This is a genomic window from Priestia sp. P1_B12_1, from assembly GCF_056406695.1.
In genome coordinates this window covers 1-114,018 of the sequence record NZ_JBFTZR010000004.1, presented here as the reverse complement: position 1 = coordinate 114,018, position 114,018 = coordinate 1, and the positions used below count along the sequence as shown (strand labels likewise).

The window sequence follows — 114,018 nt, the reverse complement described above, 5'->3', positions numbered from 1 at the left end:
AGCTGTTCCGTATTGCCTAATGCAGTTAGGCCAGCCACTGCAGCAAGAAGGCGTGACTTTAAGTCTAAACCTGGTCTCGAGAAAATTTGTCCGTAATTAAACTCTACAGCTAACATTCCTAAATCAGGGAGAGCTGACTGTTCAAAGCCTGCCATTATATCCTTGTACTTCTCTGGATCAATCTTAGCTAATATATCTAATCCTCGTTGAAAGTTATCTGTATGTGTTCTCATTACATATTACTTCCTTTCTTATTCGTGAAATTTCCTATCGTTTTTTTAGGGATGTTTATTGAAATTAAAGAACAACAACTAATGACTATCATCAGTATGGCTATTGCACACACTCCATGCCACTCCCATTTACTCCATGCAAGTAAACCCATATAAGATCCTAGGGACCCTCCTAAAAAAGTGGAAACCATATATAACCCATTTAATCGACTTCTCTTTTCTTCTCCTAGTTGGAAAATAGTAAACTGACAGGCAACTTGGTTCGCTTGAGTCCCTACCGTTATTAGTAGAGCTCCCAAAATTAATCCAGGTAACCAGTACCCTCCTCGTATAAGACCTATAAAAGCAAGTAAAGATACGGACATACACAAAAGACTTGCAAACTTTGCCCCTTTTGTATCAATTAAACGTCCGATAATGGGCGTAGCAAACGCTCCCGCTATCCCGACTAACCCTATTACCCCCACCATGTCACTTCCATACGAATAGGGATGTGTATGTAATAAAAAGACAAGCGTGGTCCAAAATGCGCTAAAAGAAGCAAACATCATCCCCTGACTTACACATGCTTTTTGCAGGACTCTTTCTTTTATAAACAGCGGACCTAACGACATGAGCAAGTGTTTATAACTGGTGGCATTTCCTCCTTTACTTCTTGGAAAATAGACGTAAACTAACAAAATCATAAAAAGTGTAGCCACAGCAGACGTCCAATACACCATTCGCCATCCAAAATGAACATCAATAAAACCACTAACAAGCCGAGCTCCTAAAATACCACAAACTAATCCAATAGCGACATTTCCTAAAACTTTTCCTCTACTATGATCTGAAGCGATATTCGCAGCCAGCGGAACAATAATTTGAGGAACAACCGTTACGATTCCTAATACTAAGCTTGTAACCATCATCCACGTTTTATTGATAGATAAAGCGTTTAAAGCGAGAACGATACAAATAGCAAATGATAAAATTAAAATCAATTTTTTTCGTTCGAAAATGTCTCCCAACGGTACTAACAAGAGATTTCCTAGTGCATATCCAATTTGAGCTAAAGTAGCTATAATTCCTATGCTGGCCGCTGAAACATGAAAACTGGTCGACATGCTTACTAAAAGAGTTTGGTTCAAGTAAACGTTAGCCACTGTAAACCCGCAAACCGTAGCCATTAAAAGAACTAAGCCTCTTGATATATGAGACGCCTTTTCGCTATCTTTTACTATCATCTGTTTCACCTCCCTTACCTAGATCATAAAATAAGGATTATAATGGTAATAGGAGTCTAGTTATACTAGTAGTAAAAGTACTACCTATACAAAGGAGTAAAGTCATGGTAAGTGATAAAGAAAGAAGAAAAGAATTAGGGGATTTTCTAAAGATAAGACGAGAACGATTGTCTCCAAAAGATTTTAATTTGCCTATTGGACCGAGAAGAAGAGCCAAAGGATTACGCAGAGAAGAAGTTTCTCAACTAGCAGGAGTCGGCATAACTTGGTATACGTGGCTGGAACAAGGACGAGATATACAAGTGTCTTCTGAAGTATTAGAAGCCATATCCCGTATTTTCAAATTAAATAAAGAAGAAATGGAGCATTTATTTTTATTAGGCAATCAGCCGCTTCCATCTGCAACCGTACAGAATGAAAGAGAAAATATAGATCGTGTTGTAAAAAATCTATTGAGTCAATTAGGCCATTGCCCTGCTTATGTAACAGATGAAAAACTTAATATTGTAGACTGGAATAAAGCTGCTGTGATGGTATTTGGGGACTTTCATGAAATGGATGAGCGAAACCGCAATGCAGTGTGGCGCTGCTTCACTTCCCAAGAATATCAAAACCTTTTTCAAAACTGGGAAGATCATGCTCAACGACTAATTGCCCAATTTCGCCTAGCTTACACACGTTTCGTCGGGGATGAGTGGTTTAAAACCATGATTAGTGAACTTAGCGAGAAAAGCCCTCAGTTTTACGAGTGGTGGTCTAATCATGAAGTTTTAGGTACGCCTTGTGGAAAAAAGACCATTATTCACCCTGTAGCAGGAAAAATGATTATGGATCATATTACGCTCCAAGTTTATGATGCACCTGAATTAAAAGTGACTGTTTATCAGCCTCGTGAGGAGAATGAGACAGAAGAGAAGATGAAGCAGTTATTGAGGGAATGGTAGTAGTTAGTGTATATATTGATAGTGTTAATTACTAGAAGCCTATGTACTCCTGATAAGTACATGGGCTTCTTCTTTTCAAGTTGACATAATTCTGATTATAGAAAGTAAACTTTTTAACCTATTTTCTGGTTAAAAACGTTCGTAAAACTACATGTGCTTTAAAGGACGTTCGTAAACTGTTTTCTAATTTAAACGAACGTTAAGAATGATAAATTTTTTATATAAACTCATCGTCCGTAAAAGTATACTTTTACGGACAGTATACTGGAACACTACCAAAGAAGGATGTAAGAAGGCCTTTTTAATTTTCTATGTATTTAATCGATTTTTATACGGCTTAATCCCTTCGACTTCACACCTTAATTCATAAAACTTACTAATTAAAGGATGCACAATAAGGTTGGAACCTATTGCCTCCAGCTTTCTTTTACCTAGCCTTTTATCTAATAATGAAAGAGCCTGAATTATATTATCCTTAGAATTTAATGCCTTTTCAATTGAGAAGTGAGGATACTGAATAAAAGCATCATAAACAAGATCAACATTAAAAATACCTTTGTATTCTAGGATGGTAGTAGAGTATTCTCCATCATCTACTTTTCCAATAAACTCTGGAAAACACTCATATAAACAATCTGGAAAAGGTTTATCTGTTTTCCTCTTTATCTCTATCCAGAGCTTATCATGCTCCATTACATAGTGAGCTGAAGATGCATTAAAAATTTCTTTTTTGTCTAACGTAACCCAAATGCGTTTTTGCTCCCAAAGATTAACATTATAATGGGTCAAATGAATACTCAACCTATCTTTTAACTTATCGCAAATTAAATTTTCAATATTTCTTTTTGCCTTTGTCCATTTCATGATTATAATCCTTTTCTTTAATAAGAAGATACATAATACCAGTTTCTATGTACCTTTTCTATTTGTTTAAAATCTCCATCAAAGTCGCTTTTTAGAGGTCTCTGGTCGTTTGGGTCATATACAAACCCTGAAAAGTTGTCTAGCATCCCACGATACGTAAAGAAAAGGATTGATTTTTCCTTTCCTTTCCCTTCTAGCACAATGTCTCCACCACCTTTGGACAACCAATTATATTCCTTAAATAAGTGAATAAGCGATGGGTTATCAGATACATTAGGTTTTATGATGCCATTCTCTATTTTAGTTGCGACCTCTTCTCTTTTATCCTGATGAACTTTGAAGTTCATATCTAAATTAACTTGATTAAACGGAAAGAAAAACCATATTGCAATAGTTATAAGCTGGATAATCAGGGGTTGCCAATACTTATATCTAAAAAGATGAACTAGTGCCCATACAGTTACAAAGATGAAAGATGCATATACACCTAGCCAGATGGGCAGCATTAGAAATTCTGTTATAAGATCAACTAAATCCCATTGGAAAAAAGACGTTAAAATAACTAGTAAACTGCTTATTAATGATAAAAATAACAATTGATTACGTTTCACAAATATTCCTCTTCCTAAAATAATTAATTTTAATCTCATCAAATATCCATTATGGGACCATCATAATGGATATTTGACGATTGTTCCTATAATGCGTTTTATATCAACTTAGGATATATGAAAATTAAAAAACCTTTGAGAGCATTCGTTCCCAAAGGTTTAAGCCTTAACTATTTATTTATCGTAAAGAAAGGTAATCCCCTCATTGGTACATGGTAATGTTTCAATAATACCCAAATAATTAGGACAGCTGCTAGGCTCCCAAACGATAGTAAAAGTTCTAGAATTTCTACTTCTTTGTCTGAATTCATATGTATCATTCCTCTTAATGAATATGTAAGATATTAATAATAACTGGAATAATATTAATATATTTACTTAATAATTTATATCTTACATTTTTTTAGTTAAGTTTAAAGATGTTTTTGAAGTTTTTAACTTAAAATTAGGTTTATGATACTATTTGCTTTTTATAATCTTCATTATGGTAACTAAAAATGTTTACTTTTTTGAACGCCTTTCTCAATTTTAGGATAATGTTATAGGTCTACGAATATTTCCTTAAGGTTAAGGAACAGATAATCATTGTTATTTGAGGTGTAGGCAGTATAAGGTAAAGTAAACTAATCAGGAGTTTCATATAGGAAACAAAGGAGTATGAATTCTTAAATAGCAAACCACTTAACTAGACAAATTATTGAAAAAACATCATATTTATAAATGGTGTGTTTGAATATAAACTATTTAAAGGGGTTTTACTATATTGAAGTTAGTTTGTAAAAGTTGCGAAATAGACATTTCTAACGTATTAACAGAACTAAATGACATTAGCTTACTCAAAGAGGAAATGGAGGAAGATTATATTCCTCAAGGCTATTTTTTAATTGTGAATGAAGAAGATAGAGTCGATGAAAAAGGTACCGTTATTATAAATATGAAAGACCTAATCAATTCTAAGCATCATCCAGATGGAGATCGTTTAAACGGATGCTGCGGTTTAGATGGCTTAGACGGTATGAACAGAGTCTGTTTAAATGGTCATGAAATTGGTACTGAGAATTCAGATTGCTGGATGCCACATTACATAGCTATAAATCCGAATATGGCAAGCTTCATGTAAAGCCTTTCCCATTCCTTCATTGGATAAAAATAACTATTTTTTTAGCGTTGATGTAGGAAATATGGTTTTATGGCAACAACAATGACAATTAAAATCCCTAGAAAATTTGTTTCTAAGGGATTTTTGTTTCCGTTTTACGTACTATAGTTAAGTTATATTTAACTCACTTCTACTTCCATATAACGAATCCCCAAAAACGTGTAATACGTAACCCGATAATTTTTAATTGATTTTTTTGTGACACTGTCCCATTGATGCCCATTCAGTTTAGCCTCGTAACTTTGCACCATTAATTTATCCAGTGGTTTAAGTGACCATTTTCGAAAACTTTCTTGAAGTTGTTCCACTTTCTTTTTTTCGTCTGAAGAGTGTAAAGATCTTACTTCATTACTTGTTATTCGTGGTATACCAACAGCTAGAAATATAATGATTCCAACGAGAATACCATAATTCCATAAGTGTTTTTTCATTTAGTTATTTTCCCCTTTTTGTTATGAGAAGGTACAAAATATGGATAGCATATATATGAATTTAACGTCTCTTTTTTTCATTGGCTTTTTGAGTATCTTTTATTGTTTTAGCCATAGCGAGAAATATAATTAATACTATAACAATGCCAAGTAGCATTCCTCCAAACAATAGGTATACCCCTTTCCAGCTTCCTATTTTTGTTAATTATATCATATAGGTTAATAATGGCTCTTATTATATGTTAAAAAAAGACACTAAAGCAAAGTGATTTTTTATTTCTTACTAAAATAAAGCCGAGCTATTACGGAACAAAATATGTAGTTTCTAAAAGGCCAACTTGGCTTATTAATCTTTACGTCTATAGCTACTTTTTAATTGTTTTGGATCTAATGCGGGTACACGAAATAATTGCTTTAAAAAATCATCGAATGTGTCTGCTATTTTGATGTACTCCCATTCTGTAGTATCATCTGTTGAGGCTGAGAAGTTCTCTGCGATATACATAACAGCAGGATCTTGAGATCTATTAAGATAATCCAATACAACCCAATAGTGAAAATCTGGCCACAAAACTACAAATTCACCGGTGAGTTTGACTTCTTTTAATAGTTCTTTAGAAGATAAAATACTTATATCATCGTTTTCAAAATGTATAGGGTCAATTGAATTAATGTTTGCTCTTCCTCCATAAGGAATACTTTCTGCATCGCCATCAGGTAACATAAAGTATGGGTAGTTTAATCCCCCACCATTTCTTATTTTCAGTAAATCCAATAATGAACTAGGTAACTTAACACCTAAAATAACTTCAGCTTGCTTTATGATTTCATCATTTATCGGATAATCTATACACTTATATTCACTATTGTCGCTCCAAAAACTATCTCCTTGATAAAATTCTTTTTTCAAAACTTCACCTTTTTTCGCTTTAAGTGTTAAGCAATTGTTTTAATTCCTTTTTCAAGCTTTTATAATGCCAATTAATATGATCAAGCTCGACCTCTATTTCAATTAATTGTTCTATTAGACACTCTTGATCTAGTGGAGAATTAAGAGTGTCTGTAATCAATCGATCAAGTTTATTACTACTTTCGTAAATGTCGTTTAAATCAACTGCTAATTCAACGTATTCCTTGTTTGAATCGAGTAAGGAAAGCTTCTTTATGAGTTCATCTACAATAGTTGGGTTCATTCTATCTCCTCCCGTTTAATTAGTGTACCTTCTAGGTACTTCAAACCTTCATGAAAAGTTATTGAAGATGGTTAGAAATCTAAAATTGAATCAATGTTTTCGGCGTATTCATCAACTAGTTGAGACCCTTTCTCTTCAGCTTCTTCCTCCTCTAATTCCTTATCTTCCAACCACTGTTGATAATGATAAAGTTCGTGGGCAATGCTGTCTAACATCGCATACAATGCATCTATTTTTCCTCTTTCTCTAATCAAATCTTTATAATCCCCAGTAGCAATGCGGATATATGGTTCAACATCTTTTTCATAAGGAGCAAAGAAAGTAGCTGTTACCATCTCCTTTGTTGTCCGGTTCTTAATTTGGTAATCTTTTTTTAGGTAAATAACAACTCGGATAGGAAACTCCATTTGCGTTCTTAACCATTTACAAAAGTTAATGCACGCTATTCTTACTTCTGAGTCTACGCCAGGTTCACTCCTTAATCTTAAACCTGTTCTAGGATAGTCATTCATGCTTATTTCCTCACATTCAACCTTCTATTTGCATTAATAGTTTATTAGAATGATTAAGTTCCATAAATTTCTTCATTTGTCATATTATCGACTCATTTTACCATACATCATGTATAATAAAGGAACTTAATAATAGAAAGTCGGGAACAAAATGAAAAAATTTCTTCTTTACATGCTATATTTCTCCCTTATTTATGATGTGATCCGTTTAATCTATAGGACCGTAACAACATATAGCCTTGAGAACCTTGCTTACGATGCCTCTTCAGTAATTAGAGACTTAATTGTCATTTTGATTATCTTTAAGATCACTCGTCCTAAGAAAAATCGAACAAAGTTTAAGCAATTTCACAATGCAGCTATTATTGCTGAAATGGAAAAAGAATATGAAAAAGCACTTGAGATTAGGAATGAAGGTCTAAAGCTTTCAACCTTAAATAACGAAGAACTCGCAAGTCTATATGCTGGAAATGGAGGAACATATTTTTATTTGAAGGATTATAATAATGCTACCCTTTGTTTTGATAAAGCGTTTGAACTAGTTCAAGAAGAGAAATTTCCATATGATGAACAATACATTGAGGTTATTGATAGTTATGTAAAAGCGAATCGAAAAGAGGATGCTCTTAAGTTAGTCGAAAGTTTATTACAACGGCAATCTTACCATAAGAAATTTAAAAGGTTAGAACCCATAAGAGAGAAATTATTGACATAATACAATTAACCTCATCTGCAATAAGCAGTGGCTAACGTGTTGACCAAGCAATCTAACTCAGTATAGGTTATAAAGTTTATATTTAAAAATATTTAACGGAGGATACTTACTTTGTTAATCATAATTAGAAATTCTTTAATAATAGCTGTTTGTATGTATTTAGCAAGTGTTTTTCTCCCTGAAGTAATGAATGTAAATGAGACCATTGCAAAATATTTATTTGTAATACCAGTTGGCATTTGGGGTATTAAATCAAAGAATAAATGGTGGATTAATCTTATTTCTTTTCTTTTAGCTCTTATTATTTTAATTTTTTCTTTGGATTTATTACCCGAAAGTATGCTATAAAAGCTATCTCATAGAATGAGATAGCTTTTTATTAGGATTGCTAATTATAAAGTACCAAAATATAACCGTAAGTAAACAATATCATATTTTTCCATCATTGATAAAAATATAATCGTTACAAAAAAAGAAAGCAAAAAAGACAATATAGATGTTATGATTCTTCTTTTAAACGAGGTAGTATTATATCGTTTATAAACATATACTAAAAATAAGAGTGCTAGTCCATAAATGAAGTATGACCCCAAAAATGACATTATTGAATTTAAATGAAATAATGATTCATTGTAATTTTCTAATAGTACTTTAACTATTAGTACAATGCTAAACAAAATCGTTTGATAAAAAACTAGTAAAACTAGTACCATTAAAGTATCTCTCCTTATTAGATGTCACTGAACGTACATATTTTTTGTAAATAACTAAATGGTAGCTAAAAATGTATACTTTTACGGACTGTGTATTTGACTTTATTTCAAAACATTCTATTATTCATTATTTTTTTCTTTGTCAGGTATATTCTTAAAAACATTTTCTCCTGGATCAAATCCCTCTGGTCTCCAATAGTGTTCTTCATACTTACCTTCTTCAAATATCTTTCTAAGATAACTGATAGCATCAAACCATGTACTAAATACAAAAAATGAATAAGGAAGGCTACCTTCATCATTCCATACAATCCACTTATCTTCTTTAGATTGTGTAACAAGGTAAGAAGCATCGGGAGGCATTTTGAATATCTCATATGTATTATCAAGGACATCATCCCAAGAGTTAAAGCCTAATTCTTTAGCAAAAGTTTGATATTCCTTTAAAAATATATTTTTTACGAACCTAGAAATACGCCCCATTATCTAGTCCCCTTTCTTTTACTTAAATATCAAGTAGTTGGTCATTAATTTGTACTACTTTTGAGTGTTCTGGGAAAGTTGAGCACACTTTTTGTATAGATGAATATATATCCTCGTTTGAATACAAGAAAAACCCTGCTCCATCATGGAAAATAGTTATGAATGTAGTATCTTCTTCTGTCTTAAAGATAGGGATAGATACGTTTTTCCATTTGCCCCATTCCTTCACTCTCTTGAGCTCAAAACTTAAATTATCAGAATAAGAAAGCGAATAAAATTCGTTCATATTAGCAAGATAAAAGGTATGTTCTAATGCTAAGGATAATGTACGCGCGTCTTTAATTGGTAAAGTAAAGCGTCGAGGGTGATAGGTAACCCGTTTAAAAAATGTATAGTAGGCTTGTTTTTCCTCTAATAATTCATACCTATATTCTATACCTAATTGGTTAAATTCCTCTTCAAACTCCTCTGCCATCATATCATCACAAAGGAATGTAAGATATAAAGGATACCTATCCTGCCCAATTAAGAAATTGCGTAAGAATTCCCTTTGTTCATCCCTATCGTCAACACTTTCCATTGTTTCAGATATAAAGTAAACAGAATCAATAGGTCCTTCCAATTGAACATAGTGCCCCACCATTTCATCAAACTCCGCATTTAACTGCTCTTGTTGAATCCAAATTTCGCTCATATAAAACCTCCTTCCCATATAAAAGAACCTGCAAAAAAACAGTAATTTTTCTTATTTGATCTCAAAAATTTGCTGCATCTTATATAGAAAAATAGTTAGGGTTTGAATTTGTATGTCTAAAACAGCCGTACAAATAACATCTGGTTTCTACTTGAGGCTTATAATCTATAATAGGAGCTTTCCCCTTATAAATTTCTCTAACTGCATTTTTAATGAAAGTAATCTCTTCCATTGTTTCTTCTTCGTATTCATCTTTAAAATCTTCTTCCTCATCTGGATCTTGAATGACTTCCTTTATCTCTTTTTCTTTTCTTTGAATAGTTTTAGAAGCAATGTCTTCGATTTCTTTTATTTTTGAAAGCTTCCATAACGAGTAAAAATAAGTTGGAAGAAATGCTTCTGAATAAAAATCCCAATCTAACTTAGAGTAGATATCAACAAATCCCTCATAATCCCCCAGAATATAATATATTTCAGCTATATCAGCTTCCAATGCTTCTTCCTCTTTTTCACTCAAAAAAAGTAATTCTTTTGCAACTTCTCTTGCTTCTGATCCCCTTCCTAGTTGTGCTAGACAAATTCCATAGCTAAGTAACGGAAACAAACTATAGTTGTTACAGGATCGTAGTGGGTGCGCTTTATGAAAACATTCAGCAGCTTCAGGTAACATTCCTTTTTTGTAGTAACATAACCCAAGATTATTTAGATTTTCTAGTGAAGGTGTTAAGTGGATACCTTTTTTTAATACATTTATGGCTTCTTCATACTTTTCTTTTTTTATGTACATCTCACCCATTAAGTTGTAGATAAAATAATGCCCAGGTTTATTTTTCAATAAATCTTCCACTATATCAAATGCTTCTTTATCTGCCATTTCCCATGTATAAGACATGGATTCTTCTTCTGCCTCTTCTTCAAAACCTTGTGTTTCTTTAGTATTACTCGTAGCCTCTATAATTGGTTTTCCTTCTGTAAAATAAAAATAGGCTAAATTATAAAGGGTTTGAACAGAAGGTTTAATTTTAGCAGCAGTTTGTAGTTGAAAAAATGCTTCTTCATATTCATTTGTCTCCATAAGCACTATAGCAAGCTCATTTCTTAGCTTTACGTTGTGAGGGTCCTGTTCAACTTGCTTTTGCATTTCAAGCGCAATCTCTTCAAAATCTATTTCATCATACTTGCTCATATTCATACTCCTTCTAAACATTAAACTCAATTTTATCTGTAGGCTTAGTAAAGTTCCTTATGTACAACAACAAAATAAAAAGCCACCCATTATTTGCAGGACAGGTGGCTTTTTACTATAAAATGCATGTGCAGACATATAATAACACATTTTTTACCTTACGGACTATATTTTTCTGTACGAGCATATGAATAAAACGTGCACTTTTTATTCATGTATTTTGCGAATGTCCTTGCAAAGAACGTTGAGAAATCAAGGATGTATAAAAAGGTGCATACTCCGGAAAGAGTAATTATGTTAACTAAATATGTATATCTTATACACCCTAAAAACAGAAAAAAACCTATCTCTTTTCAATCCACAAAGGTAGGTTTTTTCTACTCTATTGCTGTAAGGGTTTTGGCTGATGCCTCACGGCGTCTCATGTAGTTTGCTCTGTTTATGATGTTTTATCCTTATAGTTCAACTAACTATTTAAATAAGTAGGATGGTCTATTTATTTTTATGATAGTATTCATTCATAAGGGAGGGAGAGAAATGTTAGATAAACCACAAACCTACTGCGATAACGATCTCCGTTCCATAAGCCCAACATACCCAGCTAGCTGTATCAGCTGAAATAAACTGAGAAAAACTACTCAAAAAGAAAAGAGCAGATTTTGGATTTAATACATTACATATAAACCGATATAAGCAAGTTATGACTTTGTTATAATTTCTGACAAAAACAATCTAATATTATTTTTCATTTTATTATATTTAGATTGCCTACGTTGAATAATATCTACTATAACGAGCAAACTAAACAAGACGCCGTGAGGCATCTATCCAATACTTTAAAATCCTTGTTGTTTTAAATAGAAAAACCTACTGGTGCCAGATGAACCAATAGGTTTTTCTGTTTTATAACAAAGTACACGACAGTTGAAACTTCATAGCTCTGAAAAGCTACCTCCAATCCTAGACATTATAGTAGAAGTAGTTACTTGTTCGCATTATATTTTAAAAATAGTGGCACAAAACCTGTTGGAAAGGTACACACTGATGAGTGCTTTTAAATAGCTAGGACTGAAATAATGCTAATGCTTTAATGAAACTGAATTTTTTCATACCCTTTTCCTTTTATTAAGAAAATACATTCACACATGTATGACAATTGTCATACTAACTACTTGACGTTTATATCTTTTATTACCAGCTACTATGTTCTACTATAAATATAAAGAAGAGTTGAATACTAATCAATGTAAAGAAAGATGTAAGGAGGAACACATGAGCAAACAAAAAACGACTGAATTAAGAAAAAATGTAGCACCTTTTGAAAAATCCAATACGAAATCGAGTATAAAGCAATTAATAAACACATTTCTTCCGTTTTTACTACTTTGGTTTCTAGCTTATAAAAGTTTGTCCGTTTCTTATTGGCTAACACTGCCAATAGCTATTGTTACAGCCGGGTTCGTCGTCCGAACCTTCATTATTTTCCATGATTGTTGTCATCAATCATTTTTCAAAAACCGAAAAGCGAATAATATCCTTGGCACAATCAGTGGGGTTATCACCATGTTTCCGTATGAACAGTGGAAACGAAGCCACTCGATTCATCATGCCACGAGCAGCAACTTAGATAAACGAGGAACTGGTGATGTGTGGGTCATGACAGTTGACGAGTATGTTACAGCTTCCTACTGGGGGCGGTTAGCTTACCGAATGTACCGCAATCCACTTGTTATGTTTGGATTAGGTCCCATCTATCTTTTCTTAGTTTCTAACCGATTGAATCGAAAAGACGCGAAACGAAAGGAACGTTTGAACACATATTTAACCAATTTCTCAATTGTTGCAGTGTATGCACTTTTATGTTGGGGTATTGGTTGGCAAGCTTTTCTGCTCGTTCAAGCTCCCATCCTTTTTGTAGCAGGATCACTGGGAATTTGGCTATTTTACGTACAGCATCAATTTGAGGATTCCTACTTTGAAAACGAAAAGGAGTGGGATTACGTGAAAGCTGCGGTTGATGGTAGCTCTTATTACAAGCTCCCTAAAGTTTTACAATGGGTAACAGGTAATATTGGTTTCCATCATGTACATCATTTGGCTCCAAGAGTTCCAAACTATAATTTAGAAAAGGCGCATGAGTCTACGCCACCATTACAGAAAGCAACAACAATTACACTAAGTACAAGCTTGAAGTCCCTTCGTTTTCGACTTTTAGATCAACAAAATAAAAGTTTTGTAAGCTTCAAAGAAATTAAGCATCTACTAGACAATAAAAAATCTCGTATGAATTTGAATAACAAAAGACCCAACCTCAATAAAAATTGAATATCTTCTTTTTTATTTAAATTTATAAAATGAATAATAAATAGTGAATTGAACAAACTGCTTAAGATGCTGTGAAGCATTCTCTCATAGACCCTTTTAAATAAAATTCAAGTAACAGAAAAAACTACTGTACAGGAGCAGTAGTTTTTTCTGTGTTTAAGTTGTATATGATATACGCCTTTAGTTAATATAAAAAGTGTTATCGGTAGGAAAATAAGAAAGCAAATCGAATATCCAATTAGGCTCTTTACTTGTTAGAAGTGCATTTCTTTTAAAGAAGTCAATAAACTTTTATGCATGTTTAACAATGAAGCAATATCTTCCTTTGAAAGATTTTCTAATGCTTTTGCCATGGCTTTATATGATGAAGTATTTTTAATTGCTCTCTCTGATACCTCTTTTCCTTATAGAAGAGAAAGAATAGCAAAAAATCATCCTTGATAAAGTTTACGACTATGCTGAATTTCCGAATAAAGTTAGTGTCCAATGCGATAACTGCAGTTCATCTTACTTCAAAAGTTCTATAAAAGGGGGCATTTTTCTACGTGAATGTCGAGAGTGTGGCATGAAGAAAAGCATTTAGGTGGTATTTAGACTATAAAAAATAGCATGGTTTGAATCGTAGTTGGTATTTTTTGACGTGTATATAGAAAATAAGCCACCTAGGGATATCCAAAGTAGGTGGCTTATACGATAAGCTTAATATGGAGCACGCTTTAAAAATTAATTTCTGTCAAAAAGAGAGCTGCCAGATATACCTGGGTTCGTCATTTCATAGGGATTTAAAATTAACTCAAGCTCCTCCTCAGTCAATACGTCATATTGCAAACATAGTTCTCGTACCGACTTTCCATTTAAAATAGCCTCTCTAGCAATTCGTGCTGCTACTTCATATCCGATATGTGGATTTACGGCTGTAATAATCCCTACACTTTTTTCTACATACTCTTTTAAACGTCCCTCATTTGCTTCAATGTCTCTTAGACAATGGTCTGTGAAGACGTGGAATGCGTTATTCATAATACTGATTGACTGAAGCAAGTTAAATACAAGAACAGGCTCCATCACATTTAGTTCAAGTTGACCTGCTTCCGATGCCAGGCAAATTGTATGATCATTACCTATAACTTGAAAAGCTACTTGATTAATCATTTCAGGCATGACAGGGTTGACCTTTCCAGGCATAATAGATGAACCAGGTTGACGAGCTGGTAATATAAGTTCAGCTAATCCTGCACGAGGACCCGATGCCATTAATCGGATATCATTCGCAATTTTAGACATATTAATCATGCAAACTTTTAAGCTAGCAGAGACTTCTGTATAAGCATCTGTATTTTGAGTCGCGTCTACAAGATGATTGGCTTTCTTAAGTGGTAAACCACTGATATTTGCTAGATATCTTACAACATTTTCGATATAACGTGGATCTGCATTTAAACCCGTTCCAACTGCAGTTGCTCCCATATTAACCTCATATAAATGTCCATAAGATTGCTTAATACGTTTCATATCGCGCTCAAGAACACGACTATATGATTCAAATTCTTGACCAAGACGGATTGGAACCGCATCCTGTAGGTGAGTACGTCCCATCTTTATAATAGAATCAAATTGTTCTGCCTTTTTCTGAAATACACTATGCATATAATTCATTGTTTTCAGTAACTTATTTAACAGATTAAGCGTTGCAATATGGATAGCAGTTGGAAATACGTCATTTGTTGATTGTGACATGTTTACATGACTATTAGGGCTTAAATCGGAATAAGAACCTTTCTTATGACCAAGTAACTCTAAAGCTCTATTTGCGATAACCTCATTTGCATTCATATTCATTGAGGTCCCCGCACCACCCTGTATTGGATCAACAATAAATTGATTATTTCTTTTCCCTTCAATAACCTCGTCTGCTGCTTCAATAATTGCATTACCCAACCCATCATATAACCTTTTTGTTTCCATATTAGCAAGAGCAGCAGCCTTTTTAACGATTCCTAATGCTTTAATGAGTTCCGGGTGAATCTGGTAACCTGTTATTGGGAAATTTTCAACTGCACGTAATGTTTGAATTCCATAATAAACGCTGACAGGCACTTCTTTCGTTCCTAAGAAATCTTTTTCAATTCTTACATCTTGTTTTCCAAGCGTTCCTATATCTGTCATAATATTGATCTCCTTCTTTATAAACAAATAAATTATTTTAAGCTACATCTGATTTTTTAATAGAATCTGTATAATGCTTTGCTTTTTCTTTATCGAATCCGCCTTCCCACTTAGACATCACAATAGCAGCTAATGCGTTACCTACTACGTTGACAGATGTCCGAAGCATATCTAAGATGCGATCAATGCCAGCAATGAATGCCATACCTTCTAAAGGTAATCCCATTGAGCCCAATGTTGTTAATACAACAACAAATGATGCTCCTGCAACTCCTGCCATTCCCTTAGAAGTCAACATCAATACAAGTAAAAGTGTAATTTGTTCTACGAAAGATAAATGAATGCCATACATTTGTGCAATAAAAAGGGCAGCAATGGCTTGGTAAATGGATGATCCATCAAGGTTAAAGGTATATCCTGTCGGAATAACAAATGATGTGACAGCTTTCGGACAACCAAAGTTCTCCATTTTAGTCATTAACCTTGGCAATACTGCTTCAGAGCTTGCGGTTGTAAACGCTAAAATTAACTCATCTTTTAAGATTTTTATAAGGACTAAAACATTAGTTCCAGCCATTTTTGCAATAATACCTAATACTACAAAAACAAAGAAAATCATGGTCAGATATATAACGAGTACTAACTTTCCTAAAGGGATTAATGAACCAATTCCAAACTTCGCCACATTCAAACCAATTAAAGCAAATACGCCAAATGGAGCAAATTTCATAACTAAGTTTGTCATCCAAAACATGGATTCTAGTACGCCTTCAAAAAAGTTTAAAACTGGTTTGCCTTTTTCTCCAATTGCTGCGACTCCTAGACCAAATAAGACTGAGAAAAAGATAATTGCTAATAAATTTCCTTCAGTCAATGATTGGAATATATTAGTTGGGATAATATGAACGATTTGAGCTGCTACACCTGCACTCTCAGTTGTTTTAGATGTTTCTTCATATTTGGATATATCACCTTTCTCAAGGTTCCCCATATCTATACCACTACCTGGATGGAATAAATTTGCGGCTAATAATCCCACTGCTAATGCAATGGTAGTAACAATTTCAAAATAAAGAATGGTTTTTCCACCTAGTCTTCCTAACTTTTTAATATCACCTACACCAGCTATAGATACGATGAGGGCAGATACAACGATAGGAATAACAATCATTTTGATTAGGTGAAGAAAAATATCTCCTAAAGGTTGAAGAATTGCCATCGCTGTATTGTTTCCATAAAAAATAGCGCCTATAGCAATCCCGAACGCAAGTCCAATAAATATTTGTGTAGCTAATCCTAATTTCTTCATAGTTGTAACCCCTTTCAATTTGCAGTTCATTAAAACACTTAAAGAGAGCCTATGCTTAGGCTAGCGTCTATAAAAAAAGACAATAAATAAAAATAAGTCCAATGTGTGAATAACCTTTAAAATAAATGGTAACCATCTGATTTGAAATTAACTCCCCCCCTTCAGTAAAGCGTTTTCAAAATCTTTAATGTAAAATACACTTTTTCGGCTCATCTTATATACCTGAGCATATAGTATCGTTTATAAAGAGATTTTCTATTATCCTTTTAACCTTTTTGAAATCCTGTTTATTGTCTAACATTCATATAAATCTAGTGACAGTCACTTCTAGATTTATATGAATGTTAGACAACAATATCCTAATCTATTATTCCCTCATTTCAGATAAAGAAATATCTTCTTTTTTATCTAGTGTCTAGAGATAAGGTAGCAATAACACTAGATATCTCTATAACTTGTTAAAATAATTAAATCTCTTAAAATGTTTTTCTTTAAACGAAATGATATCGCTTTCAAAAAGTCTCAATCATAGTAACTACACATATCTCTCCGAAAGCTAAAGGAATTTAGGATTTATTCCAGGTGTAACTTAATTAACGAAACTACAGCATTAAGTTGGGGTATCTCCTTCAATCTCTTCATACTGTAATCTCATTATAATAAACATGCGTTTCTTGCATATAGATAATGAATGGAATCAAAAAATGATAATAACGAAAAGTGTATTTTAAATTTCATGTTCTCTTTTTGCGTACTTCAATTACATTATATTTATATACAACAGATAAATCAAGAAGATTATTATTCATTTCGCGTACATTTTATTTAGACAAGCCTCATAGAAGTGAAGAATATTTAAATAACGACGAACTATTATTTAAATATTAACCTTGTTCGCTTGGCTTAGTTCCTGAAGAAATCGTGTACAGGAAGCATTTATTTTGGTGGAGGTACATTCATGTACAATTTTAGAGTATACACGTTACGTGACGGTTCAAAGAAAATCATTAAACTAAAAGAAGGAGAATCCTTTAAACAGGAACTTCAAAGAGCCAATATTCAAGAAACGCAAATTTTTCAGATGCAACTAGTGGAAAAACCAGAGTAATTTTAACATACCCCTTCTATAAAGATGTAATTGTGGTAGTCTAATAAAAGCCAAATAGAAAAGAGTGATCAACCTGGAAGAAATAAAAGAGCAAGAAATCGATCTAGATAAAGTGTATGACTATGCTGCATTTCCCGATAAGGTGAGTGGCAGATGTAACAACTGCAATTCATCTTACTTCAAAAGTTCTGTAAAGGGTGGCGTATTCTTACGTGAATGTCGAGAATGCGGAATGAAAAAGAGTATTTAAACATCGATGATATAGAAAAAGAGAAGGTTAAAAACCTTCTCTTTTTTAGTTTAACTGTGTTTTAGCCATCTTAAAGTAGAAGAAATATCTTACTCTCTAGATGTTTTTTCTACTTTATTATGTTATAACTTTTCTCTTAACATAGAAATTTCATTAATTAAATCTTTTATTAATCGTCCTAATGCTACTATGTGTTCATCTTTGCGGTCATAATCATCAATTTTCATAGATAGTTCTAAAACACGACAGGTCTCTTCAACTGTCAGGCCATGATCTCTTGCAAGAGTTTTTACTGTATCAAGAAATTTAACAGCATCATTATCAAAATAATCTTTTCGTGTTGTTTGATTAAATAATGTTCCCATTTCCTCTCTCCTTAAAAGTTTAATATTAGTAAATTGCACAAATGAATCAGTGCCAGATTTGTAACTAGTACAGGCTGAGAGATGATATTTATTGCGAAGGCATATTTTTAAAACTTGAGGCATTCGATTTACAATGTTACTGCCTATAACGTATTCGATAAGCATCTAACGATCACCTACTGCGGTAGCTAATTAGTATCAATTTATTTAATGGTAATGATTAAATATGCGCGATGATATGTGAAAACTAAGCATTGCTAGCTTATAAACAATGACATCAATATAGGCTTTTTTTCATACTATGTTTTGGGGGTGAATAAATGGCAAGAGTAAAGTACAGTAATTCAGACATTAACTTAATGGCAAGGATGATGCGAGCAGAAGCTGAGGGTGAAGGAAGACAAGGAATGTTATATGTGGGAAATGTAATTGTTAATCGTCTTGCAGCAAATTGTATAGACTTTAAAAATTTAAGAACCGTTTCACAAGTCATTTATCAAGTCCAGGGGGGGAATTATTCGTTTGAAGCTGTTCAAAAAGGCAATGTATTTTATCAAAGAGCAAGAGGTGTTGAAAAAAGATTAGCAAAGCAGAATTTGGATTATTGGAGACAACACCCAGCGAAATTTGCTCTTTGGTATTTTAATCCCCATGCTCCGTGCCCTCCAACATGGTACGGTCAACCTGCATCTGGTCAATTTAAAAATCATTGTTATTATGAGCCAAAACCAGATACATGTGCTAGTGTTTATAGAGGTTAAGTTATTGAGGAGTTTTCTATTAATGTCTCTACTATTAATGAAAAATAGTTAATAATTTAAATATGACATAACACCCTCAAATTCAACAGTATAGAGAACTTGAGGGTCTTTGTTTCATTCATTTTTAGTTGTAGCTTTTTACTTATTCAATTGGTTTCTATTTATCTTATATAAACTAGGAAAAAAATAATCTCTTTAGTATATGAAGTTTTGATTAAAGTTGCAGCCAGAAGCCTGAGCAGCCTCCTTCCTTTCTGTCATGTTAATTACACCTGTTCGCTATATATTTTTATCAAAACATATTCGTATCATACAGTTGGCAAGCACTCATGAATTTTTCGCATAAAAAAAAAGCACCCTCATCGTTAATGGTATTGGAGAATAAGGGCACTTCTTGAGAATTTAAGTTTTCTATACTAAAGTATAAGAAAGATTAGGTCTATAGTCATCATAACACATAAATTGATAGGTTGTCATACAAAATTTATTGTAGAAGAACACCCCTTTATTCAAAAAACAGGAGTGCTCTTTAGCATGATTATAAGTATTTTTATCTTTTTGTACCTCTACTATTTTCACTTTCCTCCCTCCATACTACCAATTTGGGAACCGTAGGGTAATCGAATATACTCTACTTTTTCCAATCATGATAGTCACTCTAAAATTCATCTTAAAATCACATTAAAAATAGATGAAAATAGTAGAAAATTATAAATTTAGTGGTATAGTAACAGCTACATAAACTCTCTAAGAAAGAAACTTTATTATAAATTAGCTATATTAGATTAATAAAGACAGGAGTAATTGTAATGAAAAAATTGACCTTAATATTTGTATTAATATTTGCAATAGCTTTACCAAATGTTGCTCAGGCAAAAGGATTTAGTGGTCATAGTTCTTTCAGTCACAGTTCTTCGTTCAGTTCTCATTCAGATAGGGGCACATATTCAAGTGGCACTTATCATTCTGGATATAAGTCTCCGTCAAGCAACGTTACAAGAACACCATCATATACTAGGTCTCACACGACATATAACCAGACCCCGCCTTCACGAGCAAAAAGTATACTGACTCATGCTGCAGCTTTTGGAACAGGTGCGTTTTTAGGGCATATGCTTCATCCATTTGGTGGGAATTATAACGGTGCATATGGAAATAATCCTTCACATGGATTTTCTTTTTTAGGAATTCTTGTAGATATACTTGTGATTTTAGTCATCATTTGGGTAGTTAAAAACATCTTTACAAGAAGAAGATATTAAGGAGAAATTTAGAATGGAAGTACTATTTAACGAACAAGATATTGTGGATAGCGTTTGTATTTATATTGCTCTAAAAGAAAGAATTGAACCTGAACAGGTAGAAGTAGATTTGGAGCTTCATCCTTCCCTTGGGATTACTGCTTCCACCTTAGCATTAGGACGTACAGCGCGATTGCATGAACAAGACATCATTGATGCTGTTGCAGTATATTTACAGGACTATCACCAGTTAGTCGCGAATCATCTACAAGTTAATTTATCTTTTTCGGAAAAGAATAGATTTACTGCATCTATTCAAGTAATTAGTAATTAATTTTGACATGAGACTTCCGAGCATTTTCGTACTGGAACCAATAAGTTTAGTTTAATATTTGGACAATTTGTTTTTCTAGGTTTTTCTTGAAAATGGATGGTTCTTTTTTAACGTGAAATTGCTCTTTTAAAAAGCCCCTTAAATTTCTCTCTATCTTCGGGTGTAAATGGTTTTGGCCCCTTTGTACGCTTTCCACTTTTTCGAGCCATTGCACTCAAATAACGTGTTTGTAATAATTGGTCAATATTTTCATTTGTATAGCTAGACCCATTATGGTGAAGTACCACACACCCTTTTGCTAAACCTAGCGAAGCAAGACCATAATCTTGCGTAACGATTATATCCCCTTTTTCTACTAACCCCATAATCCGATAATCCGCAGCATCTGCCCCAGAATCAACATAAATGGTTTCCACTCCTGATGGTTGTTCCACATTAGAAAAATGAGAAAAGCTAGTAACAAGGATAACAGGAATTTCAGCATTAGTACCTTCAGAGATAATGATATCTTTTACCGGACAAGCATCTGCATCAACATAAATTTTCATCTTTAACTCTCCCCGTAAATAAGTTTGAGTTGATGATAATGGAAGACTTATCCTTTGTCAAATGATAAAGATATTTTACCTAAAATTATTAAAAAACAGTTGTTGTATTAAAGCGCGCGTTTGATGCTCTCTTTTTTAAAAGGAGAAGCTAATTTGATCTCACGTAATTTTCTAAAGTATGAAAAAGATGTTATTATCACTTATGAAACCCATAATAATAATGTGTTTTCTATTTATTGGGAGTGTGGTGAGATTTGTTTTTAATTCATTTATATGGACCTTGTAATGTTGAGGAAATAACAACTCAAATAGATCCAAAATATAAATACTCTAAGTGTGGAGTCGTTAATCCTACCATTACGACTTTTTCTATTTTGTTTTCTTTCAAATGATTCTCAATCTCCTTAATTTTTTCTGAATATTTTAACATTTTTATAGATATATGCCTTTAAAATGGTATAATATAGAGAACGTCAGTTCGGGAGGCTTAATATGCAAACAAAAAAAGTTTATATTTATGTATTTAATACAATGTCAGATTGGGAGTATGGATATTTAATTGCTGAACTAAATTCAGGAAGATATTTCAGGCAAGGCTTAGCCCCTTTAAAAGTAATGACGGTAGGAGTTAATAAAGAAATTATTAAAACAATGGGGGGACTGAGTATACAGCCGGATATTTCTCTTGATGAGTGCACTCTTCTGGATAAAGATCTTTTAATTCTACCGGGAGGAACTACATGGAGTGAGGAGATTCATCAACCTATATTGAAAAAAGTTGGGGAAGTTTTAGAGCTTGGTACTATTGTAGCTGCAATTTGTGGTGCTACTGATGCCCTTGCAAATAATGGATACTTAGATTCTAGAAAGCATACGCTGAATAACTTAGAATATACAAAAATGGTCTGTCCTAATTATAAAGGAGAGAAGTTGTATGAGATTGGACCTGTAGTATCCGATAATAACATGATTACTGCTTCAGGAGTAGCACCTCTAGAATTCGCGAGGGACGTATTAAAAAAATTAGATGTATTTGCATCAAATACATTAGATTCATGGTATAGCTTAAATAAAACTCAGAAGTCCGAATACTTTTTTCAGTTAATGAACTCATTATAGATTCCTAATTATATACAAGGTCGATTACAATAATTTTCTTTTTTATTTTTGTAGATACCTATAGTCTGTTTTATGTTGACTAGAAAGAAACAAAAAGAAGCCTTTATAAGAGATTTATTTTTTCTTCATCTCGTATAAAGGCTCCACTATACTTTTAAATTAATTAATTTCTATTCTGCGTATTTATTTCTAACAGCATCATCCCATTTAAGCAGAATCTGTTTTAGCTCAGCTGTTTCAATTAGACAATTCGCATTTTGTTCTTCTTCAGCATATTCATTCATAATTTTTGTTACATCATATTTAATTTCTATAGTACAGGCATTTCCAGTTAATTCTTCATAAGAAGATTTCTTTGAAAGTACTTTATCAATTAAATCTAGCCATAATTTTGATCCATCTTCTTGTACATCACTTAATAATAAATCTATAACTAAAAAATTTTCATCAGGCACATCTACCATAAGCATTCCTTGGTTATCTTCATAGATTTGAACATTATATTTCATTACTGGTTCTCCCTTTATTCTTCATAAAGACGAATTGCTTCCCTTACTACAATACGTCCTTCTCATTAATCCTCAATCGTAATTCCGGCTTCCTTGAATGGTTCTAATACTTCTGGATCGCACATTGAAATATAGTCCACTGTTTTTAGATTCTTTAAGTTCTGAAATCCTTCAACAGATAGTACGTCAAATAAACTATCTTCGCCGTCCCAATCTGGCTTTAGGATATGATAAATTTCATTACCTCCATCAAAGCAAAGGCATTCAACCTTTTCCAAATCACTCTTTTCCAACGTTAACTCTTCTAAATAATTTTTGATTTCAAAAATGGGTCCAGCTCCAGAATACCATTCGAAATTATTGGTATACTTATCTTTTAAATCGGTTAATTCTTTTAGAAATAACGGATCTTGATCTAATAAAGCTTCAATAACCACTAGTTTAAAATTAAAATCTGTAAACATTTCACTTTTCCCCATTTTACTACCTCCGATTTTATTTCTGTAATAGGCTTGTAATCGCCCCTGCACTATTCGTATTATAACAATCATCTATAGACAAAACCTGCTTATATTGTTGACTTTGACAGGCAGAGAAATAACAGCCCTTGTAAAAGAAGGTCTGCTCTTATCTACTTGGTTTGATTACTACTGCAAGCTGATACCACTAGTAATAATACAGCAGAAGTTGTTAAAACCTTTTTCATAAATACATCTTCAATTGTCTAATAATCATTTTCTATCTATTATTCTTTGACTATTGTTAATAAAAGGTAGAAACTTTGTATATTTTATCATGCTTTTTGTATTCATGAATATCACTACTACCTAATCTAATGATCTTATTCCTGTACGGACTGAAGTTCTTCTTTATAAGTAAAAAAAAGCATAAACCCGTTGGTCTCCAACAAAATTTATGCTCTATCTTTAATAAGACTTTTACGAATTCTCTTTTAATCCAGCCACAAATGATTTCTATAAAAACTATAGAACTATAAACAACCTTACACAATATCTCGATTCAATTCTTCGTCTTTAACCACTTTAATTCTTTCTACTTTTCCTACAAGGAAGATATATGAAAGTGCTCCTAAAAGGGCCAATGCCGCTATGAATACTAGCGCTGGAGCAAAGTTTCCTCCTTTAGCTAAGAAACCAATAACAATTGGAACGATGATAGAAGCTAAACCTCCGATAAAGTTAAAGACTCCGCCTGTCAAACCAACTAAATGTTTAGGCGCTAGCGTTGAGACAAAAACCCATGTAATAGAAGCTAGGCCATTTCCAAAAAACGCAATAGCCATAAACATGATAATGAGAGATGTGCTATTTACATAATTGGCTCCAATGATTGAAGTTGATAAAAGCAGTCCTACGATAATAGGTGTTTTTCTTGCAATACCTAGTGATACTCCTTTTTTCACTAAGGCGTCCGATACAAAGCCAGATAATAATACCCCTACAAATGCTGCTAAAAACGGAGCTGATGCTAAGAATCCTGATTTTAAGAAATCTAACCCTCTGTACTCCACAAGGTACGTTGGAAACCAGGTAAGGAAGAACCATAAAGTAGAGTTGACGGCAAACTGTCCTAAGTAGATGCCCCATAGCTTTCTGTGAGAAAAGGCTTCTTTAAGATTTCCCCATTCGAACTTTGCCCTTTCTCCTTTCGTATCAGCAGCTTTAACTAAGCCTCCACCTTCTTCGATATGCTGTAACTCTGCTTTGTTTACTTTGCTATGCTGAGAAGGATCACGATAAAAGATATACCACATAATGCCCCACGCTATACCAATAATCCCTGTAGTAATAAACAGACCTCTCCACCCTAAAAAGTGCTGAATGGTAACTAGTGTAGGTGTTAAAAATGCTAGCCCTGCAAACTGTCCTGAAGTATAAAAAGCAATAGCTGATGCTCTTTCCTGATTTGGAAACCAGCTGGTGACTACTTTATTATTGGTCGGAAAAGCCGGTGCTTCGAATGCTCCTGTCGCTAAACGCAGACCAAAAAGACTCACAAATCCCTTAGTAAATCCTTGCAGTAGCGTAACGATAGACCAGGTAATTAAACTAAAGGCATACGTAGCACGAGCGCCAAAGCGGTCAGCCATTACCCCTCCTGGTATTTGTAAAGCAGCATAAGCCCATCCAAAGGCTGAAAATATGAGACCCAGTTCTACTGATGATAGCTTTAAATCTTTGGACATGGCTGTGGCAGCTACAGAAATATTACTTCGATCCATATAGTTGATGACAACGCTTATAAAAATAAATGCTAAAACACGAAATCTAACGCGAGTCGGCTTTTCGCTATACCCCTTCATTCCCTTATCCCCCTGTATATGACTAATTTAAGAAGAAGATCTGACTGACGGTCATTTGTCAATCAGATCTTTTGTACTAAAATGGTTTCCCCTTTACCATTCCGCTACAGAACCGTCTTTATGACGCCATACTGGATTACGCCAATTATGGCCGATATCAGCCATTTTTCTAACATGGTCTTCGTTAATTTCAATACCTAAACCAGGTCCATCAGGAATTTTCACGAAGCCTTCTTCGTATTTAAATACGTGGTTATCAACAATATAATCTAGTAAATCACTGCCTTGGTTGTAATGAATGCCTAAGCTTTGCTCTTGAATAAATGCGTTGTGACACGTTGCATCTACTTGAAGACACGCAGCTAATGCAATTGGTCCTAACGGGCAATGAGGTGCAGCTGCTACATCAAAGGCTTCAGCCATTGAAATAATTTTCTTACATTCTGTAATTCCTCCTGCATGTGATAAATCAGGCTGAATAATATCGACGTATCCGTCCGTTAAGAGCTTTTTAAACTCCCATTTTGAAAACATTCTTTCTCCTGTAGCAATAGGAATGGATACGTGATTGGCAATTTCTCTTAACGCCTCATTGTTTTCCGGCAAAACCGGCTCTTCGATAAACATTGGGCGATAGACCTCTAGTTCTTTAGCTAAAATCTTTGCCATTGGCTTATGTACACGTCCGTGAAAATCAATACCTATTCCTACATAAGGTCCCACTGCTTCTCTGACAGCAGCAATACGTTCTACTACTTGATCAATTTTTTCATATGAATCCACATATTGAAGCTCTTCTGTTCCATTCATTTTTACTGCTGTAAACCCTTGTGAAACAACTTCTCTTGCTGCTTCGCCTACATCTGAAGGCCGGTCTCCTCCAATCCAAGAATATACTTTAATAGATTCTCTTGCTTTTCCGCCTAACAGTTGATGTACAGGAGCATCGTAATATTTTCCTTTTATGTCCCACAGAGCTTGATCAATTCCTGATATCGCACTCATCAAAATAGGTCCGCCTCGATAGAAACCGCCTCTGTACATAACATTCCAATGATCTTCAATATTTAATGGATCTTTGCCAATAAGATACTCCATCAGCTCATCTACTGCAGCTTTAACGGTAGAGGCTCTTCCTTCAATAACAGGTTCTCCCCAACCAACAATTCCTTCGTCCGTTTCTATTTTTAAAAATAACCAGCGTGGCGGCACTTGGAACAATTCATAATTAGTAATTTTCATGTACTTTTTCCCCTTTCGTTATACGATTTACCGCGGCTACGTACGCTTTAGCCTTTTGTGTTAGCTCCTGCAGGTATGCATGAGTAATTTCACGGTTTGTATCAACTAAAGAACTTCCAATACCAAACCCTACAGCACCTGCTTCTTCAAATTCTTGAATATTGTCTAAGCTCACTCCTCCTGTTGGAAGAAGCGGAATATGGGGAAGCGGCCCTCGAATATCTTTAATATAGCTAGCACCCAGCCTAGCAGGAAATACTTTTATAATATCTCCCCCATTTTCATATGCCGTTAGAATTTCAGTAGGTGAAAAAGCCCCTGGAATACTCACCGCACCGTATCTTTTCGTTAGCTTAATCGTTTCCGTGTTAACAGTTGGAGAAAGGATAAACTTTGCTCCTGCTAAAATAGCTGAACGTGCTGTTTCAGGATCAAGCACTGTACCTGCTCCTACTAACACTTGATCACCCAGCTCTGTAGAAACCTCTTTAATGGCTGAAAGTGCGTCAGGCGAATTTAGAGTAATTTCTATATTTTTTACACCGCCGTCATTAAGCGCAGAAGCAATTTTCACTACATCCTGCGGTTTGGCTCCTCTAATAATCGCAACGATTTTATGCTCTAATAAATGTGATAAACTATCCGTCATTGGTAAGCCCCTTCCTTTTATCGTATAACGTCTTCTTTTGTAATCGCATTCATAAATTCGTAAAGCTCTTTCTTATCAGGCAAGCCTTCAATGTCACCCTCTACGGTTACGACCATAGCTCCTATAGCACACCCTCTTCTAACCGTTTCTTTTAAAGAGGATTTATCTATTAGTCCCGATAGTATCCCCGCGGCGAACCCATCACCAGCTCCTACTGGATCTATCACTCTAGCAACTTTAAAACCTTCCACGTAAGCGGATTCATTTTTAGTCGAATAATAAGCTCCTTCCTCACCTAGCTTAATAACAACTAGCTCTGCACCTAATTGATGAAACGCTGATGCAATATCTTCAGGATTATCCTTCTCAAATAAAAACTGGCCTTCATTCATTCCTGGTAAGATAATATCCGCATATGCAGCCATTTTAGTTAGCGTTTGACGCGCAGCTGTTTCATCCCAAAGCGTCTTGCGCAAATTTGGATCAAACACTATTTTTACACCATTTTTTTTAGCAGCTTTCATCGCTTGAAAAACCGCTTCGTGGCAAGAATCGCTCAGCGCAGGTGTAATTCCTGTCACGTATAAGTATTTTGCAGAAGAGATATACTCTTCATTCATATCACGCGGATTCATAAAGCTTGCTGCTGAACCTTGTCTGTAATAAAAGACTTTACTGTTCATTTCATTTGTTTTTTGTTTTAAAAACAGACCTGTAGGAGCATTATCATCAAATATCACATGTCTTACATCTATTCCTTCTCCTTTAATACTTGAAAGAATCCGCTCTCCTAGCTCGTCTTTTCCTAATCGGCTAACCCATCCCGTTTGATAACCGAGTTTTGACAGGGCAATCAACGTGTTGCTTTCTGCTCCTGCAATTTTCGAAGAAAAATCCTTAGCATATCTCATCTTCCCATTCGAGTGTGGGGTAAACAGAATCATTGTTTCCCCCATGCTTATCACATCCATTTTACCCCTCTTTTCATTTATCTCTTCGCCTCTTCATATCCAGCAATAAAAGATATATTAGCTGACGTTTGAAGCAGCCTTTCTACTATAAAGTCCTTATGCTTCAGCATTCTTTCTTTAGGTCCAGCTACGCTAATAGCAGCTTGAATGCTTCCCTTCGCTCCAAATACAGGTGCAGCAAGGCAAAATAATCCTTCTTCATTTTCTTCATCATCAATTGCATAGCCCGTTTGAATAAAAGAATCTAGATTATCATTAAGCACTTTTTTATCTGTGATTGTATAATCCGTAATAGGCAGCAGCTCTATATGTTCAAGCAGCTGTTCTCGCTGATCTTTAGGAAGAAAAGCTAAAAAGGTTTTTCCTAACCCTGTACAATAGAGCGGCTTACGGTTACCAGGCTGAGCTGTTGTTCTAATAGAGCGATTATTGTCAATCTTAACAACATAGACTAATTCTCCATCTGACAGCAAAGCCATAAACACAGTTTCCTGAACATCCTCCATCAGTTTCTTTAAGTACGGCTTTCCTTCAGAAGAAATATCCAATGATTCCATAGCCGCTGTTCCAATTTGAATTAGCTTTGGCCCTAGCTTGTACCTCTTTAATGAGTCCTGATTTAAATACCCTTCATTGTGAAGTGTTCCCACAAGGTTAAACGTACTGCTTTGCGGAAGCGAAAGTAAATCACTAACTTCTTTTACTGTTAGTCCCTCGGGATGTTGAGCAATTAATTCAAATACCCTTAATACACGTTCTGCTGATTTTACTGACATGAAGAAATCCTTTCTGAATCACATATGTGATTTTAAATTTTATATATGATTTACTGATTTAAATATTATCATAGACCGATCATTAATTCAAAATATTTTTACAAATTAAATAAATATATTTATGACAGTTCCTGAGAACTGATTAATAAATAGCAATATAAAAAAGTTTCTATGATAAAATCATAGAAACTAGAAAAAATTGTAATGGGAGCTAATCATGAAAAATAAAGATTTTTTATTATCTATTGTTTTAAATATCTTTTTAGCTTATTTATGGGTCTTTCTCATTTATTTAATTTTTGATTTTGTTCAGTTAAAGGAGAATGCTTTGTTGCTTGGACTAGCACTTGCATCCATAGGCACTCTGCTCTTCGCAGAGGTAATAAGAAGAGTTAATCCCTTTGCTGCATATAAAATTACTCACCCTGTAAAAATTGTGGGATTTATATCTTTTGGGTTGATTGCTAGTGCGAATCTATATTGGATAAGTTTTTGAAGGTTATAACACTAATTAGAAGAGGTAAAATCATTTTGGGAAGAAATTTTAGTGTGACGTTATCAATTTGTGTATTAAGTATTCTACTAAGAATTATAATATTTGTTTTAAATTCGAATGGTATTTATGTCCAAGGTACTAACTTTTCTCAAGAAACTATTAATCTGACTATAAATATCATAATTTTGTTATCTGTTACCAGGATTATTATGTATAAACTAAAAGATAAAACGTTAAAAACCCTTACTGTTATATGTGCGACTTTTCTCATAGTAAGTAATTTTTGCTGGTGGCTGATGATAGATAGTGATGCTACATACACGACTTTTTATTCTCCTAATAGGAATGAAGCTTTTGTGGTTAAAGAAACGCGTCATAGTGAGGTCTATCAACTGTTAAAATTTAAATTATTATCAAAAAAACTTGTGGATATTCGTGGTGATGATGGTTACAGAATGTTTTACGAGGATAGCTACAAATTAGAATGGATGAATCCGAACAAATTAAAAATCCACTATCTATTTGACCCAATAAGTCCTAATGATTATAAGGATGTAACTGTTACATACAAGGAATATTAAATATCTAGGTATACTAACAGCCTTTAGATTTGTCAATTTAAAGGCTGTTTTGATTGTTGAAACAGGTCTTACATTAGCCCCAACTTATTTTTTTACTTCTTCCAAAGTAGCTTTAATATCACTTTATAAATCTTACTAAGCAAATTTTCTATTTATTCTTATATTGTTTTATAACTGTGACTATAACTGCCAGTATCAGAACAATTGCGCTATTTATAAGTAAGTAGTATCCAACTTGTAAACCATAAAATATGGCAAACGCGTCTCTAATGATCAACAGTGCTAATGTACCGCCTATTGCCCCAAATAAAGCCGCCAGTATCAATATTGTAAAAGCAGCAGCGTATAAACTTTTCTTTTTTTTGTAGGATATAAATCCAACGATATTTGAAATGATAATAAAGAATCCGATAAGTATTAAGAAAAAGGTAGCCATTTTCTTTAATTCTCCTCTACGGACTATTAATTGGTTAAAATTATCAATATCTAATATAACTTTAACATAACATTCTATGTGAAAGTTTTGCTTCTTATAACATGTTTTATATTCATCAAAAAGAAGCTGACTTACAATTTAAGATCTTTCTTTATATTTTTCTTTATAACTAAACTGGCTAAGCGTTTACGCGCTGATTCCATAGGACCCATTTTAAAATAATGAAGCCACAAAGCAGCAAATAACATTTGAAACAAGCAGATTAGTATCCAAACAAAAATGACGAAGAATGAACGAGGGTGTCCACCCCACCCAAGGCCCCATCCATAAAATAAAATTGAGCTTAAAACATTCTGTAACACATAACAACTTAAAGACATCTTACCTACTTTTTCTAAAACCCTCCATAATGAAAAGTCCTGAAATTTTTCAATTAGGAAACTAATGGCTCCCATGTATCCAAGCGATAAAATAGGGGCAAATACATACCTCACTGGAAAATCAAAGTATCCTCCAGGAACAAATAATAATAGGTTCAGAGGTAGCCCAACTAAAAGTCCCGTCTTCATCATCCTCTTTCTGATATTAATACCATTGGAATTATTGTCAAAAGCCCCTATTCTCACTAGTAAAACACCAATTAAAAACATGCATATATTAAATGGAATGACGAAAATTGCTTCTGTGCGCAGCTCCCAAAAATGAAAAAGTCGATACTGCATTTGGTTCATCCACGATCCATGTTGATAAAGGTTCACCACTTCTTTTGGGACAGCAACTAGCTCATCTCCTATTGAGTTAGTTAGCACACCTAAGAACACAAGTACTATAAAGAAAAGATGAATCCCTGCTGCACTAATCATTGTTATTCGTATCATCGTCTTTCGCATTTTCACGATAAACGATACGACAATGGCAGTTACTGCATAAGACATTAAAATGTCGTACTCTAAGACAAAAATAAAGTGCAAAAGCCCTTCCGTTAATAAAAGTAAAGACAGCCATATGTACCTTCCTGGCCAAGTCTGATTTAATCGTTTTGATTGCTGATATTTCAGCTCTAAACCAACACCAAACATAATAGCTAAGAGGCCGAGTAATTTCCCGTTAATTAAGGATAGAAAAAGGATTCTTAAAAAATCATCTCCTGATAACCACCATTTGTTATGGGTAAAAGTAAATATATAATTTATATCTCCCAGATAGGCAAACAGCCAAATGTTCGTTCCTAATGTTCCCAGAATCGCTAATCCTCTTAATATATCTAAAGAGCGAATTCGTTCTTTATTCTTCACTTCTCATCTCTCCATCCGTTACATTTACTCTAATAACGTTCCTAAAAAGGATTGTTTATTTTTGTTACTCTCCTTCTTGGTATGTCATAGTTCAACTATATTAGATTACGTTGCGTCACCTTCAACCCTTATTTTTAAATATTTTAAATAAATGAATGAATTATTTTTAGTGAGATAAAGAAAGCGTGGATACGTTTTGAGAAGTGCAAAGACTGCCCGCTTTGGAAACAGGTTTAGCCAAAATCCAAAAGGTATACTGGCGTCTGCAGAGTACTAATTACAAAAAAAGAAACCCTAGTATTTTCAAGGTTTCTTTTTTTAAAATATTCCACTCTAAGCGACAATTGAAGATGAATTAAAATGCTGTTACCGCGATATAGCAGTTTCCGGCGTTTTGTAATTCATACAGTAAATAACGTCGTCAAATACGCACTTTTTAAAATCTGATACCTAGCTTTGTTTCTCAGGATCATTTATTTCTCTTTCAATAAGAGCCACTGAAAGCTCAAATGCTTGTATCCGTCTTTTAGCTAAGGTGATTTGAGATTTATATCTACCAGCATTTTCTTTAGCTTCAAACGTTTTTACTGTCTGTCTGAGTTTATGTAAAGTTGAATCGATTTGACGCTTTGCTTCAACTAATTCAGCTACATCAAATTTCATTTAAGTCTCTCCTTTTTATAATTGTTGTTGGCAGCCTTCTCATATGAAAAAGCTGGTGCCTCATCTCGGTATAAAGCATATCATTAAGACCTATTCCTTGCTGCTCTACCTCTTATTAAATGACCATACATAAGAGTGAACAAATGCTAGAGTTTAACCCTCCCATTTATCTCCATCCGTAATCCACTTATCATTTTGCAAATCATAGCATGTATCATAATCATGAAAACTAAAATAGGTAGATAACGTACTACTCTTTCTGTCTGCCTTATTCCGAAACTCTTCAAACCATTCTACAATGGCTTTTGTTTCACCTTCCTATATTTCCCGTGCGGAAGTTTTATAGAACGCCCAAAATCCGTCTTCTTTGTCAACAGGTATACTATACATTTCAATCTCGTCAAACAAGTCGTAGATATCTGAAAAAATACTGCTATTTTCCCCTTTTCAATTTATATTGTTATTATATAAATTGAAATTTTCTTTTCTATTACTTAAATCTTACGTTTTTCTTCATTTTCTTTTTATAAAAATTAGAATTTTACCCTTTATATTAAATAGAATAATAGTCAAGCTCGAATAAAACCTGATTATCTATAATAAAATTTAAGGAAAAACCTTTTTGATCATACTATGTAGGTTTTTATTAGGTTCATTCTATGAAATGTAATAGATTATTCAGAAGGAAAAAGGAGTGAATACAAATGAGTTTAGCCACCTATATAGGTTCGAATGTAGAATTACCTATTAATGACGAAATGGATGATATAGTTACTATTGGAAGCTGCTTTTCAGATGAAATGCATCGATTAAACATAAAAAAGCATCATTTTACTACTTCTTATGTTTATGAAGTGTCAAGTGACTGGGGAATTGAAATTACGGAATATATGAATAAAAGCAGACTGAAAGAATCAAAAGAGAAACTACTTGCACTATGTCGATTGATGGATCACTATCTTAAATCAGGAGATTTTTTTGAATTGTATAGTTGTTGGATAGGAGAAGAAGCTGAAAAGCGAAAAGGAGAACTAACTTTAAACATCCATTACTTTGATATAGATGCTATTGAGATGCCTGAAAAAACATTAGTTAGAATCGAAAAATAAACTTCCCTATGCTAACAATTTTTTCGCATCTATAATCTGAACGCAAAAAAAGCTATTTCAATCGTATTGGCATCGGAGTGAAATAGCTTTTTCTACTTTACATTCAAGAGTGTGTTATATCCTTATGGATATCTTCACATGTGAATTATATCACAAACTTTTCTGCGTGTGAAGATGAAAAATAAAATTTGTATGACAAGTACCAAAAAAATTTAAGAGCAGCCTCGTTTGCCAATGACGAGGTTGCTCTTTATAAGTGTTCATTCATACTTATCCGAGTACGAAGCAGCATTATAACCCTTTTTTATTGTATCTTTATCTTTAGAATCTTCTGGTCGTCCAACTCCTACTCCACCGCCACCCATAAGTATGGATTTTTTACTAAATACTAATTCTCCTGTATATGCATAATTACAGTTTCCAATATACTCAGAATTAATTACTTCTTTTCCGCTGTAAATGCTAGCATATATAACCTTTAATTGTTAAATTAAAGGTTTATTTCTATATATTATGTTATACTTTTAAACATGTATTACGGTTGTAGAGGAGTTTTAAATTGAAACAAAAAGAATTGTTTTCATGGATTAAATCCATTATTATTGCCTGTATTCTGGCTTTTGTGGTGAGAGAGTACCTATTTACCCCTATAGTAGTAGACGGTGAATCGATGATGCCGACTTTAAAAGACAGTGAACACATTATTCTTAATGAAGTGGGTAAAAATAACCCAGATAATATAAAAAGATTTGATATTATCGTTTTTCATGCTACAAAGGAAAAAGACTATATTAAAAGAGTCATTGGTTTACCTGGTGATCATGTAGAATATCGCAATGACACGCTATATGTAAACGGTAAAAGATATGAAGAGCCTTATTTAGATCAATATAAAAAAGAAATAGGAACAGGCCCATTAACTGAGGATTTTAAACTTGAAGATTATACAGGCAGCAAAACCGTTCCAAAGGGTCAATTATTTGTCATGGGAGATAATAGAATGTACAGCTTAGATAGCAGATCACCTGAAGTAGGAACAATCTCCGTAGACAAAATCGTAGGAAAAGCTAAATTAGCTTATTGGCCTTTAAAAGAATTTGAATGGATTAAGTAAAATCTTTTAAAGCTCCCTTATGGAAGGGAGCTTTTTCTATTTCTTTTCCAGTCCGTCACATGAAATGAAGCATTGTTGCTTTAAGTCCCACACTAACTGGAGCTCCTGTTTAAATTCACTTTTCCTTATATTTTCTGCGAAAGTGAGAAATCGCTGCTGCTCCTACAGCAGCAATCAAAACTGAAAAAATGGTAGATAGCGTATCATTGGCAACAAACATCTTCACCAAAAATGCAGATAGCAAAATAGCTACAAAACCTATTCCTAAATATGAAAGATTAATAATTGATAACTCCAGCTATAACGTTATTCCTATGTAAAAGGTTTTACAATTAAAAACATAATGAACATAATAACGGTAAATAAAGCCCCCAGAAGAGCAAAGTTAAGTGGCCTATGAGTATCTTCATTAGCCTTTACAAACAGCTTGGACCATCTTGTATACATCACTAATTTTGTACAAAGACTAAACAAAACGCCTGCAATGATTGAAGCAATTGCTATTTTTAAGATATGAATTCACTCCTTTCTAACGTAACAGAAGGATATCCATAACTTAACACAAAAACCTATATAATACAAAAGTCTAAGAATCATAGGAAGTAGTCTTTCCACTTTCTATGCCGCTACTGGTTAACCGTCCTACCTTATTTTTTAACGTAATTTTGATTTTTCATTATTGCTTCCCTACTATATTAAGCGCCGCAGCTGCCTTTGACCACCCCACGTAAGTTTTTAATATATGTTCCGACAAGAGCACAATATAAAGATTGAGGTTGATTTCTATCTATCTCTATTTTTCAGAGAACTTACACATTTCTTTTCGCTATGTTTAGTCTTATCTACCGTTAAATCAGTAACACCGTCTTTTAACAATACATCCTTCTCACAAAACTGTTTTACTTCTTTACCTTTTTTGGTAACTCCATAGTAATAGGTCATGGCAGGCTCATCTTTAAATATAATCATATAATGACCATGGTAAAAATCTTTATTAATTAAATACTTAGGTTCTACGTATTCCATCTCTTTAATGTCATTTTGGGTATATCCTTTTTGATTTAAATACGTTGGTACATGGTTATTATTTATGTATTTTGTATATGGATTTCCATTACTAAGCACGTAAAAAAAGCTAACTGGAACCATTACAATGAAAATAGTTATTGCTAAAATCCAACCAATTTTTTTATTCATTTCTTTCTCCTTCCATTAAGAAAAAACGCCATTATAGTGTAATTTTACACTATAATGGCGTTTTTTTGAATGTTTTTAAATTAATAAATGTAATGAGTTCCCAGAAAAATATTTATGTAAACTAGCTTTATATGTTATGGTATACATCGTTATATTTTAATCTTGAGATAAATAAATCCAGTTCATTTCATCAAATTCTTCAATAATATAATTTGAACTTATATCCTTTAAAATTTTATTGAAAAATTTTATATTAACGTCATGATCATACAAATCTTCTTGGATGTACTCCGTAATAATAAAATTCGTTAAGTTTGTATTGTTAACAAAATCTGAAAAGAACGATTTTAGAAAAAATGAATCTTCTTCATTTAATTTTTCATCATTGATTAATGAAATCCTAAATACATTTAAAATCGAGTTAATATCTTCTTCCTCCATGTAACATAATGGATCTAGTTTTTTATCTTCTTCTGTAAATGGATTTCTCGTGTCTTCTATGATCACATAAGATATAATTCTTCCATTTCTTGCTACGTGGAAAATTTCTAGATCACGTAATTTTAAATTTCTATGAAGTGATATCATAAGTTCCCCCTGCTTAAATATGAATTTAGGATATTTTAATAGATTAGATACTGCGTCTTGCATGGAAATCAACCGCAGTGTAACAGGCGATTCACTCATGCATTCCATTCGTTCGTCTGTAGATTGAATTGATTTCGTTATGTCTCATTCTCTTTTCATTTTAATACATATAAAGCGTAATCCTCTTCATTCGAAAACCCAAGTTTATTGGCTAATGCTTTCGATGCTTTATTGTTCTTATCGCAATCCCAAGCAGGCATAACGTTCTTTTCTAAACATTTATTTATAAACGCCTGGCCCACTATCTTTCCTAATCCTTGTCCTCTATAGTTAGGATTAGTCACAATATCGATTTCAGCTATGGTTCCACTATGAAAAATAGACACACATTCAGCGATAATCTTTTCTTTATGGATTAGACAAACTCCTAATCCGTTTTTCAGAAAATTATTTTCTGATCCCCAGTACTCCACTATATATGATTCATTGAAATTCTCACTTTTCCTTAAAGAATCAGCGTTAAAATCTTGTAACTCATAGGGATTGGACAAGCTGTATGTAGAATGCACTTTTGAAGGAAGAAACCTATACTTAGAACGCGTCATTTTCTTTACATACGTTTTGAAAGTTTCGTCAAAAACAGTTTCCCAGTCAGTGGATGGAGTAAAAACCGTAAACCGTTTCTCCTTACCATACACGTTCTCAACAAAATAACGATAGAGAAAGTTATTAAATACCACGTCATTGGCTTGTCCAAATACATAATAATCACCTGCACGTATTCTAAGAAATCCTGATGATGGCCTCATCATATCATTTACGTACACGGATCCTTGAATAACATGATTAACGACAGAAAAAGCAAATGTAGGAGTCTTAAATGACGCTTCTAACATGTTATTTATCTTGTAATAATCTTTTGGTTCTAAACAATGCATTTTATTTCCCCCCTTAATAAATATCACTGTCTTCATTATATAAGTGCATGCACAAATTTAGTTATCATAATGTGCTTTATCGGTATAAAAACAGCCCGACGAATAATTAAAATAAAGGTTGATTAATCTTTTTCAAGCGAGCTAAATCAAAAAAATTTCATATATAAGTTTGTTATAATAAAGATTGTTAAAAGCAAGGAGGAGTATAAGTGCACATAAAAAAACATGAAAGACAGTCATTTTATGCCGGATGTCAATTCGTAGATATAGAAGATCAAGCAAATGAACACGTCCTGCCTCTGCTTATTATGTACCCTACATACCAAGAAGAAAAAGTTGAAAAGATGGGACCTTACGCGATAAGCGCTGCGCAAGATGCTCCGCTTTCAAATGGATTATTTCCTTTAGTCATTCTTTCTCATGGCGATGGAAGCACGCCTCTTGCTTATCGAACCATTGCTCAATTTTTAGCACGTAATGGTTTTGTTGTAGGAATACCGCAACATCTCTTTAATAATCGAGAGAATAATACGCTATCTGGAACAATAGATAACCTAAAAAATCGTCCTAATCATATACGTACGGTAATCGATTGGTTTTTAAAAGAAAGTTCCTTTTCTCCATCCATTCATTCAAATAACATTTCTCTTATTGGCCATTCAATGGGAGGATATACGGCTCTTGCTGTAGCAGGTGGAGTTCCCACTTCTTTTCCTTCTGAATCTTCTGATCAAAAGCCTTATTGTTTATCTGTTGATCATGATAAGCGGGTTCAATCACTTATTCTTTTAGCGCCAGCCGCCGGATGGTTCAGGGAAAAAGGCGCTCTTGAAGACGTGAATATACCTATTTTAATGATTACAGGCGAAAAGGATACGATTACTCCTTCTTTTCACGGGGAATTTGTGTTAAATGGCGTTTCTGATAAGGAAAAAGTTCAGCATATCGTTGTAGAAAATGGAGGGCATTTTTCATTTCTCAGCCCATTTCCCGACTTTATGAAATCTCCTTCTTTCCCCCCTTCTCAGGACCCGGCAGGCTTTAATCGCAAGGAGTTTCATGAGGACCTTCAAAACACTATATTGAACTTTTTATTACGTTCTTTTTAACAGATTAGTCAGTTGTACCACCTTTTCTTTTGAAGCAATTATATCTAGAAAAAGAAATGAAAATCTCTTAGAAACTGATGAGCTTCTAAGGGATTTTCATTTTCCATAAAGCCCATTATGCTAGTCTCCTTCTTTCTTTTTAAAAAGCAACCAGCATTTACAAATAAATATTTTTAAATTCAAAAAAGATAACATATGATCTTGTTAATCTGTAATAATTAAGAAATAGAGATATATAGAAAAAGTGCTGCTTATTGAATTGATATTTTTACTCTTTTACAAAACAAAAGGGGGATTTACAATATGGCTTTAAAAAAAGGTCAGCTAAGCGGACATATATTTTTGTCTAAACTTATTACACAGTACGCAATGATTCATGAAAAAACGGTAGGCCCCGTAGCTGAAGAATATATTAAACAAATTGGTATTCGTACTGGAGAATGGATGGAAGACTTTTATAGCGATAAGCATGAAAAGTGGACGGTAGAGGAATATGCAGAAGTTATAATTGACCTTAAAAATTCAATTGGAGGTCACTTTGAAATTGTGTCGGTTTATCCAGACCATGTGGTTGTAAGCGCTACCCAATGTCCATTTGGTGACGTCGTACAGGATGCTCCTCATTTATGTAAGATGACGTCTAGTGTGTTTGGAGGAATTGCAGCTCGGAAATTTGGCTATGGAAAAGTGAGCTTGCGCCAGCGTATTGCTCTTGGTCATCCAATGTGTGAAGTTGCTATATATTTTACAAAACACAGTGAAGAAAATGGAGATGTGTATGAAGATCTTCCTATTACGCCTTCTTATGGTAATCCTTTCAATTGGGAAGAGGAAACAATTCATATGCTTAATCAAGAACTTCGAAGAAGCGATGAAATGATTGAAACCCTTCTTGCGGAATTAGAAGAATTACGTAAATAGTATTTCATTACCACACTTAACTATTAAGACATTTTGTTTTAGTTAGAAAAGCAAAATAAGATGTATAAAACAAAGAGCAGCCTTTAATTAAAGGGTTGCTCTTTGTTTTCACCACTCATTTTAGTTATTATGGTAAGCAGAAAAAATAAAGTAAAAGTTATTATAGCTATTTAGGGATTTTATTTGTAATCAGATGCGTCACCCTAAAGAATCCTTGGAGCGATCAGATGCCTTTGTTAATTGCATGAACTGATAAAAAAGAAGCGCCCTCCGGCAACTTCTTTTCGCTTTTCCTATTCATACGTCAGATTTCCACTTACAAAATAATCATTTATATTTAGTCTCTTAAAAATGACAGCAGCGCTTCGTTAAATTCGTGTGCATGCGTTGCATTTAAGCCGTGCGGACCGCCTTTTATTAAAGCTAACTTGGAACCAGAAATGGCTTCATGCGTTCGCTTTCCGCTATATTCAAATGGAACGATCTCGTCTGCATCACCGTGAATAATAAGAGTAGGTATTGTAAACTTGGCTAGATCGTCTCTGAAATCTGTTTTGCTGAAAGCAGCTATACAGTCTAGCGTCCCTTTAGGCGATGCGGCTGCTGCAATATCGCGGTTGTAAAGTCGGAATGGTTCGCTGACTAAGTCATTTCCGTCTTCAACCCCAAAAAATGTTTTTGTAAAATCATCAAGGAAAGCTAAGCGATCATTTTTTACGCCGTTTTCAAATTCTTGGATTCCTGCATCATCTAATGCTCCTTCAGGATGATTCTCTGACTTATAAAGAAATGGTGGTACAGCTCCTGCAAATACTGCTTTTTCTACTCTATCTGTTCCGTAAGTTCCTACATAACGAGCTACTTCTCCGCCGCCCATTGAAAACCCGACTAGCGTCACATTTGTTAAATCCAAATGTTCTAGCAGCTGATGTAAATCAGCAGCGAATGTTTCATAATCGTAGCCGTCCCATGGCTGAGAAGACTTTCCGAATCCTCGGCGGTCATACGTGATAACTCTGTGTCCAGCCTCAATAAGAGCCGGAACTTGATATTCCCAAGATCGTCCGCTTAATGGCCAGCCGTGAATTAAAACAACCGGCTTTCCTGTCCCGTGATCCTCGTAGTATAGTTCAATAGGTGCTTCATTTTCTGTTCCTACCGTAATTTTTGCCATTTTGCTACCTCCATTATATAGTCGTTCTTTATTTGGTTAAGTGGTCGTAAACCTAGCGTAGATCATAAAAAAGATGGCTAATTCTCCTATGATGAGAGTGTTGGGAACAATCAGTATTAAGTTAACCATAAAAAACACAGCTAAAACTCCTAAAAACATTCCCAAGTGATACACTTTCAAACGATGTTCCTCAAATCTATACTGATGAAAAACAAGAGTCGTTGCCGTAAAGTAAAGCAGCACGGATCCGAATAAAAAATATAAGCTGAATGTGTACTGAACTTCGTGTAAAAACATCAGCTTAATCGATGCTGCAATCATGCTTAGAGACATGAGAATAAGTAAGTGTCCGTAAATAATCGTTTGTCCGGCTCTTTGAATGGACTTGTTTACTTTCTTTTCTACATTCTCAAAGTACTGCCACCACATGGCAATAATCAGGACAAATGAAAGAACCGAAAATAAAATGGTATTCCAATCCCCTTTTTGTGGCTGTATCACAGCAAGAATGCTGACAACGGATTCTCCAAACAGGATTAATGTTAATAAAGCAAAGCGCTCTAATAAATGAGCAGTGTTGGTCGGTAATTTTGCCAGTCGCTTATGCCCTAAAATAGGTAAAATCATATCCACTGCAATTCCTGTATACAACACGGCGTAGCGAATCCATGAATCAAAAAGAAGCGAAAGAAGCGAGATAAAAATCCCAATTCCAAAGCATGTACCTAAAAACACAGCAACTTTTTTTCTTTCATCTCGTTCAAATTTTTGAACAATAAGATATTGAAGAGCGGTTAACGCTCTTAGTCCAATATAGCCAATCAGAAAAGAAACGTAATATTGATCAAAGTCTACAGACAGGCTTGAGATCATGATAAGAACAAACAGCATTTGAAGAATCATAAAGATGCGCTGATGCAAAAAATCTTGTCCAAACCGATTGATAAACATCGTTTGTCCGGTCCAAGCCCACCATATAGGAATAAAAATTAGTACAAACTTTAACAAATACTCTCCATGAATATACCCTTGTTCAACGTGAAGCAAAACATGCGTAGCAGTCGCAACGGCTGCCACAAATAACAAATCATAAAAAAGCTCCAGCCACGTAACTTTTTTTTCTTCCACTACTCCGCATCCCTTCCTGTCATTTATCAGGCTGTCGTGAATGTACGTTATTTTATATACAAGAGACGCATACTTCATGAAAGGCAGCGTAGGAAAAGATAGGTGAGCCAACGGTTCATTAGCCGGCTCACCTATCTAGTAATTACTTTTATGCTGTTACATTTTCTCCGTCACATAAATGATCCATAGATGCCATTCTGCTTTCATGTCTTATATGTAAAGAGAACGACCTTTAGCAAAGTGAAGCTCCGCTATGTTAAACACTCTGCTTGCTGAAATCGCGCTGAGCTCCTCTATAGCTGCCCATTAAGTTTTGATAACCAGGAAGATGACTAGAAATTAAATTGCCAAAACCTTCAACGTCATTGCGCCAGTCACGCTGCAGCTCGCACGCTACGCTAAACCAGTTCATAAGCTGTGCGCCCCCGTGAGCCATACGCGTTAATGCTGCATCCGCTACTTGCTTATTAAAAGTCCCTGAAGCATCTGTCACAACAAACACTTCGTAGCCTGCTTTAATAGCAGAAAGCGCAGGAAAAGCAACGCAGACGTCTGTCACTACACCGGCGATAATCAGCTGTTTTTTCCCGGTCGCTTTAATGGCTTTAACAAACTCTTCGTTGTCCCACGCGTTAATTTGTCCAGGACGAGCTATTTTTGGCGCATTAGGAAACAGATCAACGAGTTCTTGCATAAGCGGGCCGTTGGGTCCATTTTCAAAGCTAGTTGTTAAAATAACCGGTAAATCAAAGAATTTAGCCGTATCACCAAGAGCCAATACGTTGTTTTTAAATTCATCAACACCATAGTCACGTACAAGGCCGGAAATAAGGCCCGTTTGGTGGTCAACTAAAAGCACGGCAGCATCATCTTTTGAAAGGCGAGAGTAAAGATCAGACATTTTATAATCCTCCTTAAATTAAGGCAAGTAAGGATACATGAACCTCTTCCATTCCTTACAAGCGGTCTATAATTTGAACGGTTTTTTGGATTTCATTTATGATCTGTTAGGTAAAACATGTGTAGAAAGAAAAGCTATTTCTGAGGTGAAGGTTCGTGAGGTGTGTTCTCTTTCTTAATCTAGAACAGGAACAGGCGCTTGATCAATCCAATGAATGAACTGCTGTAGGTAGCGCTGAAGATAACGTTTTGTTGATTCATCGGTTAGTACTTTTTGTTGAGCATCAACTTTTTCATGAACTTGCGAAATCAGCATTTTTTGAAATGGTAAAACGTTGACTTGCATAGCTTCCAGTACTTCTCTCGTTTGCATTTGAGCAAAAGCCGTACCGAAGCCTCCTGGAGTTGCTCCAATTAGGCCAACTGGTTTTCTGTTTAAAACAGAAGAGGTCCGAGGTCTTGATGCCCAGTCCAAGGCATTTTTTAACACTCCGGGAATTCCTGAATTGTACTCTGGGCTAACTATAATAACGCCGTCAACATCTTGAATCGCAGCTCTAAAGGATGCGACAGATTCTGGTGATCCGTCAGCTTCTAAATCTTCATTAAAAAAAGGCAGGCTGCTTATTTCAATCCAGCGATATTGAGCTGAGTCATCTAATGTAGTCAATGACTCAGCAATCATTCGGTTATACGAATTCTTTCGTAAGCTTCCACAAATAAGACCAATAGTTTTCGTCATCTATTCACCTCCTTACTTGGAATTAATTTCATATTACCACGGTGTTTCAAATATAGATATTAGTTTTATATATAGATAAATTAATTCCTTCTTTATACCTAATTCGGGATTGAACTAGCGTTTTACTATTACTAAAAGAATTCTTTTAGCAAAATTCAGTCTAATTCTCTCACTTCAAAAGGAATCAAAGCTCTTTCAATTTGATCTCGATGGGTTTCGTACTGTTCAGGCAGCATGAGTTTTTCTCCCATTGTTTCAAGTGACTCATCATGAGCAAAGCCTGGAGGATCTGTTGCAATTTCAAATAGAATTTCTCCGTGCTCCTTAAAATAAATCGCATTAAAGTAATTTCGATCTCGAACAGCCGTTACTCCGTATCCGCTGTCGGCTACGTATTTCTGCCATTCTGATTGATCTTCATCATCTTTTGCTCGCCATGCAATATGGTGAACCGTTCCAACGCCCATTTGCCCGCGTCCAATGGTTGTTAATTTTAAATCAATCACATTTCCAATGTCAGCTGATGATTGAAAACGTATAAAATCTCCTTCTTGCCCTACTTTTTGTAGACCCATTACGTTTTCTAATAACTGAGCTGTTTCATGAGGCTTAACAGATAATAACGTAGCGCCTCCGAATCCTTTAATAGCCACTTCAGGTTTAATTTCACCGACTTGCCACGTATTCTTTTCTCCTTCTTCTCTTTCCACAATCTCTAGATGCAAACCATGAGGATCGTCAAACTCTAAATACTGTTCTCCGAATCGCTCCATCTTTGTAGCTGGAACCCCAAACTTTGCTAATCGCTGTTCCCAAAAGTCCATCGCACCTTTTGGAACCACATAGGAAGTTACGCCAACTTGCCCGTCACCTATTTTTCCTTGTCGTGCATTTGCCCACGGGAAGAATGTAATAATCGTTCCAGGTTTTCCCCCTTCATTCCCAAAGTAAAGATGATACGTTCCTGGATCATCAAAGTTTACCGTTTGTTTGACCAAGCGTAATCCTAGCACGCCCGCATAGAAATCAACATTTTCTTGAGGATGACCTACAATCGCCGTGATATGATGAATACCCGCTGTTTTTTTACTCATTATTACCATCTCCTTTGATACATTTTTCGTCATACGTTTTGTTATCCCTTTTAAAATTACAGCTATTTATCACAAATATCTCGAATTCGAGATATTAATCAAAAAATAAAAGCGTCTTTCTTATTCCAACCCATTTTCTCTTTTAGAAAATAAAAGTATCTAGTGCATAATAACCTGGTCCAGCAATGGCTACACCAATTGCTACCACTAAAAGCGTAAGATTATATTCATACCCATTTTGTGTTGCCCAGTATCCATTCGGACCGTGTACTTTCACAATCGCCATGACCATTGTTCCGGCAATCAAAAGCGCTCCAAGCGGTGTAAGAAGTCCTGCAGCAAATAAAGCTCCTCCTACTAGCTCGGATAATCCCGCCATTAACGCCATTCTAACTCCCGGCTTCATTCCGATGGATTCAAACCATCCTCCCGTTCCTTTTAAGCCGTGACCGCCAAACCATCCAAATAACTTCTGAGTTCCATGTGCCATAAAAGATAATCCAATGACCAAACGTATTAACAATAAACCAATGCTCACCATTTTTTATTCCTCCTATTTTTTCATCATTTTAAAATCTCGAATTAAAATATCTTGAATTAAGGATAATTATAAAATCATATGGTTCCCCTGTCAACATAAATTTTTATGTTTTTTTGTAGCTAGTTGAAACCCTTAACGACGTATTAAAAACATATTCATCATTTTATATGGATATGAGCGTGGGAACGGAAAATATAAAAGCTAAATTGTACTATTTTTTATTGAATAAAAAAAGTCACCCTCTGGTAACTTCTTTTCCTCTTCTACTATGCATGTATCGTTCAACAACTGAATACTGAAGTTATCACCCTATTTATAAAAGGAATATCTGGATCACTTGAATCAGTATCATTTTGTTTCTAATTTATCAATTAATTTAAGCGTATCATTATATAGACTTAATTGATGTCGGTGGGACTCTAATTCAGGTGGGATACGGATTTGTAAAGGAATTGAAGACAGATCCAGTAAATCCAGAGATGATTTGTTTATAGCCCCATTTTCTAAGTTTTGATTAGCTTGTTTTGTGACGTATTCTCCTAATACTTGTAGTTGAACAGCCCATTTTTGCCGATCAACTGTGGGTAGAGAATTCGTTTCGGACCAGTCATTAAATGTAGTGAGCACACCTGAAATATAGGTGTAGCCATGCTTCAGTTGAAAAAGGAATTGTTCGTTTTGTTTTAACTGCTGCTTTTTATTTCTGCCAAATGGGTTCAACCTTAAACTTTTTTCTGCTTTTTCGAATTCCTTTTCGACCTGATGCAGTTCCTGAAGCAGGTTAGTTGTATCATCTATTAAGTTTTCGCCCTCAACAAATTCGCAGTTATTGTTTACCCAATAAGCCGCCTTTTTAAATAATTGTCCAAGGTCTATTCCAAATTGGGTCAAGGTTCTGCGAGCTTCTTTTACGTAATTTGGAGGAACAATTATGATATGGATTATAATAGCGACCAGAGCTCCTATAATCGTGTCTCTTATTCGATCAGAGACATAATAATTTGTTTTATGAACGAATACAAAAACTAATAAAATGGTAAGAGCAATTTGATGAATGATCGTCTTATGTAGCCTTAGTACAACAGGAAGCACCATTCCCATTATTAATAATAGCCCTATTGTCCACCCGTTTACTTCTAAATGTTTAATGGTAAAAATCGTAGCAGCAATTCCAAAAAGAGTGCCGACAATTCGATAAAAAGCATACACAGCGGAATGCTGGATGGTTTCTTGAATAGAAAGAATCACTGTTAAAGGGGCCAAATAAGGATGTTTAGAGCCCAACATTTTTGCCAGCTCCCACGATACACCAGAAGCTATAGATATTTTGGCTATAAGTGTTAATCCTTTTATTAGTTCGAGCCTTTGCTTTCCTTTATTTATATCCATAAAAACTCCTTTATTTAAAAAGTGCTCTTCTACACCTATGTATATAAGTCGACTTACAGTCACTTCCTGCCGTTACTTACTATTGACTAGAGAATGTAACTTTATTACAAACAAAGCCGTTTTCACATATAAGAGTTGATTGGATAAGACCCTTCTCTTAAAACACATACTTGCTGTTTAGCTATCCTTCAATCCATCTATTTATCCCGCAATTTATGTACTACGCTTTCTATATGTTTCACCGCTTGGTATACACCATTTTCCGATTGAATGATGTTTTTTATTTGTTGAGCGTTTTCAATATACTCTTTATTTTCTACTTGTTCTAACGCCTGAACCAATTCGAATACCTGGAGATTTTTTTCTTGTAACGGCTTTAGTGAATACCCTTTTTTATAGAGGAGATTTGCCCAAAACGGTTGATCCACTGTAAACGGAATGATAATTTGTGGTACGCCACTCAGTAAAGCTTCAGACATTGTTCCAACACCTCCATGATGAATAATGCCTTTAGCACGTTTAAATAAAAGTCTATGGGATGCATCTTTAACGGCAAGTATATTCTCTTGTTGATTAAACTTCATACCGCTTGTTCCTGTTAACACTATTGCGCGATTGTCCGTCTCCTTTAATGCCTGAACTAACTTTTGTTTAAAAATTGACGGACTCTTTAAAGGCATAGAACTAAATGATACTACAATAGGCTTTTTTCCTTTTTCTAGAAAGTTTTCTATTTCATTGGATAGCATCTCTTCCTCTACATCTAAAAAGAAAAACCCTGATAGAAATACAGAACCTTTCCAACTCTCTACTTCTTTGAAAAGAAAAGGACTAATCGGATAAAGTATAGAAATAGGTACACCGTTTACTTCATATGTGTAAAGTCCTGCTTTTCTCTTTGGAAATTTTAACGTTTTTTCTCTAAAATCGTTAATTTCTTTCATAAAAGGGTATTCACTGAATTTTATTAGCTTGTAGGATAATCTATTTAATGTAGAGCCAAAGCTTTTTTTCGATGATAAAGAGAAATTTGGGAACTCTGTAATTGGATACATAATTGGAACGGGCGGTAAGCAAATGCAAGGAATATGATAGTATAGAGCAATATCAACCGCACCAAGAGCTTTAGGATGATAAATGATTAAATCTGCTCCTTGGGAAGCCTGATAAAAATCATCCATACTTTTTCTGTAGGGTGGAGCAATTTTTTCTTTTAAAAACTTCATTATCTTAAAAGGTGAAAACCTTTTACCATTAAGTATATCTCTTCCTTCCTCGCTCTCCATTATTGCCATCAAATCAGTAGAAGCGGGATGAAAAGAAACCCTATTTTCTTCAATAAAACGTTGAAACGTCGCACCTGTACAAATAACTACTTCATGCCCATTCTTAATCATTTCTCGAGCAAGTGCAATATAAGGCTGTACATCTCCTCTACTGCCTAACGTTAAAATTGCTACTTTCATAATTTTCACCCCCACAATAAAATAATAACTTAATTTTTGTGTTTTGCTGCAACTATATTTTAGCTTATGTATGAATTTTTCTTATTTATTTAATTTTTGATTTCGTTAAGTTAAATGATAATGTCTTACGATTTGCGATAGTTCTTGCATTCACAATCAAGCAGCTTTAAAAGGTTTACGATTTATTTTTAAATCGGTATTTATATCTTTTGATTGAGGGAAACTCTATATTACACATAATGTATGTAAGCTATATTAAAGGTTGTTTCCTCACTAAGAGGAAACAACCTTTCTCTTCTTGCATGTTTGTAAGCACAAACTTACTTTTCTATGATTGAAATTGTATTCAAATTGATATTATTTAGCATTATATAAGTAATTTATTACTTATTAATGATACCTTAGGAAAATATCATCTATAATAAACAAAGTTATAAGGATCGCCTATTATTGAAACAAAAATTAGTAAAGCCGTACATCTCTCCAGGTGAACAGAAACCTATCCCTAAAGAGAATATACCCTTACCAATACTTGGCACATGAAGCATAATTTGAGTTTTAAAGAGACAAAGGAGCATAAGAATGGTTACATATTGGATTATTTTATTAGCTATCGCTGTAGGTGTAGTATTTATCGCAGAAAAAATGAAACAACCTTATCCCACTTTCCTTGTAGTAACAGGATTAATCATTGGTTTGGTACCAATTCCTGCATTGGGAGAAATAAAAAGTTATGCAGCCAATGATACCGTGTTTCAAACGACCGTTATTTTTATCTTTTTATCAGCTTTGTTAGGGGATGCAGCACTTAAACTGCCCTTTGATGAACTAAAACGTAATAAGAAATCGATTTCTTTATTAGCTTTTTTAGGTACATTTCTTACCTTCTTACTAGTTGCTGCTTCTACTTATTTTTTCTTGCACCTTTCTTTACAAGAAGCCTTAATTTTCGGTGCACTTATGGCAGCTACTGACCCTGTATCCGTTCTAAGTATTTTTAAGTCAATGGGCCTAAACAAGCGCCTCTCCATTGTGGTCGAAGGAGAAAGTTTAGCAAATGATGGAGTTGCTGTTGTACTATTTCAAATTGCTGTAGTAACTACTGCCTTAAGCTTAACAGGTACATTGAATGCGCTGCTTGAATTTCTGAAAGTTGTAAGTGGAGGCATATTGATTGGTGGAGTGTTCGGTTTATTAGCTTCTCGTATTACATCTAAGATTGATCATTATTTAGTGGAGACTGGATTATCGATGGTTCTATTTTATGGTACGTTTCAGCTTGCTGAACACTTTGATGTTTCTGGGGTAATATCTGTAGTAGTAGGTGGCGTAATCTTAGGAACTTATGGACGAAACGTAGGTATGTCAGATCTAACACATGAAAAAGTGAATTCCTTTTGGGAAACGATTGCCTTCCTCTCCAATGCGCTTATTTTCTTACTGGTAGGGTTAGAAGTGAGTCGTATTGATTTTTTAGATAAAGGATGGCTTATCGTTGGAAGTATTCTCATTGTTCTTTTAGCACGTTTTCTCGCTGTCTATATAAGCTTAGCTTTTGATAAATCCATTCCAACTTCATGGAAACCTATTATTTCATGGGGAGGATTAAAGGGATCTCTTTCAATTGCGCTTGTTTTAGGCATTACACCCGAATTTGAAGGGAAAAATCTGTTATTAGCAATGACATTTAGTAATGTAGTCTTTTCTCTTCTTGTTCAAGGAACAACACTTAAAAAATTGGTTTCATTTTTGAATGTAAAATAAACGCCTATATTAAAAGAGAGCTGATTTTATTTTTGAAACTTTTCTTACACCCACTCGTAGATCCATAAGAAGCAACCTTACTCCTTTCTTAGTAGACATACAATAAACCGCGATAGAAAGCGTACAAGGAGGAATTAGATGGAATCAAAAATGAGTTGGTGTATTAAAAATCCTTCGTTTTATTTAGGAGCTGTTTTATTTCTGATCTTTGGTAGCCAATGCGTTATGGGATATATAAAAGAACATCAATTCTACGTTCTAGAGAGCATATTAAGTATCATAGGCGTTTTTATGATTGTTCTACCGTTGAAAAAGAAACTTGCTCATCATACACCAAAAAGCACTTAGTTATCTAACTAAGTGCTTTTTGGTGGTGAAAATATTCCTCTCTACTCTATATACCATTCTCTTTATATACATGTAAATAAAGCTTGTAAAAGTATTGTATGAGTTGTTAAGGGCTGTTTAGGAATAGAAGAAAAGAATGTAAAAAAACCTACGTTCGTTCCAACTTTTTATTACGTTTTTTATCTTTCTTCTTTTATATAAGAGGGAATTAATTATTATTTGTGGTATCAAACTGTGGTAGGACTGATAAAAAGAAATACTTAATAAAATTATGTAGCAAAGGAGCGTTTCGGTACAATGTCGATTTGGATAGGAATCTGGATTGCTATGTTTGTTGCCATATTTGAGAGCCTATACTCCGGATATAGGTTAAATAAGAAAAGGAAAAAAGCAGAGAAAAAAAGAGATCATACAGCACGATAGCAAACTGTATGATCTCTTTTTTCAGCCTTTTTTACATCTATTTAGACGAATAAGGTTTTATTTTTACACGCGGGTAGGCACTTTGCAAAGCTACATCATAGTTTAACTCTTACCTCCGTACCGTCAGTAGCTTTGACATGTACTAGTATCATTCCCTTATGCTTCTTCAGTTCCTTAACAATAGGCTTTAGCATGCTTTTATCTATTATCGGAAAAGTGAAATTCAGCCCTTTTCTTTTAAAATGTTCTTTTGTCCATTTATCCGCATGCTTCTGTATAAATTTTGAAAAAGCAACGCTAATAGCAATGTTTAAAAGAGCATATGGAACTGGAATGCTAAATCGAACATCTTTTGTTTTCACTTTTACATGAATCATAAGCGAACCATTACTCAATGATGACTGAAACGGTATCGCCGTTTGCCGATTTAATATCAACAATTTGACCATCTAACTCGTTTTCGATTGCTTCAACAATAAGGTTTATGTCTATATCTTTCACATATTTTTCTGATTGAGGAATACTTGCTGCGATGCTGTGTCCCGCCATTAATACCAGCTTGACAAGCTTTATCGGCAAATTAACCTTCACATTATCATTTTCAGTTGACACAACTCGAATTTTTAACGTTTTATCTAGATACGCATTCGGTTTCTTCAAAAGCTTATTGCCTGTTTCTTCTTTTTCTTTTAATACTTGTATCAGTTCTGATCCCTTTTCTGCATCAATTTTGCCTTCTTGAACCATTGTTAACACTTTTGTAATTTCCTCTTTCATAGACAATCCTCCTATTCTTCTTTTAAGAGCTTGATGGCTTCTTCTGCTGTAATTTCACCATTTTCTAACATAGACACAACTTTTTTCTCATCTACTTCATTTTTCTTCTTCTCTACATATCCAAGAGATGTAATGATGTCAGTAAGCTTACCTCGAACGGTTGGATACGAAACGCCCAGTTCCTTTTCCACTTCTTTGATATTTCCTCTGCATGTTAAAAATACTTCTACAAAATGAAGCTGATCACTCGATAAAGATGCCAGCTTAGATAATTCAAACTCATTTTCAATCGTCGTGTGACAATGGGTGCACTGCAGCTTTGTAATTTTTAACGTTTCACTGCAGACAGGACAATTTGTAAGTACTTTATAAGCCATAATCAAATCTCCTTCTTTTAGTTAATTTGATTATATAACAAATAATTAATTTTAAAAACAATAAAATTAAATAATTTTAACTAATAAATTAAAAATGTGAATTATCATATAAATAATATTAATTGACTCTTTCAAAACACAAGCAATGAGATCTCGAATGCTTTTAATCTAAAAAAGTAAAAAAGATAAAAATATGTTTATTTTTGGAATATCATGTTGTAAAATACATTTGGTACTACAAAATTATTCCTGGTACCAAATGGGGGTTTTTATGAAAGAGCGTATTACAAATAAAGCAATTTTTTTAATTCAACAAAAAGGACTTTCTTTTACTATCAGCGATTTAGCTAAGAGCTTAGGAACTAGCAAACGAACCATATACCAACATTTCAGCTCCAAAGATGACATCATTGACTCGATAATTGAAAATCTTATCCTACAGATCAAGAACAAAGAAGAAGAAATCTTCCATGATGAAAGTCTAAGTTTACTTGAAAAGATTACTCAAGTTCTTATATGTGTTCCTGAAGAGTTTAATACAATGGAAATTCGCCTATTAATAGATTTAAAACGGCTTCACTATAATCAATGGGTTAAGATAGATAACTTTTTAAAGCAAGAGTGGGATCTAGTGGTAAAACTGATGGAAAAAGGAATAGAAACGGGAGTTCTACGTGAAATTGATTCACAACTATTTATAGAGCTATACCTAGGCGCAATCAACCAAATTTATCAGCCAAGCTTCTCTCTAAAATCTAACTTAACAATGAGTGAAATATTAAAATCTGTTATTGATATTCTTTTGAATGGCATTTCTATAAAAAAATAAGGTGGCGAAAAGATTTGCATTGGCTCTATCTATGTTTAGCTATTCTTTTTGAAGTGGCTGGTACTACATCCATGAAACTATCAGACGGCTTTACTAAAGTTATACCAAGTGTGTTGCTCATATTTTTTTATATTTGTAGTTTGTGTTTTTTGACGTTAACTTTAAAAAGTTTAGAGATTTCAATTGCTTATGCTATTTGGTCAGGTATGGGGATTATAATTATTACGCTAATTGGATTTATGCACTTTAATGAAAGTGTAGGCCTACTAAAAATTGTTGCTATAGCTCTCATTATTATCGGCGTGGTAACATTAAATATGACCGATGAAAAAGAAGCTGATACTAGTAAATCCACTTTAGAAGAACACATGAGGTAAAAAGATGAAATATTTAAAACCTTTTTTTCTTGTCACAGATATTGGGTTTATTATCTATTGGATTGTTACTTACTTTGAATTGATACCCAAAAGTGCAGCCTTCAAAGATTATGATAACCCCATAGTGATAGCCTGGAACTGGTCGTTCTTCCCTCTAGATATTCTTATTTCATTCACTGGATTGTTTAGCCTATATTTATACAAGCTCCATAGAGAATCATGGAAAGGATACGCTTTAATTTCTCTAGTGTTAACATTTTGCTCAGGGCTACAAGCTATTGCGTATTGGGCATTTATTAAAGATTTCGATTTCACATGGTGGGCTTTTAATTTGTACTTGATGATTTACCCTCTATTCTTTATAAAATTAGTTATAAAAAATAGCGACAATCAAAAAAGCAATCTTTCCATATAATAAAGATAGTAAAATGAGTTTAAGTAATTGTTAACGAGTAAGAAAGCCTTCAAAGGAGGCTTTCTTTTTTATATACGTCACTTCATACAAATTTAGTTCTAGGAATCAATTAAAATCTGGCCTACAAGAAAAGTTCTGCTTCTTATCTCTTCTACTATTCATTTGGTGCGATATTCTTGTGAATCCAATATATTTGTTCATAACTATGTTCTCAAATAAACTTAAGTTTTCTGCTTTTATCTCTTTATAGCGGTCCACCTTCAAAACCAATAGGCCATCCGCTTCTATTGAACTTTACTTTATATTGAAATACATTGGGATAATCGCCGTAAACAAAAGCTAAAGAACATCCTGCAAGAATATGTCCGTCAAAATTTAAAAGCCGCCCAAAACTTACAGCGGACAGATAATAGACACTAAATTTTTGTGCAGAGATGAACTGCTCTAAATATTCGAATGACCTTTTAAGATAGATATGTAATTGTTTCAATATACAATCCGCCATTTCAACAAATTCCTCGTATGGCTTTTCACTATTTCCCTCTATCGTAATTTCAACTTCTTCCCATTCTCCTATATCCGTGCTCCAAAACCATCGCCTTGTAACTGGGACTTCAGCTTCATTTTCATCAAGTGGTTTAGATAGAACAAGTTTTTCATACCCATTTTGTTTGAAGTTAGAGATCGTATAGGTCCGTTCAGAGAACTCAAAATCACTCATTTATTCCTCCTCCCTTCCATGCTTTTACTACTTATGTAGAAATATGTTTTTAGGTTGCTACATTTAATTTTAGTATTACACAAAGCAGACATCAATTAGATTACTCAGCCTCTTTCAATAAAAACTCTTATGTTTTTTCGATTACTGTTACTATAATAAGAAAGAAGCACATTACCTATAAATTATGAGATGGAGGGTTAACCAATAAATAAAAAAACCGCTAATATCATCATCTTTTTTATGTGGTTTCTGTTCTTGCTTCTTCTATGGATCATCTTCTCTTTTTCTAAAGGCCAAGGTGGAGAATGGTGGTCTATGTACCATTTGAACTCCCATAAATATGGTCCTTGGGCTTTGGGGATTTCTTACATAAAAATTAGTGTTGCTGCGGTTATTTCGTTAGTAATAGCCTATATCGCGAGTTTTGGATTCAAAAGAAAGAAATAAGATCAACTGAGGTGTTACTTAATAAAAGAGGATTTCTAACGTAGCTTTTATATTGTAGGGAGAAATGCAAAATCACTTATATAAGAATTCACACACATATAATTCTAGTTGTTTGAATTGAGGTTACAGTTCTTCCTGTAACCTCTTTTACAATTCCTTACCTGCAATTATCTTTTATATAAGTGTCATATGAGGTATTTTTTAATTTCCACAAGTTTGATCATGGGAAGCAGCCCTTCTAATTCCTGTGCCGCCATTGGTTACCAACACTATCTTATTTTTAAACATAACGTTTATATCTCTTTTATTATCAAGCTCTGGAGAATTACCATATTTGCTTGTTCATTCATTTTGTTTGGTCTTTTTCGCTATCTTTTTTAAGTAGATTTCCTAAACCTAAAAGAACTCAGTTAACAGCTAGGGAAGAAGCTGGATTATAACAACAGATAATTTCAGAAAAAATTTTATGATTTTGTAATTTCACGAAAGTTTCTCTTGCCTCCCTTTCTGTTTTAAATTCAAACATGATAATATTATTTTCTCTTGAATAAGCATTGATTACAGTAACCACCCACATTAAAAATCTCCTAGGGCTGTTACAATTAAATTTGATTCTGATAAATGAATATCTCTGGAAATATTATAAGTAGCTGCTATACTTGTAGACTTATTTGGAATAAACCCCTTTTCTAACCAAATAGAACCGCTTTGAAAATTCCATGTTCCCAAGTAAATCTCCCCGTCTCTTACTATTGATATAATACATTAGTTTATTTAATTGTTTACAGTAGCATCTTCTTTACATGCTTTGATAACATCCAACCAATGATCTGGCTTTTGTCCTTTAAACTTTTCTTTTAAATTAAATGAAGCCAATGTTTCTAACTTACTTTTTGCTGCTCGAGACATAACAGAATTTAAATTAGAAGCCTCTAGCATTTGAATAGAGCCGTCTAACTCAATTGATCTTCTTAATGCATGTATAGAGGTTCCCGTTACCAATCGGTTCATTGTTTCTCTAAAGCTCTTACTATCTAAAGTTTCACTAATAGAATCTAAGACTAATTGTTCTACATTAAATTCATGAGAAGCTTCTAATAACTCTAGATAAAGAGCAACTACACCTTTCATATAAATGCTGCGAATTAGCTTTACAGCAGAGGCATCACCAGGTTTTTCACTTACTTTAGTTATGTCCATACTGTACGGAGTCATTAAAGAAATCAGTCGATCTACACCATTCCCACTTGCTGAAATAGGAACCTTATGTTTATAAACTGGCAGGGGACCTAGCATTGCGCCATCTACAAAGAATGCATTCTTCTCTTGTATATTTATGTTAATTTTTTGCTTCACGATAGGAGTGGAAGCTGATACATCTACATAGATACATTCTTTCTTTATAAATGATTTTAGCATCTCACTAACTTCAAGTGCTTTATCTGCGGGTACTGCTACTATTACTATATCTACTTGTTTTAAAACTTCTTCGGGTCTATAAAGAAGTTCTACTTGAGCTTGAGCAGCTCGTTCTTTAATTTGTGGACCATATGTAGGATGGTCTATCATAACATCATGAGCAAAAATGGTTTCTAAACCTTCGCCTTTTAAGCCAACTGATAACTCAAAGGCCGCCTCTCCAAATCCAATAAAACCTAATTTCACTTTAAAGCTCTCCCTTCTGTTTATAATCCATATGCTTTCATCTGTTCTCTTAACCATGAAGGCTGAATGTTACCTCCAGATTCACCTTGCAGACGCGCTCTTTCAAATGCTTCGATCGTTTCTAAACGTGTTTTCTCATACTCTAGTTTTTTTTCCGCTTTCAAAAGAACCTCTTCAATCTTTTCTTTTGGAACTACAACAACTCCGTCATCATCACCTATAATTAGATCTCCTGGAATAACAGCTACGCCTCCACAAGAAATAGGTTTATGTAACTCACCTGGACCATCTTTAAGAGGACCATTCGGAATAAATCCTTTTGAGAAAATAGGAAATCCTGATTGACTAAGGGTCTCTTTGTCCCGAACTGCCCCATCTATAATAATCCCCTCAAGTCCAATAGCTTTAGCTGCAGCTGCCATCAATTCTCCAAGGTAAGCATTTGCCGTATGCCCCTTTCCATCTACAACTAGTACATATCCTTCTGTACCATCATAGATTGCCTGATGAAGAAATAAGTTATCTCCAGGTCTTAAACTTACAGTTAGAGCGGTTCCAACTACCTTCATTCCTGTAGATACAGGCTTAATTTTATAATCCATTGAGCCTGTACACCCCATTGCATCGGATATAAGAGTTGTATTAAGAAGGTTTGCTCTCTTAATAATGTCTTCAGATAATACTGGTGCTAAATTACTCACTGATATACACTCCTCTTCGATTTTAATATATTCTAATCAATGCTCTACTCAGGATAACGCTTACAAAATTAAAGTAATAAAATTAGATATTGTCCCCCCTATTCGCAGAATATCTACAGTTTATTTGCTGCATTTTTGAAAAAGATAGAAAAACATCGTAAAAAATAAATAAAGTAATAAAAATTACTACTTTTTTTATTTAAGTAATATTTATTACTATAATCTTAAATGTATCTTATCACCGGTACCTAATAAAGTAAATCTATTTTTATAAATAAAGCACAGGAAAAACATATCCTAAGCTTTATTACTTAGAAGAAACATTTTTACATAAAAAAGTAAACATGCTAAAATTCAAGTAAGTATTGTGATAAATACTTTTTATATGCTTAAAAAAATAAAATTTACAATATAATCTGTTTAATTGGAGCGAAGGTATGGAAAATCCAATATTAAAATTAAAAGATAATATCTCACAACTAACAGAAACTCAACGGAGAGTAGCAGACTATATCCTTAAAAATCCTGTCGATGTAGCTTTTTTAACGGTTGATCAATTGGCTTTGACAGTAAAAACTAGTACGACCACGATAATGAGATTAGCTTTTAGTCTAGGCTATTCTGGATATGCAGAGTTTCAAAAAGGACTTCAGGAGCTTTTACGTAACAATGCCGCTCCTCAAATCAGATTAGAAACAAATTTGAAGGGCTTAGATGAGAGTGATTTGTGGATGCGCTGTGCAGAAAGTCAATTCAATAACATTCAATCAACAGTAGAAATGATTTCTACAGAGAGCCTAAATAAAGCGTTAGAAATGATTGTCTCTGCAGACCGAATATTTTGTACAAGCGTTAGAAGTGGTTTACCCGTGGCACAGCATCTATCTTTTGGGCTTAATCGACTACTCGGAAACTGTGAGCTAATTGTCTCTGACTTAAGTGATTGGGTGGATAAAGGAATTACTTTAACTTCTAAAGATTTAGTTATTGCAACCTCCTTTCCAAGGTACGCTAGAAGAACTGTTGAGTTTGTAACAGCTGCCAAAAGTAACGATGCCAAGGTCATTTCGATTACCGACAGTTATTCTTCTCCTTTAGTTAAGTACTCAGATTTAGTACTGACTTGTAGCTCGAGTAGTATCGCTTTTCATAATTCACCTATAGCGTCGCTACTTGTGGCCGATTATCTTGTAAGTGCGATAGCTATAAATTATCCAGAAAAGACAAAGGATCGTCTCGATAAAATCACTTCAATCCTTACAAAAATTAATTATCATTACACTGATTAAATTTACGAATGTGGTAAAAGCATGAAATATCGAATGCATAAAATAATTCGATATTTTATGTTTTTACCACTTTTTTATTTTTTCAATTAAGTCTAATACTTCCCTTTCACTTTTCATTTCTATAAAAAAACATTTACTTTTCATTAGAAGCCATGATAGTATACTTTTAAATAGTCACAATTATTACAACAATTAAATAAAAAGTAATAATTATTACTTCAAACGATGAGTTGTAATAATGAATATAGTTAGTTCTGTAAAATCATTTTTAGATATCATCCGGAGATATCTGACTGCTCCCCTACTAAGATATTACAAAGTGACTATAAGTTTATTAATCCTAACACTTGTATTTTGCTTGTTAACACGAAAATGATGAGAGCGCTACCTTTGGTTCTAAGCAATCATCAACAAAAGATTTTAGTAAAGGAGTGATTAGTTAAAGAAACACGAGAATAGAAAATAATCTATTAATGATTCTATATATACAGTGGGCTTAAGGGGGGAATTCACGCTAGATTTTTTGTAAACCCTTACATTCGTTCTGATACCAGGTTTTAAACCAATAATATGTAAAAAAAGCCAATTGTTTTCTACTAATGAATGATTGTGCAAAGCAGCTTTATAATAAAGAATGATAGTTAAATAGTTTCATGAGAATTTAAAAAGTATGACATTAAAGATAAACAAGAGGGAAAATGAAAGAAAGTTCTAGAGGGGGTATAATATGTTAACATTTTTAGGTTTTTCGATGATTGTAGTATTTATGTATTTAATCATGAGTAAGCGTTTGTCTGCCTTCAGTGCATTAACAGTGGTTCCTATTGTTTTTGCTTTATTGGGCGGCTTCACTGATTTAGGACCAATGATGATGAAGGGTCTTGAAACCATTGCTCCGACAGCAATTATGATTATCTTTGCCATTCTCTATTTCGGGGTGTTAATTGATACAGGATTATTTGATCCTCTAGTAGCGAAGATTATAAAGATGGTTGGCGGTGATCCTCTAAAAATTGTAATGGGTACTGCAGTACTTTCTTTAATAGTTGCTTTAGATGGTGACGGTACCATTACATATCTAATTGTAGTAACTGCATTTCTCCCACTATACAATCGATTAGGTATGAATAAACTTATTCTAGCCTGTATTCCTGCGTTAGCAATGGGTATTATGAATTTGACTCCCTGGGGTGGTCCTGCTGTACAAGCTACGGCGGCTGTAAAAGCAGATGTAACAGACTTGCTATTACCACTTATTCCTTCTATGATTGCAGGAACTATCTGGGTTTTAGGGGTTTCTTATTTCCTTGGACGACGCGAGCGTAAAAGACTGGGAGTTATCAATATAGATACAGAATTTAATAATGAAATTGCTGCAGCTCTTGATGTAGGAATGGATGCATCAATAAAGCGTCCAAAATTATTTTGGTTTAACTTAGCTTTAACACTTTTACTTCTTACTGCTTTAGTTCTAGGGTTCTTACCATTACCAGCTTTGTTTATGATTGGTTTTGCTATCGTGATGATTGTTAATTACCCAAATTTACAAGATCAAAAGGAACGTTTGCATGCTCATGCAGGGAATATATTAACGGTGGTTTCCATGATATTTGCTGCAGGTATATTTACTGGAATTATAGATGGAACAGGTATTGTTAAAGCTATGGCGGATACTTTAATAGCCGTTATTCCTGATGCTCTTGGCCCAAAATTAACAGTAATTGTTGCCCTTATAAGTATGCCATTCACATTTTTTATGGCAAATGCCCCCTTCTATTTCGGGATTATTCCTATTATGTCTGAAACGGCTGCTCACTTTGGCATCCCTCCACTAGAAATTGGTCAAGCTTCTTTACTAGGGCAACCCTTGCATCTATTAAGTCCACTTCAAGGTTCTATTTATGTCTTAGTAGGACTCCTTGGCATTGATATAGGTGACCATATTCGCTTTGCTGCCAAGTATGCCATTGGAACAGCGTTAGTTATGACGATTGTGGCTGTATTATTTGGAATACTATCTATATGAATGATTTATGGGAACATACAAAAGAGAGAGCTGATTCTTCAAAACAGCTCTCTTCTATAATATTTAACTTTAAATTACATTAAAGATTGAAATATAACATAAGCAAATCACTAATCAATCATGACTGATACAGTATCTCCGTTTGTCAATTTGATCTCAACAGTTTAGACATCAAATTCATGTTCAATTGCTTGAATAATAAGGGGATGTCTATATCCGCCAAATTAAAAAATGATGCCTACGTAATCCCACTTAGGGTTTTAAATCAACTCCATTTTTTCACCTTTTCAAATAAATACTGCACTCCATATAACAAATATGCTTTGTAATGAAGGTAGATAAAAAATTGAAAATGACTTAATCGGTTTAGACTTACAATTTTCAACCTTTTAAGAACATCAATAAAGTAAAAAGCAAAGATTCCATCAACTATAATATTCAATAATATAAACTTCTTAAAGTTGCCATACGAAGATTTAAGCAGCCACATTGAAAGTGGCATATAAGGCCCAATGCTAAAAGGAAGTTCATCTTTTATAAACGAATCTTTTTTGTCGTAGAACCTCCACCACTTCCTCTGATGCCCGTACAAATGATTAATAATTTCTAAGATAATAATAAAAACCCCTGCTAACGAATAACGTCTTATGCTGTGTTTCCCTATAAATAACAACGACAACCATGGAATCGCTATTATAGATAGATTAAATCCTACGTGTTTTCTTGATATCATAAGCGAACTCACCTCAACGTACTTTATCTAGTTCTTCTTATAGTGTCCACTTATTACAAAAAAAACCTTCTTTTAAGCAATGAATTTCTATTTAATGGCCTTCACTTTTTGTTTAAAATGTGCTTGGAGGTGAGTCGCAGCAGGATAAATCAAATGCCTCAGATTTTTTAAAATTAATACGGCTGATACAGAACCTTAAAATTTTCTCGTAAATCTAAAAAACACAGACCATTGGATGGTCTGTGTTTTTTATTAATGTGCTTTTTGTTCAACATTGACTCTCTTGATAAAGAACGAGATAACCAATCCAACAATTGAAACAATAATCGCAAAGATGAACGCATGTTGAACACCGTTGGTAAAGGCAAGAACTTGGTTTAATGGATCCATTTTATCTGATACCGTCTCAAGGAAGCTTCTTGAACCTGATGAAAGAATGGAAATTCCAACAGCTGTTCCAATTGCGCCAGAAACCTGCTGCAAAGTGTTCATAATTGCTGTTCCGTGCGGGTACAGCTCAGGTGGAAGCTGGTTTAATCCGTTTGTTTGAGCTGGCATCATAATCATCGAAATGGCTATCATAAGCGCAATGTGCAGAGCAACGATAAATCCTGTTGACGTTTCCAGCGTTACGGTTGAAAAACCATACATGGCGCCGGCTACAATCACAAGTCCAGGGATAACTAACCATTTGGGACCAAAGCGGTCAAATAATCCCCCCATAACGGGTGAAAGAATTCCGTTAATCACTCCTCCAGGAAGAAGCATTAGGCCAGCGGCAAAAGTTGATAAAGCTAATGATGTTTGTAAGTATAAAGGTAAAATCATCATCGCAGACAATAGTACCATCATGCAGACTAGAATTAATAAAAGGCCAATTGTAAACATTGGATACTTAAAGGCTTTAAGGTCTAGCATTGGCTCTTTCATCTTCGTTTGACGAATAGAAAACGCAACTAACGCAATAGTTCCAATTACAAGAGTTAGAATAACCTGTAGACTTCCCCAGCCCCCGCCTTCTCCAGCGCTGCTAAATCCAAATACAATTCCGCCAAAACCGATTGTTGAAAGAACAACAGAAATCATATCGATTTTTGGCTTTGTTGGTGTGGTAACGTTCTGCATAAAGAAAGCTCCAAACACTAAGGCAACAAATAACAGCGGAAGTGAAATCCAGAAAATCCAGTGCCACGTTAATGTTTTTAAGATTAATCCTGATACGGTTGGGCCAACAGCTGGCGCAAACATAATAACAAGGCCGATAATCCCCATTGACTTTCCACGTTTATGCGGCGGGATAATAACAAGAATCGTGTTAAACATAAGCGGTAAAAGTAAAGCAGTTCCAACGGCTTGCACGACACGGGCAATCATGAGTACCCCGAACGTTGGTGCAATAGCAGCAATAAATGTTCCAATAATGGAGCAAATTAGAGATGCTATAAAAAGCTGTCTGGTTGTAAAGCGCTGAAGAATAAAACCCGAAATAGGTACCAAAATTCCTAACGTTAACAGATACCCTGTTGTCAGCCACTGTGCAGTTGTTTCGTGAATACCAAAGCCAGAAATTAGCTCTTTTAATGCCATATTTAGCGCTGTTTCACTAAATAAACCGATAAATCCAGCAATAAGAAACGACGTTATAATCGGCAGTACTTTGATGTTAGAGCTTTCGGCCACTGTTTGTTGATTACTCATATTAAATTGTCTTCCTCTCTTTTACATACTCTTTTTGGTGAGCGTTTTTCTATCTCAATGATAAGTTGATTAGCAGACAAACAATGCATATTGATATAAAGATTAGTGATAAGTTTAAGGCATTATGTTGGCTAAGCTTTTTCTTTCTCTTCTCTTTTGACCGAAGTGCTTTTTGTCTTCTAAATTCATTTCTTTCCACAGATACCTCTCCATTTCATTTCTAAATCAACTTTAGAAACCTTCCTATGTAAACTAATTTCCATTCATAATATGGAATTTTTAATAAGTAAGTTAAAACGAAATAGAACTATAAAATGAATTTCATTTTACATAACAGGAATATTGTAACACAGCTATAAGTACTGTTTCTATCTAAAATATACTAAATAACAACAGCTATATACCCAACTTGGTGCCATGTGACAATTAAAACTTGGTTCTGTTATATGCTTTTTGTTCTGTTCGCCCTAATAGAACACACCTAACTTTTTAATCATCAGTCAAAAGAAAGCGTATCAGAAATTAAGTAATAGTAAAAATTGATAATATGGAGGTGTTTTCTTATGAAAAAGTATGAAGTAACGTTTCATCTAATTAATGGTGAAATAAGTCATTTAGTTGAAGCTAAATCACTTATTCGTGCAAAGAACTACATACAGTATAGGTTTGAAGACAAAAGTAAAATATTGGATTTATCAAATGAGTTGGTCATTGTTAAAAGGAACGTCCAATACTTTACAGTAGTTGAAAAAGAATAATTAGCTATATAAAAGGACGTTATTTACAAAAGTAATGTCCTTTTCTATCCATACAATATCTTATAGGGTAGTCTCTTTTTTCCTATTCTAGTCACTAAAATTTTTCTCCGACTTGAAGCCAAAATAGATTTTGCGCCCTCTAAGCGTACCTTTAATTTAGTCTACTAATTTTTCTTTTTTGGATAAAATTCTTTATTTCATACTTTTTAGATAAAGTATGAAACAAGCTAAATACATGCATTTAATGTGCAGACAAACGCTCTCTGAGGAAATTGTTTTTTGAGACAAACAACTCGAATTCACATACTAAATTCATCTAAACAAAAGGCTCCATCAAATTTTAATATTGATATTAAGCGTAAAAACAGAACTCCCTATTTTATGAAAGCTCTGTTTTGTTTATTCACTATTATGTATATTTTCCGCGTCAAAATGTAATTTATAAAAATCCTGAACTAATGTATTTTCTTCTAAAATGAATTCTTTCATTTTACGTAAAATTCTTTTCCCTACACTGCGGTCCAACACACACAATATTTTTATTACATTAAAAATTAACCTGCAGCATTAGTTGAATTTTATATGGATAATTAGTATTTCTGAACAGGATTATTAAATTCAATGTCTCCATTTTAAGATATGTTCATTTTCCATTTGAAGCAGCTTTGTCATATAAACGATTTGTCCCGTATGATAAGCATAATGTTCAACGGCATATAAGATAACACTTAAGCAAGACTGTACTTTACCTGGTTCTGGAATTAATGTACTTGTTGTAGAAGGCATTTGTATGGATTTTTCTAAATCGTTAAAATCAAAATTTGCGATAACTTCTTTACTTTGTTGTCGTGTAAGGATTAAATTTTCTATTAGCTGTTCGGAATCCATTACTCTGTTATCAGTAAATTCTTTGGATCGCTGTCTAATAAAAGGCTTACCACCAATGATGCTGACGATAAATGCATATTCGCTGCCAACAAGATGTAAACATAAGTTTCCAATACTATTCGTTTCTTGGCGGAACTTTTTCCAAATATCATCATCTGCTAATCTACTAATACAAGTTTGGATTATATCTAATTGTGTATCAAGGGATTCAATGCTTTCTTTTATGAAGGGATTCATCTAGTTTCTCCTTTTGTATTTTTATTCTATATTATAAATAATTATACATAAATAAACATATATTTGTACTGTGTTTTTGTATTAGTTATTAATTTATTAACAACATATCTGTAAAGCGCACGTGTAGAAATGAAAAGAGCAAACTCCCTGACACGTGAGTTTGCTCTTTCTGTTCTTTATTCAAATTTCTTCAGTTTAACTTATTGTCCTATATCCTTCATTCTCTTAAGAGCTTTTCTATATTCTTGATCTCTCATATGCAGCATTTTATCAGCAGAAGGTTTAGGCTGACCAAATTTTTTTAGCGCTGCTCTATACTCGCTATCACCAATGACTCGATTCGAAATAGCCTCTTTAGATGAACGCTCAAAAACGGGAGCAGCTTTTTTATTGGGAAGCTCTTCCGTACTCTGCTTTTCTTTATGTGTTTCTTTGTCATGCGGCTTGTGAGCCAGCTTATGTCCTTTACCTGTTAGGAACATCAAAAACGAAAGAATTAATACCACCATGCTCAATACACAGGAAAACGTAGAAAATGTATGATACGTAATGATTTCAGATTTTACATGTAGAGATTGCGTGAAATTTTCTTTACTAGCCACCTGGCTCTCTGCGCTTACTGTTGCAAGGTGATCTTTATACACCTTTGCAAAGACGATACTGCTGATTACAGGGATGACCGCAGATACTGTAACTCTTATAAATTGAACGGTGACCATCCGAGGAACTAAACTTGGTAGCGGTCCGCCTAAAGCTGCACCCATAAGACCTGCAGCAACCGTGAACCCTACTCCTGAGATTAAAGCGGCAAAGCTGCTAACAAAGAGAAAAGCTGAAGCATGACCGTCTACATACATCCACTGTATGTTAACTCCCATAATGATGACCGCTCCTATAATACCTAATACGCCCGGTCCAACTTTATCATATAATACGGCACTTAATATGGCGGCAATTACTATTCCAGCAAAAAGCCCGATATAGATCAGTGAAGTGTCTCCTTTATCAAAACTAGATCCGCTTTTAAGCAATCCTTGTAGAGATAAAAGAGTTAAACTCATACTAATATTGCCTATAACAGCGATCAGGATAGCAAGAGCTGGTTTTCGAGAAGCCACTAACCTAAAGGGAATTAACGGATTTTTAATATGCCATTCTGCTGCGAATAAAAAGCATAGAAAAGTGATGCTTCCCACTATGCCTATCCATACATAAGTAGATGCCCATCCTGATTTTTGGAGATTAAGTAATGTAAAGGTAATAAATGCAGTAACCATAAACATTAACGCTACACCGATGATGTCAAACGGTTCATGATGCTTGTGCTGTTGCTTGGCGTGATCATTTGTTAAAAATTTGTAGCTGAAGCATATTCCCAGTAAGGAAAGTACGGCCGCTATATAAAATAACCCTCTCCAGTGTCCGTAGCTGTTCACTAACATTCCGAGAAAAATGCCCACAACGCTAGATCCATAAAATCCGCCAATAAGAATCAATAATGCCAAGTTCCGTTTCTGAATCGGAAAAGAAAGAACCAGCATTGGAATCATCATCATAAGTGCTAAACCCGTTCCTGTTCCTTGTAAAAAACGACCAATGCCCATTCCTAAGAAGCTGTTAGACGCAATACTTACGATAGCTCCTATAAGAAATAAACACATCGAAAGAACATACGTCCTTCTCTCCCCTAGCTTATGTCGAAGGATAGGTCCAAATGGAATACAAAATGCAAAGCTTATAACCCCTATTAAAACCGGTGTTATCGAAATATAAGATTGATCGTTAAACGTTTGTTGGAGAATTTCACGTATAGAATTTAATGACGTGTTTAACATTAAACCAGGACCAATAGCTAAAACTGCCAGTAAGGAAATCCCCCAGTGTTTTTCTATTTTCATACTACAATTCCTTTCTGCCTTTCATGATTGTAAAAAACTAAAAATGCGGCGTTCATGTTTCTTCCAACCATCACAGTAGCTAGGGTAAAGAAGAAAGATGTTTATCCGCATTTGAACAAACTAAAAAATAAAGCTTCAGTAAGGAAGCTTTATTTTATTTTCTAAGCCTGCTACTCGAATTGGCCCTAAAAGTGTTAGCCTGGTTAATTTTTCAGCCATAAATGCAGGGCTGAATTTCATATCACTTTCTAGCCAAGAACAAATGACACCTATATGAGCTGATGTGATATAGCTAATCAGAATATCTTCAGGGATATCAAGTCCATCCTCTGCTTCTCCAATCGAAGAGATTAACTCTCCATACACTCTTTTCTTTACAATTTCCGTCATATGACTTCTAAATTGAGGTAGTCCTCGATCACTTAGCATAACTTTAAAATAATCCGCGTGTTCGTAGATGAATTCAAAAAGCTTTAAGAAAGAAACGGATTCATCATTTTCTTCTACTGCTGCGAAATCCTCATTATTTTGTTTAGGCTTTACTTTCTCTATTAGCTCTTCTAGAACTTCATTCATACTCTGCATCAGAAAGTCTTGCTTATCTTGGTAATGCAAATAAAATGTTCCCCGCGTTAATTCCGCTTTTTCCGTAATTTCTTGAATCGTAATGGACGTGACGTCTTTCTCTTTAAGAAGTTCGACTAAAGCGTCTCTTAAGTATTTATTTGTTCTTTTTATCCTAGGATCTACTTTTGTTTTTTTAGACATCGTTCGTCTCCTTGTATAACTTTTATTGAGTCTCAGGCATATGATTATGACTTGTATAGGTACAGCTACTTTTTCTGATGATTGACTATTTAAACGATCCTGTACCATCAACATACATTCTGCACACGATGTAAACTAATGAACATTATGTATATTAAGTCTCACAAAATATAGCCAATCTGTCAATATCAAAAACGGATTAAGAACGAATCGTTCGGCTGTTAGATATGGATGCGTGAGCTTGAGAGTGAAATCTTTTTTAAGGAAAGAAAAAGAACGAAAAGATATAACTGGGGATGTAAAAAGTGCTAGGGATTGGACCATTGAGGTAGCTTTTACATAGCAAACTAATTAAATACGCACCACACTTCTTTTACTTTCAATAATTAGTCCTCCTCCAGAAAGGTCTCCCCTCTAAAGTAGACCTTTCTTTTTTATATACATATAAATAAAGCTTACAGAAATATAAAGGGGGAGTGGATTTAGGCCCTATGAAATGTTTTAGCTTATCTTAAAGATAAGAAACTCTTCTTAATGAGCATTGGTTGGCTTCTTGCTGCAATTCGGGAGCATAATAACTCAATTTTTTAATAAAATAACAAGTCTCAGGAAAATGATGTATCAGAAACCTTAACGTTTCCTTATTTAAAAGCTTGTTCTCCTTGTATTTTTCGGTCATAGCACAAACAAACTGGCTCATCTCAATAGTTGTTTTCCCCACTTCTAAAGCAAATTCTGTTTGTCTTGCAAAACCTGGCTGCTTAAATCGCAAATAACCTTTTAAATGATGATTCTGTACAATAAATGCCTGAAATTTCCCGATATATGAATCTGCTTGTCTAGATATCATAATCTCAATCGGATCAAGCAGGTTTTTAAACAAAACAGCATGTCCAAGCTGATCTTCCAGCCATAAATCCATTAATTTGACTAAGCTAAGGGGAACCGGCTCCTTTCCTTTTACTAAATAAGATAAAAATCTTAAATATTCCTGATTTTCACTTAACGTGCCATTAAGATAGGTCGGAGATAAGTTTAGATTCACTTCGTTTTCAATTCGAAGAGCCTGAAGAGACCCTTCAAAATCAAAATACCCTTTGGCAATGGGCCACGCCTTTCTCGAGAATTCTATTAATGCAGGATCGTTATGCATAGCATCAGGGGATAAATAGTTCAGTTGTTTTAGCAAGTCATCAAACAAATGAATATATTGCTTAGCTGTTCGGACGTATTCGACTTCCTTCACCGATAAGTGATCTCGTACAAAATAAGCATGATCCTGAATTATTTCTAACCAAAATAAATGTTCTTCCCATAATGAAATCATTACTAGCTCTCCCTTCGGGTTCCTTACTACTACATGTTTATTAGAAGCTTTAGAAGAAATGAACTAAAGTAATAAAAAACAGGATCTCTTATTTCATCACATAAACACTCATGAAAAAGGGAATATATATACATATCCATATTTTTGAAAAGGGAGACTGTCACTTGAAGAAAAACGATAAATTACTACTTATTTTAATGACGATTTTACCTTGGTTGAGTGTTCCGTTTATTGGAGGAAAGACTCTCAAAAGATTCCTTCCAGGAAGCATTTTTATGAGTTTGTATCTTATTGCAGAAGGCAGGTTTGCAGAGAAGAAAAAATGGTGGTGGTTTCCTTACTCAATCAAGCCGAATGTTCTAGCAGAATTACCATTGATATTTGGTCCCTTTTTAGTTGGAGCTTTGTGGATATTAAAATATACTTACGGAAAGTTCAACTTATATCTTTTAGTAAACATACTTATTGATTCTTTTTTTACTTACTTCGGATTAAAATGGTTAAAAAAAATAGGATATGTCTCTTTAGCCCGGTTGACTAGATTTCAGTTATCCCTTGTTTTTTTAATAAAAACACTTGTGCTGTACGGGTTTCAGATTGTTTATGAAAAGTTTTACTCTCTATCAAAGAATTCGTCTCTATAAATTTTGCGGTTTAGGATACAAAATCCAAAATAAACTGTCTATAAACGGGAGTATATTAAAGAAAAACATTAATGAAATAGATACTGATTGCTAAGTGGAATTATGATTTTTTAGATACTATGCAGCTACCTTAGTAAGCTAACGAATCATATGCCTTTAGGCTTAAAAGGAGTGAAAACAAGGTTAAATAAAAAAGAAGTCGCCTTTTGGTAACTTCTTTTTTTCTATTATGCCTGTGTGTTTAAAACAAAAAATAGATAATTTTTTTATTTTTCACTATCTTCATCAGCAGGTTTTCGTTTATGTTTTTCGCTAATAATTCTCTTGTTCAGTATCCTTACCTCACCCACCATTAGCAGCCTCATATCTTTTACAATATATTTAGCTAATTCTTCATCAGAGATATCATCACCATCAATATCAAGACGAAATTCCTGCCCTTGTATTCCACCGCCATTAGTAAAATCGACTTCAAAGTCAAAAATTACTCTTTTTTCCATCTCTAATTCACCTTACTTTGTTTTAATTATCTAATATATATTCAGTTTAAGAAAACAAATGTCTTATCCACCTATAGCTTATTTTCTGATAAGTCCCGATAAAAGGACTTTTAAGCTCTAGATTCGTATTAAAAAAGGAATAATACTGTGGTAAAGGAAATTCTTTAGAACCCTAGACACCTGTCTACACCGATAAAATAAATATAATTTAAAAAGACAATGGGTTGAATAAGCTCCGCTCTATTAACTCATCTTAACAATGTAACTAACTTTGAAGGGAGATTTAAACATGAGTCAGAAACGCGATAAAGGCAATAGTCAAAAAGGCAAACCAAATAGTAATACGGTAGATCCAGTAATCGCAGTAGAAGACGTAGAAAAAGCAATTTTTCCAACTAATAAGCCTCCGGGCAACGCAAAACCTTAAATGAAAATTAAAGCTGTATTATTAGCTGCCTATTTGGCAGCTTTTTCATTAAGAAAAGAAGTTAATTAATAAATACGAGTAGTGAACAAAGTATTGATTTTTTAGGTTTTATTTGAGTACTGAAGTAAGGTTGCACGTCCACTCATGAGATTCAAAAATGAACTGTAGTAGCCTATGTGGAGACAATTATCTAGTATCTCTTCTTTAAATTATTTTATCTTGACACTGTTTTAAAGGCGTGATTAGATATAATTGTTAACTTTGTAAATATTAATGTTAACATATTTTATTTTCGGTGGTGAAAGTGTATTGGATTGGGAAGAAGATATGAAGAGAGAACTTGCCTATTTAGATGAAATTTTTCAAAAACGGCACCTTGTTACTACAGAATTTGCTGAACAACCATGGCTTACAGTCAACGGACATAGGATGTTAAACCTTGCCTCTAATAACTATTTAGGCTACGCAGGAGATAAGGGGCTGAAGAAAACCATGAGTGATGCTGTGATGACATATGGAGTAGGAGCAACAGCTTCACGCTTAATAGTAGGAAATCACTCTCTTTATGAGAAAGCAGAAAAAGCACTTGTTAATTGGAAGAAAGCTGAGGCAGGACTTATTATCAATAGTGGTTATAATGCAAACCTAGGAATCATCTCAACCTTGGTTCCGCGTAATGGCTTCATCTTCAGCGATAAGTTAAATCATGCAAGTATCATTGATGGGGCCCTGCTGAGCCGTGCAAAGATGCAACGCTATCGCCATAACGATATGAACCAACTAGAAAATTTATTAAAAAAAGTTCCCTTAGAGTCACGGAAGTTAATTGTAACAGATACTGTTTTCAGCATGGATGGTGACTTTGCCAAGCTGGAGGAGCTTGTTAAATTAAAAGAGCAATATAACGCACTACTAATGGTTGATGAAGCTCACGCAAGCGGTGTATACGGAAAAAATGGTGAAGGATATGCGCATTTTCTTGACCTGCAAGATAAAATTGATATTCAAATGGGAACGTTTAGTAAAGCACTAGGCTCATTTGGAGCTTATGTTACTGGAAAACAGTGGCTGATAGATTATTTTAAAAACAGAATGCGAGGATTCATTTATTCAACCGCTCTTCCCCCTGCTATACTCGGTGCAATAACGGCTGCGATTGAAAAGGTGCAACAAGACACAAAGCGCCGTGCACTTCTTCAAGAACATGCACTATTTTTTAGGAAGGCACTTACATACGAAGGATTTAATACATGCAATAGTCAATCTCAAATCATTCCAATTTTGACGGGAGAAAACAAAAGAACAATGCAGTTTGCAGAGCGTTTACAGAAAGAAGGAATTGCTGCTATTGCAGTCAGGCCCCCTACTGTTCCTGAAAACAAAGCAAGAATTCGTTTTACTGTAACAGCAGATCATACTCGAGAAGATTTAGAGTGGGCCATAAAAAAAGTTTCTCTAATTGGAAAAGAAATGAGTGTGATTCAATGAAACCATCCACTATTATCATATTTCCCGGATGGGGAATGGAAAAAGCAGCGTTTAACCCAATAGTAAAATCATTGTCTACTACATGTAACGTTTTGTGTACAGACTGGAGAGACGTAAAAGAACTAAGTGACTTTAGAGAGCGAGCAACCCAATTGCTTACTTCCACTCAAGGTACTGTTTATTTAATTGGTTGGTCATTAGGTTCCCTTGTAACGCTTGAACTTGCAAGTTTATACCCTAACAAGATAGAAGGACTCATATTGATTGGCGGAACTAGCCGCTTTACAAACGACGTGCATAATACATTTGGATGGGAGCAACGCATCGTTGAACGTATGAAAAAACAACTACAGCGTAATAAAGAAAAAACACTTACTGCATTTTATAACGCTATGTTCACTAAATCTGAAAAAGAAGAGAAATTTCATCAACAATTTATGGAAGTTGCTCAGCGTGATTATCAAGGAGACTGTATGCACTCCCTCCTTATAGGGCTGGATTATTTACTCCAACAAGATGTTAGAATGCAACTCAATCAAATTCAAACTCCTTGTTTGTTAATCCATGGAAGAGATGATCAAATATGTTTACCTGAGTCTTCTTCTTTCATAGGTGAAAGGATTGGTGGAAAAGCGCAGCTGTATATCCTAGAAAAAGCTGGTCATATTCCTTTTTTTACGAAACCTCAGCAGTGCACGCAGCTTATAGAGAAATTTCTCGAAAAGGAGCTCATTTATGATTAATAAGCAACTCTTAAAGAAAAGGTTCAATAATCATGCTAAAACTTATGATGCTTATGCCGATGTACAAAAAAGTATGGCAAGCCAGTTAATAGATCAACTTTCCACCAACTTCTTTAACCAGGAAATAGCTATTCTTGAAATTGGCTGCGGTACGGGTTATTTAACACTATTATTGTGCAAAAAATTTCCTAAGGCCGCTATTACAGCAGTTGATTTGTCATCAGGAATGATTGAGTTAGCAAAGAAAAAAGTAACGGAAGATCGAGTTTCTTTCATATGCGGAGATATCGAGGAACTAAGGATAGAAAGACATTATGACCTTATTATTTCGAATGCAACATTTCAGTGGTTTAATAGTCTTCATACGACAATAAAAAAATTGTATAAACAACTTAAGCCTGCAGGCAGCCTGCTATTTTCAACCTTTGGTAATCGTACATTTCAAGAGCTTCATTCATGCTACAGTCATGCGAAACAAAAGCTTGACCTTTTCAGTAACAGTTCACCTGGCCAATCGTTTTTTTCTCTTGAAGAGTTGTCTCAAATTTGTGAACAAGCATTAGTTCCATTGAGAGAGTATCCATTTAAACTATCAAAAATGGAGAAACTAGAGGTTCAATACTTTCCGACCGTTCAGGCATTTTTTACATCAATAAAAAAAATTGGAGCAAGTAACAGTAACGAGGAAAGCTACTGTCAACGCCCTTCCTTTTTTCGTGAATTAATCAATCTATATGAAAATGATTATCGTAATGAGAACGGAATAAAAGTAACCTATCATTGTTTAATATTTAATGTTACAAAAACGAACCAATAGCCAATCCTGCCCTGGTTACTCTCTAGAAGTGATGAATTGCAGCTAAATTAAAAAGCGTCATACAAGAAAGTATTTTATATAAAATCTCGTATCACCTTATATCAATTTCTATGTGAAAGAGCACGTTTCTTCATACTGTTATTTTGTTTAATAAGTTTTTGCTCAACCGCCTTTCCTATTTCACATATAAATTTAAGAAAATAACACATACTATAAGCAATCCGCCGTTCCCTTTATGGGTGAATGGTCTCTCCTTTCAATAAAGAGTTTTTTCGAAAAGCACCCTCTATGGGTGTTTTCGTCTTTTTAAATGTATAATTTTGAAGGGTTAATCCAATATTTATAAAGGAAGAGTGTCACTTCACCTTCCCCGATGTTTCATACTTTTGCCCTATGTGTTACTTCAAAAATGTAAGGAGAATGATAAGCGTGGAAGAATTAAGACAGTATGTTGATGTTGTTAAGAAAAATATTGAAACCATGAAAGCTCCTGATTACGAAGGCAAAGAGAGGGATTTAGAAAACCAGCAAGAGCAACTAGAGCAGTATGAGCGATGCCTCAAAGCAGAAAGTATCTCACCTGAAGGTTTTGATAGAATTGTGGATGCTGCTGTAGGTTATGCATCTAAAGATATCTCTTTTTCAGAGCTGGAAGAAATGTATAATCAATTAACGAAATAGTACCTTGATAATGGATGTTTGTTGAATTACTTTAAATACGTATAACTACGACAAAACGGGCATGTCCTGTAACTACTCAGCCTCCTCCCTTTGCTGACGAATCGCTTCTCCTTTAACACGTTAAGTTTATAAAAACGCTCGCCTCCACGGGTGCTTTTTGTTTTAAGGTATAATTCTTATGAAAGCAGTAATAGAATTTTTCAGCTAACTCCTTTCAGGTGGCTAGTGTTTACGTTATGTAATTGCCACCAATTAAAAAAGATTAATTGATCTTTTTTATAAATTAATTTGATTTTAACTATATTTTAATATACGCTCACTATTTGTGGATTATAATGGAATTACCACGTGATTATCTTTCTTTTAACTTGCTTTTTGCCTTAAGCAAGTCTTTTTGTATTTATCGTTTCAACTTTTTCAAAAAAACATCATGCTACAATTAATTTTCACACATGTTATCTTGCATTAAAGACACTTTCCTCAATAGAATGCTGCCCTTTCTTATACGTTCATGGACAATGTATTTAAATCAAATTATAAGATGTTAAAGTAATTATTAAAATGCCACCCATTGTTTGCAGGCCAGGTGGATTTTTAATAGAGAATGCGGGATTTTCTATACATGCTCTTTCCTTTTAACTATCCAAAGAATGTAGTCATATCCATGATCTATAAAAACCTCATAATCTAAAAAAGAATCCTTGGAAAAAGCTTACTGCTCCAAGAATTCTTTTACTTAATCGGTTCTTTTAAGAATGATTTCAAATATTTGATTTAATCCCTCGCTCGTTTGATCATCATGATCTCTCATCATCTAATCTCCTTATAAGATTACTACTATCATTTTCCACTTTATTAAGAATTATGTTTCTGATTTGATAATATCAAGACAGAGTCCATTTCACCGTCTAACATAAGTTATTATGGTCATATTCAAGGTCTCAGGAAAGAAATGCCCTTATTAACTATGAAGACATCCCCTATACGAAGTCAGTTTGCGTAAAACATGTTACAGCTAGCAATAACGGTGACTATAATAAGTAACTTTATTATGAGTATATATGCATTAATACTCGCTATTTAATCAATCCTAATTTTGCTGCTACGCTATAACCTGATGAGTTAAATTTAAATCGATTACGAAGTTCAATAAGGTTCGGTCCAAAGCTTGATTCTAGGATTCCTCGATGTTTTTTCATCATTTCATAGATATACAAGTCGTGAATGATAACTTCCGTAATTGGCATAACTAATCCCGGATGCATCGTCCAGGCGGCACGGCTATCCTTACCAAGCGATAGTATACCTGCAACTACCTCTCGATCATCAGCGCTTAGAACAATCCATCGTCCCCCATATTCATTGGTTATTTCTTCGCTTGCATCATGCTGATGAACCTGCGCAAAATCAAATACTAAATCTCCATAGGAAACAATTAAAATTTCTACGCCTCTTTTGGCTGCTGCTTGTAATTCTTCTTTTAGTTCCTGGGCATCTTCTGCCCATATTTCCAATAAAATACGCCCTGTAGCTTCTTTTATAGCTTCCTTTGTACGATTTAGTATAGGCTCATAACCTGTAATGTTCCAGATGTTTTCTCTATTTAAAGATACATAAGAATAATTTTCAAGAGCTTCTTCAGCTACTTCAAACGAGGATTCAGCTTTACGTTTTTTCAAGTTGATTAATTCATTAGGAGGTAACGGTGTATATAGAGCGGGATTTTCATGACTGATCATGACTTCTCCTCGATCCACTAGTCCCCCTAATACTTCATAAATTTTAGATCTGGGCACTCCAGAATTTAATGAAATAGCATACCCTGAAAGAGGAGATTTTTCTAGTAAAGCTAAATATGCTTTTGCCTCATATTCAGTAAAATTTACATCTTTCAAAATCTTTATTATATCTAGTGTCATGATTGGTCCTCCTTGATAATACCCAGATAGAGTCAATAATTTTAAACTAAGTATACCATTAGTACCCTTGACAGTTTGGATTAAAAATTATAATTTAATTTTAGACGCTACAAAAGTAGCTACTATATAATTTTTAATACTGCTTGGAGGTGTAATAATGGATACAATGATAGCGAAACATCAAAAAAGCTTAACAACAAGAAAGGTTAGAAGAGGAAATGGTTTATACATAAGTGCTTCCGTAATAGCCGTCCTTTTATGGAGTACATCGTTTGTTGGGACAAAAATAGCCTATACCTCTTTTCCACCCCTTACACTAGGAGCGGCTCGTTTTGTTATAGCTGCTGTTATTTTAGGATTTATTCTCTTAATCAGGAAAGATAAAATAAAGCCTTCATTCAAAGACATAGGGTTAATGTCTATAAGTGGTGTACTAGGTACTACCCTTTATTTTTCTCTGGAGAACATAGGAGTTGAACTAACAACAGCATCGAATGCCGCTATTATTGTAGCGTCGTACCCTGCTATAACGGTTTTAATGGAATTTCTCTTTTTCAGAAAAAAGACATCATGGGTAAAGGCCATAGGAATTGGAGTAGCGATGATAGGTGTATATCAAATATCCTATAGTCCTGAAACTCAGACAGATGATAAACAATTGATTGGCAATATTATATTAATTGTGGCAGGTTTTATTTTTGCTCTCTATAACTTCACAACTCGTAAAGTTGTCAAAAAATATTCCATGATTACTATCTCTTTTTATCAAACTTTGGCGGGAGCCATTACGTTTATTCCATTAGCCCTTATAGAGAAGTCAAGTTGGCAAACACCAGATATAAGATCATTTCTAACCCTATTGTATCTAGGCGTTTTCTGTTCGGTTATCGCTTTTTTATTATATAATTTTGGATTACGCAAATTATCTTCTAGTTCTGCCATGACTTTAATGAATCTTGTTCCTATTTTTGGTGTATTATTTTCTGTTCTGCTACTTAATGAAGTAGTTGGCATAAACCAATTTATTGGCGGATTAATTGTCCTTTTGGGTGTGATTTTAAGCATGAAGGAAACGAGGAAAAAGTATAAACCTAAAAAAAGTCCTCAGTCAAAGTAGGGCTTTTTTATTTCCAATAATATAATAAGAGATATAGTAACTAAAAAAGCCGCAAACTCATTGACCTAGTCATTGAGTTTGCGGTGATAAATGCTTCTGTTTTATTTATCAAAGCTGATATCTTCCAATACCTTCATAGAAGCCTTCATATCAACTACACCCAGTTCAGGTTCACACATAACATCCTCGCTTATCGCTTTAGCAAACGACCAGCCTTCCCTTTTCATTTTTTCTCTTACTTTTAAATCACAGCTTTTCAGGTGAAGGTAAGGGAAGGTAAGGGATTGGCTGATAATGTTTGTGCATAAAAGCAACTGGATCTCCATCTGCATATGCTTGATGGCCTGTGTCTAAACAAAGATTAATATCGGTATCATTTAACAGCTTTTCAATTTGTTCTTCTGTTTCTACATGACTTTGGGCATGTGGATGGAAAACTACCTCTAGACCGTAGTTTGTTCTGACATGGTCACGTATCTTTATAATATTTTTTATAAATTTGCTCCATTCTACCTCATTTAAAAACTAAGGTCTAATCAATTCGCCAGAAAAAAGATCCGTATAACAATCATCAGCGCTTTCAAACCGAAGCTGAAGTTCAGACATATCATCTAGTAAAGCAATGAGCTCCTCTGTTTTACTAGATGAAGTAAGATTTCCTACTAGAGTGGTCGCGGTTAATTCAAGGCTTCTTTTCTCTAGTTCTTCTTTTATTGACTGGAAGGAGATGGTCTTTTTCTATTTTCAAACTGTATATAATATATAAATTCAGTCGGGATAATAGCGCTTATTGGAAATAATACAACAAATACACTTAACAATGAATAAAGTACGGAAACTTGATCAAACTATTGAATAAATGGAGAGGTGTTCACTCTCAATTTCTCATTGTGTACTATAAGCAACCTGTGAAAAGAGCTTCCCTTAGGCAGACCAGGGAAGTTTTTCTCTTTATATGATATATTTCATACATTTTTTTGGAGTGAAAAATAATGACTTTTATTGAAACAAACACTAATCACTATCTGTATTATGAAGAGTATGGACAAGGAGCCCCTGTCATCTTTATTCATCCCCCTGGACTTGGATATAAAGTATTCCAATATCAACACGAGTTATCCAAACATATGAGAGTCATCTTTCCAGATTTAAGTGGTCATGGAAGAAGCTCAAAACCTAAACAGCCTATATCAATTTCTTTTTATGCAAACGAGTTAGTACGTTTTATGGATTCGCTGCATCTACACAAGGTGATTATATGTGGTTACTCTGCTGGTTGTCTAATTGCTCAAGAGCTAGCCATTCATTATCGCCATCGAATTGAATTATTAATACTTTCAGGAGCTTATCCTATAGTAAGAGATGTACCTGGACGGCTATTACATAAAACAGGAATGTATATGGTAAAAGAACATCCGAATATGCTAATAACAAGCCTTGCTATAAGTCATACTCGAGACAAAACATTAAGAAAGAATCTAGTTAGTTACATGAGGAAATCAGACCAAGAATCCTGGTATCAGTATTATAATCATTCATTACACTATAACTGTGTAGACAAGCTTCATCGCTTAACGATGCCTTTATTGTTTATATATGGTGGAAAAAAGGATTGGACTGCTCACTATATGAAAGAGTATAAAAATAAGTGTAAACATGCTGAATTCTTTGTTTTACCCAATCAAGGTCACCAACTGCCTACCAAACAGTGGACTCAGTTTAATGAGTTAATTACAGGATTTGTCTTAAATAAATCTCATTTATAAATCAAAGCGAAAAACCCTTTCTTTAAGTGTTTTTTTAACTATTATAAAATACATATCAAAGAGAAAAAACTACTGAGCTTAATCAGCGATTCTTCTGTTTGTTGAAAGGTAGTTATAGTGGTGATTCGTTCATCTAAAGTAGCTTGCTTAAATGATTATAAATTAGAAAGCCTACTGATACGGAATGAATCAGTAGGCTTTTCCTTTAGCGTATTGTCCACTTGAAGCAATGAGGATGAGAGAATCTTTTTCTACTTTACTCTTATAATCGGAAATAAAAAATGAAATATAACTGTTTTTTATAAAATGTATTTTGGTTTTGATAAAACATTCACTTAAATGTGCTAGATTTTCTCCTATATATTAATATAAATAGGTTTTTTTTAATATGTATGGAAAGTGACGATCTTATTAAAGGAGGAAAACAATGAATAGTAGCTTTACTCAAAATGCAATTTTTGAACATACATTTTGGATTCAAATTTTGAAAGACCATTCCCAATTTATCTTAGATGCCTTGGCTGAAAAAGAGCAAGAAGAAATACAGATGGCTAAAACTTTCATCCAAACTTTTAATAGTTTGTTAGAAGAAGTTAAAGCAGAGCATAACAACCTGGAAAGCATTACAATGAAAGCCAAAGCTCAAACAATAGCACTCAAAGAATTTAAACTTTCCTTATTAAGAAAGCACTTAACAACTGACTTTACGATTCACCTTACACCTACTTTTCTAAACCATATGGTCAACGAGCTGGATGAGTATTTATTAATTCTTAGCTATTTAGAACAACAACAAATTCCACCCATCTTTCATGAGCTTCATCATCATTTGTTATGGATATTAGATGCTGCGGGACATGCTGGAGCTATTTCCGATAGTCTTGATGCAGTAGAAAAGCAACTAAAACAAAAGAGTATGCAATTTTCTACCCATTTTGAACATTTTTATCTGAAGGCTGTAGAATTAACTGGTTATTTAAGAACGAACCTTGAATCCTTTCCAGCATTAAAGAGAATGAACAAAGACGTTAAGTTAGAAATAGAGTTATTTCAAGTATTTCTTCATGAGATCGAAGAATTAGAACTATCAAACGAAATGCTTAGTACATTTTCTGCTTTAATGGCCGATCATATGATGAGGGAAGAATGCTACTATTTAACTAAGTTAGCGCAATCAACGAATACTGCAAAACCATCGTGTGACCCTACGTCATCTCATTATAAATAGGTGCCAATTTTACCCTTTACATTTGTGAACGATTTAAATGGAGAAATATATCTGATTTTATAAGAAAAGCTATCCTTTTGATTATTTTACAAAAAGGATAGCTTTGAAATGCTTTAGCACTATTACTTCTTCATTCGGTGAAGATTCGAAATATCAAGTTTCCAGCATTATAAAATGAATCACTCTTACGTTATAATTACTTCTTTTATATTAATGAGTGGTATTGTTATTTGGCATTTGCGGTTTACCTTGAGCAGGTTCAAATGAATTTACCATTTGCTGCATATCTTGTTGAGCAAGCTGTGGTACTTGATAATAATGGTGCTTGTTTTGATAGTGAGAAATTTCATACGCCATCTCAATGCAATTTGGAACAGCATCAGCTAACACACGGCTTACAACAGGAGTGGTTGTTTCAAGAGCCACCATCGGTTTATAGGTGCCGATGCTTTTACAGCACCGAGCATAAGGCTAGAAATACACTCATCTGTCATTTCTGACGCAGATTGGAATGATTTCTTAGACTGAGAAGGCTTACGTCCATATACAAAGTCATTGCCTTGATTCTTTTTATAACTCTGTGTAGGTGTTGAAGGGTTTTGTCCTATTTTGAAACATTCTACAGCTGTATTATATTCCTGTTGCACAAATGAAATTGGCGATTCAGGATATCCTTTAATAAAGGAAGAACTTTATTCATATTTCTAACCTATAATGATGAAAATGCAACAAAAAAGCCCTCGAAATAAATTTCAAGGGCTTAATATATGGAGTGAGAAATACCTTATAAGATATTATCCTCTATTGAGTAAGATATTTCTATAAGAAAAAATGTATATAATCTTTGTTATCATAACTAAGATGGTTATATCGGGATATCAAAAGAAACTTTTCTATTCTTTCTCGTTTTTTGGCACAGTATTAGAAGCCATAGAAATGTCTCCGGTATAATACTTGTGCGGATAAGGATCAGAAGGCTTTATTGTAAACTCTTTCTCAGATTTATCTAATTCGGCTTTAGCTGGATTGTTCTCTAATACCTGCTCTAAATCATTTGATTGATTATTACCCATATAAAATCCCTCCTTTTAACTAAACAATGCTCATTAAGGATAAGTTTTTTTAACAACCTAGATATAAATGTTATTTTTGTTTATACTTTCTTATGCCTTTTCTTCATTTAATATATATTCCAAATCAATATTTATTACTTTTTTAAAGTTGTGAACAATTTATTTGCACCCGTAAATCACATTATGATAAGTAAAGGCGGATAAGATATACACCTTTAAAACAGAAAAACCACTGGGCTTAATCAGTGATTTTTCTGTTTATTGAAGGGTATTCATAAAGTGATGATTCATCCATCTTGGAGAGTTTGCCTAGAAAATAAAACTAATATGTATTAACCCCTCTTCTACCTAGCGTTGGAACTATTCCTTGTAAATCTGAGGAAATTAAATTTAGCTTTGTTGATAAAGGATCATTCCGTGCAGATGGAAGTATTTAGGAAATAATGATTATATTGACTAGGTTGACAGATCATATACATTTAGAAAAACAGTTCACAAATAAGAACCTTTTGCCAGAAATAAATAAGAAACATTACTTGATGTTCTAAAGAATAAAATTAGTATATCTCAATGATTAACCAATAAGGGGAAAGCATAGATATGTTAGAAGAATTAATTCTTATTTTGTCTATTTTATTCATAGGGAGCTTTATTCAAGGAGCAAGTGGGTTCGGTTTTGGATTATTCTCGATGGGTTTTTTGCCTCTTTTTCTGACTTTAAAAGACAGTACACTATTGGTTTTAGCTTTGACCGTTGTAATTTCGCTTACGATTTTATTTCGTTTTTTTAAATTAATTAATTGGAGAAACATAACTATTATTTTAATAGGAGCTTTAACTGGTCGTATATATTCATTTTATTTTCTAAATACATATGGAGATATGGACTGGGTAAAAAAAATACTTGGTTTCATTCTTATTACAATGGTTATTTATCTGCTAACTACAAAAGAGAAAACAACTTCATCACCTCTTTATAAAAAAGTTCCTTTCACCGTATTTATCGGTTTAATAGGTGGTTTTATTGGAGGAGTATTTGCGGTTGGAGGACCATTTTTTACTTTTTATTTTCTAATGCGTTATAAAGAAAAAAATGAATACAATGCAAATCTCCAAGCTTCTTTTATTATTACAAACGGTTTTACCTTAACTTTACATGGAATAAACGGAGATTATAATGCTTCTTTTTGGTTCTATTTACTACCTAGCCTATGTGTTATATTGATTGGGACTAAATTAGGACTTCGATGGTTTGAGCATCTGCCACGTACACTTATTAAAAAGGTAGTATGTATTATTATCCTGATTTCTGGAGTACTTTTGCTGATTAACACATAAAGAAGTGAAAGATATGAAAAAAGAATATTATTTTCATTTCTTTGGTTAAACAAAAAGACCTTCTTTTGTTAGAAGGTCTTTTCTGTGCTGATAAATAACGTTATATGAACTATAAATACATGGCTTACACATAGAAAAGCGGGCTAAGGTCTGCTTTCTTAACTGTGATACTGGTTCTTTTCAGAGAGTAGAAACAATGCCATGAAGATACTGTTTATAAACTGGCCCCCAATCGTTAGACACAGCCTGACAATTGGAAGCCAATATTTAATCTTTATCTTTTAATTCAAGCTCTCTACTCCAGAATCCCAATTTCTATCTACACGGTTAAAGTAAGCTTGTTCAAGAATTTGCATGTAATCGTCCTCGGTAATTAAACGGACGTTACTTGATGTTGAGTTGTTTTGCATGGCCAACCTTACAATGCTCGGAAAGTCTTTTTTCTTTACACCCTCTAAATCTTTCAATTTAGGAATGTTTAATGATTCTGTTAATCCTATAATCCCTTGAATTAATTTTTCAACAGCTATTTCATCAGAATCTGAATCCTTGGCAAAGTTCATATACCTTGCTAAGGTAGCATGCAGTTGCTTGTTCTCCATAGAATTGAATCTTAATACGTATGGTAAAAATACTGCGTTGGCAACTCCATGCGGGGTATCATAAAGTCCTCCAAGCGCTTCTGCTAAGCAGTGTACCGAGGCAACATCTGCAGATCCAAAACAAAGGCCAGCTAAGAGACTTCCTTCCAGCATATCTTGACGAGCCGCTTCATTTTTACCATCGCGGAAAACGATAGGCAATGCTGAAACAATGGTTCTCATTGCTTGAGCCCCAAGTGCTTGTGAAATAGGATTTGTTACTTTACATGTATAACCTTCAATCGCATGAACTAATGCATCAATACCAGTAGCAGCCGTAACAGAAGGTGGAAGACTTAATGTTAGTTCAGGATCAAGAATCGCCAAAACAGGTCTTAATGTACTATGTTTGAGTGTCATCTTTCGGTGTGTAGATGCTTCCGTAATAACGGCAGAACGAGTAACTTCTGAGCCCGTACCTGAAGTAGTCGGGATACAAATAACTGGTGCAATGTTTGTATACAGGAGTCGGCCATCTGCATAGTCAGATGGTTCCCCGCCGTTTGGACCGCACAGTGCAATAGCTTTTCCTGTATCCATTGCACTTCCACCTCCAATGGCAACAACTGCATCCGCACTAAAGTCACGAAATAACTTAGCACCTTCCAAGCAATTCGTATCTCGAGGGTTTTGTTCAATTGAATCAAATACCAGCACTCGATAACCAGAAGCCTCCAGGGCAGTTACAATTGGTGAAACTAATCCTGCACGAACCACACCAGGGTCACTCACGACTAAAATTGATGAACCAATCTTTAAAGATGTCAGCATTTCTGGTAATTCTCTAGCTTTCCCCATTCCTACCTCAATTTGAGTAGAACAAAAATAGTTATAGGATTTCATTTATACCCCTCCCGTTGTCTAAAATCAAATACATATCTTAAAAAGCACTAGTTTTTAAAATTTCATCGTGGTCGGTAAGCTTACTTATTCCATTCTGAAGCTAATATCCCCATAAAATATGTATCTACGTACTTCCCATCCACGTAGGCATGGTTTCTTAATTTTCCTTCGGTAATAAAACCAATCTTTTCATATAGTGCAATTGCCTGTTCGTTTATTCCTCTTGTTGTTAAATAGATTTTATTTAGACGAAGCTGTTTAAACCCCAGATCAATCATTTGCTCCATAGCCATTCGACCATATCCGTGACCTCTAGATTCTGAAGATAGAAGAATTCCTATACTAGCTCTTCCATGTCCATAGTCTATATCCTTCAGAAATACCCATCCGACTAATTCTTTTTCATCGCTTTCAATTCCTAAAATTAAATCGTTGTTCATTCTTTTCTTTTCTACTTCTTGTACTACCTCTTCATAAGTTAAAGGTGTCCTGCCTATCATTTGTATTGCACGTTCATCATTTAACCATTTATGTAAGTATTGAATGTGAGTTGTTTCAAAAGGCGTAAGATGTATTCTTTTTGTACTCATTTATTTATCTGCTCCTTCTAAAAAAGTTAGCCACAAGCTATAATCCACTTCATACTTGATTCCATAAATATCGCTGATTATAAAGATAAGAACGCTTATAAAAGTAGTGGCTAAAAATTCAAAGATGTTAAGAATAGACATCGAGTGTCCCCACCACCAATATCTAAAATTGGTTCCAAACAAAACAAAACGAAATGAATAAAAAAGAGAGGTTGCCTGAACTTCCCCTACTGATCTATGAGATTTTATGATAAGTATCCTTTCAACAAAGAAACTAATTATAAAAGATAGAATAATGAATACAAAATAAAGAGAACTAGCCAATAAGGCTTCCTATGGTGAATACATTTTAACCTTCTTTTTATTGATTATTTTACCATTAATCGTAATTAAAGGAAGTTGATTTTTAAGGATTTGCACCTTAAAAAATATTTAAATAGAAAAAGAATCCTTTTGGAGCATTGTTGACACATTGTTTCTCAAAAAACAAAATCAACTTTTCTCTAATCTGAGGTTTTTCCTTCTGATAAAGCCTATTACGTTAATCCGATGTAATAGAAGAAGGATTTTTACTTTTTAAGGTAGAATAGTTTCTTAAAGAGTGATAAAGGAGTTGATTTCATGTCTAAACAAACAAAAGATATAAAAGAAATAAAGCTTTTGGATTCTCAAATTTACTTATGTGATGAAATTAGAAAGTTGTTAAGAAAAAAAGAAAAAAGAAGTCTAGCCTTCGAACAAGAGTATACAGAACATGATATATTACACATTGCTTTAAACAGATTAATGAGTGAGTTAATCTCTAGACATTAAAAATTTCGTCTCTCATATTTGAAATTATTCAAAATAGACAAGTTTAATATAATAAAAATAATAGACAGAATATTTCATTAATATATTTACTTTGTAAACGCTTTCGTTTATACTAAGTATAGGTTGGATGGCATGAGTGGCTGTCATAGTATTTAGCGTAGGCGGGGCTGATACGAGGGAACAGGGCATAGACGAAATGTCCTTTTTTGTTTGGGCAACATTTCTTAGACACTAGGAAATGTTATAAAATGCTTTCAAACGCTTTTTTCCACTTAGTATGCCCTATCCAGTCTGGAAATTGAAAAAGACCACCTCTTCCCGGTCAAAAGAGGTAGCTTTTTTTAAAATTGAATTAACAGTAGGCGTTAGATAATGCTTTATTGCATCTTGAGTAAGTTGCTTAATTTAAGAAATGGTATTCATAGACAGCATATTCACCGCTTTTTCTAACAGTAAAATATCTTCTTCAACCATTCTTTTCATATCGTCGAGATCAAGTTGAATATATTCTTCTTTTAAACGTTCTAATTCCCTGACGAACAGGGATCCCGTATAGTACCTATAATTTGTCACTAATATTTATCCCCTTTGTGTGCTCTTACTATATGTAATTCCCCTTTATTTAGATAAACAACCAATAAAAGCAAGATTTATAAAAAATAATTTTTCCCTGATGTAGACAAAGGGTTTTTAACTTTATTAGAATAGGGAAAATACGTTATTAATGTGGCCAGATTTGTAGTTTCATACATATACAACGTTTTATCGTTCTACTTTGGTGTTAAATCAAATTTATCTTCTTTACCATTCCATTTTATTGTCACCTGAAAAGGAGCGTTGCTGCTTTGAGTCGCACATCCACTGCAACCTCCATTTAAATTAATTTTCCCTTCTGTCTTGTCATCCGTACCTGATAATTTGCCTGTTTCCCCTTCAACAACGTAAGAAACTTTTCCTAATTTCTCCTTATCTTTTCCTTTATAGATGATACTGCCTTGCCCATTTTCAGTATTCTCGCCTTTATTTAAAAGATATAAAGCTTTCCAATGATCTCCTTCACCTTCGAAACGCACACTTTCTTCTTTGCTACCACAGCTACCTAATACTAATAAAAAAATAGATATAAGTCCTAAAAACAAAAACTTCCTTTTCAATTTAAATCCTCCTACACGGTAAAAAAGCACCCAAATATACTATCAGATGATTTTCTGTTAGTATCTGTTCTTTTTTTCAAGTAATTTAATTAATCTATCATTTTGTTTCACTATCGTTCTTAGCTTAGCTTCTAACGAACATAAAGTGATAAATGCGGCTATAAATCCTATAATGAAAAAAACATATTAGCTGATATCCCTCATACATCATTTTATTTTAAAAACAATATCTATATAATAACATTTTTTCTATATTTTATATCTTAATTTGTATACATTCTTAGTTAAGGTACTGTAGGAATAAAAAGAGCAACCATAACGGTTGCTCTTTTAAAGTATTGTTTTTATAGCTAGATACACTGCAGCAATTGATGCAAGAACGATAAGTACATTTAAAATACGATGTTGAGTAGCTAAGTGGCCTCGCTTCATTTCTGCACGAGTCAACGGTCTCTTTTCATCGTGATTTCCACTCACTCTGTTACATCTCCTATCCTGTATTTATTGATTTCACTAATTTACGCAATAAGCTGATCTTTGTTAGCTGCTTCTTCTTTTTTTATCTTCCCTCTACATAAGATATAGAAAACACTAAAGGTAACAATTGACCAAATGAGATTAGGGCCTGGTTCAGTGTTAGCTACCTTAAACAAACTTGGTATAGATCCAAAAACAGAATCGTCCGTTGTAAGGAACAGAGCTATAAACATATTATTGGCTGCATGTGCTCCAATGGTAATTTCTAAGCTTTTTGTTTTAATCGCGATATATGTAAGAGCAAAACCAGCTACAATATAATCTAGTCCCACCAATATAATGGATTTATTCATTTCAGGATTAGCAAAATGTCCTATAGAAAACATTATTCCAACGATAATCGCAAGTAAAATAGGGCGTTTCACTTTCTTGCTCACCCATTGGAGAAGAAGCCCCCTAAAGAACAGTTCCTCCGTTGTTGTTTGAATAGGCACTAGTAAAAGCGTGATCAGTACTAACAGGGCATACTCTTTTAAACTTACATGATTCCATGAATAATCCGAGTGGTTAAACACGACATCAATTAATTGTGAAACGATTAGTAAAAGACTAAAAGCTCCAAAAGACCATAATACTTTCTTCCAGTTCACACGTTTGTTAGAGGTTATTAATGATTTCATTTTTCGCTTGTGAATAAAACGAATTCCGATCCACAAACCAAAAATCCAACATATGTACACAATATGTGATAACAGAAAATCAAGATTAGCATTGATTCCTACAGCAACTCCACTATCGAAATCAAAGTAGGACTTTCCACTTTCATCTGCTGCCACCATAACCATGTCAGCTGTAATATAAATAATTGACCCTAGTACCATGAACGCAGAAGCTAGTATCGTTGTGCTTAAATAACGCTTCCAGCCATTTTTTCCTTCTTCCACATCTAGATAGTCCTTCATTTTATTCTTACTCCCTCAGCATTCTCTTCTTAATCAAATATTTTTTCTCTATTTCGTTTTCGTCCAAACAATATATAAACTTATTAGAACGAGAAGCATCACCTTATTTATCCCTTGATTCTTCACACAGAATTTTTTCTTCTTCTCCTACGTAGCGTCATGAAAGATGTTAAAAAACAGCTTTTTCTGAAAGAAGACTAGACAGCAAGTCCTCTTGAACCGTTATATGTTGCTCATATGTGCCCGCATACACATAATTTTGAAGAAAGTACTTGCTACTCAAGAATATATATCCTAAAACAACTAAAATAAATATTTTTTTCAACATTTTCCTCACCTTTTTATTCAAACTTTTACCCTTATGGCTGTTACCACAACACCTAAGAGTTTATCCATAAACAACTTTTTTAGTTTTTAAATTAGCAACCAACTTATATAACACTATAAAACTGTATATAAGTTACAATAATATTACATTATCATTACAAATGTAACAACAATATTATAACTAAGAAAAATAGGATAATCAATATGAAGTGTTTAGTAAAACAGATAAAATTGCTAAATTCGTATCATGCGTGTAAATAAATCCAAAACTTTTGGAAAAAGAGTGTTAGTTGGCCCGCAGGAATATTTAAAGAAACAGAAAAGCAAACTCCCTATCATTAGGAGTTTGCTTCGTTTATTTAAATCTTAAATAGAATTTTTATAACCTTTTTCACCTCATTTGGTATGGAAATAATACATTTCCAGAAAATAATTAAGGTACGATATCCCCTTAATGAATGTGCCTCTTTAAGAAGTATCCACCTAAAGTATGGTTTCTCTTTTTCTTTTAAAGGGAACTAAATTCTAAAATTCAACCTTAAAAGGAGACAATCATGGTTACAATTGAATCAATTATAATAGGCATTGTATTTATCCTCATTCAACTATACGCATTAACGATTGTCGAACGTTCTCCAATCGGGGAGCAAAAGCTGCTCTCATTATCAGGTGGTGTTGCTATTGCTTATGTGTTTATTTATATCTTACCGACGCTTCATAAGAAACAAGAAGAGTTTGGAGGATCGCTGGCCCTTGATACTGAACTATATTTTCTTGGCCTTCTCGGCTTACTCGTCTATTTTTCCGTTTATTCATTCGCTCAGACAAAGGCAGCCTCACACCTAACGGAACTGACCGTTTATATGGTACAGGTGAGTTTTTTTATGGTTTATTCTTTTATCATTTCTTATGTTGTGTTCTCAACCGATGTTAAGCGAGTTGAATCACTATTCTATGGATTGGCGATCAGCCTTCACTTTATTGGGTGGTCCTACCATCTAGGAAAAAAACATCATCGCTTGCACAAAAACAGAGGTCGCTATATGCTTGCCGGGGCAACTTTTCTTGGATCAATCATGGGTGTCTTCGGGCCCTCATCCGGTCTGCTTATTGAGTCGATGATTGCATTTAGTTCAGGTGCAATGTTATTTAACGTTATCAGTAAAGAACTACCTTTTGAAAAACACGCGCACTTGCCAACCTTCTTAATCTCATCTCTTGTCTACGCCGCTACAATGATTTCGTTGAAAGCTTTTTTTGATTGGTAATTAAGTGGCAATAAAGCAATAGATTTTTCGTCTAGTACATTAAGTTTTCCAATTCCCCAACAGTTGTGATATAAAAACGGCCAATTTACTGAAATCAAGAAAGAAGGTATTTGAACATTTTGGTTGTATCTGTGGGGACGTACTAGACTGGGTCTCTGACTCCCTAGAAATTTTTCTTCGTTGAAAGAAATAAAACAAGTTGATAACACTGACTTATGAAACTTACTTTTCTTTCTCCGAGCTCCTCACTTAAACTTTACAGCCGAAAAGTTGTATGAACTCTATCACTTTGTAAATTATATACGTTTAAAACAATCAGTAAAGGTCTAAACAGTTTAAAAATAAAAAGCCGCTAATTAGGGATTTCTCCTCTAATTAGCGGCTTTTTATTTCATCCTAAGGAGTAGAGAGCTATTTTATGATGCTCTCACCGTGCCTTTCGTAGTTTGCTCAAGAGATAAATCTTTATTCATTTACGTAAAAAGAAAAAAATTCATAAGAGGTAGTAAAAACATATAAATATAGTAAGAGATAAATTGACTAAAAAGGTGATTATTATTTTCCAAAAAATACTGATTGTTTTTGTAGGAAGCTTATTATTAAGTATAGGAATTAATGGATTTTTAGTTCCTCATTATTTATTAGATGGAGGAACAATTGGAATTGCTCTTATCCTTCATTATTATTTTGAATTCCCTACAGGTGTAACAATAATTATTTTAGGTCTCCCACTATGTTGGCTTGCTTGGATTTATGAGCGTCATTATTTTTATAATAGTTTTTATGGGCTAATTATTTCTTCTTTATTGATTGATTGGCTAGAACCTATTAAAAACCAGTTCCAATTTTCTGTCTTTCCTAGTGTAATCTTTGGAGGAATATTTATTGGGACGGGGGTTGGTCTTATGCTTCGGTATGAGACAAGCACTGGGGGAACAGATTTACTAGCTCAACTACTATCAAAAGCTTTTTCTTTGAACATAGGGATGGTTATTTTAGGTATAGACGGTTTGATTATAGCAGCAGCCCTTCCTTTATTAGGACCTAAAACGTTTCTTTTTTCATGTTCAACAATTTTTATAGGAGGAATGACTACTTCGTTAATTACTAAAAAGAAATAATTTGAATTATAAAATTAGTACATTCTATTCCCGTTTTTAAGATGTCTTTATTTTCAAAAATAAAAAAAGACCATCTCTTCCCACTCCAAAGAGATAGTCTTTCTTTATAAGCTGATGCTCTATTGCATGTTGAGTAGCTTGCCCTAATTCTTGAACATTAGTCTTACTATTTCTACCTATAGTTTTTCAAACTTTCTTCTAGAAGCTATGTAAGATGCAGCTAAGTAAATAACAATTAGAATAGGAAAGGAATAAATGAGGAACACAGCCTTCGCTATGTGAACTTATATTATTTTATAACCTCCATTCAAAAAGTCTTGAGTCCCAAATCTTATACAAATAAAAAAGAGAGGGTCTATTTGAATTAGACTCTCTCTTTTTTATTTATATATCTACCAATATTGATTTTAACCTTTTGCTAATTCTAACGCTTTATCTGCCTTTTTTAAATCGTGATTTACTTGCTCTTCAACATCATAAGCATGATACATTTCATTATCAATCATATATTGAGCGATCTTTTCATGAAGCTCAATAGCTTCGTCTAATTGTTTTTTTAATACTTTGCGTACTTCTGGTGTTGCTGTTTCCGTAAGAGCTACAGCATATGTTCGCACACCGTTTTTCGCTGATAATAACAAATCAGTTGCAATAGCAAGATCATCTAATGTTTTATTAAGCGTACTTTTAGCAGCCATTCCTAAATCCCTCCTGTTTATTGAGCTTTCTTTAAGATTTTTTTCAATTCATTAATTGCTTCAGTAGACGTTTGGACATCTTCTTCCAAAATCTTTTTTAATTTTTCGTCCTCTACCAATTCCAGCATTGCTGTGCCTTTTGTTACACACGACGTTTTAAGCGTTAAGATTTCATGAACTTCTAGCGTCTCGTGCATAGCTAATTTTTTTGTCATGTCTCAATTCCTCCTTATGATCGTATATATTTAAAGAGTTTAATCGTGTAATTTACCGCCTGCGCAGGCTGTTTTTCTAGCTTTTTAACTGTTCGAATTTTTATTGCTGGCTTTTCCGCCTTTTTCACCTATTTCTCTGAAAAACTCTTTGTTTTGATTCTTAGATGTGGCTTTTCCACCCTTTTCTCCAATCTCTTGGAAAAACTCTTTATCATGATTTTTAGACGTAGTTTCTCCACCTTTTCGTCCAGCTTCTTCTCTGCTCATTTTTTCATTTTCTTTATTTTTTGCCATGTTGAATTCCTCCTTAAATTTTTTTGGCTTGTCAACTATATTCCCAGCTCATTTCCATTTAAACAGAAATTATCTAATTTTTTAAATGTTTCAGAAAAATACTCTAGGGTATTACAAGTAGCATAAATGAATTCATTTATATAAACCATTTTCTATACTAGAAGGAGGAACTACTCATGACAAAAAATGTGATAGGCACATATGATAATGAAGAAGCGATCGTAACGGCTATTCAACATCTAAAAACACAAGGATTTCAAGAGAGTGACCTCTCTCTGGTCACCAGCAAAGATATCGATGAAGAGAACTATTTAGAAGTAGAAAACAAAGAAGGAATTGACATAAAGAAGATTGAAACCACGGATCAAATTCATCAAGATGAGTCGATTATGGATAAAATTAAGCATATGTTTTCGTCCGATCACCCTAAAGACACTCTTAGGGATAAAGCAAGAGTAGAAAAGCGTTTAATTAACTTAGGCGTTCCTCTTACAGAAGCAGAACCTTATGCAGATGATTTGCAAAAAGGAAAAGTATTGTTGTTAGTAAGCGCCAATAGAGAGACAAAAACAAACCCGTTCTTAGAAAATAGAGAAGATTCTCCTTTTGCGAAAGATGACTCTGTTTATGATAAATCATTATACGGCGAACATCGTGATCATAAATAGAATGTTCGCAAAAGGGAAGAAGTAAATAGGAAAACTTAAGTTTGTGAGCACACTAAGAACCCAGGAATCGTAATTCCTTATATTCCTTTAAGTATATGTTTTAAAAAAAGCTACTCAAACGAGTAGCTTTTTTTAAATAAAACGAACATCCACCAGTCCACTTAACATCAGCCTATGTTTTAATTTAACTATTCTAGCATATTGACGAATCTCGTCTCAGCTATACATCGGCCTTGTTTATCTATAATGTTTTAATTGGGATGAAATTACCTTGTTTTATTTGATCGTTCCTTAAAAGAAATCTCTTCAGCATGAAGCCAGCTGTTAAAACCTACATACGTAAATAAGTGGAAGTTTTTCATATAAATAAACCGGGAAACGGAACGTTAGATAACAGTAAAGGAGAACATGTTATGCATGAAATGACAGAAAAACTACATGACTTTTTACTAGAACATATTGATGAAATGTCTCAAGAATGGCTAGACTCGCGGGAAGTAGAAAAGGATTCGATCTACACCGCTGATGCTTCCTCCGAAACAACCGAATATCTTCGAGTACAAAATCGATACTTTACTTGTAAAATTGTAAAAGTTCTTATAGGAGAGTCATTGGATACTCTTAGTGATTGGGCACAGGAAGTTGCCACAAAAAGGGCTCAGAGAGGCGATTCTCTGTATCATAGTATTCATCATTTTAAAAAGTTTCGTTTAATCTTTTTTAAACGGATTGAATCATTTTTTCGCCTTCATTCATCTAGCATTACATGCGAAGAGCTTTTTTCATGGAATAAAATAGTAAATGAAGCATTTGATCGGATGATAGAACTTTTCACCCTTTATTATGGACAAGTTTCAGAAGCACAATCTCAAGCTCAAAAAATGCTGATTTCTGAGCTTAGCACGCCTGTCATTAGTATTTCCGATACAGTGGGTGTGCTGCCTCTCATTGGTCAGGTTGATGATTATAAGAATAGTGATTTTGCGAAGAAAGTTATGCTGCAAGCAAAAGAGCTCAATCTGTCTTGCTTAATTATTGACTTATCGGGTGCACCTTCGATTGATACTATGATGACTAATGAATTATTTCAAGTTATAAAGATGTTGGACCTACTCGGAATTGATACAACCATCACAGGTATCCGTCCGGAAATAGCCTTAACTGCTGTTCAATTAGGAATAGATATGAGCAAATTGAAAACTTATGGAAAGTTAAAAGATGCAGTAAATAAGCTTTTGCGTGAGTGATATTGAGTTAACGTACTAAGCATTTTTTTATGTAGGTTATATCATAAATAGACGTACCCTTCCTATTATGAGGAAACTTCAGGTACAAAGAGAACCAATCATTTATTTGTTCTTCCCCCTGCTAACATACTAATATGATGAAAAAGAACTTTATATTAAAACCATTATTTTCATTCCTGTATAGAGACTACATTATGTTAAATGGGTACAAAAGTAAAAGAATTTCCGCTTTTCAAATAAGAATCATCGTTAACGACAGCTTATAAGAAGGACATAAACAGGCTGAGACACCACTAGCATACTTTTGTCTCAGCCTGTTTTCATAATAAAAAACATCAGCAGGTCCCTTATTCATTTCCCCAATTCTTACTTTCCATAATTAAATGATTTGATGTGTCGTCTAGTACACGCCACACCAAGGTCTTGCCTTCTATATCTTTTAACTCAATAATGCCCTCTAGCTTATTGGTAGTCACACGGACACTTTTCTCGTCGATTCTTTGCGCACTTTTTAATCTCGTCCCAAATGTTGCAGGACTTTCTTCCGTTAGCTTTACAATTACATTTATCATACGTTCGTCAGAAACATAGTTTTCGCTGTTCTCATAGTCCTTATCAGCAGGCTTAATAGCGTGTTCTAACCCAGTTTCATATTGGCGCCAATCAACAATTAAAAAAAGCGCAAATACGAAAGACACTGTGAGTAACAAACCGTAGGCAACATATCGTTTCATTTATTTTTGCTCCTTTCGCAGGAATAGGTTGTATCAGAAAATAGTATCGTATCACTTTAAAAAATATTCCTTTTTTAGCATAAAAGAAGGTATATTTTTAAAGTTTTCTACTTACGGAGAGTACAATAGGACTTATCACGAGCTTAATGTAAGTCCATTGCGAACAATTCGTTCAGTAGGAAAAACAAGAGAAAAATCCTGTTAGAAAACTAAAGAATTCCCCCTTCTCTATCACAAGCTTCTTATTGTATTGTAAAAGCCCGTAAACATATGTTTACGGGCTCTTGTTTCGCATTCATAAGATATAAATATAATTAGTTCAGTATGCATATTTTATTTAACCTACGTTATTTTTCAATATGTTCTCCGGATATCCGAATAAAGCTTTCATTTCTATCTAATGGAACAGGAGGTCGTTCTCCTAAAGGAACCTTCCAGTGCCACCACTTGAAGATTCTAGCGATGACGAGACATAGAATAGATATGCCTGCAAAAATCCCAACAAACGTCCAGTGCTGTCCGCTTAGCAGCATAACTGGCCCTGCTGACCATGCAAACAATTCTAACGGCGTATTAAGCGGCCCAACTACCGCTGTATCTGTAAGTGTTTTTGATTTGTTATTAGGGTCAATAATTCTTAGTAATGTAAGCCCAATTGCAAATACACCTGTTGAATAGCCATACACAAATATGGAACGTTCAAACCAGCTTTCATAGTTCATAGCAGGCCCTATTATAACTAGCATCACCACCACTACTACTATACCTGAAAGCATTAACAAACCAAGTGGAAGTGCATATTCAACCACAATCGGTAATTTAATTGATGCCACACCGAAAAATACAAGAAAATCGGTTGCTGCACTGCCTAAACGATCGACTATCTTACTATCAACGTATTTATAAACGCCTTTTTCTCCTTTTCCTAGCAATATGTACATAAGCAGTGCTATCAAAAATGCTATTGTAAAGGTTGGGAATTCTAGTCCCCAAGTAGTAGCAATATAGTTATTTAATAGATAACCCAAACCTGATGGCACAACTAATAATGCTAAATGAAAGGCTAATGGATCCATGGCAATTGGCGAAATCGTGTCATTCCCCATGGCCGTTCTATTTTTAGGTTGAACTAATCCAGTTTTTAGATCCTCCGAAATTTCTGAGAAGTCTTTTACATAATGAGTATAGCCTTTTCGAGTTGCCCATTTTATAAAAATAAGTCCACCAAAAATCCCTGCTAAAATACCGCCAGTAGCAGCGGTCATTCCTAAGTCCGTTGCATTTTCCCAGCCTAGATTTTCAAAGGTTGTACCTACCGCTGCCGCTGTTCCATGTCCTCCATAAAATCCGGCTGCTAAAAGTAAGCCAAATCCATTATTAATCTCCGGGGCAAACTTTGAAATCACTAAAATCGAAAAAACAATCGGAATAGACATTTGAAGGCCTATACAAAGAATTTTATAAGTGGCATATGCGCCCATTCGATTAATATCCTTTTTCATATTGCCGGGTGAAAAAGAAAACCCGTTTATTCCAACTGCCGCAAATACAAAAATGGTAATGATTCCTGCATAGGAGCTGATATCTTCGGAAAAAGGTAAAACATTTAGAAAGCTAGGTCCTAGTGCCAACCCTAAAAACCCTGCCAGTAAGCTCGCTGGAATAAAGCTTCTTTGAATAAATTTAAATTTTGCCCGAAGCAGCATGCCTATTAGAATCAAGACGCTGGCACAAGCAAAATCTACTAGTATCGTATATACAGTCATTCATATCCTCCTTTCGTCACGTTAAATGCTTAGCAAATGAGTTGATCTTGTTGATGTAGCCGGTGGTGCTGGGTCTAGTTTTTCTTCTTTTATATGTAATACGTCTTCTGGTTTGATCCAAGGTCTATTTTGGATAGCGCTTGTTTCTTCATGTGTAAGGTATCCTTTATAAGCGGTTAAGCTTCGTCTTAAAAATCCGTCTTTAATACAGGCTGATTTCACACCTAAATTTAGGATGGATTGGATATGTGGCAATACAGATGCCGCATAAGCTACAGAAGTAGAATTAGCAATAGCCCCAGGAATATTGCTTACACAATAATGAACGACGCCATTTTCGATATATGTAGGATTTTCATGAGTTGTTTCACGGAAGGATTCAATTGCGCCATCAGTATCATTGCTAATATCTACAATAACTGATCCTTTTTCCATTAAATTGAGCATATCACGCTCTATCAAATAATCTTTGCGCTCTTTTGGCCATTTAACACAGTTAATCACCATATCAGTTTCAGGAAGCAGTTTTTTAATATTTTGCTTAGTTGATAGCTGCGTATTCACTTTTTCATTATACGTTTTGCCAATATCTCTTAATGTTCCGTAGTTTACATCCATAACCGTACACCACGCGCCTAATGAATGTAAAACCTGCAGAGCTGACCTTCCTACTAGTCCTCCTCCAAGAATCAGTACCTTCATACCAGGAGCTCCAGCTAAGCCACTAACAAATTTCCCTTTTCCTCCGTTAATCGTCAGCATGGCTTGCAGCCCCATTAGTGCGCCTTGTTTTCCTGCTGCTTCACAGTTTACTGAACCAAATCGATGTGAATCTTCAGCAGTGAACGCTATACATTTGCTATCGAGTATAGCCTGTACCTGCTCTTTATGTGCAGCTGGATGTATACACGTATAGATAATTTGGTTTTCCTTAAGCAGCTTATATTCACTTTCTTCAATCTCTTTAACTTTTGCGATAAAGTCACATCTTTCATACATCTCTTCTGTTGTTTCTACTATTTCCGCCCCTTCTTCTTCATACTGTTCATTCGTAAACCCCGCTAATGCGCCCGCATCTTTTTGAACAAGGACCGTATGGCCGTCATCTTTAATAGCAGCAACCTCTAAAGGCGTCATAATGACTCGATATTCTCCCACTTTCTTATCTCTTAATACGCCAAATACCATGTTGATCCCCCTAAATTAGTTTTTGTAAATGCCTCTCCTTCATGCGTGATCTTAAGATTAAATAAATTATTATAAATTTTCAGACTAGAATAAATATACCTTATCTTGCTACACACAAACTATAGAGAGATTGTTCTAGTAGAACCTTATTCTGCATTTACTTACCAAATTATAAATTAAAATGAATAAAAATTCAAAAGAATATAATATTACTATCTATTTTTTGTGTAGTAACAAGCTTTTAGCTTATTAATCTTGCATAGAAAAAAGGTTCCACTCATCAACGTTCAATGAGTGAAACCTTTTTTTGATTATCTCAGGCTAGCTGTGTCTCTGCTTTTTTGTAGGCAAGCTTATTCAAACAGTTACTTTATTACTGAAATACTGCCGTTGTGAGTAGCTAGTTTAATGATATTCTTTCCTTTGCCAATAACAGCGTCCCTATCATATTTGTTCAAGATATCTACTTTTCCGTTGTCGACAGAAACGTTAAATTGAACGTTACTTGGTTCTTTTTCTGTGGTGATCTTAATTTTTCCATTGTGCGTTTTAAAGTCTATATTTCGATCAAGTTCTGCTGTTTCAAGAGCAATACTTCCGTTATGTGTTTCACCTTTTAAATTGCCTTCCACGTTACTCAGCGTTATTTTCCCGTTATTTGCTTTCGTTTGAATCGTTTTTGCTGCAGCATTTTTTACGCTTGTAAGTCCATTGTGTACGTTCGTATTTAGGTTTTGTGAATCAATGTCTTCTAATTCCACACGTCCATTGTTCGCACGAACAGAAACATCTGCTGCGCGTAATTTTTTAACAGACACATATCCATTGCTACTGGAAATCCCCAATGAATTATACTGTTTTTCAGGTAGATAAACGTTGATAGATAGCGCCTTTAACACACTAACAATATCAAAATTGATCCAGCTGCGCTGCTGTTCATTATAAGAGATGAAAAGTGTTGAATTCTTAACATCAGTAGTGAAGTCTCTTTTTATATTAGAAGATGTTTCGCCTTTTAACGTTACTTTGATATCACTGCCTTTGATAGGGTACACATGAACACGAGTATTATCCGTATCGATATTTACCTTTGATACTTGATTGCTGTTAATAACTTTTTCTTTTGAAATAGGTTTAAGATCAATAGCACGATAAGTAAGGAGACTTCCTATAATCCCAACAAGGATGAGAATACCTGCAAGAACGGAGAGCTTCTTTTTATTCAACACGTTTTAAACCGCCTTTCACGAGTGATACATTGTATTTTAGATAACGTACAAAGCCTTTTATAACTAGCTTCGTTACAACTAACATACCTAGCATAATAAAATATCCAAGGCCGCAAAATGCTAAAGACATGAATAAATTAAAGAGAAAAAAGCCGCTCGAATGTACAATAGCCTCACCAAGAACTAGAATGGGAGATAACAAGAAACATATACCTATTGCCCAAGCTGACAGAATGAAGCCAGCTAATGCAACGGCAGGCCCAAGCACAATCACTACATTAAAAAAAGCTAAACCAATTACGGCCCAAGTAGCTCTCAAAATATTTTGAGTTGTTGCCTTAGCTGTTGCTTGCTCAACATGATAATCTGCCAGCAATTCTTTGGCTATTTGATTTGGAGAACCTAAGGACGTTACAATTTCTTCTTCTGTTTTTCCTTCTTCTAAGCCAATGGAAAAATGTTCTTCATAATCTTGTAAAATATCTGCTCGTTCTTTTGAGGATAATGGTTTTAATGATTCGTTTAATTGCTGTAAAAATTTACTCTTCGACATTGTTCACACCTTCTTTGATTAATTGATTAACACCTCTTGAAAACTCGTTCCATTCATCGATAAGTTCGTATAAATACTCCCTGCCTTTATCGGTAAGCTGATAATATTTCCTTGAAGGACCTTCTGTAGATTCTTTTAAATACGTTGTAAAATATTCTTCTTTTGTTAACCGGCGCAGAAGAGGATATACGGATCCTTCTGATATTTCAATTTGATCGGAGATTTTTTGAACTAATTCATATCCATAGCGGTCTTTCTTATCCAGTAACACAAGGACACAAAGTTCTAAAACTCCTTTTTTAAATTGCACGTTCAATGTTCTTCACCCTTTTCTTTTTAAAGTCCACTACTATTTATTGTATAGTAGTGACTTACAATGATTTCCTAATAATTACAATATATCATCAGCTATTGTTTATTGCAAGGTACTGTTTAATATTTTTTAAATTTTAACCATTTTATATCAGCTTTAAAATAACTTACGAGGAAATGATAAATGACTTGTTAAATCCAAATAGATAATAACTAGGTAAATTGAACGCAGATTTCATGTATGTAGTTACTTCTAGCGGTTGATTGGAGGGCTCTGCGGGAAAAGCGGAAAGGATGAGCCCCCACAGGAGCGCGAGCGACGAGGAAGCTCATAGGCCGCCCGCGAAAAGCGAAGTCTGACACAGAAATTAACAGCGGTGTCATAGATCATCCCATTTATTCGTCTTTAGATTGGATTGATATATTGATGTCTCAATCTCTTTTTTGTTAGAAATAATACAAATTTAATTTAGAATGTGTGAAAATTCCCCCTGCAGTTCTTTTAAAAACACAGCCGCCGCGGCTGAAAGAACATGATGCTTTTTCCACACAATATTTAAACCTGATTCAAGCCTTGGCTGTAAGGGTCTGAAACAAAGAGAGCTAGTCGCAGACGTGTTGACGATTTTATCAAGTGTTATGGCATATCCAACGCCTTCTTCAACCATAATGCCCGCATTATAGGCAAGATTGTATGTAGTGACGATGTTTAATTTATGAAAATCTTCGCCAAACCAATCCGCAAATTCATTTTTTGAAAAAGTCTGTTTCACGGCCTGTCGTGAACAAATCAGTGGAACGTTTACTAAATCCGCAGCTTGAATGCTTTCTTTGACGGCAAGAGAGCTGTCTTTTTTCATAACGACGCCCCAAACATCTTTGGCAGGCATATTAAGATAATTGTATTTTGAAATATCGGCTGGCTGAATTAAAATACCGAAATCAAGCAGACCCTTGGCTAGCCGTTCCGTTATATCTTCTTCGTTTCCGCTGTAGAGATGATATCGTATATTGGGATAACGTACCTGTACATCTTTTGCTACTCGTGCAATGTGTTTCATCGCTTCAGTTTCCCCGCCGCCTATATAGACATCACCACCTATTGTTTCTTCCATCGAACTAAATTCTGCCTCTAATTTATCCATCATATTAACGATTTCCTCTGCCCTGTTTCGCAGAAGCATTCCTTCATCTGTCAGAATGACACTGTGACTGCTGCGAATAAATAGTTTTTTACCTAACTCTTGTTCAAGATCTTTTAATTGTCTCGACAAAGTTGGCTGTGTCACATGCAAAAAATCAGCAGCTCTCGTGATGTTTCCTTCTCTTGCAACCGTAAGAAAATAGCGTAAAACTCGAAATTCCATATACTCCTTCTCCTTTCACAATTTTTAGTGTATACGTCTCAGAAATGCTTATCAAGCATACCAGGATATAAGATATAATTATTTTCTATATTTAAAAGGAGCCATTAAAATAAATAGCAACAAAGTTCATATCACGAAAACAACACTTTTAAATATTCAAAATTGAAAGGAGCTTAAAATGAAAAAATTCTTATGTCTGTCTTCTATCTTAGTAACAAGCTTTGGCCTCGCTGCTTGCAGCAACAATAATTCATCTGCAGCGGACAGAGATCGTAATGCAAGTAATCTTTTAAACCAAGCATCAGAACAGCCAAAAGAAGATTCTATTTCAGCTACAAGAATCAAATTAACGTTTAACGATAAAGAAGTCTTGATTAGGATGTACGATAACTCAGCAAGTATGGCTTTTCTAGCTCAATTGCCTTTAAAAGTCACTTTTGAAGATTATATAGGTAAAGAGAAAATTAGTATTTTACAAAAAAGATTATCAGCAGATGATGGACAAGCTGGAGATCCATCAAAAAAAGGCGACTTTGCTTATTACGCTCCTTGGGGAAATATAGCGATTTTTTATAAAGGTTTTGAGGATGCCACAAATGACCTTATCATACTAGGTCAAATTGAGTCTGGAAAAGAAAACGTTGAAAATATTCATGGTGATTTTACAGTTACCATTGAAAAAGTGACTAAGTAAAAACATGACGGTTGCTCGTTAAACAGCCCGCTTTGAAGCAGCTAGAACAGAACGCTTTTTAGAAAGAAGGAATTTGATTTTATGTCTAAACAACATAAGCTACTTATATTTGTCTTAACCTTAGGAGCTTTCGGGATTATAAATACCGAAATGGGAGTTATAGGGATACTGCCCTACATTACGGATCACTTTCATATCAGTGTATCAAAGGCCGGGTGGCTGGTGAGTCTCTTTGCTCTTACTGTATCAATATCCGGTCCAACTATGCCGTTATTATTTTCAGGAGTCAATCGTAAGAAAGCGATGTTGCTTGTACTTGGTATTTTCGTTTTAGGTAACATTATCTCTATCTTTACGTCTAACTTTGCTGTTGCCATAATTGCGCGTGTGATTCCAGCTATCTTTCATCCAATTTATTTTTCAGCAGCTTTTACAATGGCTGCGAACTCCGTCAGCGAGGAAGACGCTCCAAAAGCTGTTTCCAAAGTCTTTATTGGCGTATCTGCAGGTATGGTACTTGGTGTACCAATCGCAAGCTTTCTTGCAAGCACAGTTTCGTTTCAACTATCAATGGCATTTTTCGCTGTTATTAACGCTATAGTATTTATTGCTACATGGGTATTCTTCCCTTCTATGCCTGTTAAAGAAAGACTTTCCTACGGAGCGCAGCTCAGCGTATTAAAAAACCCCGTTACTTGGCTTTCCATTATGGCCGTCCTTTTACTGAATTCAGCAGTATTTGGAGTATACAGCTATCTTGCTGAGTATCTTAAAACCGTTACGAACATCTCTGGAAAACTAATTAGCTTTATATTAATTCTATTCGGTGTGGCCAATATTATTGGAAACATTATCGCAGGGAAGCTGCTTACGAAAAATGCCATCAAAACGGTAGTAGTTTTTCCTTTTGCATTGGGAGTGGTTTACATCATTTTATTCTTCACCGGACAGTTCACTTGGCCTATGGCTATTATGACTTTAGTTTGGGGAATATTCGCTGGGATAGGAACGAATATTAATCAATATTGGATTTCATCAGCAGCTCCAGAAGCTCCTGATTTCGCAAACGGACTATTTTTATCATCCGTTAACTTAGGAACAACGATTGGTACAGCTGTAGGTGGACTATTTATATCAGGGCTGGGTACAGAATACGTCGTACTAGTGGGGATCTTGTCATTAGTATTGAGCGTAGTATTTATTTTACCAAGAAGCTACATGAATCGTCCTATAAAACAGCTTTCTAAATAAGGCATCAATTCAATTCTTTTTAGGGATTCCTGTGTTTTCTTTTATTGCATCTATGAAGAGCAGAAATCTATTCTAATCAATGCTTACACCATTAATAGATAAAAATGGAGATTTGAGATGGAAAAATAAACTAAAGTTACGCTTGTTTCCTTACCATCATATACCTGTTACAAAAGACGTTTTTTTATGACTTGCTAAGGGAATAAAAAAAAGGAAATTCAAGAAAAAGAGGGAGTTACAATGTCAGAAATGGGAAGAAAAGAAGACTACGGGGAGATTGAAATAGGTAAATACGAATTGTTCTTTAAAAAGAGTTATAAAGTTATAAATACGATTAATGATTTCTTGATAGGCATCTGGTTCCTAATTGGCAGTATTTTATTCTTCTATGATTCCTTAAAAAATATAGGGATTTGGTTATTTATTCTTGGGAGCGTGCAATTGCTCATTCGTCCAACGATTAAATTAGTGCATGATTTCCACCTACGAAAATATTTAAAGGAAGGTTATCGTAATAAATAATCTTCCTTTAAATATTTTTCTTTTGAATTCTATATATATCAAAAGGGGGTGTAAGCGTTAGCGTACACCCCCTTTTGGTTCGATTTTTAAATCAAATATATCACCCTAGGTCTAACCCTTTTTCATTCAATTTATGAGAAGTCACAGCAATTACAAACTTTCCATCATCCAAATCTTTTTTATGAGAGGTTAGCTCCTCTTTGGGAATACCTAAATTTGTTGCACGGTCTTCTTCATTTGAGTAATTTTGGACCACAAAAAATTTCTTTAATTTATCTAAAAAAGAATCCGGCTGGGCCCCTCCAGTCATATCTTCCTGAGTGACCTTATCTTGGTCAGCAGCAGATAGCTTATCCACGTTTACATTCGTTCGATAAGCTAGGTTGCCCGCTGCGGTCTCTTGATTAGTTAGAACTGTAATTTCATTATCCTCATACCCTATCATTCTTAATTTCTCAATTCTAGTTAATGTTTCTTCCGGCGACTCATATACACCTATAATACTTTTACTCATAAAACCTTCCTCCTTCATTAAGATCTTTTGTCCTTATTTTTTATGTACCCGCTATTCTACCTTTCTTAACAATGGAGCCGTAGTTAAAGGAGTGAATCAAATGATTTTCCCTTTTTAAGGAATTCGATTAAATAAATGCTAGCTTGCTTAAGGCAAAACGTTTATCTAAAAAAGATTACCTCCCCTAAGACTGGGTATATATTCATTAAAAGATAATAAAAGGGAGATGAAAAAAGATGAAACATGTAAAGGCTCTTATTATAAAGTTTGTAATGAGCGCTGTAGTCTTAGGCATAGTATTTACAGGCATTTATAATTACAATTTTAGTGACACTATACTAATCGGTTTAGTCCTCACAGTTGTCGCTTATGCCCTTGGTGATTTGTTAGTATATCGCAATGCTGCTGATGATTCAGACTATAAAAAAAGAAACATTGTCGCTACAATTTCTGATCTTATTTTATCTTTTTTAGTCATCTGGATAATGGGGGCATCCTTTTTTGGAAATACCATAACCGTTATTCAGGCTTCTGTAGTATCAGCTATTGTTATAGCCGTTAGTGAATGGTTCTTCCATAAGTATCTAGATAAACATGTTCTTAACACCGATAACGATAAACATACCGATGCGACGTATAATAAATAACTTATTAACAAGAAGAGCAAATATCAAAAATAGACAAATTAGTAAAAAGAAAGACTGGAATAAAAGTATTGTAGTCAAAGGAAGATCCGAACGATGAATTGAGATTCTTGATAGAGAATCAACTTCGTTCGGATTTTTTTATGGGTATGTTGAACGTAGATTTCATATATATATTTGTTTCTAGCTGTTGATTGAAGGGCAAGGCGAAGACTCCTGCGGGAAAAGCTGAACAGATGAGACCCCACAGGAGCGCAAGCAACGAGGAGGCTCACCGGCCGCCCGCGAAAAGCGAAGCCTTGCACGGAAATTAACAGCGCTGTAATAAGTAATTCATACTAAAGCATTCATCCGAGTTGTTCGTCTTTAGATTGAAGTGATTTAGTTATGTCTCAGCCTTCTTTTTTAATTCTGAGAGATGTATTTATGGTAGAGAATTCATATATTATATTAAGAAAAAGCCCACTCCCTTTCAGTTGAAAGAGATGGGCTCTTCTTAACGTTGGATGTATATGTTTACATCAACTCGAGAAAGGAATAACCTTGAAAAAATTCACTAAGAGATCAATTCGCTTCTGCCTTACTTATTGGTCGGATAGTCTTATATTCTGGTTTCCACATAGTTTTTTCTATTAACTTTTCTACATCCTGTTCTTGAAATTTAGATACACCATCTTTAATAGCAGCTTTTGCAACAGCTATAGCCACTGTTTTGGATACGTTTTGAAGATCTTTAATATGAGGAAGTAACGTATCACCTTTGGTTTGAGTTTCGGCCATATGGGCGACTGCATTTGCAGCTTCAGCGAACATCATCTCTGTAAATTTTTCAGCTTTTACAGCAATTGCGCCCAGACCAAGACCGGGAAATACAAATGCATTATTAGCTTGGCCAATTTCATATGTTGTTCCTCTATACTCCACTGAATCAAAGGGACTTCCTGTTGCAATTAATGCTTTGCCATTTGTCCAATGTATAATATCTTTCGGGATAGCTTCAGCTAACTTAGTAGGGTTAGATAAAGGCATAATCACAGGTCTTTCTACATGACGAGCCATTTCTCTAATCATTTCTTCCTTAAATGCCCCTGTTACTCCCGATGTTCCAATTAGAATAGTAGGCTTTACTTGTTTGATTACTTCTAACAAAGGTATTTTATTTTCATTATCTTTTTTCCAATTTTTTATTTCTTCTACTTTACGGGCATAAGGCTGCTGGAATGAAGCTAAATCATTTATCTCCTTTGTTAACAGCCCTCTATAATCATAGGCCCAAAACCTATCATATGCTTCCTCTTCTGAAAGACCTTCAAGAACCATCGCACTGTGGATTCGATCAGCGTTTCCAATACCGGCAGAACCTGGTCCAAAGACAACAATACGATGATCTTTTAGGGAGGTCTTTGTAATTTTTAAAGCTGTCAATACAGCCCCTAATGTAATCACACCCGTACCTTGAATATCATCATTAAATGTTAAAAGATGATCTCCATACTCTTCTATAATGCGTCTGGCATTTTTATTCCCTAAGTCCTCCCAATGTAACAATGCTTTTGGGAACTTATTTATTATTTTATTTACAAATTGATCAATAAATTGATTGTAAGCTTCGCCTGTTACACGCTCATGGCGATTACCTAAATAAAGCGGATCTTTAAGTAATTCTTTATTATTGGTTCCTACGTCTAACACAATGGGAAGAACACGGCTCGGGTCAATACCGGCAGCTGCTGTATATACCGCTAATTTACCCACTGCAATGTTAATTCCGCCTACTCCCCAGTCTCCTATTCCAAGAATGCTCTCAGAGTCTGTAACTACGATTAAATCAATATCTTCTGAGCTTAATTCTACATTTTCTATCGCTTTGTCCATTTTGTCCGCTTCGTCAATAGACAAATATAGACCATCAGGACGGTGATATTGATGGCTATATTCTTGAATAGCTTCTCCAACGGTTGGTGTGTAAATAATCGGTAGCATTTCACTTAAATGATCTTTTAATAATCGATAAAACAATACCACATTTCGATTATGCAAATCGTTTAATAAATTATTTTTTTGCAAATCATTTGATGCATTCTTAAACTGTTGATAAGCACGCTGTACTTGTTCTTCTAATGTCAGTACGGTGGGCGGTAATAATCCATCTAACTTGAGTTCTTCTCTTTCTCTTTTTGTAAATGCAGATCCTTTGTTTAGATAAGGTCTCGATAAAATATTTTTCCCTTTTAATGGTGTTTGAACGAAACTCTTTTGTGCTTCAGCAGAAGATCTCATATTTTATCCCCTTTCTGTTCTTAAAAGAATATAAAAAACCAATGTTTTTCTTATATCATAGATCTCATTATGGGTAACCAAGATGTTTTCTTGTTACATACAATACCTTTAAACGAAGATGCTCTTCCCTAAACATATAATTAAGGCAGCACTCTAGTTTGTATTCAGATAGGTCAAGTGGAAAGAAGCTTTGTATGTTATGCTTTTTGGACGTTAACATAGTTACCTAAAGAAAAATTAGTTTTACCATAGTGCTCTTCAGCAAACTAAAGCTTCAGCGGTTAAAAACCTTTCTCTCGTATCATAATAATTTCGAGGTGAAAGATATGTATAAACTGTTATCACATACGGATTTAGATGGAGTTGGATGCGGAGTTTTAGCAAAGTTAGCTTTTGGAGATAGAATAAAAATTCGTTATAACTCTATTGCATCGCTTAACCGTGAAGTAGAATGGTTTTTAGAAAATGAAGAAAGAAATACACATTTATTTATCACGGATTTATCAGTAAACGAAGAGAATGAAAAAAGACTTGAAGAGTTTTATCAAACAGGAGGAAAAGTCCAGCTGCTTGATCATCATAAAACAGCTCTTCATTTCAACGAATATGAATGGGGACACGTTGTCGTAGAAGACAACGAAGGGAGCTTAGCCTCGGGAACGTCCTTGTTTTATGAATACCTTATAGAAAATGAACTTATCCAGACTTCCAATGCGGTTGATGAATTTGTAGAACTAGTAAGGCAGTATGATACTTGGGAATGGGAAAAGAACAACAACCAAGAAGCACACAGGCTAAATGCTCTCTTCTTTTTAATATCTATTGACGAGTTTGAAGAAAAAATGGTTAACAGACTTCAAAACAGTGACCACTTCTTTTTTGACGAGTTTGAACAGAAGATATTAGATATGGAAGAAGATAAAGTAGAACGTTATATTCGTCGGAAAAGACGAGAATTGGTGCAAACCTCTATAGATGACTATTTGGCAGGGATCGTGTACGCTGAATCGTATCATTCAGAACTTGGAAACGAATTAGGAAAAGAATATCCTCACCTTGATTACATTGCCATGTTGAATATGGGAGGAAAACGAATTAGTCTTCGGACCATTCATGATCATGTGGATGTATCAGAAGTTGCCGGTCACTATGGAGGCGGAGGTCACGCAAAAGCTGCTGGATGTTCGTTAACTAATGAAGCTTATAACCAGTTTGTAACAGATACATTTCATCTGGATCCTGTACGAGAGGATGCAAGAAGAAACCGATATAATTTGAAAGAATCTTCATCTGGTTCTCTCTACGAAACTCAAAATGATGATATGTTCCTTGTTTCTCTTCAGAATGAAGATGAATGGATAATTGAAAATAGCAAAGGGCTATCGGTTCATACATTTAAAAGCTTTAAGGAAGCAGAAATCTTTTTAAAAAGGAATTATGCCGCCTGGTTAGTAAGAGATGATATCTTTGTAAAGTATTTAATAAGGTATATAAAAAAACTAAAGCACGGAGAATAAGCACCGAAACATATTTTGATTCATCTAATGAATGAAAGACCCAGAAAAGCTATTAAACGAAAATGAAGTAGCTTTCCTTTCCCCCAGCTCCGCTTGAACGTTCAGGAGCAGATTTGGATACTATTCCATGCGGAGCATGTTTTCAAGATCCAGAAGTCGCAGCGGCTATCTTCATGGAGATAGCCGCTGGTATAGTTGCTTATAGCTAATTAATTGGCTCGTCTATTCGGAAAGATATTGCAGCGATGTTTGGTCAAATTCACAGATTGCAAACAATGAGCTTTCTATAAATACCAAAAAATGTTCCTTAGAAAACAGGGACATTATGGTAACTAGTTTTATCTATGATATACATATTAGCTAATTGGTTTAATCCCATATTCTAGGTCGATCAACCTCCATGATTCTCAAATACTGTAAGAGTTGTCCAGCGTGTACGGATTCATGATAGCCTATCCGCATCAACATATCCCCTAAAGAACGAATATAACCAACATCTGAACGGTCTATTTGAATGTTAGTTAAATCTTCTTCAGAAAAAGCAGTAATCATGTCTAAAAATTGTTGGTGGTATGATGCTGCAAACTCCAATTCATCCTTTATAGATTGTAAGGGTCTTTTTTCAAAAGGAGAATCAAATTCCTTTAAGCTGCCTACATTTTTGATAGCTAGATGATAATAGTATTCTGACTCCAAGACATGACGAACCATTTCTATGCATGTCATAGCTTCTTTATCTGGCTTCCAATCGAGTTTATCATCAGGAATTGCTTGCCAAACCTTTATACTTCTTCTTCTAATCTCTTTTATATTTAATACTATTGCATCTGTTCCATTCATTTCCATCCCTCCTCTTATCATCATTTTACATGATTTCCCCAAAACAAAGAGGTGAATTTTTAATTAAACTTATTTCAAATATTCATGGTTCTTATGCTGAGTATAATATATTGGTCATTTTCACATCTCTTTTAAAACAGCATGCTGAGGCTATGTTACAATGTAATTATAAGGAAGAAGAGGTGAATATAGTTATGTTGACAGCGATAGTTGTAACTGTTTCTGTATTAGGTTTGGCTTGGAGCGTTGGACAAAGAAAGCAATATCAGTAACTTTATGGATGATCTGTATGTAGAATTGAGATGTTATAAATGAGTAAGAGAAATATTTTGGTCAAATTAACGTTCTTTTTAGGATCATTTTCTATAACGATTTTTGGATGTATTTTAAAACAGGGATTAACCGCATTACTTTTATCTGCTGCCTTTATTATCTTGGCAGGATTCTTAATGAAAACTGAAGTTACAAAAACAGGCTTTAAGAGAACTTAAAGCCTGTTTACTTACCTTTCTTCCTTAAAATCCTTTTTTATATTCCAAAACGTTTGTTTTAATTCGTTATAAAAAAGCATAATTGCAAACCCTAGTATCGAAACACAGAATGAAAATTTACCCCAGTCAAAAAATATTCCTATAAATACAATGATAATCCCTATGACAAACCCTGGAGTAGATGGCTCCTCTTCCTCTTCATCTATTGCAATTTTCTTTTGAAACTTCTGATCCCCTTTAATCAATTCATCCAACGTCACATCATATAACTCACGTAACTTAATAAGGTTTTCAATATCCGGATACCCTTTGTTGTTCTCCCACTTGTATACAGCTTGTCTAGATACATTCATTTCCCTGGCTAATTCTTCCCTCGACATCTTTTTCTCTTCTCTTAACTTCTGCAGCTGTTCCCCTAAATTCACCTTCATCACCTCTAAGGCTTAGCTTACAATCAATATGTAAAAAATTCCATAAACGCTTAGTAACAAGCTGTAAACCATTGGTTAACACAGCAGGTATTAGTACTAATCGCTATACATGTCCTCATTTAACAAATAAAAAAAGCTAGCATAAAGCTAACTTTTTTAAGTTAGAGAGAAAGGCAGGCTAATAATTAGCAACCGCCAAATCCTCCCCAACAAGCACAGCCAATAATGATTAATAAGATAAACAGCACGATAATTAAAGCAAAACCACTGCCACCGCCGTAACCGCAGCCGCCGCCATAACCATAGCCACAACCTCCGCCATAACCGCCAAAGAACATAAACTTCACCTCCTTCTCGTTCATACATTTAGCATATGATGAAAAACGAAATTTGCTCCACGAAGTGGATAGACTACGTTTTATATCACTATAAATAAAAAAATAATAACCTTTTAGTTTCTTTTACATACAATGAAGCATCCTCACATCCCATATATGAGTTTGACTCCCTCTGCAATAGATTGCTTGAATTCCGCCCGATCATTTCTATTGCATATAAAAGCACCCCCGCACAACCTAGAATAAAAAAGTCTTTCTCACATTAGAGAAAGACTTTTTTATTGTTATTAATAGCCAAATCCGCGGCCGTAACAGCTGCATCCAATAATGACAAGAAGAATAAACAAGACAACTAATAAAGCAAAACCAGAACCAGCTCCACCATAACTAGACATACAAACACCTCTTTTCGTGGTATTTAACTAAAGGAAAAAACTTTAAATATACATGGGTTAAGGTATTATATGTAGACATAGCTCATATCGATTGGATTTTGGTCAAAAATAGGCTACTTTGTTTAACAATAGCTAAATAACATCCTAAATTTCACATAGTAAAAACCCTTCATTGCTAAAATGAAGGGGCTTTTTTGGCTATCAGCACCAAGGACGAGGTCTAGGAGGACAGCTTGGAGCACAAAAATGTTGATGCGTTTCCTGACATACAACGGATTCTGTATGCGGGAATGAGTGCATATATTTATAATTTTTTTGATAAACATTTGTGGTATGACTAGGATGCACCACTGGTACAAACACATTTTGACCAGTAAAAGATGTGTTTTGTTTAACTGGGTCATACTGAGCAGGCATGGTTTGAGGAGACAATTGACCACAAGGTTTAGCTTGAGGATAACCGCAGCCACCTTGCTGAGGATACATAGCTCCTTGATAACCACCGTAATTAGAGTGCTGATAAGGATAGTTGTTTCTCATATTAAAAATCTTCTCCTTTCTGTTAGTAGACTCCTCTTACTGTATGTGAAACAACCATAGAATGTTTGGACAAATACCTAAAAAAGGCCCTAATGATTTAGGGTCTTTTTTATCAAGAGAAAAAGAAACGTGTATCCTTAGTAACATAGCTATGAGACTAAGAAATAGAAGTTTTTTTAATGTCCATTATTCCTCAAGGTTAACATCCATCGCTGCGTTATCAATATTATTTAAAATGGTTTTGTTTTTATCGTCTAATTCATTACGTAAAAGTGAATTACGGGTCGCTTCGTATAAATCGTAACTTCTTTCGTCAACTGGAGAATTATGATCTTCACATATCATCTTTTCTGATTCTTTGGATTGATCTTCCATATCAGGCACCTCCTCTGTGTAGTATGTGAGTTGATTAGAAAAAACATAAGAATTTGATCTTGCCACCGTTGGGTAAGGTTTAATCAACGGTTGGCTGTTTCTGTATATTGTGTTTACATATGGCCTAATATTAGGTGGACACAACCGTTTCTTGAGCATGCTTTTGAATGATTTCTGGAACTTCCAGCAATGAATTAACAGTTAGCAATTTACCTTTTGGCGCAACATCAATTTTAACTTCGTTGTAGCTCCACTCCAGTTCAGAAGGTACGTGAATCGCATGTATTCCAGCTTCTACTGCCGGTCTTATATCGGTTTTTAATGAATTCCCAATCATCCAAGTCTTTTTTGGATCGTACTTAATTTGGTTTAGGATTTCTTTTAATGCACATGTATCTTTTTGTTCAGAAATAAATACCCTTTTTTCAAAGTATTTAGCTAGCTCTAGCTGAACAATTTTTCTACCTTGATTTTCCTCGTCTCCACCTGTATGTAAGTAGAGATTATGTCCTTGTTCTTTTAGCTTATCTAATACTTCATACATATTTGGCAAAGGCTCTATCGGTACTTCAAATACACTTTGACCAATTTTTTTCACTCGTTCGACTCTATCTTCATGGATATCTTGATGATTTTGTTCACTAAAAAATAAATAAGTAGCTACTAATGATTCTGGAAAACGGGAAGAATGAAGGCCATACTTTTCAATACTTTTTAAATCTATCTCTAACTGCTTTTGTTTTATTTCTTCCTTAGTCAGATTCTCAAACCACTCCTGCAATTGAGCCACAAAAGCATTTATGGTGTCTCTAAAATATTTATTACAGTGAACAAGCGTATCGTCTAAATTAAAAAGTAAGGTTTGCTTCTGCATTTCGTTAAATCCTTTCTACAATGGATGTACAGACAATATAAAAAAAACACTAACCACTTTTATTACCTATCCAAACCTAACACGAAGGTGAATTTCCCAATACGTTAGGCACAAGCAATTGATTACTATACTGAAATGAGAATATTTAGTGGAAAGACCCTTCTAGCGTATAAAATAGAAGGATCTTTTTATAAGATAAAAAGCTGCAGGATATTCCTGCTAATACATATAACGTTCAAAATGTTTTCTATTCATGTTTGTTTTGAACGTAGAGGTACTCAGTCCTGAACGATTTATTAGCGGTTGGCTGCCTTCGCCTTCTTTAGGTATATTCATTTCAAGACCTTGTATAGTGAAAGGATCATACATATACGTTTTTCGTTCAGTTTCTGTGTGCGACATTAACTTCACCTCTATTAATAGTCCTCATTTTTTAAATCATGTTAACTTGTTTAAATCAGGTTCTCTAATAAAAACAGCTGCGTTTCATAGGTCTTTTCGCTAAAAAAGATACGCCGTTTTTGACTTTTTTTATTAAGTTGTAATTTCTTGTGGCTCTTCGCCTTCAAGGTCAGTAAAGAAATTTTCTAAGGTTTCCCTGGGGTCAATAGCACGCCCATCTTCTTCGACAATACGGTTAAGCGTAGGATCATTATTGCTATCTTTATTTTTATAGTTGTTATAATCAACTCTTTCTGCAATTCCTGAATTATCAACGCCTTTAAAGTCTTTCTTTGGCATAAAAACACCTCCTAGCCCTATTGTTTGAAAATTTGAAGATAAAATAAGTGGAAGGTTAAGTTATATTTTTATTTCCCGAGAATTAAATAGATACTTGTTGCTAAGAGACATGTACAACATGCTTAATTGTTTTACGAAATGGAGAAACTAAAACGTCAAAACTTAATTTACAGAGGAGGAATACAAGTGGAAGGAAATCGAAGCACAAGACAGTTTCAGGATGATTTAAAGCAGTATCAAATGCCAGATTCAGTAAAGCAACAAAAATCCAGCACTTATCGAGTCGGATTTGAATCAAACACCGGAATTGAAAAAGTACAGAATCAGCAAGAAGAAAGAGAAAATAAATAAACTTGATCACTTTATACTTTTACATGACGAGGAGGGCATCCCATGGATCAACAAAAAATGTTAGCAAATGAATTAAGTAACATGCTTACAGAAAATAAGCTGCCGATTACAATTGAAGAAGATATCCATGAAATTTGCAGAGGTTTACAATCAGGTGAAATCAGCGTGAATGATTTGAAGGAAAAAGATCCTTTTGTTGTAAATGCAATTCAAGAAGCAATGGATAGAATCAATAAACCTAACTCTTAAAACAGATATAAAAAGCAATCCTTTGAGGCAGCTTTTTGAATATTGATCGTTTTCATCAAGCAAAAGACTAACTCTTTATAGAGTTAGTCCTTTGTCCTTCAAATAATATACCCATGAACATGAAAAAAGAATGACAAACGAATTGTCATTCTCTCTCCTACACATGGCAAGCGTTTAGTTTTTAGTCACAAGGAAATGAAACATCTAATCCCACTTTTTACAGTGTCGGTTGTTTCTAAAAATTAGTATGTCATCCTAACAAGGAAATATACATCCATTATTTACCATGAATACATCTCTTCCACAATAGGAAACTTAAGAAAAACAAGGAGGTGACACAACATGGCAAACAACAACAGCAGCAACAACAACGAATTATTAGTATATGGTGCTGAACAAGCAATCGATCAAATGAAATATGAAATCGCTAGCGAATTTGGTGTAAACCTTGGTGCT

At 34.4% G+C, this 114,018-nt stretch carries 131 protein-coding genes and 1 pseudogene (1 of these 132 only partly in view); 49 read left to right on the top strand and 83 right to left on the bottom strand.

Annotated features, from left to right (window positions below; genetic code table 11):
- On the bottom strand, positions 1-233 hold the 5' portion of the coding sequence (locus tag AC1D0Y_RS15245; protein ID WP_060745098.1) for a carboxymuconolactone decarboxylase family protein. Its footprint begins 175 nt before the window's first position; the window shows 233 of its 408 coding nt (coding positions 1-233); its start codon is at positions 231-233; its stop codon lies off the left edge, out of view.
- Complete coding sequence (locus AC1D0Y_RS15240) at positions 233-1,459, bottom strand: MFS transporter (RefSeq protein ID WP_060745097.1); 1,227 nt, start codon at positions 1,457-1,459, stop codon at positions 233-235. Before AC1D0Y_RS15240 ends, AC1D0Y_RS15245 begins: the two co-directional genes overlap by 1 nt.
- Before the next feature lie 104 nt (positions 1,460-1,563).
- On the opposite strand from AC1D0Y_RS15240, the gene AC1D0Y_RS15235 reads away from it, so the two are divergent.
- On the top strand, positions 1,564-2,403 hold the full coding sequence (locus AC1D0Y_RS15235) for a helix-turn-helix transcriptional regulator (RefSeq protein WP_060745096.1): 840 nt from the start codon (positions 1,564-1,566) through the stop codon (positions 2,401-2,403).
- A 309-nt stretch (positions 2,404-2,712) separates the two neighbouring features.
- Here the strand turns inward: AC1D0Y_RS15235 and AC1D0Y_RS15230 are convergent, their stop codons facing one another.
- Both AC1D0Y_RS15230 and AC1D0Y_RS15225 read right to left on the bottom strand, forming a co-directional pair.
- Entirely contained in the window at positions 2,713-3,267 is a 555-nt protein-coding gene (locus AC1D0Y_RS15230) for an SF0329 family protein (RefSeq protein WP_060745095.1), read from the bottom strand.
- A 17-nt stretch (positions 3,268-3,284) separates the two neighbouring features.
- Positions 3,285-3,878: a hypothetical protein gene (locus AC1D0Y_RS15225; protein WP_060745094.1), complete on the bottom strand. Its 594-nt coding sequence runs from the start codon at positions 3,876-3,878 to the stop codon at positions 3,285-3,287.
- 763 nt (positions 3,879-4,641) lie between these two features.
- Between AC1D0Y_RS15225 and AC1D0Y_RS15220 the strand changes: the two genes are divergently transcribed.
- Complete coding sequence (locus tag AC1D0Y_RS15220) at positions 4,642-4,998, top strand: hypothetical protein (protein ID WP_235593546.1); 357 nt, start codon at positions 4,642-4,644, stop codon at positions 4,996-4,998.
- Positions 4,999-5,156: 158 nt separating this feature from the next.
- Here the strand turns inward: AC1D0Y_RS15220 and AC1D0Y_RS15215 are convergent, their stop codons facing one another.
- From AC1D0Y_RS15215 to AC1D0Y_RS15200, 4 genes are all read right to left on the bottom strand, one after another.
- Positions 5,157-5,468: a hypothetical protein gene (locus AC1D0Y_RS15215; RefSeq protein ID WP_060745093.1), complete on the bottom strand. Its 312-nt coding sequence runs from the start codon at positions 5,466-5,468 to the stop codon at positions 5,157-5,159.
- A 346-nt stretch (positions 5,469-5,814) separates the two neighbouring features.
- Positions 5,815-6,378 (bottom strand): SMI1/KNR4 family protein, encoded by a 564-nt coding sequence (locus tag AC1D0Y_RS15210; RefSeq protein WP_060745092.1) that lies wholly within the window; start codon positions 6,376-6,378, stop codon positions 5,815-5,817.
- A 19-nt stretch (positions 6,379-6,397) separates the two neighbouring features.
- A complete protein-coding gene (locus AC1D0Y_RS15205) occupies positions 6,398-6,661 on the bottom strand; it encodes a hypothetical protein (RefSeq protein WP_060745091.1) in 264 nt (87 codons plus the stop codon).
- Between the two features lie 71 nt (positions 6,662-6,732).
- A complete protein-coding gene (locus tag AC1D0Y_RS15200; RefSeq protein ID WP_328240899.1) occupies positions 6,733-7,173 on the bottom strand; it encodes a hypothetical protein in 441 nt (146 codons plus the stop codon).
- A 151-nt stretch (positions 7,174-7,324) separates the two neighbouring features.
- Between AC1D0Y_RS15200 and AC1D0Y_RS15195 the strand changes: the two genes are divergently transcribed.
- Positions 7,325-7,888 carry a tetratricopeptide repeat protein gene (locus AC1D0Y_RS15195; protein ID WP_060745089.1) on the top strand — a complete coding sequence of 188 codons (564 nt, stop codon included), beginning with the start codon at positions 7,325-7,327 and terminating at the stop codon, positions 7,886-7,888.
- Positions 7,889-7,999: 111 nt separating this feature from the next.
- Positions 8,000-8,236 carry a hypothetical protein gene (locus AC1D0Y_RS15190; protein ID WP_060745088.1) on the top strand — a complete coding sequence of 79 codons (237 nt, stop codon included), beginning with the start codon at positions 8,000-8,002 and terminating at the stop codon, positions 8,234-8,236.
- Between the two features lie 485 nt (positions 8,237-8,721).
- On the opposite strand, the gene AC1D0Y_RS15185 is transcribed toward AC1D0Y_RS15190, so the two are convergent.
- From AC1D0Y_RS15185 to AC1D0Y_RS15175, 3 genes are all read right to left on the bottom strand, one after another.
- Entirely contained in the window at positions 8,722-9,084 is a 363-nt protein-coding gene (locus AC1D0Y_RS15185; RefSeq protein WP_060746409.1) for a hypothetical protein, read from the bottom strand.
- Positions 9,085-9,106: 22 nt separating this feature from the next.
- Positions 9,107-9,778 carry a hypothetical protein gene (locus AC1D0Y_RS15180; RefSeq protein WP_060746408.1) on the bottom strand — a complete coding sequence of 224 codons (672 nt, stop codon included), beginning with the start codon at positions 9,776-9,778 and terminating at the stop codon, positions 9,107-9,109.
- A gap of 79 nt (positions 9,779-9,857) precedes the next feature.
- Entirely contained in the window at positions 9,858-10,964 is a 1,107-nt protein-coding gene (locus AC1D0Y_RS15175; protein ID WP_060746407.1) for a tetratricopeptide repeat protein, read from the bottom strand.
- Positions 10,965-12,236: 1,272 nt separating this feature from the next.
- Between AC1D0Y_RS15175 and desA the strand changes: the two genes are divergently transcribed.
- Both desA and AC1D0Y_RS15165 read left to right on the top strand, forming a co-directional pair.
- Entirely contained in the window at positions 12,237-13,289 is a 1,053-nt protein-coding gene (desA, locus tag AC1D0Y_RS15170) for a Delta(5) desaturase DesA (RefSeq protein ID WP_060746406.1), read from the top strand.
- Positions 13,290-13,719: 430 nt separating this feature from the next.
- Positions 13,720-13,872 carry a DUF8096 family protein gene (locus AC1D0Y_RS15165; RefSeq protein ID WP_473453317.1) on the top strand — a complete coding sequence of 51 codons (153 nt, stop codon included), beginning with the start codon at positions 13,720-13,722 and terminating at the stop codon, positions 13,870-13,872.
- Positions 13,873-14,012: 140 nt separating this feature from the next.
- Here AC1D0Y_RS15165 and aspA read toward each other — a convergent pair whose 3' ends face one another.
- On the bottom strand, positions 14,013-15,455 hold the full coding sequence (gene aspA, locus AC1D0Y_RS15160) for an aspartate ammonia-lyase (protein WP_060746405.1): 1,443 nt from the start codon (positions 15,453-15,455) through the stop codon (positions 14,013-14,015).
- Positions 15,456-15,492: 37 nt separating this feature from the next.
- Entirely contained in the window at positions 15,493-16,764 is a 1,272-nt protein-coding gene (locus AC1D0Y_RS15155) for a cation:dicarboxylate symporter family transporter (RefSeq protein ID WP_060746404.1), read from the bottom strand.
- Positions 16,765-17,722: 958 nt separating this feature from the next.
- Here AC1D0Y_RS15155 and AC1D0Y_RS15150 point away from each other — a divergent pair.
- Both AC1D0Y_RS15150 and AC1D0Y_RS15145 read left to right on the top strand, forming a co-directional pair.
- Positions 17,723-17,872 (top strand): hypothetical protein, encoded by a 150-nt coding sequence (locus tag AC1D0Y_RS15150; protein WP_169305191.1) that lies wholly within the window; start codon positions 17,723-17,725, stop codon positions 17,870-17,872.
- A gap of 73 nt (positions 17,873-17,945) precedes the next feature.
- Positions 17,946-18,122: a DUF8096 family protein gene (locus AC1D0Y_RS15145; RefSeq protein WP_097823078.1), complete on the top strand. Its 177-nt coding sequence runs from the start codon at positions 17,946-17,948 to the stop codon at positions 18,120-18,122.
- 122 nt (positions 18,123-18,244) lie between these two features.
- Here AC1D0Y_RS15145 and AC1D0Y_RS15140 read toward each other — a convergent pair whose 3' ends face one another.
- Positions 18,245-18,652 (bottom strand): hypothetical protein, encoded by a 408-nt coding sequence (locus AC1D0Y_RS15140; RefSeq protein ID WP_235593595.1) that lies wholly within the window; start codon positions 18,650-18,652, stop codon positions 18,245-18,247.
- Positions 18,653-18,807: 155 nt separating this feature from the next.
- Here AC1D0Y_RS15140 and AC1D0Y_RS15135 point away from each other — a divergent pair, with 155 nt between their 5' ends.
- From AC1D0Y_RS15135 to AC1D0Y_RS15125, 3 genes are all read left to right on the top strand, one after another.
- Entirely contained in the window at positions 18,808-19,248 is a 441-nt protein-coding gene (locus AC1D0Y_RS15135; RefSeq protein ID WP_028409572.1) for a cell wall hydrolase, read from the top strand.
- Positions 19,249-20,057: 809 nt separating this feature from the next.
- Positions 20,058-20,510: a hypothetical protein gene (locus tag AC1D0Y_RS15130; RefSeq protein WP_060746403.1), complete on the top strand. Its 453-nt coding sequence runs from the start codon at positions 20,058-20,060 to the stop codon at positions 20,508-20,510.
- A 13-nt stretch (positions 20,511-20,523) separates the two neighbouring features.
- Positions 20,524-20,823, top strand: coding sequence for a DUF2653 family protein (locus tag AC1D0Y_RS15125; protein WP_060746402.1), 300 nt, complete (start codon positions 20,524-20,526; stop codon positions 20,821-20,823).
- Between the two features lie 107 nt (positions 20,824-20,930).
- Here AC1D0Y_RS15125 and AC1D0Y_RS15120 read toward each other — a convergent pair whose 3' ends face one another.
- Entirely contained in the window at positions 20,931-21,371 is a 441-nt protein-coding gene (locus AC1D0Y_RS15120) for a YaiI/YqxD family protein (protein ID WP_028409936.1), read from the bottom strand.
- Positions 21,372-21,863: 492 nt separating this feature from the next.
- Between AC1D0Y_RS15120 and AC1D0Y_RS15115 the strand changes: the two genes are divergently transcribed.
- The gene (locus AC1D0Y_RS15115; protein WP_217598708.1) at positions 21,864-22,490 is read left to right on the top strand and encodes a type 1 glutamine amidotransferase family protein; all 627 of its coding nucleotides are present in this window, start codon (positions 21,864-21,866) and stop codon (positions 22,488-22,490) included.
- A gap of 170 nt (positions 22,491-22,660) precedes the next feature.
- Here AC1D0Y_RS15115 and AC1D0Y_RS15110 read toward each other — a convergent pair whose 3' ends face one another.
- From AC1D0Y_RS15110 to AC1D0Y_RS15080, 7 genes are all read right to left on the bottom strand, one after another.
- On the bottom strand, positions 22,661-22,999 hold the full coding sequence (locus AC1D0Y_RS15110; protein ID WP_060746400.1) for a hypothetical protein: 339 nt from the start codon (positions 22,997-22,999) through the stop codon (positions 22,661-22,663).
- A gap of 65 nt (positions 23,000-23,064) precedes the next feature.
- Entirely contained in the window at positions 23,065-23,478 is a 414-nt protein-coding gene (locus AC1D0Y_RS15105) for a DUF6892 domain-containing protein (protein WP_477707750.1), read from the bottom strand.
- Positions 23,479-24,002: 524 nt separating this feature from the next.
- Positions 24,003-25,322, bottom strand: a complete 1,320-nt coding sequence (locus tag AC1D0Y_RS15100) for an MFS transporter (RefSeq protein ID WP_102812833.1) — start codon at positions 25,320-25,322, stop codon at positions 24,003-24,005.
- Positions 25,323-25,415: 93 nt separating this feature from the next.
- Entirely contained in the window at positions 25,416-26,564 is a 1,149-nt protein-coding gene (dgoD, locus tag AC1D0Y_RS15095; protein ID WP_028409932.1) for a galactonate dehydratase, read from the bottom strand.
- On the bottom strand, positions 26,551-27,213 hold the full coding sequence (locus tag AC1D0Y_RS15090; RefSeq protein WP_060746397.1) for a bifunctional 4-hydroxy-2-oxoglutarate aldolase/2-dehydro-3-deoxy-phosphogluconate aldolase: 663 nt from the start codon (positions 27,211-27,213) through the stop codon (positions 26,551-26,553). Before AC1D0Y_RS15090 ends, dgoD begins: the two co-directional genes overlap by 14 nt.
- Positions 27,214-27,230: 17 nt before the next feature.
- Positions 27,231-28,184: a sugar kinase gene (locus AC1D0Y_RS15085; protein WP_060746396.1), complete on the bottom strand. Its 954-nt coding sequence runs from the start codon at positions 28,182-28,184 to the stop codon at positions 27,231-27,233.
- Between the two features lie 17 nt (positions 28,185-28,201).
- Positions 28,202-28,960 (bottom strand): IclR family transcriptional regulator, encoded by a 759-nt coding sequence (locus AC1D0Y_RS15080; RefSeq protein WP_060746395.1) that lies wholly within the window; start codon positions 28,958-28,960, stop codon positions 28,202-28,204.
- Between the two features lie 217 nt (positions 28,961-29,177).
- Here AC1D0Y_RS15080 and AC1D0Y_RS15075 point away from each other — a divergent pair, with 217 nt between their 5' ends.
- Positions 29,178-29,456, top strand: coding sequence for a hypothetical protein (locus AC1D0Y_RS15075; protein ID WP_477707749.1), 279 nt, complete (start codon positions 29,178-29,180; stop codon positions 29,454-29,456).
- Positions 29,457-29,665: 209 nt separating this feature from the next.
- Positions 29,666-30,037, top strand: a complete 372-nt coding sequence (locus AC1D0Y_RS15070) for a hypothetical protein (protein ID WP_477707748.1) — start codon at positions 29,666-29,668, stop codon at positions 30,035-30,037.
- A gap of 148 nt (positions 30,038-30,185) precedes the next feature.
- On the opposite strand, the gene AC1D0Y_RS15065 is transcribed toward AC1D0Y_RS15070, so the two are convergent.
- The 3 genes from AC1D0Y_RS15065 to AC1D0Y_RS15055 all read right to left on the bottom strand — a co-directional run bounded on the left by AC1D0Y_RS15065 (position 30,186) and on the right by AC1D0Y_RS15055 (position 32,431).
- Positions 30,186-30,473, bottom strand: a complete 288-nt coding sequence (locus AC1D0Y_RS15065; RefSeq protein ID WP_477707747.1) for a 3-isopropylmalate dehydrogenase — start codon at positions 30,471-30,473, stop codon at positions 30,186-30,188.
- Positions 30,474-30,604: 131 nt separating this feature from the next.
- Positions 30,605-31,768: a DUF418 domain-containing protein gene (locus AC1D0Y_RS15060; protein ID WP_060746385.1), complete on the bottom strand. Its 1,164-nt coding sequence runs from the start codon at positions 31,766-31,768 to the stop codon at positions 30,605-30,607.
- A 450-nt stretch (positions 31,769-32,218) separates the two neighbouring features.
- On the bottom strand, positions 32,219-32,431 hold the full coding sequence (locus AC1D0Y_RS15055; RefSeq protein WP_016766300.1) for a hypothetical protein: 213 nt from the start codon (positions 32,429-32,431) through the stop codon (positions 32,219-32,221).
- 704 nt (positions 32,432-33,135) lie between these two features.
- On the opposite strand from AC1D0Y_RS15055, the gene AC1D0Y_RS15050 reads away from it, so the two are divergent.
- Both AC1D0Y_RS15050 and lepB read left to right on the top strand, forming a co-directional pair.
- Positions 33,136-33,540: a hypothetical protein gene (locus AC1D0Y_RS15050; RefSeq protein WP_060746384.1), complete on the top strand. Its 405-nt coding sequence runs from the start codon at positions 33,136-33,138 to the stop codon at positions 33,538-33,540.
- A gap of 559 nt (positions 33,541-34,099) precedes the next feature.
- Entirely contained in the window at positions 34,100-34,654 is a 555-nt protein-coding gene (gene lepB / locus AC1D0Y_RS15045; RefSeq protein ID WP_060746383.1) for a signal peptidase I, read from the top strand.
- 783 nt (positions 34,655-35,437) lie between these two features.
- Here the strand turns inward: lepB and AC1D0Y_RS15040 are convergent.
- From AC1D0Y_RS15040 to AC1D0Y_RS15030, 3 genes are all read right to left on the bottom strand, one after another.
- A complete protein-coding gene (locus tag AC1D0Y_RS15040) occupies positions 35,438-35,851 on the bottom strand; it encodes a DUF3139 domain-containing protein (RefSeq protein WP_060746382.1) in 414 nt (137 codons plus the stop codon).
- Positions 35,852-36,007: 156 nt separating this feature from the next.
- A complete protein-coding gene (locus AC1D0Y_RS15035) occupies positions 36,008-36,439 on the bottom strand; it encodes a hypothetical protein (protein WP_060747311.1) in 432 nt (143 codons plus the stop codon).
- Between the two features lie 155 nt (positions 36,440-36,594).
- Positions 36,595-37,377 carry a GNAT family N-acetyltransferase gene (locus AC1D0Y_RS15030; protein WP_477707746.1) on the bottom strand — a complete coding sequence of 261 codons (783 nt, stop codon included), beginning with the start codon at positions 37,375-37,377 and terminating at the stop codon, positions 36,595-36,597.
- 209 nt (positions 37,378-37,586) lie between these two features.
- Here AC1D0Y_RS15030 and AC1D0Y_RS15025 point away from each other — a divergent pair, with 209 nt between their 5' ends.
- Together AC1D0Y_RS15025 and AC1D0Y_RS15020 are read left to right on the top strand one after the other, a co-directional pair.
- Positions 37,587-38,486 (top strand): alpha/beta hydrolase family protein, encoded by a 900-nt coding sequence (locus AC1D0Y_RS15025; protein ID WP_060747310.1) that lies wholly within the window; start codon positions 37,587-37,589, stop codon positions 38,484-38,486.
- Positions 38,487-38,789: 303 nt separating this feature from the next.
- Positions 38,790-39,407 (top strand): methanogen output domain 1-containing protein, encoded by a 618-nt coding sequence (locus AC1D0Y_RS15020; RefSeq protein ID WP_028409907.1) that lies wholly within the window; start codon positions 38,790-38,792, stop codon positions 39,405-39,407.
- 337 nt (positions 39,408-39,744) lie between these two features.
- Here AC1D0Y_RS15020 and AC1D0Y_RS15015 read toward each other — a convergent pair whose 3' ends face one another.
- The 8 genes from AC1D0Y_RS15015 to AC1D0Y_RS14980 form a co-directional block, all read right to left on the bottom strand.
- Positions 39,745-40,581: an alpha/beta fold hydrolase gene (locus tag AC1D0Y_RS15015; protein ID WP_060747309.1), complete on the bottom strand. Its 837-nt coding sequence runs from the start codon at positions 40,579-40,581 to the stop codon at positions 39,745-39,747.
- 36 nt (positions 40,582-40,617) lie between these two features.
- Positions 40,618-41,709, bottom strand: a complete 1,092-nt coding sequence (locus tag AC1D0Y_RS15010) for a low temperature requirement protein A (protein WP_477707745.1) — start codon at positions 41,707-41,709, stop codon at positions 40,618-40,620.
- 256 nt (positions 41,710-41,965) lie between these two features.
- Positions 41,966-42,610, bottom strand: coding sequence for an isochorismate family cysteine hydrolase YcaC (gene ycaC / locus AC1D0Y_RS15005; protein WP_025753100.1), 645 nt, complete (start codon positions 42,608-42,610; stop codon positions 41,966-41,968).
- A gap of 174 nt (positions 42,611-42,784) precedes the next feature.
- Entirely contained in the window at positions 42,785-43,351 is a 567-nt protein-coding gene (locus AC1D0Y_RS15000; RefSeq protein ID WP_043980920.1) for an NADPH-dependent FMN reductase, read from the bottom strand.
- 155 nt (positions 43,352-43,506) lie between these two features.
- Entirely contained in the window at positions 43,507-44,445 is a 939-nt protein-coding gene (locus AC1D0Y_RS14995; RefSeq protein WP_060747307.1) for a ring-cleaving dioxygenase, read from the bottom strand.
- A 142-nt stretch (positions 44,446-44,587) separates the two neighbouring features.
- On the bottom strand, positions 44,588-44,986 hold the full coding sequence (locus tag AC1D0Y_RS14990) for a DoxX family protein (protein ID WP_013084346.1): 399 nt from the start codon (positions 44,984-44,986) through the stop codon (positions 44,588-44,590).
- A gap of 348 nt (positions 44,987-45,334) precedes the next feature.
- Positions 45,335-46,375: an FUSC family protein gene (locus AC1D0Y_RS14985; protein WP_477707744.1), complete on the bottom strand. Its 1,041-nt coding sequence runs from the start codon at positions 46,373-46,375 to the stop codon at positions 45,335-45,337.
- Between the two features lie 197 nt (positions 46,376-46,572).
- Complete coding sequence (locus AC1D0Y_RS14980; RefSeq protein ID WP_060747305.1) at positions 46,573-47,841, bottom strand: glycosyltransferase; 1,269 nt, start codon at positions 47,839-47,841, stop codon at positions 46,573-46,575.
- Positions 47,842-48,423: 582 nt separating this feature from the next.
- On the opposite strand from AC1D0Y_RS14980, the gene AC1D0Y_RS14975 reads away from it, so the two are divergent.
- Positions 48,424-49,605, top strand: a complete 1,182-nt coding sequence (locus AC1D0Y_RS14975) for a cation:proton antiporter (RefSeq protein WP_060747304.1) — start codon at positions 48,424-48,426, stop codon at positions 49,603-49,605.
- Between the two features lie 138 nt (positions 49,606-49,743).
- Positions 49,744-49,953, top strand: a complete 210-nt coding sequence (locus tag AC1D0Y_RS14970) for a hypothetical protein (protein ID WP_060747303.1) — start codon at positions 49,744-49,746, stop codon at positions 49,951-49,953.
- A 518-nt stretch (positions 49,954-50,471) separates the two neighbouring features.
- Here AC1D0Y_RS14970 and AC1D0Y_RS14965 read toward each other — a convergent pair.
- The 3 genes from AC1D0Y_RS14965 to AC1D0Y_RS14955 are packed head-to-tail and all read right to left on the bottom strand — an operon-like array spanning position 50,472 to position 51,530.
- Positions 50,472-50,753: a hypothetical protein gene (locus AC1D0Y_RS14965; RefSeq protein WP_060747301.1), complete on the bottom strand. Its 282-nt coding sequence runs from the start codon at positions 50,751-50,753 to the stop codon at positions 50,472-50,474.
- 10 nt (positions 50,754-50,763) lie between these two features.
- The gene (locus AC1D0Y_RS14960) at positions 50,764-51,153 is read right to left on the bottom strand and encodes an SHOCT-like domain-containing protein (protein WP_016766321.1); all 390 of its coding nucleotides are present in this window, start codon (positions 51,151-51,153) and stop codon (positions 50,764-50,766) included.
- A gap of 11 nt (positions 51,154-51,164) precedes the next feature.
- Positions 51,165-51,530: a DUF2089 domain-containing protein gene (locus tag AC1D0Y_RS14955; protein WP_060747300.1), complete on the bottom strand. Its 366-nt coding sequence runs from the start codon at positions 51,528-51,530 to the stop codon at positions 51,165-51,167.
- Between the two features lie 271 nt (positions 51,531-51,801).
- Here AC1D0Y_RS14955 and AC1D0Y_RS14950 point away from each other — a divergent pair, with 271 nt between their 5' ends.
- From AC1D0Y_RS14950 to AC1D0Y_RS14940, 3 genes are read left to right on the top strand one after another with little or no spacing between them, the layout of a single operon-like run.
- Complete coding sequence (locus tag AC1D0Y_RS14950) at positions 51,802-52,359, top strand: TetR/AcrR family transcriptional regulator (RefSeq protein ID WP_060747299.1); 558 nt, start codon at positions 51,802-51,804, stop codon at positions 52,357-52,359.
- Between the two features lie 14 nt (positions 52,360-52,373).
- A complete protein-coding gene (locus AC1D0Y_RS14945) occupies positions 52,374-52,736 on the top strand; it encodes a DMT family transporter (RefSeq protein ID WP_477707743.1) in 363 nt (120 codons plus the stop codon).
- A gap of 4 nt (positions 52,737-52,740) precedes the next feature.
- Positions 52,741-53,151: a YvaD family protein gene (locus tag AC1D0Y_RS14940; protein ID WP_060747297.1), complete on the top strand. Its 411-nt coding sequence runs from the start codon at positions 52,741-52,743 to the stop codon at positions 53,149-53,151.
- A gap of 244 nt (positions 53,152-53,395) precedes the next feature.
- Here AC1D0Y_RS14940 and AC1D0Y_RS14935 read toward each other — a convergent pair whose 3' ends face one another.
- The 4 genes from AC1D0Y_RS14935 to AC1D0Y_RS14920 form a co-directional block, all read right to left on the bottom strand.
- Positions 53,396-53,872, bottom strand: a complete 477-nt coding sequence (locus tag AC1D0Y_RS14935) for a hypothetical protein (RefSeq protein WP_060747296.1) — start codon at positions 53,870-53,872, stop codon at positions 53,396-53,398.
- A gap of 1,023 nt (positions 53,873-54,895) precedes the next feature.
- Positions 54,896-55,048 carry a hypothetical protein gene (locus AC1D0Y_RS14930; RefSeq protein WP_161968325.1) on the bottom strand — a complete coding sequence of 51 codons (153 nt, stop codon included), beginning with the start codon at positions 55,046-55,048 and terminating at the stop codon, positions 54,896-54,898.
- Positions 55,049-55,093: 45 nt separating this feature from the next.
- Positions 55,094-55,984, bottom strand: coding sequence for a prephenate dehydrogenase/arogenate dehydrogenase family protein (locus AC1D0Y_RS14925; RefSeq protein WP_060747295.1), 891 nt, complete (start codon positions 55,982-55,984; stop codon positions 55,094-55,096).
- 20 nt (positions 55,985-56,004) lie between these two features.
- Entirely contained in the window at positions 56,005-56,685 is a 681-nt protein-coding gene (locus AC1D0Y_RS14920; RefSeq protein ID WP_060747294.1) for an RraA family protein, read from the bottom strand.
- A gap of 437 nt (positions 56,686-57,122) precedes the next feature.
- Between AC1D0Y_RS14920 and AC1D0Y_RS14915 the strand changes: the two genes are divergently transcribed.
- A complete protein-coding gene (locus tag AC1D0Y_RS14915) occupies positions 57,123-57,974 on the top strand; it encodes a MurR/RpiR family transcriptional regulator (protein ID WP_048019337.1) in 852 nt (283 codons plus the stop codon).
- Between the two features lie 727 nt (positions 57,975-58,701).
- Positions 58,702-60,000, top strand: a complete 1,299-nt coding sequence (locus tag AC1D0Y_RS14910; protein ID WP_045293495.1) for a CitMHS family transporter — start codon at positions 58,702-58,704, stop codon at positions 59,998-60,000.
- A gap of 265 nt (positions 60,001-60,265) precedes the next feature.
- On the opposite strand, the gene AC1D0Y_RS14905 is transcribed toward AC1D0Y_RS14910, so the two are convergent.
- Together AC1D0Y_RS14905 and AC1D0Y_RS14900 are read right to left on the bottom strand one after the other, a co-directional pair.
- Complete coding sequence (locus tag AC1D0Y_RS14905) at positions 60,266-60,733, bottom strand: hypothetical protein (RefSeq protein ID WP_060747293.1); 468 nt, start codon at positions 60,731-60,733, stop codon at positions 60,266-60,268.
- Positions 60,734-60,985: 252 nt separating this feature from the next.
- Positions 60,986-62,431: a DHA2 family efflux MFS transporter permease subunit gene (locus tag AC1D0Y_RS14900; protein WP_060747292.1), complete on the bottom strand. Its 1,446-nt coding sequence runs from the start codon at positions 62,429-62,431 to the stop codon at positions 60,986-60,988.
- Positions 62,432-62,994: 563 nt separating this feature from the next.
- Between AC1D0Y_RS14900 and AC1D0Y_RS14895 the strand changes: the two genes are divergently transcribed.
- Complete coding sequence (locus tag AC1D0Y_RS14895) at positions 62,995-63,189, top strand: hypothetical protein (protein ID WP_043978207.1); 195 nt, start codon at positions 62,995-62,997, stop codon at positions 63,187-63,189.
- Between the two features lie 399 nt (positions 63,190-63,588).
- Here the strand turns inward: AC1D0Y_RS14895 and AC1D0Y_RS14890 are convergent, their stop codons facing one another.
- The 5 genes from AC1D0Y_RS14890 to AC1D0Y_RS14870 form a co-directional block, all read right to left on the bottom strand.
- The gene (locus AC1D0Y_RS14890; protein ID WP_477707742.1) at positions 63,589-63,723 is read right to left on the bottom strand and encodes a hypothetical protein; all 135 of its coding nucleotides are present in this window, start codon (positions 63,721-63,723) and stop codon (positions 63,589-63,591) included.
- 84 nt (positions 63,724-63,807) lie between these two features.
- Positions 63,808-64,314 (bottom strand): DinB family protein, encoded by a 507-nt coding sequence (locus AC1D0Y_RS14885; protein WP_477707741.1) that lies wholly within the window; start codon positions 64,312-64,314, stop codon positions 63,808-63,810.
- Between the two features lie 200 nt (positions 64,315-64,514).
- Entirely contained in the window at positions 64,515-66,212 is a 1,698-nt protein-coding gene (locus AC1D0Y_RS14880) for an MFS transporter (protein WP_060747290.1), read from the bottom strand.
- A gap of 135 nt (positions 66,213-66,347) precedes the next feature.
- The gene (locus AC1D0Y_RS14875) at positions 66,348-66,980 is read right to left on the bottom strand and encodes a TetR/AcrR family transcriptional regulator (protein WP_060747289.1); all 633 of its coding nucleotides are present in this window, start codon (positions 66,978-66,980) and stop codon (positions 66,348-66,350) included.
- Between the two features lie 511 nt (positions 66,981-67,491).
- Positions 67,492-68,307, bottom strand: coding sequence for a DUF2935 domain-containing protein (locus AC1D0Y_RS14870; protein WP_477707740.1), 816 nt, complete (start codon positions 68,305-68,307; stop codon positions 67,492-67,494).
- 164 nt (positions 68,308-68,471) lie between these two features.
- On the opposite strand from AC1D0Y_RS14870, the gene AC1D0Y_RS14865 reads away from it, so the two are divergent.
- Positions 68,472-68,951, top strand: a complete 480-nt coding sequence (locus AC1D0Y_RS14865; RefSeq protein WP_477707739.1) for a hypothetical protein — start codon at positions 68,472-68,474, stop codon at positions 68,949-68,951.
- Positions 68,952-69,217: 266 nt separating this feature from the next.
- Here the strand turns inward: AC1D0Y_RS14865 and AC1D0Y_RS14860 are convergent, their stop codons facing one another.
- The gene (locus tag AC1D0Y_RS14860; RefSeq protein ID WP_060747286.1) at positions 69,218-69,451 is read right to left on the bottom strand and encodes a hypothetical protein; all 234 of its coding nucleotides are present in this window, start codon (positions 69,449-69,451) and stop codon (positions 69,218-69,220) included.
- A gap of 289 nt (positions 69,452-69,740) precedes the next feature.
- Between AC1D0Y_RS14860 and AC1D0Y_RS14855 the strand changes: the two genes are divergently transcribed.
- From AC1D0Y_RS14855 to AC1D0Y_RS14835, 5 genes are all read left to right on the top strand, one after another.
- On the top strand, positions 69,741-69,878 hold the full coding sequence (locus AC1D0Y_RS14855) for a hypothetical protein (protein ID WP_201026605.1): 138 nt from the start codon (positions 69,741-69,743) through the stop codon (positions 69,876-69,878).
- Positions 69,879-70,205: 327 nt separating this feature from the next.
- Entirely contained in the window at positions 70,206-71,366 is a 1,161-nt protein-coding gene (gene bioF / locus AC1D0Y_RS14850; RefSeq protein WP_477707738.1) for an 8-amino-7-oxononanoate synthase, read from the top strand.
- On the top strand, positions 71,363-72,109 hold the full coding sequence (locus AC1D0Y_RS14845) for an alpha/beta fold hydrolase (protein ID WP_477707737.1): 747 nt from the start codon (positions 71,363-71,365) through the stop codon (positions 72,107-72,109). The genes bioF and AC1D0Y_RS14845 overlap by 4 nt, the downstream gene beginning before the upstream one ends.
- The gene (bioC, locus tag AC1D0Y_RS14840; protein WP_477707736.1) at positions 72,102-72,926 is read left to right on the top strand and encodes a malonyl-ACP O-methyltransferase BioC; all 825 of its coding nucleotides are present in this window, start codon (positions 72,102-72,104) and stop codon (positions 72,924-72,926) included. The genes AC1D0Y_RS14845 and bioC overlap by 8 nt, the downstream gene beginning before the upstream one ends.
- 429 nt (positions 72,927-73,355) lie before the next feature.
- Entirely contained in the window at positions 73,356-73,607 is a 252-nt protein-coding gene (locus AC1D0Y_RS14835) for a YnfE family protein (RefSeq protein ID WP_060747283.1), read from the top strand.
- Between the two features lie 1,076 nt (positions 73,608-74,683).
- Here the strand turns inward: AC1D0Y_RS14835 and AC1D0Y_RS14830 are convergent.
- Positions 74,684-75,526 (bottom strand): TrmB family transcriptional regulator, encoded by an 843-nt coding sequence (locus tag AC1D0Y_RS14830; RefSeq protein ID WP_045293469.1) that lies wholly within the window; start codon positions 75,524-75,526, stop codon positions 74,684-74,686.
- 157 nt (positions 75,527-75,683) lie between these two features.
- Between AC1D0Y_RS14830 and AC1D0Y_RS14825 the strand changes: the two genes are divergently transcribed.
- Positions 75,684-76,643, top strand: coding sequence for a DMT family transporter (locus AC1D0Y_RS14825; protein WP_060747282.1), 960 nt, complete (start codon positions 75,684-75,686; stop codon positions 76,641-76,643).
- A 101-nt stretch (positions 76,644-76,744) separates the two neighbouring features.
- Here the strand turns inward: AC1D0Y_RS14825 and AC1D0Y_RS14820 are convergent, their stop codons facing one another.
- Complete coding sequence (locus tag AC1D0Y_RS14820; RefSeq protein ID WP_268799563.1) at positions 76,745-76,870, bottom strand: hypothetical protein; 126 nt, start codon at positions 76,868-76,870, stop codon at positions 76,745-76,747.
- Between the two features lie 765 nt (positions 76,871-77,635).
- Here AC1D0Y_RS14820 and AC1D0Y_RS14815 point away from each other — a divergent pair.
- Positions 77,636-78,409 (top strand): alpha/beta fold hydrolase, encoded by a 774-nt coding sequence (locus tag AC1D0Y_RS14815; protein WP_060747281.1) that lies wholly within the window; start codon positions 77,636-77,638, stop codon positions 78,407-78,409.
- 427 nt (positions 78,410-78,836) lie between these two features.
- The gene (locus AC1D0Y_RS14810) at positions 78,837-79,637 is read left to right on the top strand and encodes a DUF2935 domain-containing protein (protein WP_060747280.1); all 801 of its coding nucleotides are present in this window, start codon (positions 78,837-78,839) and stop codon (positions 79,635-79,637) included.
- 210 nt (positions 79,638-79,847) lie between these two features.
- Here the strand turns inward: AC1D0Y_RS14810 and AC1D0Y_RS14805 are convergent, their stop codons facing one another.
- Together AC1D0Y_RS14805 and AC1D0Y_RS14800 are read right to left on the bottom strand one after the other, a co-directional pair.
- On the bottom strand, positions 79,848-80,066 hold the full coding sequence (locus tag AC1D0Y_RS14805; RefSeq protein WP_060747279.1) for a spore coat protein: 219 nt from the start codon (positions 80,064-80,066) through the stop codon (positions 79,848-79,850).
- 464 nt (positions 80,067-80,530) lie between these two features.
- The gene (locus AC1D0Y_RS14800; RefSeq protein ID WP_477707735.1) at positions 80,531-80,710 is read right to left on the bottom strand and encodes a hypothetical protein; all 180 of its coding nucleotides are present in this window, start codon (positions 80,708-80,710) and stop codon (positions 80,531-80,533) included.
- A gap of 600 nt (positions 80,711-81,310) precedes the next feature.
- Between AC1D0Y_RS14800 and AC1D0Y_RS14795 the strand changes: the two genes are divergently transcribed.
- Positions 81,311-82,048: a sulfite exporter TauE/SafE family protein gene (locus tag AC1D0Y_RS14795; protein WP_060747278.1), complete on the top strand. Its 738-nt coding sequence runs from the start codon at positions 81,311-81,313 to the stop codon at positions 82,046-82,048.
- 281 nt (positions 82,049-82,329) lie between these two features.
- Here AC1D0Y_RS14795 and AC1D0Y_RS14790 read toward each other — a convergent pair whose 3' ends face one another.
- The 3 genes from AC1D0Y_RS14790 to AC1D0Y_RS14780 all read right to left on the bottom strand — a co-directional run bounded on the left by AC1D0Y_RS14790 (position 82,330) and on the right by AC1D0Y_RS14780 (position 84,263).
- The gene (locus tag AC1D0Y_RS14790; protein WP_060747277.1) at positions 82,330-83,532 is read right to left on the bottom strand and encodes an iron-containing alcohol dehydrogenase; all 1,203 of its coding nucleotides are present in this window, start codon (positions 83,530-83,532) and stop codon (positions 82,330-82,332) included.
- 80 nt (positions 83,533-83,612) lie between these two features.
- Complete coding sequence (locus AC1D0Y_RS14785; RefSeq protein WP_060747276.1) at positions 83,613-84,122, bottom strand: GNAT family N-acetyltransferase; 510 nt, start codon at positions 84,120-84,122, stop codon at positions 83,613-83,615.
- Complete coding sequence (locus AC1D0Y_RS14780; RefSeq protein WP_161968324.1) at positions 84,123-84,263, bottom strand: hypothetical protein; 141 nt, start codon at positions 84,261-84,263, stop codon at positions 84,123-84,125.
- Positions 84,264-84,743: 480 nt separating this feature from the next.
- On the opposite strand from AC1D0Y_RS14780, the gene AC1D0Y_RS14775 reads away from it, so the two are divergent.
- Positions 84,744-84,935 (top strand): hypothetical protein, encoded by a 192-nt coding sequence (locus AC1D0Y_RS14775; protein WP_013084390.1) that lies wholly within the window; start codon positions 84,744-84,746, stop codon positions 84,933-84,935.
- A 405-nt stretch (positions 84,936-85,340) separates the two neighbouring features.
- On the opposite strand, the gene AC1D0Y_RS14770 is transcribed toward AC1D0Y_RS14775, so the two are convergent.
- The 4 genes from AC1D0Y_RS14770 to AC1D0Y_RS14755 form a co-directional block, all read right to left on the bottom strand.
- Complete coding sequence (locus AC1D0Y_RS14770; RefSeq protein ID WP_165592304.1) at positions 85,341-85,508, bottom strand: hypothetical protein; 168 nt, start codon at positions 85,506-85,508, stop codon at positions 85,341-85,343.
- A gap of 197 nt (positions 85,509-85,705) precedes the next feature.
- Positions 85,706-86,089 (bottom strand): hypothetical protein, encoded by a 384-nt coding sequence (locus AC1D0Y_RS14765; protein ID WP_060747274.1) that lies wholly within the window; start codon positions 86,087-86,089, stop codon positions 85,706-85,708.
- 330 nt (positions 86,090-86,419) lie between these two features.
- A complete protein-coding gene (locus AC1D0Y_RS14760; protein ID WP_170836740.1) occupies positions 86,420-86,566 on the bottom strand; it encodes a hypothetical protein in 147 nt (48 codons plus the stop codon).
- Between the two features lie 41 nt (positions 86,567-86,607).
- Entirely contained in the window at positions 86,608-87,528 is a 921-nt protein-coding gene (locus AC1D0Y_RS14755) for a lysostaphin resistance A-like protein (protein ID WP_477707734.1), read from the bottom strand.
- Between the two features lie 881 nt (positions 87,529-88,409).
- Here AC1D0Y_RS14755 and AC1D0Y_RS14750 point away from each other — a divergent pair.
- Positions 88,410-89,123: a hypothetical protein gene (locus tag AC1D0Y_RS14750; RefSeq protein WP_060747272.1), complete on the top strand. Its 714-nt coding sequence runs from the start codon at positions 88,410-88,412 to the stop codon at positions 89,121-89,123.
- Between the two features lie 536 nt (positions 89,124-89,659).
- Positions 89,660-90,244, top strand: a complete 585-nt coding sequence (locus AC1D0Y_RS14745; RefSeq protein ID WP_081085325.1) for a YitT family protein — start codon at positions 89,660-89,662, stop codon at positions 90,242-90,244.
- Between the two features lie 407 nt (positions 90,245-90,651).
- Here AC1D0Y_RS14745 and AC1D0Y_RS14740 read toward each other — a convergent pair whose 3' ends face one another.
- The 3 genes and pseudogenes from AC1D0Y_RS14740 to AC1D0Y_RS14730 all read right to left on the bottom strand — a co-directional run.
- Positions 90,652-90,942 (bottom strand): spore coat protein, encoded by a 291-nt coding sequence (locus AC1D0Y_RS14740; RefSeq protein WP_060747271.1) that lies wholly within the window; start codon positions 90,940-90,942, stop codon positions 90,652-90,654.
- 17 nt (positions 90,943-90,959) lie between these two features.
- On the bottom strand, positions 90,960-91,157 hold the full coding sequence (locus tag AC1D0Y_RS14735; protein ID WP_045293443.1) for a hypothetical protein: 198 nt from the start codon (positions 91,155-91,157) through the stop codon (positions 90,960-90,962).
- Positions 91,158-91,253: 96 nt separating this feature from the next.
- Positions 91,254-91,451: pseudogene (locus tag AC1D0Y_RS14730) on the bottom strand (KGG domain-containing protein); the annotation flags it as partial.
- A gap of 176 nt (positions 91,452-91,627) precedes the next feature.
- Here AC1D0Y_RS14730 and AC1D0Y_RS14725 point away from each other — a divergent pair.
- On the top strand, positions 91,628-92,119 hold the full coding sequence (locus tag AC1D0Y_RS14725) for a general stress protein (protein ID WP_235593630.1): 492 nt from the start codon (positions 91,628-91,630) through the stop codon (positions 92,117-92,119).
- Between the two features lie 413 nt (positions 92,120-92,532).
- Entirely contained in the window at positions 92,533-93,366 is an 834-nt protein-coding gene (locus AC1D0Y_RS14720) for an STAS domain-containing protein (protein WP_060747270.1), read from the top strand.
- 347 nt (positions 93,367-93,713) lie between these two features.
- Here the strand turns inward: AC1D0Y_RS14720 and AC1D0Y_RS14715 are convergent, their stop codons facing one another.
- The 7 genes from AC1D0Y_RS14715 to AC1D0Y_RS14685 all read right to left on the bottom strand — a co-directional run bounded on the left by AC1D0Y_RS14715 (position 93,714) and on the right by AC1D0Y_RS14685 (position 100,515).
- Positions 93,714-94,100 (bottom strand): hypothetical protein, encoded by a 387-nt coding sequence (locus AC1D0Y_RS14715; RefSeq protein WP_060747269.1) that lies wholly within the window; start codon positions 94,098-94,100, stop codon positions 93,714-93,716.
- Between the two features lie 347 nt (positions 94,101-94,447).
- A complete protein-coding gene (locus AC1D0Y_RS14710; protein WP_060747268.1) occupies positions 94,448-95,866 on the bottom strand; it encodes a sodium/glutamate symporter in 1,419 nt (472 codons plus the stop codon).
- Positions 95,867-95,887: 21 nt separating this feature from the next.
- On the bottom strand, positions 95,888-97,054 hold the full coding sequence (locus AC1D0Y_RS14705; protein ID WP_060747267.1) for an alanine dehydrogenase: 1,167 nt from the start codon (positions 97,052-97,054) through the stop codon (positions 95,888-95,890).
- A gap of 365 nt (positions 97,055-97,419) precedes the next feature.
- Entirely contained in the window at positions 97,420-98,283 is an 864-nt protein-coding gene (locus AC1D0Y_RS14700) for a DUF4097 family beta strand repeat-containing protein (protein WP_060747266.1), read from the bottom strand.
- Positions 98,273-98,836 (bottom strand): HAAS signaling domain-containing protein, encoded by a 564-nt coding sequence (locus AC1D0Y_RS14695; protein WP_060747314.1) that lies wholly within the window; start codon positions 98,834-98,836, stop codon positions 98,273-98,275. Before AC1D0Y_RS14695 ends, AC1D0Y_RS14700 begins: the two co-directional genes overlap by 11 nt.
- Positions 98,823-99,152 (bottom strand): PadR family transcriptional regulator, encoded by a 330-nt coding sequence (locus AC1D0Y_RS14690; RefSeq protein WP_033580026.1) that lies wholly within the window; start codon positions 99,150-99,152, stop codon positions 98,823-98,825. The genes AC1D0Y_RS14695 and AC1D0Y_RS14690 overlap by 14 nt, the downstream gene beginning before the upstream one ends.
- 460 nt (positions 99,153-99,612) lie before the next feature.
- Positions 99,613-100,515, bottom strand: coding sequence for a LysR family transcriptional regulator (locus tag AC1D0Y_RS14685; RefSeq protein ID WP_060747265.1), 903 nt, complete (start codon positions 100,513-100,515; stop codon positions 99,613-99,615).
- 178 nt (positions 100,516-100,693) lie between these two features.
- Here AC1D0Y_RS14685 and AC1D0Y_RS14680 point away from each other — a divergent pair, with 178 nt between their 5' ends.
- The 3 genes from AC1D0Y_RS14680 to AC1D0Y_RS14670 all read left to right on the top strand — a co-directional run bounded on the left by AC1D0Y_RS14680 (position 100,694) and on the right by AC1D0Y_RS14670 (position 102,982).
- Positions 100,694-101,209, top strand: coding sequence for a cyclophilin-like fold protein (locus AC1D0Y_RS14680; RefSeq protein ID WP_028409846.1), 516 nt, complete (start codon positions 100,694-100,696; stop codon positions 101,207-101,209).
- An 81-nt stretch (positions 101,210-101,290) separates the two neighbouring features.
- Positions 101,291-102,460: an MFS transporter gene (locus AC1D0Y_RS14675; protein WP_060747263.1), complete on the top strand. Its 1,170-nt coding sequence runs from the start codon at positions 101,291-101,293 to the stop codon at positions 102,458-102,460.
- Between the two features lie 240 nt (positions 102,461-102,700).
- Positions 102,701-102,982, top strand: coding sequence for a YrhK family protein (locus AC1D0Y_RS14670; protein WP_013084430.1), 282 nt, complete (start codon positions 102,701-102,703; stop codon positions 102,980-102,982).
- Positions 102,983-103,082: 100 nt separating this feature from the next.
- Here the strand turns inward: AC1D0Y_RS14670 and AC1D0Y_RS14665 are convergent, their stop codons facing one another.
- Complete coding sequence (locus tag AC1D0Y_RS14665; protein ID WP_060747262.1) at positions 103,083-103,496, bottom strand: general stress protein; 414 nt, start codon at positions 103,494-103,496, stop codon at positions 103,083-103,085.
- Positions 103,497-103,732: 236 nt separating this feature from the next.
- Here AC1D0Y_RS14665 and AC1D0Y_RS14660 point away from each other — a divergent pair, with 236 nt between their 5' ends.
- The gene (locus AC1D0Y_RS14660) at positions 103,733-104,143 is read left to right on the top strand and encodes a YndM family protein (protein ID WP_013084432.1); all 411 of its coding nucleotides are present in this window, start codon (positions 103,733-103,735) and stop codon (positions 104,141-104,143) included.
- A gap of 561 nt (positions 104,144-104,704) precedes the next feature.
- On the opposite strand, the gene AC1D0Y_RS14655 is transcribed toward AC1D0Y_RS14660, so the two are convergent.
- Positions 104,705-106,420, bottom strand: a complete 1,716-nt coding sequence (locus tag AC1D0Y_RS14655; RefSeq protein WP_060747261.1) for an NAD-dependent malic enzyme — start codon at positions 106,418-106,420, stop codon at positions 104,705-104,707.
- A gap of 326 nt (positions 106,421-106,746) precedes the next feature.
- Here AC1D0Y_RS14655 and AC1D0Y_RS14650 point away from each other — a divergent pair, with 326 nt between their 5' ends.
- Positions 106,747-107,937, top strand: coding sequence for a DHH family phosphoesterase (locus AC1D0Y_RS14650; RefSeq protein WP_060747260.1), 1,191 nt, complete (start codon positions 106,747-106,749; stop codon positions 107,935-107,937).
- Positions 107,938-108,306: 369 nt separating this feature from the next.
- Here the strand turns inward: AC1D0Y_RS14650 and AC1D0Y_RS14645 are convergent, their stop codons facing one another.
- The 9 genes from AC1D0Y_RS14645 to AC1D0Y_RS14605 form a co-directional block, all read right to left on the bottom strand.
- Positions 108,307-108,777 (bottom strand): DinB family protein, encoded by a 471-nt coding sequence (locus tag AC1D0Y_RS14645; protein WP_337134595.1) that lies wholly within the window; start codon positions 108,775-108,777, stop codon positions 108,307-108,309.
- 502 nt (positions 108,778-109,279) lie between these two features.
- A complete protein-coding gene (locus AC1D0Y_RS14640; RefSeq protein ID WP_477707733.1) occupies positions 109,280-109,693 on the bottom strand; it encodes a helix-turn-helix domain-containing protein in 414 nt (137 codons plus the stop codon).
- A gap of 191 nt (positions 109,694-109,884) precedes the next feature.
- Positions 109,885-110,037 (bottom strand): YjcZ family sporulation protein, encoded by a 153-nt coding sequence (locus tag AC1D0Y_RS14635; protein WP_013058439.1) that lies wholly within the window; start codon positions 110,035-110,037, stop codon positions 109,885-109,887.
- Between the two features lie 287 nt (positions 110,038-110,324).
- Positions 110,325-110,432: a YjcZ family sporulation protein gene (locus AC1D0Y_RS14630; protein WP_016766356.1), complete on the bottom strand. Its 108-nt coding sequence runs from the start codon at positions 110,430-110,432 to the stop codon at positions 110,325-110,327.
- A gap of 201 nt (positions 110,433-110,633) precedes the next feature.
- Complete coding sequence (locus AC1D0Y_RS14625) at positions 110,634-110,972, bottom strand: CotD family spore coat protein (protein ID WP_477707732.1); 339 nt, start codon at positions 110,970-110,972, stop codon at positions 110,634-110,636.
- A 186-nt stretch (positions 110,973-111,158) separates the two neighbouring features.
- Entirely contained in the window at positions 111,159-111,347 is a 189-nt protein-coding gene (locus AC1D0Y_RS14620) for a hypothetical protein (RefSeq protein ID WP_116514477.1), read from the bottom strand.
- Between the two features lie 130 nt (positions 111,348-111,477).
- Positions 111,478-112,221 carry an HAD family hydrolase gene (locus AC1D0Y_RS14615; RefSeq protein ID WP_477707731.1) on the bottom strand — a complete coding sequence of 248 codons (744 nt, stop codon included), beginning with the start codon at positions 112,219-112,221 and terminating at the stop codon, positions 111,478-111,480.
- A 219-nt stretch (positions 112,222-112,440) separates the two neighbouring features.
- The gene (locus tag AC1D0Y_RS14610; protein WP_028409838.1) at positions 112,441-112,623 is read right to left on the bottom strand and encodes a hypothetical protein; all 183 of its coding nucleotides are present in this window, start codon (positions 112,621-112,623) and stop codon (positions 112,441-112,443) included.
- A 132-nt stretch (positions 112,624-112,755) separates the two neighbouring features.
- Entirely contained in the window at positions 112,756-112,962 is a 207-nt protein-coding gene (locus AC1D0Y_RS14605) for a hypothetical protein (RefSeq protein WP_060747254.1), read from the bottom strand.
- Between the two features lie 186 nt (positions 112,963-113,148).
- Here AC1D0Y_RS14605 and AC1D0Y_RS14600 point away from each other — a divergent pair, with 186 nt between their 5' ends.
- The 3 genes from AC1D0Y_RS14600 to AC1D0Y_RS14590 form a co-directional block, all read left to right on the top strand.
- Complete coding sequence (locus AC1D0Y_RS14600; protein ID WP_477707730.1) at positions 113,149-113,313, top strand: hypothetical protein; 165 nt, start codon at positions 113,149-113,151, stop codon at positions 113,311-113,313.
- A gap of 42 nt (positions 113,314-113,355) precedes the next feature.
- A complete protein-coding gene (locus AC1D0Y_RS14595) occupies positions 113,356-113,562 on the top strand; it encodes a hypothetical protein (protein WP_286127655.1) in 207 nt (68 codons plus the stop codon).
- Positions 113,563-113,904: 342 nt separating this feature from the next.
- Positions 113,905-114,018, top strand: a 114-nt coding sequence (locus AC1D0Y_RS14590) for a small, acid-soluble spore protein, alpha/beta type (protein ID WP_477707813.1), incomplete at its 3' end; no start/stop codon positions are given.

Coding starts and splice junctions, on each gene's coding strand:
- AC1D0Y_RS15240 (WP_060745097.1), bottom strand. CDS start 1,459: ATGATAGTAAAAGATAGCGAAAAGGCGTCTCATATATCAAGAGGCTTA.
- AC1D0Y_RS15235 (WP_060745096.1), top strand. CDS start 1,564: ATGGTAAGTGATAAAGAAAGAAGAAAAGAATTAGGGGATTTTCTAAAG.
- AC1D0Y_RS15230 (WP_060745095.1), bottom strand. CDS start 3,267: ATGAAATGGACAAAGGCAAAAAGAAATATTGAAAATTTAATTTGCGAT.
- AC1D0Y_RS15215 (WP_060745093.1), bottom strand. CDS start 5,468: ATGAAAAAACACTTATGGAATTATGGTATTCTCGTTGGAATCATTATA.
- AC1D0Y_RS15205 (WP_060745091.1), bottom strand. CDS start 6,661: ATGAACCCAACTATTGTAGATGAACTCATAAAGAAGCTTTCCTTACTC.
- AC1D0Y_RS15200 (WP_328240899.1), bottom strand. CDS start 7,173: ATGAATGACTATCCTAGAACAGGTTTAAGATTAAGGAGTGAACCTGGC.
- AC1D0Y_RS15195 (WP_060745089.1), top strand. CDS start 7,325: ATGAAAAAATTTCTTCTTTACATGCTATATTTCTCCCTTATTTATGAT.
- AC1D0Y_RS15185 (WP_060746409.1), bottom strand. CDS start 9,084: ATGGGGCGTATTTCTAGGTTCGTAAAAAATATATTTTTAAAGGAATAT.
- AC1D0Y_RS15180 (WP_060746408.1), bottom strand. CDS start 9,778: ATGAGCGAAATTTGGATTCAACAAGAGCAGTTAAATGCGGAGTTTGAT.
- AC1D0Y_RS15175 (WP_060746407.1), bottom strand. CDS start 10,964: ATGAGCAAGTATGATGAAATAGATTTTGAAGAGATTGCGCTTGAAATG.
- desA (WP_060746406.1), top strand. CDS start 12,237: ATGAGCAAACAAAAAACGACTGAATTAAGAAAAAATGTAGCACCTTTT.
- aspA (WP_060746405.1), bottom strand. CDS start 15,455: ATGACAGATATAGGAACGCTTGGAAAACAAGATGTAAGAATTGAAAAA.
- AC1D0Y_RS15155 (WP_060746404.1), bottom strand. CDS start 16,764: ATGAAGAAATTAGGATTAGCTACACAAATATTTATTGGACTTGCGTTC.
- AC1D0Y_RS15150 (WP_169305191.1), top strand. CDS start 17,723: ATGTACAATTTTAGAGTATACACGTTACGTGACGGTTCAAAGAAAATC.
- AC1D0Y_RS15140 (WP_235593595.1), bottom strand. CDS start 18,652: ATGCTTATCGAATACGTTATAGGCAGTAACATTGTAAATCGAATGCCT.
- AC1D0Y_RS15135 (WP_028409572.1), top strand. CDS start 18,808: ATGGCAAGAGTAAAGTACAGTAATTCAGACATTAACTTAATGGCAAGG.
- AC1D0Y_RS15130 (WP_060746403.1), top strand. CDS start 20,058: ATGAAAAAATTGACCTTAATATTTGTATTAATATTTGCAATAGCTTTA.
- AC1D0Y_RS15125 (WP_060746402.1), top strand. CDS start 20,524: ATGGAAGTACTATTTAACGAACAAGATATTGTGGATAGCGTTTGTATT.
- AC1D0Y_RS15120 (WP_028409936.1), bottom strand. CDS start 21,371: ATGAAAATTTATGTTGATGCAGATGCTTGTCCGGTAAAAGATATCATT.
- AC1D0Y_RS15115 (WP_217598708.1), top strand. CDS start 21,864: ATGCAAACAAAAAAAGTTTATATTTATGTATTTAATACAATGTCAGAT.
- AC1D0Y_RS15110 (WP_060746400.1), bottom strand. CDS start 22,999: ATGAAATATAATGTTCAAATCTATGAAGATAACCAAGGAATGCTTATG.
- AC1D0Y_RS15105 (WP_477707750.1), bottom strand. CDS start 23,478: ATGGGGAAAAGTGAAATGTTTACAGATTTTAATTTTAAACTAGTGGTT.
- AC1D0Y_RS15100 (WP_102812833.1), bottom strand. CDS start 25,322: ATGAAGGGGTATAGCGAAAAGCCGACTCGCGTTAGATTTCGTGTTTTA.
- dgoD (WP_028409932.1), bottom strand. CDS start 26,564: ATGAAAATTACTAATTATGAATTGTTCCAAGTGCCGCCACGCTGGTTA.
- AC1D0Y_RS15090 (WP_060746397.1), bottom strand. CDS start 27,213: ATGACGGATAGTTTATCACATTTATTAGAGCATAAAATCGTTGCGATT.
- AC1D0Y_RS15085 (WP_060746396.1), bottom strand. CDS start 28,184: ATGGATGTGATAAGCATGGGGGAAACAATGATTCTGTTTACCCCACAC.
- AC1D0Y_RS15080 (WP_060746395.1), bottom strand. CDS start 28,960: ATGTCAGTAAAATCAGCAGAACGTGTATTAAGGGTATTTGAATTAATT.
- AC1D0Y_RS15075 (WP_477707749.1), top strand. CDS start 29,178: ATGAAAAATAAAGATTTTTTATTATCTATTGTTTTAAATATCTTTTTA.
- AC1D0Y_RS15070 (WP_477707748.1), top strand. CDS start 29,666: ATGTATAAACTAAAAGATAAAACGTTAAAAACCCTTACTGTTATATGT.
- AC1D0Y_RS15065 (WP_477707747.1), bottom strand. CDS start 30,473: ATGGCTACCTTTTTCTTAATACTTATCGGATTCTTTATTATCATTTCA.
- AC1D0Y_RS15055 (WP_016766300.1), bottom strand. CDS start 32,431: ATGAAATTTGATGTAGCTGAATTAGTTGAAGCAAAGCGTCAAATCGAT.
- AC1D0Y_RS15050 (WP_060746384.1), top strand. CDS start 33,136: ATGAGTTTAGCCACCTATATAGGTTCGAATGTAGAATTACCTATTAAT.
- AC1D0Y_RS15040 (WP_060746382.1), bottom strand. CDS start 35,851: ATGAATAAAAAAATTGGTTGGATTTTAGCAATAACTATTTTCATTGTA.
- AC1D0Y_RS15035 (WP_060747311.1), bottom strand. CDS start 36,439: ATGATATCACTTCATAGAAATTTAAAATTACGTGATCTAGAAATTTTC.
- AC1D0Y_RS15030 (WP_477707746.1), bottom strand. CDS start 37,377: ATGCATTGTTTAGAACCAAAAGATTATTACAAGATAAATAACATGTTA.
- AC1D0Y_RS15020 (WP_028409907.1), top strand. CDS start 38,790: ATGGCTTTAAAAAAAGGTCAGCTAAGCGGACATATATTTTTGTCTAAA.
- AC1D0Y_RS15015 (WP_060747309.1), bottom strand. CDS start 40,581: ATGGCAAAAATTACGGTAGGAACAGAAAATGAAGCACCTATTGAACTA.
- ycaC (WP_025753100.1), bottom strand. CDS start 42,610: ATGTCTGATCTTTACTCTCGCCTTTCAAAAGATGATGCTGCCGTGCTT.
- AC1D0Y_RS15000 (WP_043980920.1), bottom strand. CDS start 43,351: ATGACGAAAACTATTGGTCTTATTTGTGGAAGCTTACGAAAGAATTCG.
- AC1D0Y_RS14995 (WP_060747307.1), bottom strand. CDS start 44,445: ATGAGTAAAAAAACAGCGGGTATTCATCATATCACGGCGATTGTAGGT.
- AC1D0Y_RS14990 (WP_013084346.1), bottom strand. CDS start 44,986: ATGGTGAGCATTGGTTTATTGTTAATACGTTTGGTCATTGGATTATCT.
- AC1D0Y_RS14985 (WP_477707744.1), bottom strand. CDS start 46,375: ATGGATATAAATAAAGGAAAGCAAAGGCTCGAACTAATAAAAGGATTA.
- AC1D0Y_RS14980 (WP_060747305.1), bottom strand. CDS start 47,841: ATGAAAGTAGCAATTTTAACGTTAGGCAGTAGAGGAGATGTACAGCCT.
- AC1D0Y_RS14975 (WP_060747304.1), top strand. CDS start 48,424: ATGGTTACATATTGGATTATTTTATTAGCTATCGCTGTAGGTGTAGTA.
- AC1D0Y_RS14970 (WP_060747303.1), top strand. CDS start 49,744: ATGGAATCAAAAATGAGTTGGTGTATTAAAAATCCTTCGTTTTATTTA.
- AC1D0Y_RS14965 (WP_060747301.1), bottom strand. CDS start 50,753: ATGATTCATGTAAAAGTGAAAACAAAAGATGTTCGATTTAGCATTCCA.
- AC1D0Y_RS14960 (WP_016766321.1), bottom strand. CDS start 51,153: ATGAAAGAGGAAATTACAAAAGTGTTAACAATGGTTCAAGAAGGCAAA.
- AC1D0Y_RS14955 (WP_060747300.1), bottom strand. CDS start 51,530: ATGGCTTATAAAGTACTTACAAATTGTCCTGTCTGCAGTGAAACGTTA.
- AC1D0Y_RS14950 (WP_060747299.1), top strand. CDS start 51,802: ATGAAAGAGCGTATTACAAATAAAGCAATTTTTTTAATTCAACAAAAA.
- AC1D0Y_RS14940 (WP_060747297.1), top strand. CDS start 52,741: ATGAAATATTTAAAACCTTTTTTTCTTGTCACAGATATTGGGTTTATT.
- AC1D0Y_RS14935 (WP_060747296.1), bottom strand. CDS start 53,872: ATGAGTGATTTTGAGTTCTCTGAACGGACCTATACGATCTCTAACTTC.
- AC1D0Y_RS14915 (WP_048019337.1), top strand. CDS start 57,123: ATGGAAAATCCAATATTAAAATTAAAAGATAATATCTCACAACTAACA.
- AC1D0Y_RS14910 (WP_045293495.1), top strand. CDS start 58,702: ATGTTAACATTTTTAGGTTTTTCGATGATTGTAGTATTTATGTATTTA.
- AC1D0Y_RS14905 (WP_060747293.1), bottom strand. CDS start 60,733: ATGATATCAAGAAAACACGTAGGATTTAATCTATCTATAATAGCGATT.
- AC1D0Y_RS14900 (WP_060747292.1), bottom strand. CDS start 62,431: ATGAGTAATCAACAAACAGTGGCCGAAAGCTCTAACATCAAAGTACTG.
- AC1D0Y_RS14895 (WP_043978207.1), top strand. CDS start 62,995: ATGAAAAAGTATGAAGTAACGTTTCATCTAATTAATGGTGAAATAAGT.
- AC1D0Y_RS14885 (WP_477707741.1), bottom strand. CDS start 64,314: ATGAATCCCTTCATAAAAGAAAGCATTGAATCCCTTGATACACAATTA.
- AC1D0Y_RS14880 (WP_060747290.1), bottom strand. CDS start 66,212: ATGAAAATAGAAAAACACTGGGGGATTTCCTTACTGGCAGTTTTAGCT.
- AC1D0Y_RS14875 (WP_060747289.1), bottom strand. CDS start 66,980: ATGTCTAAAAAAACAAAAGTAGATCCTAGGATAAAAAGAACAAATAAA.
- AC1D0Y_RS14870 (WP_477707740.1), bottom strand. CDS start 68,307: ATGATTTCATTATGGGAAGAACATTTATTTTGGTTAGAAATAATTCAG.
- AC1D0Y_RS14860 (WP_060747286.1), bottom strand. CDS start 69,451: ATGGAAAAAAGAGTAATTTTTGACTTTGAAGTCGATTTTACTAATGGC.
- AC1D0Y_RS14855 (WP_201026605.1), top strand. CDS start 69,741: ATGAGTCAGAAACGCGATAAAGGCAATAGTCAAAAAGGCAAACCAAAT.
- bioF (WP_477707738.1), top strand. CDS start 70,206: ATGAAGAGAGAACTTGCCTATTTAGATGAAATTTTTCAAAAACGGCAC.
- AC1D0Y_RS14845 (WP_477707737.1), top strand. CDS start 71,363: ATGAAACCATCCACTATTATCATATTTCCCGGATGGGGAATGGAAAAA.
- bioC (WP_477707736.1), top strand. CDS start 72,102: ATGATTAATAAGCAACTCTTAAAGAAAAGGTTCAATAATCATGCTAAA.
- AC1D0Y_RS14830 (WP_045293469.1), bottom strand. CDS start 75,526: ATGACACTAGATATAATAAAGATTTTGAAAGATGTAAATTTTACTGAA.
- AC1D0Y_RS14825 (WP_060747282.1), top strand. CDS start 75,684: ATGGATACAATGATAGCGAAACATCAAAAAAGCTTAACAACAAGAAAG.
- AC1D0Y_RS14820 (WP_268799563.1), bottom strand. CDS start 76,870: ATGAAAAGGGAAGGCTGGTCGTTTGCTAAAGCGATAAGCGAGGATGTT.
- AC1D0Y_RS14815 (WP_060747281.1), top strand. CDS start 77,636: ATGACTTTTATTGAAACAAACACTAATCACTATCTGTATTATGAAGAG.
- AC1D0Y_RS14810 (WP_060747280.1), top strand. CDS start 78,837: ATGAATAGTAGCTTTACTCAAAATGCAATTTTTGAACATACATTTTGG.
- AC1D0Y_RS14805 (WP_060747279.1), bottom strand. CDS start 80,066: ATGGTGGCTCTTGAAACAACCACTCCTGTTGTAAGCCGTGTGTTAGCT.
- AC1D0Y_RS14800 (WP_477707735.1), bottom strand. CDS start 80,710: ATGGGTAATAATCAATCAAATGATTTAGAGCAGGTATTAGAGAACAAT.
- AC1D0Y_RS14795 (WP_060747278.1), top strand. CDS start 81,311: ATGTTAGAAGAATTAATTCTTATTTTGTCTATTTTATTCATAGGGAGC.
- AC1D0Y_RS14790 (WP_060747277.1), bottom strand. CDS start 83,532: ATGAAATCCTATAACTATTTTTGTTCTACTCAAATTGAGGTAGGAATG.
- AC1D0Y_RS14785 (WP_060747276.1), bottom strand. CDS start 84,122: ATGAGTACAAAAAGAATACATCTTACGCCTTTTGAAACAACTCACATT.
- AC1D0Y_RS14780 (WP_161968324.1), bottom strand. CDS start 84,263: ATGTCTATTCTTAACATCTTTGAATTTTTAGCCACTACTTTTATAAGC.
- AC1D0Y_RS14775 (WP_013084390.1), top strand. CDS start 84,744: ATGTCTAAACAAACAAAAGATATAAAAGAAATAAAGCTTTTGGATTCT.
- AC1D0Y_RS14755 (WP_477707734.1), bottom strand. CDS start 87,528: ATGAAGGACTATCTAGATGTGGAAGAAGGAAAAAATGGCTGGAAGCGT.
- AC1D0Y_RS14750 (WP_060747272.1), top strand. CDS start 88,410: ATGGTTACAATTGAATCAATTATAATAGGCATTGTATTTATCCTCATT.
- AC1D0Y_RS14740 (WP_060747271.1), bottom strand. CDS start 90,942: ATGGCTGCTAAAAGTACGCTTAATAAAACATTAGATGATCTTGCTATT.
- AC1D0Y_RS14735 (WP_045293443.1), bottom strand. CDS start 91,157: ATGACAAAAAAATTAGCTATGCACGAGACGCTAGAAGTTCATGAAATC.
- AC1D0Y_RS14725 (WP_235593630.1), top strand. CDS start 91,628: ATGACAAAAAATGTGATAGGCACATATGATAATGAAGAAGCGATCGTA.
- AC1D0Y_RS14720 (WP_060747270.1), top strand. CDS start 92,533: ATGCATGAAATGACAGAAAAACTACATGACTTTTTACTAGAACATATT.
- AC1D0Y_RS14715 (WP_060747269.1), bottom strand. CDS start 94,100: ATGAAACGATATGTTGCCTACGGTTTGTTACTCACAGTGTCTTTCGTA.
- AC1D0Y_RS14710 (WP_060747268.1), bottom strand. CDS start 95,866: ATGACTGTATATACGATACTAGTAGATTTTGCTTGTGCCAGCGTCTTG.
- AC1D0Y_RS14705 (WP_060747267.1), bottom strand. CDS start 97,054: ATGGTATTTGGCGTATTAAGAGATAAGAAAGTGGGAGAATATCGAGTC.
- AC1D0Y_RS14695 (WP_060747314.1), bottom strand. CDS start 98,836: ATGTCGAAGAGTAAATTTTTACAGCAATTAAACGAATCATTAAAACCA.
- AC1D0Y_RS14685 (WP_060747265.1), bottom strand. CDS start 100,515: ATGGAATTTCGAGTTTTACGCTATTTTCTTACGGTTGCAAGAGAAGGA.
- AC1D0Y_RS14680 (WP_028409846.1), top strand. CDS start 100,694: ATGAAAAAATTCTTATGTCTGTCTTCTATCTTAGTAACAAGCTTTGGC.
- AC1D0Y_RS14675 (WP_060747263.1), top strand. CDS start 101,291: ATGTCTAAACAACATAAGCTACTTATATTTGTCTTAACCTTAGGAGCT.
- AC1D0Y_RS14670 (WP_013084430.1), top strand. CDS start 102,701: ATGTCAGAAATGGGAAGAAAAGAAGACTACGGGGAGATTGAAATAGGT.
- AC1D0Y_RS14665 (WP_060747262.1), bottom strand. CDS start 103,496: ATGAGTAAAAGTATTATAGGTGTATATGAGTCGCCGGAAGAAACATTA.
- AC1D0Y_RS14660 (WP_013084432.1), top strand. CDS start 103,733: ATGAAACATGTAAAGGCTCTTATTATAAAGTTTGTAATGAGCGCTGTA.
- AC1D0Y_RS14655 (WP_060747261.1), bottom strand. CDS start 106,420: ATGAGATCTTCTGCTGAAGCACAAAAGAGTTTCGTTCAAACACCATTA.
- AC1D0Y_RS14650 (WP_060747260.1), top strand. CDS start 106,747: ATGTATAAACTGTTATCACATACGGATTTAGATGGAGTTGGATGCGGA.
- AC1D0Y_RS14645 (WP_337134595.1), bottom strand. CDS start 108,777: ATGAATGGAACAGATGCAATAGTATTAAATATAAAAGAGATTAGAAGA.
- AC1D0Y_RS14635 (WP_013058439.1), bottom strand. CDS start 110,037: ATGTTCTTTGGCGGTTATGGCGGAGGTTGTGGCTATGGTTATGGCGGC.
- AC1D0Y_RS14630 (WP_016766356.1), bottom strand. CDS start 110,432: ATGTCTAGTTATGGTGGAGCTGGTTCTGGTTTTGCTTTATTAGTTGTC.
- AC1D0Y_RS14625 (WP_477707732.1), bottom strand. CDS start 110,972: ATGAGAAACAACTATCCTTATCAGCACTCTAATTACGGTGGTTATCAA.
- AC1D0Y_RS14620 (WP_116514477.1), bottom strand. CDS start 111,347: ATGGAAGATCAATCCAAAGAATCAGAAAAGATGATATGTGAAGATCAT.
- AC1D0Y_RS14615 (WP_477707731.1), bottom strand. CDS start 112,221: ATGCAGAAGCAAACCTTACTTTTTAATTTAGACGATACGCTTGTTCAC.
- AC1D0Y_RS14610 (WP_028409838.1), bottom strand. CDS start 112,623: ATGTCGCACACAGAAACTGAACGAAAAACGTATATGTATGATCCTTTC.
- AC1D0Y_RS14605 (WP_060747254.1), bottom strand. CDS start 112,962: ATGCCAAAGAAAGACTTTAAAGGCGTTGATAATTCAGGAATTGCAGAA.
- AC1D0Y_RS14595 (WP_286127655.1), top strand. CDS start 113,356: ATGGATCAACAAAAAATGTTAGCAAATGAATTAAGTAACATGCTTACA.